A 112553-nucleotide genomic window follows, 5' to 3' on the forward strand; every position below is an offset into this window, starting at 1 on the left:
GCCCACCCCCACGCACAAAAAACCCACCGCCTCGTACTCGCGTACGTGGTGGTGGGTGAGTGTGCCAGGTAGAAGATTCGAACTTCTGAAGGCAATGCCGGCGGATTTACAGTCCGCTCCCTTTGGCCGCTCGGGCAACCTGGCGTGCACCTTAAGTGCGTTGAATACTTTACAACACTACTGCCAGCCCTTTGCAAATCGGCTGGTCAGCAGGGCGAAAGGCGCTATCCTACGCGGTCGACGGTGTAGCGGGACAGCTGGCGCAGCGCGTCGTTGGCGGGCCCGGCCGGGAGCGTCTCGAGTTCGCGGTTGACGGCGGCGAGGTAGGCGTTGACGTCGTCAAGCGCTCGCTCCCGCCCGTTGGTCTGGCCGATCAACTGGAGCGCCCGCTGCACCTCCTCATCCGTCTGCAGCGGGCCCGTGAGCATCGCGCGCAGCTCGCGGCCCGCCTCCGAGTCCTCCTGCATGGCGTAGAGGACCGGGAGGGTGAACACGCCCTCGCGAAGGTCCGTGCCGGGGGTCTTGCCGGACTGCGCGGGGTCGGAGAAAATGTCGATGATGTCGTCCACGATCTGGAAGACCATGCCGACGGCGGCGCCGAGGCGCTGGCAGCTCGCCACCACTTCCTGGCTCGCGCCAGCGTGGGTGGCGCCCAGGTACGCGGCGGACGCGATGAGCACGCCCGTCTTGCCCTCGATCACCTTCATGTAATGCTCGACCGGGTCGTCGCCGCGCGCGCCGAGTGACTCCAGCATCTGCCCCGTGACCAGTTCCTGGAAGGTGTCGGCGAAGTGCGCGACCGTGGCGGTGTCGATCTCGCTCATGATGCGCGACGCGTGGGCGAACAGTACGTCGCCGGCCAGGATGGCCACGGTGTTGTCCCAGCGCGAGTTGGCCGAGTCGACGCCGCGGCGCCGCTCCGCCTCATCCATCACGTCGTCGTGGTAGAGGGTGGCCAGGTGGACCATCTCTGTAATGACGGCGGACTTCACCACGTTCTCCGACGCGGTGTCGGGCCCGAACTCGCTGCACAACAGCGCCATCAGCGGGCGGAAGCGCTTGCCCCCGGCCACGGCCAGGTGCGTGACCTTGTCCGTGATGAATTCCTCGCCCTGCGAGAGCCGCTCGAGCAGCACGCGTTCAACCTCGCCCATCCCCTGCGCAATGCGGGTGTTCAGGGCGTCGTCGCCGAGGTCCATGTCGTATCCATGGCGCGGCGACGGGTGGTTGATGTTGGCCATCGGTACCATCCTTGCAGGTTGGGCGAGACGGCCGCGGCGCCACCCGGTTCCCGGGCAGCGCTTTGCGGCGCACAATTATCGCACTCAACCGTAGTGCAAGCTGGCCACCGGGTGTACCAGCGGGGGCTGTCAACGCCTCTGGCACAATGTTGTCCGTGATGGATGTTGTTGATTGCGTTGTTGTTGGCGCTGGCCCCTCCGGCTCGATCGCGGCGATCGCCGCCCAGCGCGCGGGCCTGAGCACCCTGCTTCTCGACGCCCAACCGCACCGCCGCGACAAAACCTGCGGCGACGGCCTCACCCCGCGCGCCGTCCACACGCTGCGCACGCTCGGCCTCGAATCAGCACTCCCCGCCTACCGCAACCGCGGCCTTAAGCTCCACGGCTACGGCGGCAGCGTCACCGCGCCTTGGCCCGCCGGCCGCTACGGCACGCAAGGCTCCGCGAGCCCCCGCTCGCTTTTCGACGCCACCCTCGCCGACCAGGCCGCCGCCTCCGGAGCCACCGTCTGGCACGGCTGCGCGGCGACCGGGGCGGACTTCGACGCCCACGGCGCCATCACCGCCGTCCACACGGACCGCGGCCCGGTGCGCACCCGCTGGGTCATCGTTGCCGACGGGGTACGCTCCCCCTTTGGCAAGTCGCTCGGGCGGGCCTGGCACAAGGACCAGGTGTACGGGATTGCCGCGAGGTCCTACTGCACGACGTCGCTGAGCACCGAGCCCTGGATGCACTCGCACGTAGAGCTGCGCGACGACGCGGGCGAGATCCAGCCCGGCTACGGCTGGATCTTCCCGCTTGGCGACGGCACCGTGAACCTCGGCTGCGGCGCCCTGTCCACCCAGGCGCGCCCTGCGAAGGTGAACACGAAGAAGCTGCTCGCGCACTATGCCCGCCAGCAGCGCGACGACTGGGACCTGGGCGAGCCGCAACACGTGACCTCGGCGCTGCTGCCGATGGGCGGCGCGGTGTCCAACGTGGCGGGCCCGAACTGGGCGCTGATTGGCGACGCCGCCGCCTGCGTCAACCCCCTCAACGGCGAGGGCATCGACTACGGCATGGAAACGGCCGTAATGGCCGTAGAACTCCTCGGCGAGGGCAAGGACCTCACGCTCGCCTGGCCCTACGCGCTGCGCCGCGCCTACGGCGACGCGTTCGCGCTCGCGCGCACCGCGGCGCGCCTGCTGACCTACCCGCAGTTCCTTCCCGCCGCGGGCCCGCTCGCGCTGCGCGGATTGGGCGGGCGCTACCTCATGCCGGCGGCGGCGCGGCTGATGGGCAACCTGGTCACCGAGGAAGACACGGACCTCATCGCACGCGCGTGGCGCGCGGCCGGGCGACTCGCCCCGCGTGGTGAGGCGCTGTGGGACCCACGCTAACGCGTGTGCGGGGCTAGGCAGGCTTCGTCGCGCTGTGCAGCGCCACAATGCCCGCGCTTAAATCCTGCCAGCCTGCGTCCTGCCAGCCATTACGGTTGATCGCTGCGGCAAGTGCCTCCTGATCCGGCCAGGCGCGGATGGACTCTGCCAGGTACTCGTAGGCCTCCGCATTGGAGGAAAAGACCTTGGCCAAAAGCGGCAGCGCGACCGGCAGGTACTCCTTGTAGAAGGTACGGAAACCGGGCACGACAGGGGTGGAAAATTCGTTGACTACAAGGCGCCCGCCTGGCTTGGTCACGCGCGCCATCTCGCGCAAGCCTGCTTCGAAGTCGTAGACGTTGCGCAGGCCGTAGGAGATGGTGACGGCGTCGAAGGTGGCGTCGGCAAAAGGCAGGTGCATCGCATCGCCCACCGCCTTGGGCACGTCGCGATCGCGGCCCGCGGCGAGCATGCCTTGGGAGAAGTCACAGGCCACCACCCAGGCACCCGACTTGGCCAGCTCAACGGTAGAAACCGCGGTGCCGGCAGCGAGGTCAAGCACCGTCTCCCCCGGTTTGAGCTGGAGGCGCTTGCGCGTACGACGCCGCCAGTACTTATCCAGCCCAAAAGACAGGATGGTGTTGGTGAGGTCGTATTTTTCGCCCACGCCGTCAAACATGCCGGCGACGTCGAAGGGCTTTTTCTCCAGATCTGCCTTGGCCATAGGAATGCATTGTACGGCTCCACCCCACTTCAGTGGGTATTCGCCGGAACTCCTCTTGTAACTTCGATGCATCGAAGTTTATACTTCTATCCGCCAAGACACATCGAAAGAGAAAGACACACCATGATCCGACGGGCACTCGGCGTCTGCGCCGCCCTCCTCCTCGCATGCGGCGCGACAAGCTGCGCCAACGACCCTTCATCCGGCGATGAACCGGTCGTTTTGACCACTTTCACCGTCATCCAAGACATCGCCGCCAACGTCGCCGGCGAACACCTGCGGGTGGAGTCCATCACCAAACCTGGTGCCGAGATCCACGGGTACGAGCCCACCCCGGGTGACATCGCCAAGGCCTCCGAGGCGGATCTCATCCTGGACAACGGTCTCAACCTGGAGAACTGGTTCGCCCAGTTCGTGGCAGAGCTCGACGTCCCGCACACCGTGGTTTCCGAGGGCATCGAGCCGATCGACATCACCGAGGACGCCTACGCAGGCAAACCCAACCCGCACGCCTGGATGAGCCCGAAGAATGTGCAGACCTACGTGGACAACATCGTCGATGCCTTCAGCGAGCTCGACCCGGAGCACGCCGAGCAGTACGCGGAAAACGGGGAGAACTACAAGGCGCAGCTGCAGGAAGTCCAGGACGAGATGACGCGTGAACTTTCGGCACTCCCCGAGCAGCAGCGCGCGCTGGTGACCTGCGAGGGCGCGTTTTCCTACCTCGCCCGCGACGCCGGGCTGCAGGAGCAGTACATCTGGCCGGTCAACGCAGAAAACGAGGCGACCCCGCAGCAGATCGCCCGCACCATCGAGTTTGTCAAGCACAACGAGGTACCCGCCGTCTTCTGCGAGTCGACTGTCTCCAACGCGGCCATGCAGCAGGTTGTCGACGCCACGGGTTCCCAGCTCGGCGACACCCTCTACGTCGACTCCCTTTCACCCGAGGACGGCCCCGTGCCCACCTACCTGGACCTGATCAAGCACGACTCTTCCGCCATCATCGAGGGCCTTACGGGGCAGGCATCATGACGCCCGCGATCAGCGTCGAAGGCGTGACCGTACGCTACGGCGACGTCGAGGCCCTGCGCGAGGCCAGCGTCGCCATCGCCCCGGGCCGAGCCTGCGGGCTCATCGGAATGAACGGTTCGGGCAAATCCACCCTGTTCAAGGCGATCATGGGCCTGGTCAAGCCCGACGCGGGCACAGTGCAGATCAACGGCGCGGACCCCGCCGCCGCACGCAAGGCCCAGGTAGTCGCTTACGTCCCGCAAAGCGAAGAGGTGGATTGGCAGTTCCCGATCACCGTGCGCGAGGTCGTCATGACCGGCCGCTACGGCCACATGAGGTTGACGCGTCGCCCGCGCCGCCGCGACGAGGCCGCCGTCGATGCGGCCCTCGAGCGCACGCACCTGACCCGCTTCGCCGACCGCCAGATCGGCCAGCTTTCGGGTGGGCAGAAGAAGCGCGCTTTCGTCGCGCGCGGCATTGCGCAGGGCGCGAGCATTATGCTTCTCGACGAGCCGTTCGCGGGCGTCGATAAGCAATCCGAAGCGACGATCACCGCACTGCTGCGCGAACTCGTCGCCGAAGGCACCACGCTGTTTGTCTCCACGCACGACTTCGCCGCCCTGCCCGCACTCGCGGAGGAATCCGTTCTGCTGAACAAGCGCGTGCTCATGCACGCCCCCACCGAAGACGTGCTGCGGCCGGAAAACCTCGCCCTCGGCTTCGGCATGACCCCGACGCAAACGGAGGCACACGCATGATGTCACTCTTGTTGGATCCGCTGAACTACAGCTTCATGAGCCGGGCGCTGGCCACCGCGCTGACTGCTTCCATCGTCTGCGCGATGCTGTCCTGCTGGCTCGTGCTGGTGGGCTGGTCGCTGATGGGCGATGCGGTCTCCCACGCGGTCCTGCCCGGCGTGGTGCTCTCCTACATCGTGGGCGCGCCTTTCGCCGTCGGCGCCGTGCTCTTCGGCTTCCTCGCGGTCGCCCTGATCGGCCTGGTGCGCAACACCTCGCGGGTCAAAGAGGACGCCGCGATCGGCATCGTGTTTACCTCGCTCTTCTCCTTCGGGCTGGTGCTGATCTCGGTCACGCCCTCGCACACGGATCTAAACCACATCATCTTTGGCAACCTGCTGGGCGTGTCCCGCGCGGAGATGCTGCAAGTAATCGGTCTTGCCGTGCTCGTGTTTGGCGCGCTGCTCATCAAGCGGCGGGATCTGACGCTCTACGCCTTCGACCCCATCCACGCGCACGCGATCGGGCTCAGCCCGCGCGCGATCGGTGCCGGGTTGCTCGCCCTGCTCGCACTGACGACTGTGGTGGCGCTGCAGGTCGTGGGCGTAATCCTGGTTGTTGCCATGCTGATCATTCCCGGCGCGACGGCGTACCTGCTCACCGATTCCTTTGGGAAGATGCTGCTTATCGCACCTGCCATGGCCGCGGCCTGCGCGGTGGTGGGCCTGTACTGCAGCTACTACCTGGACACCGCCACGGGGGCGATGATGGTGCTCGCGCAGGCGTGCGTGTTTACGCTCGTGTATCTTTTTGGGCCGCGGGGGCTGGTGCGTGCCCGAGCGCGCTCACGTACACCGCGTCAGTCGCAGCACGCCCCAGCGGGATAATCACGCCGTCGGCCGCGTTTTGCACTTCCACGGCCCCGGAAAAGGGCGCGCCCTCGGCCACGTGGAGGTGCGAGCCGACGTTCAGGCCGTGGGCGTGCAGGAAGCGCAGCAGCTCCGGGTCATCGTCGGAAATTCGCTCGATGACTACGTCGCTGCCTGGTTCCACCGTGCTCAGGGTGACTGCGTCGGGGGCGTGTATCGAGCCATCGGCGGCGGGGATCGGGTCGCCGTGGGGGTCGCGCGTCGGGTGGTGCAGCAGCGCCGCCACCCGTTCCACTAAAAGGTCGGAGACGGCGTGCTCGAGCTGTTCGGCTTCATCGTGAACCTCGTCCCAGGAGTAGTCGAGCACTTGCACCAGGAAAGTCTCGATCAGGCGGTGGCGGCGCACCATCTGCACCGCGTGCGCCCGCCCCTGCTCCGTCAGTTGCACGGAGCCGTAACGCTTGTGCGAGACCAGCTCTTGGTCAGCCAGCTTGCGCACGGTGTCAGACACCGTCGACTGCTTCACACCCAGCGCCTTCGCGATCATCGAGGTGGTAGCGGGCCGGTCCGACCACTCTTCAAGCTCCCAGATCGCCTTGAGGTAATCCTGGGTGCTTGCAGACAGGTCCGAGACTGACATAGTGCGCCAGTCTACCCGGCCCTAAGCCCCGCGCGATTTCCGACGCCTCCCCGCCCACTTCGGCAGGGTGATATCGCGCCCGAAGAGATTGACCACGTTGCTTCGGTAGCCCGCGCGTGCCTCCTCGTAGTACTCGAGCAGCTGCTCGCACAGCGCGTCCCAGGTCTTGTCCGCCACCGATTCGCGCGCGTTGCGCTTGAGTTCGGGCAGGCGGGCGTCGTCGAGCAGGTAGCGGGCGGCGTCGGGAAGCTCCTCGCTCAACGTGTCCACCTCGAGCAGCAGGCCGTTTTCGCCGTCCTGGATCAAATCGATCGGCCCGCCGGCCTTCGGACCGATGGTGGGCACGCCCGAGGCCTGCGCTTCCTGGATGGCCTGGCAGAAGGTCTCGAACTCGCCGGTGTGCACGAACAGATCCAGTGAGGCGTACGCCCGGGCCAGCTGCTCACCGGACAGCGCGCCGGTGAAGACAGCCGAGGGCATGAGGTGCTCGAGCGCGTCGCGCTCCGGGCCGTCGCCCACGATGACGAGTTGGATGTCCGGGTCCTGCTCCAGCACCGCCAGGCGGCACACGCTCTTCTCGCTGGCCAGGCGACCGACAAAGCCGACGAGCTTCTTGCGGCCCGTGGGGTCCCACTGGTGCCGCAGCATGTCCGAGCGCTTGGTCGGATGGAACAGCTCGGCGTCCACGCCGCGGCCCCAACGCTTCACGTTCTTGATGCCGTGGGCCTCCAACTCGCGGATCGCCTCCGAAGACGGCGCGAGGTTGAGCTGGCATCGGTTGTGGATGTTGCGGGTCCAGTCCCAGGCCAGTGCCGCCACGGCGGAGAGTTGGTATTTGGTGGCAAAGCCCGCCACGTCGGTCTGGTACAGACCGACCGCGGGCACGCCCAGCTGCATCGCGGAAAACGCACCCGCCCCGCCGAGCACGAACGGGCTGGCCAGGTGAATGATGTCCGGCTCGAACTCCGCCAGCGCCGCGGTCACGGTGGTGGTGGGCACGCCGATGGGCAGCGAATCCACCAGCGGCACGCGCATCGTGGGTACGCGCACGATGGGAAAACCCAGGTAGTCCGCGACCTCTTCCTGGAAGTCGCGAGCACCCGGCGCGACGACGAGCGCCTCGTGGCCTTCCGCCTTCAGGTACTCCAAGACGCGGAGCACCGAGTTGGTGACTCCGTTGATGTTCGGGAGGAATGATTCCGCGACAATTCCGACTCGCATACTTTCGAACCTTCCCATGTGCATGCAAACGAGACTCTACGAGTGATCAAACTTTGTTCTAACTCAACGTGAACGTTTAGGCGCTGATCGACGCACCCACGTCCACGCCAGCGCGAACACACCGGTGGCCACGAGCGCCACCGAGCCCGCGGGGATGAGCGAGAGCACCCACCCGCGCCCCTCAACCTTCACCAGGTCCGGGTTGCTCTTGGCGTAGGTCACCCAGACCTGCTGCCCCTCCCCCAGCCCGGAGGGGTAGAGCAGCCCGCTCGGCGGCGAGAAGTGCCGCCCCTCCTCGTCTTGGTATTCCACGGAGGTGCGCACCGCGCTCACCCCGGTCACCGTGGCCATGCCGCGTCCGGGGTCGGCCATGATGCGGGCGTCGTTCATCGCTGCTCCCCCGACCATCGCCACCGCCCCCAGCAGCGCGGCCAGGTAGAGCGCCAGCAGCGCCTGTTGCCCGCGCCGCCACCAATTGATCACCGGGCGAGCCTCTGCGCCAGTGCCCGCCGGGTCGCCCGCGTCGTGTCGACCTCGATCACGGTGATCGGGTTTGGCTCCGCCTCGAGCCGGATCAGGGTCTGCAGGAGTTCCTGCAGGCTGCCGGCGTGCTCGTAGTCGGCGCCATATGCCTGGGCAAGCTTCTCGACGCCCACGTGATGCCCCGTCCCGAACACCCGCTCAAAGTCGCGCTCCACGCTCTCCGCCCCAGCCTCGAGCGTGTGGAAGATCCCGCCGCCGTCGTCGTTGGCCACCACGATGGTGAGGTTCCCGGGGCGCGGCTCGTCGGGGCCGATGAGCAGGCCGTTTACGTCGTGCAGGAAGGTTAGATCGCCCATGAGGGCGACGGTGCGAGGGGCCCGGATCTCGTCGGGGTGCAGGGCCTGCGTCGCCAGGGCCACGCCGACGGCCTGGGAGACGGTGCCGTCGATCCCCGCGGCCCCGCGCGCGGAGATGGTGGTCACGCCGTCGAAAGGCATGCCCACCATGCTCACGTCGCGCACCGGGTTGGAGGAGCCGACGACGAGCGTGTCGCCCACGCCGAGGGTGTCGCACACGGCGGCGGCGACGTGCATGCCGGTCAGCCCGAACTCGTCCTCGGTGAGTGCGTCGCGCACAGTCTGGGCGCCGACCTCGCCCGCGGCCTCGCAGATCTTGATCCAGGTGTCCGTGGACTGTCCGGTGGCGTTGACGCGGGAGCCGCGCCGGTCCGGGTGGCCGGTGAACGTGTCGGTGCGCGAGATGCCGATGACCTCGATGTCCGGGTCCGCCATGAGCGCCATGACGTCGCGGTGCAGGGTGGGGTGCCCCACCACGATGAGCTGGTCCGGCTTGGTTTCCGCGGAGAAGTCGCCGCCGTCGTGGGAGATGGCGACCTCGCTCTTGGCAAAGAAGCGCGCCGCCAGCGGGTGTACCTGGTGGAAGGGGGCGGGCGCGGTCGGCTCCGCGATGGTGGGCACGTGCTCGAGGCCGGGGACGTCCCAGGCCTCGTCGCCCGCGATGACGAGGGTGTTGCGGGTCAGGTCCACGTCCACGGCGCCGTGGTCCACCCAGGTCGGCGGCGTGCTCAGGCGGCCCGGGCCGACCCGGCGCGGCTCGCCCTCCGGCGCCGGGAGCGTGTCGGGCACGAGCGGGGTGTCCAGGGCGACATTGATGTGGACCTGGTCCGCCGCGAAGGACACGGCGGCGGCGTCCGCCTCCGTGGCCACCTGCTGGGTAGCGGCGTAGCGGCCGAAGATGCCGTCTTGCCAAATTGTTTGCGATGCCCCCGTGCCCACCAGCCGGGCCGGGCGGTCCGCACTCACGACGGCCAGCGGGGTGTGCGACATGTGCGCCTCCACCATCGCGGGCAGCGCGTTCGCCACCGCTGTGCCCGAGGTCATGACGACGCCCACGTGCCGGCGCTGCACGCGCGCGAGGCCGAGCGCGGTGAAGGCGGCCGAGCGCTCGTCGATACGCATGTGCACGCGGAGGTCCCTGCGGGCCATGAGCGCGTAGGCCAGGGGCGAATTGCGCGAACCCGGGCTCATGACCACGTCGGTGACGTTGTCAGCCAGGCGCTGGGCAATCACGCGGGCAACGGCAAGCGATTCAGGGAGCGTTTCCATGAGTGCCCAGTCTAGCGGTGGCTACTGGTTCTGAAGAATGTCGTCCGCGCCGCGGCGCAGCTCGTCTAGGAGGTCCTCGGCACCGGTGCGCACCTCGTCGGGGACCTGCACGTCGGGCGCCTCCGGCAGGTCGGGCAGCTCGGACTCTGTCGGCGCTGTCTGCGCTGTCGGCTCCGGCTCATGGGAATCCCTGTCGCGGTCGCCAAACAGCGACGGGCGCTTCGTGGTCGTCTCCGTCGACGTGACGGTCTCGGTCTGGGTGTTGGTCACGGTCACCGGCGGCTTCGAGGCCTCGGCGGACGCGCCGCGCCAAAGGAAGAAGAACACCACGCCCGCCGCCAGCGCGATGGCGAGCAGCACGCCCAGCACCATGGCGAGTGTGTTGGAGCGCTCCTCTGGCTCCTCGTAGTAGCGCGGCTCGGGCTCCGGCGGCGCCGGCTGGGTGTACTGCGGCTGCTCGTAACGGGGTTGCTCGTAGCGCGGGGGCTCCTGGTAGCGCGGGCGTTCCTGTTCAGCAGGGTCGGGGAAGTACTGCTTGGGGCGGGGACGGTGCGGTGGTTCCTCCGGAACGCCAAACTGGCGCGTCTGGTTATCCATGCGGATAGCCTAACGCGCCAGTGACAGCAGGGCGGTATCTAGAGCACTAACCCGAACACGGGGACGGCGAGGAAGTAGGTGGCCAGGGCGATAAGGACCAGCGCGATCGCGTTGAGCCAGATGCCGCCCTTGATCATCTCGCCCATGGTGACGTAGCCCGAGGAGTACGCGATGGCGTTCGGCGGGGTGGCCACCGGGAGCATGAACGCACAGGTGGCGGACAGCGCCACGGGGATGGCGAGGATGAGGACGTTCATCTCGCTGGCGTCGGTAAGCCCGATGCCCACTGCCACACCACCCATGATGGGCAGGAACGTCGCTGCTGTTGCGGTGTTGGAGGTCAGCTCCGTCAGACCGAGCACGAGGGCGGCGATGGCGAAGATGAGCAGGAAGACCGGCAGGACGGCCAGGCCCTTGGCGGCCTCGCCGATCCAGAGCGACAGGCCCGTGGCGGTGAACATTGCGGAGAGCGACAGCCCGCCGCCGAAGAGGAGGAGGACGTCCCACGGCATCTCGTTCGCCGTCTCCCAGTCAAGCAGGCGCTTGCCGTTTTTCTTGCCCGGGATGATGAACATGAGCAGGCCGGCGATGATGCCCACGATGGCGTCGTCGTACGGGAAGTCCCAGCCGAACTGCTTGATGCCCAGCGGGATGAAGATCCAGGCCAGCGCCGCGAGGAGGAAGATGATGCCCGCGGCAATCTGCGGGAAGGTCCACGGACCGAGCTTGCGGATCTCCGCCTCGATGAGCTCCTTGCCGCCCGGAATGTGGTCAATCTCCGGCTTGAACACGGTGATGAGCACCCACCAAGCGATGAAGGTGAACGCGATGGCCACCGGCATGCCAACCAGCATCCACTGACCGAAGCCGATGGTGATGCCGTGTGCCTCCTTCATGTAGCCCTGCAGCAGCGCGTTCGGCGGGGTGCCGATGAGCGTGCCGAGTGAGCCTATCGACGCCGAGTACGCGATCGCCAGCATCAGCGCGGTCCCGAACTTCTTCTGGTTCTGCATGCCGCCCACGGTGTCCGCGGTGAGCATGAGCACGGAGGTGCCGATGGGCAACATGACCACGGCGGTCGCGGTGTTGGAAACCCACATGGACATGAAGCCCGTGGCGATCATGAAGCCCAGGATGATGCGCTTCGGGCTCGTCCCCACCAGCTTGACCACTACGAGCGCGAGGCGCCGGTGCAGGTTCCAGCGCTGCAGGCCCAGCGCCATGAGGAAGCCGCCCATGAACAGGAAGATGGTGGCGGAGGCGTACGGGGAGGACACCTTGGAAAACTCGGCCACCCCCATGACGGGAAAGATGGCGATGGGCAGCAGCGCGGTCGCGGCCAACGGGATCGCCTCCGTCATCCACCACACCGCCATGAGCACCGTGGTGGCGGCGACGACGCGCATCGCCTGCGCGGTGTACTCCACGTCCGGCTTCGCGCCCGCGGATTGCGACACCGTGTCCGGGGCGCTCGCGGGGAAAATGAACCAGATGAGCGCCGCGAGTGCGACACCGAGGATCAGGCCGATCAGCTGGCGGCGCCACTCGCCTGGTTCTGGGGCTTTGGCGAGATCGCCATCCGACAGCGCGGATGAGTCATGCACAACGGGGGTAGACATTGCCCCACCTACTTTCCAACGTGTTCAGTACTGTTTCCACAGCATGATTGGTATTCTTTTTCACAATCACCTGTAAAAAAGTTTAGTGCACCGGGTGGAAAACCGGACATTCCGTTGGCCTTCCGTAGGGCCCTCCCGGGCACACTACCCCCGTATGTAGGGGAGGCAGTCGCGCACCCGTTGGAACCACCAGTTTTCGCGTTCGACGCCCGCACGCAGGCCGTGGAGCCGCTCCGGATCGGGCACGGTGCGGCTGATGCGGAGGCGGCCGCTGACAATCTTGCGAGGCGCCGCCACGTCCTCCGCGAACAGGTTTTGGGTGGCCAGGCCCGCCGCGCGTGAGCCCGTGAGCTGCGCGGCGACCAGCCCGGCGTCCATGCCCACCGCGGTGTCCAGCGCGCTGGCCACGGTCACGCCCAGGCCCAGCTCGCGCGAGATCCGCACCAGCGGGCGCACCCCGCCCAGCGGGGCGACCTTGCACACGGCGACGTCCGCCGCGCCCAGCTCGGCGACGCGGTAGGGGTCGCTCGCCTTGCGGATCGACTCGTCCGCGGCGATCGGAGAGGCGACGCGGCGGCGCACCTCCGCGAGCTCCTCGGCGGTGGCGCAGGGCTGCTCCACGTACTCGAGCTCGGCCACGCGCTCGAGCGCGTCGATCGCTTCGCAGGCCTCGTCGACGGTCCAGGCCCGGTTGGCGTCCACGCGCAGGCGCGCGTCGGGGCGGAGGGTGTGGACGCGGGCGAGGCGGGCGGTGTCGTCGGCAAGCGACTGCCCCTTCTCCGCGACCTTGACCTTGAACGTGTTGATCCCCTCCGGGTAGCGGGCGAGCACCGCTTCGACCTCATCGGCCGGCACGGCGGGAACGGTGCCGTTGACCTCGACCTCGCCCTCGGCTGCGGGGAGGCCCTCGAAGGCGGCTTCGATCCCGGCGCGCAGCCACGCTGCGGACTCTTCCTGCCCGTACTCGAGGAAGGGCGCGAACTCGCCCCAGCCAGCGGGCCCGTCAATGAGCAGGGCCTCGCGGGTGGTGATACCGCGGAATCGCACGGCCATGGGCAGCGTCACGACGTGCGCGCGCTGCAGGATCTCGTCGGCGGTGGGCAGCAAACTGTTTTCCCTTCCGTACATCGTCATGTTCTTGCTACTGTAATTTGCCTGCGGGAGTGCACGCGCAGGTAGGTAGGATGCAGTCCCATGAGTTACTCCACCTCCCAGCCGTTCGACCCCACCCAGTGGCGCAGCGTCGAGGGCTTCGACTTCACCGACATCACCTACCACCGCCACGTCGGCGAGTCCCGCGCCGACGGCATCGTGCGCATCGCGTTTGACCGCCCGGAGGTGCGCAACGCGTTCCGACCCCACACGGTTGACGAGCTCTACCAAGCACTCGACCACGCCCGCCGCTCACCTGACGTCGGTGTGGTGCTCTTGACCGGCAACGGCCCCTCCGAGAAAGACGGTGGCTGGGCGTTCTGCTCGGGCGGCGACCAGCGCATCCGCGGCCGCTCCGGATACCAGTACGCCGGCGGCGACACGGCCGAGACCATCGACACCGCGCGAGTGAAGGCAGAGGGCGGGCGCCTACACATCCTGGAGGTCCAGCGCCTGATCCGCACGATGCCCAAGGTGGTCATCGCGGTGGTGGGCGGCTGGGCGGCCGGCGGCGGGCACTCGCTGCACGTGGTCTGCGACCTCACCATCGCCTCGCGCGAGGAGGCCCGCTTCAAGCAGACGGATGCCGACGTCGGCTCCTTCGACGCCGGCTACGGGTCTGCGTATTTGTCCAAGATGGTGGGGCAGAAGTTCGCCCGCGAAATCTTCTTCCTGGGCCGCACCTATTCCGCTGAGGACATGCAGCGCATGGGCGCGGTGAACATCGTCGCTTCGCATGAATCCCTGGAAGATGAGGCGATCCAGGCCGCGCGCGAGATCAACGGCAAGTCCCCCACCGCGCAGCGCATGCTCAAATTCGCGTTCAACCTTACCGATGACGGTCTGATGGGCCAGCAGGTCTTCGCCGGCGAGGCGACTCGCCTGGCGTACATGACCGACGAGGCCGTCGAGGGCCGCGACTCGTTTTTGGAGAAGCGCGACCCGCGCTGGGACGAGTTCCCGTTCTACTACTAGGGGCGCTTTGCTGCTCGTTGCTGGCTAGACGGCGCTGCCGCCCCAGATGACGAGATGAGGATGACGAGGACGCGGAGAAAAATCAACGAGTTCGTCGCCCCCTTCTCGTCATCCAGCCGAGTCACGCCGAGCGGGACCCGCCAACGCCCTCCCCGCCGCAGCCCACGCCCCCGTCGCCAGCAGCACCCCACCGCCCAGCGCCACCGCCGCGCGCAGCGGGGTCGTCGCGGTCTCCGCCCAGGCCGGCACGGCGAGCACCCACAGCCAGCTGCCCGCCAGCACGTCGCCGCCAATGGTCACGGACAACACGGTCCACACCAGCGTCGCCGCGAGCGTCCACGCGACGCCGAACCGCACAGTAATATACAGCGCGGTCAGCGCGAGCGTACTCGTCGTGAGCAGTGCGATAGCGCTTCCAACCACACCAAAACCGCTGGTCAGTTCCCCGAACACCACCACGAGCGCGACCACGCCGCACGTCCACGACCGCAGCGCGGTGCCGACGTCCGGGTGCTCGACTCGCATGAGCTGCCACGCGGGCCGCAGCCTCGGCCACACCAGGGTGGGCAGCACCCCCGCGCCGACCGGCAGAATGAGGTAGGTCTCCAGCGCGCGCCGCACATCGATGGGGTATCGCATCGCCACCAGCATCACCAGCGCGGTGAGCAGGAGCAGCACGCTTAGCGACGCCACCCGCCCCGCCCCGTACACACCCCGGAGCGCTGCAACGAATCCCACCCGCGCCGGGCGTGGCACCGCAGCCCCCGCCGGGCGCGGTGCGGCCACGACGTGTGCGGTCGTGCGACGCCGGCGCTCCCGGCGCGGCTCCGTCCACACCGCGCACGCCGCACCGAAGGCGGCAAGCAGGAGGCACAGCGCGAGTGGCGCCCAGGGCGACTGCCGGTCCAGGGCCGATCCGGGTTCCAACGGCAGCAGGTTGAATTGCAGCCCCATGAGCGGAAGCTCGAGACGCAGCGGCCAGGCGGCGGGGTTGGCCCACCACCAGACGCGGTCGCAGAAGTAGCCGAGCTCGACCTGGTACGCCATCGCCGCCACCAATGTGGGTAGCATCCCGACCCGACGCACCAGCGCGGCGGCCACGCCCGCCACACCGCACATGCCGATCCAGGCGGCAGCGCCGACAGCGATCACCGCCCCCGCGCCAGAAAGCCCGACGGCGGAGGCCACCAGCCAGTTCACCCCGAAGTCCGCGACGCAGAACACACCGAGTGCGGCCCACACCACGGCGAGGCGGGCAGCGCGCACGCGGCGGGGGTCCACCGGCCGCCAGTCGGTCCCGCCCGAACGTGACGAACGCTCGCGGGTCTCCGCCACGCCGGCGAACAGGGCCGCAATGGGTGCTGCGAGGGCGGTGACGAGGATCCCCTGCCAGTTCATCAGGTCGCGTGCCGTCTCTACCCGGCCGACGAGCGAGAACGCCGCGAACACGCAGCCGAGCAGCAGGCCCGCCCCGGCGAGCCACCACAAGGTCGAGCCGCGCGAGCGGATCCATTCAGCGTGCAGGTAATTCACTGCGCTCCCCCGTTCCCGCCGGTGGTGAGCCGGAAGAAGGACTCCTCCAGGTTCGGCCCCAGCTGCGCGAGCTGGCCGGCAAAGCGCACGCTACCGCCGGCGATGACGGTGGCGTCGTCAGCTATGTGCACGACCTCGCCGAGTTGGTGGGAGCTGACCAGCACGGTGCGCCCCGCGGCGGCGTATTCGCGCAGGTAGGCGCGCAGGTGGGCGATGCCCTCGGGGTCAAGTCCGTTCTGGGGTTCGTCGAGAATGAGCACCTCTGGCTCGCCGAGCAGGGCCTGCGCGAGCGCCAACCGGCCCTTCATGCCGGTGGAAAACGCGCCCGCTTTCTTCTTGCCCGCGTCCTGGAGCCCCACGAGTTGGAGGACACGATCCGCCTCCGAATCTGGCAGGCCAAGCAGCGTGGTGTGCACGCGCAGGTTGTTGCGGGCGCTTAGGTGGCTATAGAAGGCGGGGTCGTTGATAGAGGCGCCTACGTGGCGCAGATTCGCCCGCGCAAAGGGCTGACCCATGAGCGTGACCTCGCCGGCCTCTGGAACAAGGAGCCCGAGCAGGACCTTCATGAGTGTGGACTTGCCAGCCCCGTTGGGCCCGAGCAGCGCGTGGACGCGGCCGGGGGTGGTGTGCAGGGAGACGTCGGTGAGCACGCGGTGAGCGCCGTAGGACACGGTCACGCTCTCGCAGGCCAGCTGTGGTGAAGTCATACCCCAATCCTCGCCACCAGCCCGGCGCGCCACATCGCCCCGCGGGCGGAACTGCGCTCCTCCCGTGGGAGGAGATGCCCGGTTACTAGGTGATCCCGGCGCGCTGCGCGATGAGTACAAGCGCGATCCGGTCACGCGCGTCCAGTTTGGAAAGCAGGCTGGACACGTGTGTCTTCACGGTGGTCTCCGCGATGTACAACTGCTGCGCGATCTCAGCGTTGGTCGCTCCACGCCCAATCTCGGCGAGGACTTCGATCTCGCGGGCGGTGAGCCCATCGAGCAACGACCGAACCGGCGGCTCGCCTTTCCCTTCACGAGCCCACTGCATCACTCGCCCCGTTACTCCGCTGGCCAGGACGGACTCGCCACGCGCGACGGTACGTACCGCGTCTGCTAGTACGTCCGGGTCCGCGTCTTTGAGCATAAAGCCGTGGACACCGGCGGCGATGGCGGACTGAATCAGCGCGTCGTCGTCAAACGTGGTCAGCATCATCACGCGCGTGCCTAAAGGCAGGATTGCAGAGGCAGCCGCGATCCCGTCGAGCACCGGCATGCGGATATCCATCACCGCCACGTCGATGCGGTGCGCACGCGCCTGCTCCACCGCTTGGGCCCCGTCCTTTGCTGTGGCAACCACCTCCAAATCCGGCTGCGTGGACAGGATGGTGGACAGGGCGGAAAGGAGGAGCGGTTGATCGTCGGCAAGCAAAATGCGAATCATAGGCCCAGCTCCGCGCGCACGATAAAGGTGTCCCCGCGCTGCTCGGTCGACAGCGTGCCGCCCGCGCTGGCGGCGCGCTCGCGACAGCCCTCCAGTCCGGTGCCCGCGCCGGGGCGGGGGCGGATCGGCCCGGTCGACGCGACGGTCACGGCGAGCCGGTCTGCCGCCTCCACCCGCACGCGCACGTCCGGGTCCTCCTGGTGGCGCGCGGCGTTGGCCACGGCCTCGGCGACGATGCGGTGGGCGGCCAGGCTGCTCACGGCGGGCACCTGCGGCAGCGCGCCGCCCTCGTAGCTGACGCGCACCCCCGCGTCCCGGAAGCGTTGCACCAGCTCAGGCAGCTCCTCCACACCGGCGGTTGGCTCCACTCCGCTGCCACCGTCGTGAAGGCTGCGCACGAGCCGGCGGATGTCCGTGAGCGCCTCGCCTGCCTCCGCGCTGATCTGTTTCAGCGCCTCACGCTCGTTCCCGGCCGCGAGCCCTGCGTTCGCCTGCACCCGTATCAGCGTGAGCGTGTGCCCGAGGAGGTCGTGGATGTCTCCGGCGATGGCCAGTCGCTCCTGCTCGCGCGCCACGCGCAGCCGCTCGCGCCTTCCTGCCTCCTCCCGCGCCAGGTTCGCGCCCAGCAGGTACGCCACGGCAAGCACCGCCCAGTGCGCCGCGAGCGCGAGTACCGCGTCCACCCCTGAGCGGTAGAACAGAACGAAGCGCTCGTCCCACGCCCACATAAACGGCGAGGCCAGCGCCCACACCATCGCCGCGGCAAGCACACCCGCGCCGAAGCGCCCGCCCGCGAACCTGCGCGACACAAACACCGCAACGGGCACTGCCAGCACCCAGAGGGTGTAGCCCAGGTTGACCGGCGCAAGGATCCACACCGCAGACCAGGCCGCGTTCAGGGCAATCATGCCTATCGACGCCCACCGCACCCGCCCCGTGACCATCCCGAACGCCGCGACGAACCCCCAGGACAGCAGGGCCTGCACCCACCCGAACGCGTCACTCGGCTCCGCGAACGCGCTGGCCGTGTACACCAGCGCCAGCACCGCGGCGAGGCTGGCGAGGACCAGGTCGACCGTACGCATCCTCACCGCCTACAGCCCCCGGACGAACTCGGCGAAGCCCGGCGCGGTGAACTCCAGGTAGCCGTGGCTGGAGGTGTCGATGAGCCCCTTGTCCAGCAGGGATCGCCGCGCCATGCTCAGGTCGTTGGAGTCGCGTCCCATGGCCTCGGCGATGGCGCTGCGCTTCACCGGGGCGTCGCCCTCGGGCTCGCCCGCTGCCGCCATCGCGCGCAGCATCCGCGCCTCCGCGGGCGTGGCTTTCTTCCACCGGGCGCGGAAGAAGGTCTGGCGCATCTGGTTGAAGCCCTCCCCGGCGGCCTCAACCTGCGGCACCTCCAGCACCGTGCCCGGTCCCGGGAAGCCGGCGGCGCGCCACGTCTCGTCGCCGATCACCTGCATGAAGTAGGGGTAGCCGCCCGCGAACCCGAGCGCGGCCTCGAGCGCGTCGTCGGACCAGCGCACCCCCTTCGCTGCGGCGAGGCTGCGCAGCGCGTCCGCGGCCTGCGGGCGGGTGAGGTTGTGCAGGTGCTGGTAGGCGAAGCGCTCGGCGAAGCTCACCGCGTCCGTGACCACGTCCTGAGTGTGGCTGAGTCCCGCGGTGTAGGCGGCCATGGGCAGGTCGCGCTGCTCGGACTGCATGTGCTGCCAGGCGTAGGCGAGCGCTTTGATGCCGTCGGCGTCGGCGCTCTGGATCTCGTCGATAAACAGGACGAGTCCCCGCGAGCGTTCCCGCGCCGCGCGCCCCGCTGCGGCGAGCAGCCGTTGGAGCCGGCGGCCCTGACTGCCCGCTTCTGTCCCCTTGCGTGGTGCCGCCCCGCTCACCGAGACGCCGGCGACCTCAACTTTTGCGGTTGAGATGAGGGAGCGAAGGGCGTCGACAAGCGAGCCCTGCCAGGTGCTGGAGACCTCTTCGAGTGCTTCGACGAGCGAGGCGAGCAGCGACCCGTCGCCCGCGGTGACCCATACGGTGTCGAAGCCCTTCGTCGCGGCGTCGGTTTGCGCGGCGCGCAGCAGGCTCGTTTTGCCCACGCCGCGCGGGCCGGCGAAGACCTGGATGCGGCCGACGAAGCGGGGCTCGACGATGATGAAGGCGAGGTCGCGGCGGATGTCCTCGAGGATCTGCTCGCGGCCGAAGACTTCCGGCGCGATCTCGCCTGGGGTGTATGGGCTAGGCTGCATGCCCCCTTTATACCTGTTTATGAATCGCCGAATCATAAAGACTCATACGGCTTGCTAGGCTAGCTCCGTGAACAACCGCCTAGAGATCCTCCCCGTCGACCCCGCGAACCCGCTGGCCATCATGCCCGCGCTCGAGGAGGCACTCACCGGCCAACGCGCCCTCCTGCCGGTGCCCACCAACGACCCCACCCGCGCCAACCTGCTGCGCAATACGCAGGGCGTCGGGCAGCTTATCGACGCCAACGTCGCCCTCGTCGTCGCCACCTCCGGCTCCACGGGCCGCCCCAAGGGCGCGATGCTCACCGCCGCCAACCTCATCTCCAGCGCGGACGCGACCCACCAGGCGCTCGGCGGCCAGGGCCAGTGGCTGCTCGCCATGCCCGCCGCCTACATCGCCGGCATCCAGGTGCTGGTGCGCAGCATGGTCGCCGGCGTCGAGCCCGCCGCCCTGGACCTCTCCCACGGCTTCAGTATCAACGAGTTCGCCGCGCGCGCCGAGGAGCTCGCGGCCACCGGCGAGCGCTGCTACACCGCGCTCTCGCCCCATCAGCTGGCCAAAGCCACCTCGAGCCTGCAGGGCATCGATGCTTTACGACGCTTCACCGCCATCCTCGTCGGCGGCGCCGCCACCAACCCCCGCCTCCTCGACTCCGCGAAGAAACTCCGTATCAACGTGGTCACCACCTACGGCTCCTCGGAAACCTCGGGCGGCTGCGTCTACGACGGCGTGCCCATCGCCGGCGCGCGCGTGCGCCTCGACGGCGGCCGCATCATCCTCGGTGGCCCCATGGTGGCCGAAGGCTATCGCGGTGACGTGCAGCCCGACCCGTTCACCACCGACGAGGACGGCCAGCACTGGTTCACCACCTCCGACGCCGGCCACATCAACGACGGCATGCTCACCGTCGAGGGCCGCCTGGACAACGTGATCTCCTCCGGCGGCTTCAAGCTGCAGCCGGAAGTGCTCGAGCACTTCCTGCTCGCCCAGCCCGGCGTGACCTCCGCCTGCGTTGTCGGCGTTGCCGACGAGCGCTTCGGCCAGCGCATCTGCGCCGCCTACACCGGCTCCGCCACGGTGGCCGAGCTGATGGACGCGCTCCAAGACCTGCCCCGCTGGCAGATCCCGAAGGAGTTGCGCCCCGTCCCTTCCCTCCCCCAGCTCGGCCCGGGCAAGGTCGACCGCGTGGCGGTGGCGGAGATGTTTGGTGGGTAGGTCGGTATATGACTGTGGTCAGAGCAGCAACCCTCTCAGCCCACAAAGCACACCGTTGTAATTTGTGTAACAATGCGGTGGTGTGAGGCTAGAGAAGCACCGCTCGAAGAAACTGTCCACGAATCCGAAGTACGCGACCTCCCCCTCATCCACCCACTACCGCACCACTGCCCCGTCCCAATTCAACCTGTCCCAGTTCCGGAACAAGCAGCGCATCCCCATGACTCGGTTGGTTTAGCGAGCTGGCTCGTTGAGGGACAGCGTGGCGTCGATAAGCATGCCCAGATCGCGCTGCTCATAGGTGGCGCGCAGCTGGGCGTCGTTGCCGCCGCGGAGGTTTCCGCGCACGAGCGCCACGCTTTGCGACGCCGGCACCATCGAAAATTCACGCGGATGCGGGAACACCTGGCGCACAAAATGCCCGGCGCGCAGCGCGCAGCGGTTGAGCCAGATGTCGTCGGCGTGCGGCGCGCAGTTCTGGAACGCCTTGCCCTGCGCCGCGACTGCGTCCACCATCGCCGCCGGGTACGCCACGCCGGACACGCCGGTGGCGAAGTGGCGCGGGTCCGGGTCCGTGTCCTGCACGGACTTCCACTGCTTGTAGGGGGCGAGCTTGCCGTCCTGCAGCATGATCTCGTGCGCGCGGTACGCGACGACGTTTTGCGGGGACGCGTCCGCCGCGTTGAGCAGCTTTTCGACGAACCACTTCGGGTACATCATGTCGTCGTCAACCGTGATCACGCGGGTGCCAGTGCCCGCGAATTTTTGGAACGTGCCGTAGTACTTCGTGTGCGGGCCGTAGTGTCCGTCGGAGCAGCAGACCTGCAGCCCGCGGTCCACCAGGGTACGCAACCCGGTCGGCCACTCCCCCTCGTAATCCTCCTTGTCCAACCACAGGTAGACGGGGAGGCGCTTTGTGCCGACGAGCAGGGATGAGATTGCCACGACTGCGGCCTTAAGACGCGGGCCGTGCGAAGTCAGCGAGATGACCGTGTCCCCTTCTTCGGGGAAGCTCGCCGGCGTCGTCCGGGCCACGACCCTCAGACGGGGCGCGCGCAAAAGCGCACCGACCGCGCCAAAGGCTTGCCGTACCGCGTAGTCAATCCACATGTGCCAAAACTTTAGCCGACGAGACCAAATCGGGGCATGATGGAAGCCATGACTGACTCGACCGGCAACGGAACTGGCACTGAACACACAGCCAATTCAGCAAACAAGCAGGGTGGCACCGCCACATTCAAGGATTGGTGGGCAGCCGCCCGCCCCCACACCTGGCCGAACGCCTTCGCCCCAGTGATCGCCGGCACCGGCCTGGCTGCACACATTGGTGGCATGCACCTTGGCAAGGCGCTGCTCGCACTCGGCGTTGCGTGGGCACTGATTATCGGCGTGAATTTCGCCAACGACTACTCCGACGGTGTGCGCGGCACTGACGACGAACGGACAGGCCCTAGCCGCATCACCGCGTCCGGGCTGGCGCGGCCGCAGGATGTAAAGCTCGCAGCATTCGCGTCCTTCTTCGTCGCTGCCGTTCTTGGCATGATCCTGGCGGTCATGAGTGCGTGGTGGCTCATCCTGGTCGGTGCGGCTTGCATCGCGGCAGCGTGGTTTTACACCGGCGGGACGAAGCCGTACGGCTACTACGGATTCGGCGAGCTGGCCGTGTTCATCTTCTTCGGGCTGGTCGCTGTGCTAGGTACGCAGTACACACAGTCAGGATGGCTGACTGCCGAGGGGTGGTTGGTGGCCATCGGCGTGGGCGCGATTTCCGCGTCCGTGAACCTGGCAAACAATATCCGCGATATTGACACCGACGCCGCGGCCGGCAAACACACCCTTGCTGTGCGCATCGGCGAGGTGAGGGCCCGTCGCCTGTTTACTGTGCTGACGTTGACGCCATTTGTCGTCTCCCTGCTGCTTGGAAACTCGCTCACACTCGTCGGTTTCGCTGCTTTGCCGTTTTCCGTTTCCTCCATTCTGAAAGTGCAGCGCGACCAGGCAAAGGGCAAAGACCTCATCCCTGTGCTGGGTATCAATGGTCGGGCCATGCTGATCTGGTCCGTGCTCACCGCCGTTGCGTTTACTGCCCTCGGGTTCCCAATTTGGGGTGGAGGTGAAGCGGTACCGTACATGGCAGTGCAGTAGTCGCCTGCTGAGTGAGCTGCGCAGCATTTGCCAGTTCCATGTCTCGACCTGCCCCGAAACTCCTTGCTTTACAGGGAGGCCGGGGCGGTTTTTCATATCTGCGCCATTGCGTGCTGCGCCCTGGTGGCGCTGAATCGGGTGCGGATCTGCCGTTCGCGGACGGGGTGGGCGCGGTTGTAGGCGGCGTAGCGGGAACCGTCAGCAAAACGGTAGTGGATATGCCCGTTGCGTTCCCAGATCTTCGCAGAGCCATGGCGGACAAGGGAGTGGCAGGACAAGCACAGCGGCAAAGAGGTTATCCACATTCGTTTCCCCGCCTCGAGCCCAGTCTCTGAGATGGTGCATCTGCAGAAAACGTGAATGGGTACAGCCGGGCATAGCGGAGGAGAAAGCGAACCGTCGTATAACTCACCGCCCCGCACTCGAATGCACCGTAGAGGGACCGATACTTACGAATTACCTTGGAAACAAATACATACTCGAATGCGGTCGCCTCGCTCACCCGCAACTCCCCGCGCCAACCAGCTCGCCGTGCGCTTCGCGCCAAGCCGCTCGGCGCAGCCCTCCTCGTCAAACTCGCCGACCCCGTCGAGCATGCGCACCCGAATCCTCGTGGACTGTCTATGGTGGTCGCGGATATTTCCGGCGAGGTCCGTCGCGCGCTTGCCCTGGCTCAAGTTCGGGTTCATCCCTCCCCAGACAAAGCCGGGGCGGAGCTAGTGAATAGTGAAGTAGTTCATTTCCATCAGTTATACCCATACTATTGTTCGACTCCAAGAGATATGACTATTTTTGTTTGCAATGGGGTAAAACCGCACTCCTGTGACAGCGAGCGAAGCGATTTCTACTCTGCGGCCGCAGAGTAGACGGCAGCTACTCCCCGCACGCAGCGTCGAAATCCGCGGGGCTCCACATGTCTGTCGAGCCGTCGTAGGGGTTCACGGACACAATCGTGCCGGCGGGCTGTTCCAGGATCTGCTGCTTGGCAGCGCTGGCGGGAGTGAAGGATGTCTCCTTGCTGAAGGGCCCCTGCCCGCCCCTGTCGTCCGGCGCCGGGTTAAGCAAGAGGGTGCGATCCTCGGGGTAGGAGGCGTCGAGCGGTGCTTCCGCGGTCCACGTGCCAAAGCTCGGTCCATCAAGCGGCACCTGCACGTGGCCGGTCTGCGGCTCGGCGGCGGTGAACTTGGCCAGCACCCGGTTCTCCTCATCCTCGGCGAGACCGATGCGGTCGGCGGCGACCTCGAGCTCGCTCATCTCCTCGCCGCAGGTGTTCACGTGCGCGATGATGTGGCCCTCCTCGTCGTGGGAAAACCCGGCGGCGCCGATGACGTCCACGTTGACGTAGTTGCCGCAGGCAGTCAGCGCCGCTGCGGAAGCGCACACCACTGCGGTGACGGATGCGGTCCTGCTCACGTTGGGCCTTTCGTCGATAGGCTGCAATTGCCTGAACCAACGTAGGCGGCAACTATTACGTAGCGCTGGCCGCACGCCTGGGAAAGTCCGTCAATTCCGCGCGCGGCCACCCAAGGTGCCGATGCCCGCGCCGACCAGCAGGAGCGCGACGAACGGGAGCGCGGATGCGTTCATGAGGACGAGCGCCTGCAGGGCTCCCGCCAGAGCGGGGACGGCGAACCACCACCAGGTCACGCCACGGCGGGCGGTGTCGCGCCACGCCAGCACCGCGACGAGCAGCGGGTTGAGCACCACGAGCGGAACGGCCCAGCCCATCGGCCCGAAGATCGACGAGACGAGGAGCAAGCCTGTCGACGCCACCACGTAGCCAACCAACATCCGCCACCGCAGTCCCATCACGATTCCTCCCAGGTGTCATACTTGGTGCCACTACCTGGATCAAGATTACAGAAGGAGAGAACCGCTGATGCTCGACGTCCTGACTGGTTTCGCCATCATCTTCACCGTCATCGCGGTGGGGTTCCTGCTGGCGCACAGAGGCGTGATCGGGCAGGGCGAGGCGCGCCTGCAACTCAACCGCATCGCGTTCTGGGCGTGCACCCCGGCGCTCATCTTCTCCAGCGTGTCCACCTCGGACACGTCCGCGTTTCTGTCGCCGGTCGTGGGGGTGATCGCGGTGGCGTCGGTAGCCACCATGCTCCTGTACTGGCTGCTCAGCGCCCTGCTGTTCCGCCGCAGCTTCGCCGAGACGATGGCGGGCGCGGCCGCGTCGAGCTACTACAACTCGGTCAATATCGGGCTGCCCATCGCCACCTACGTCATCGGCGACGCCACGTACGTCGTCCCCGCGCTCGTGCTGCAAATGGCGGTGCTCTCCCCCGTCATCATCGCCGGCCTCAACGCTGGCGGGGCGAACCTGCGCTCGATCGGCGGCTCCATCGTCGCGGGCATAACGGCGCCGGTCGTGCTCGCCGCCTTCGCGGGTTTCGCCGTCTCCGCCTCCGGCTGGGAGGTCCCCGAGCCCGTGCTCGCGCCGCTGGAGATCCTCGGCGGCGCGTCCATCCCGCTCATCCTTATGAGCTTCGGCGCCTCGTTGAAGGGGGATTCCGTGCTCACGCATGATCGCTTACCGACGCTCACCGCCACCCTCCTCAAGCTCGTCGGCATGCCCGCCATCGCCCTCGGCGTCGGGTACGCCCTGGGCCTCGACGGCACCGAGCTCTACGCGGCGCTCATCCTCGCGGCGCTGCCCACCGCGCAAAACGTGTACAACTACGCCGCCACCTACCAGGTCGGCCAGACGGTCTCGCGCGACACCGTCTTCCTCACCACGTTCCTCTCGCTGCCCGCTATGCTCGCCATCGCCGCCCTGTTCGGGTAGGCGCTAGCGCTCGCTCAGCTCGCTGGAGATCCACTCCTTGCGCAGCTTGCGCTGCTCGCGCCAGTGCGCAACGGCCTCGGTGGCCTCAATCCGCTGGCGCTTGAACACCAGCATGGACAGCGGGAACGCCACGATCAGGGCGAGGAGCGCGGAGATGATCAGCGGCACTGGGGCGCCGATGAGCATGGCCGCGCCCTGGATCACCACGGTGAGTGCGATGAACAGCACGAGCCTGCACAGCCCGTAGATCGCGGCGGCCTTATTTGCGCGCGAGCGGGCGGCGGGATCAACTTCCGGCGGTTGTTGTTGCATATGCCTAACCCTAGACGGCCACCAAGTATGTTGGAAGTCATGGGAAGGCTACTACTCCTCGTACTCATCGTCCTCGCCGTGTACCTGATGTGGCGCGCCTTCGGGCCCGGCTCGAACAAGCAGGTCGAGCAGGCGCCGGAGCGGCCGCAGATCAAGGGGCCAGACGATGATGAGGAGTTCCTCTGGAACATTGAGAAGAACCGCTTCAAGGAGCGGCGCGCCCGCGAGGAGGCGGAGCGAAAGCGGCGCGAAGAGGAGGAGCGCCGCAAGCGCCGCGACGGGGAGGGCAGCTAGCCGGAACTAGCGCTGTTCCAGCACCTCGGGCAGCTTCTCCGCCCAGGCGAGCGAGTGGCGCACGCCGTCCGCCACGGTGTACTCCGCGCGCCAGCCGAGCAACTGCTCGGCCTTCTCGGTGCGGGTGGCGCAGCCGACCACATCGCCGTCGCGCGGCGGGGCGGTGCGCACCTCGAGCGGCTTGCCGGTGGCCTCGCCGACCGCGTCGGCCAGCTCGAAGACGGTGGTGCCCTGGCCGGTGCCCAGGTTGATCACCTCGTAGTCCGCCAGCGCAGACGCTTCTGCCTTGAGCGCGGCGACGTGCGCACGGGCCAGGTCCCACACGTGGACGTAGTCGCGCAGACCAGAGCCGTCGCGGGTGGGCCAGTCCACGCCGGTGACGGTGAACGGCTCGCCGGCCTGGTAGGCGGAGATCATCTTGCCCAGCGCGTGGGACGGGGCCGGGTTCTGCAGGCCGGTGCGCAGCTGCGGGTCCGCCCCGATGGGGTTGAAGTAGCGCAGTGAGATGGCGCGGATGAGGCCGGCCGAGGCGGCGTCGGCAAGCACTCGCTCCAGCATCCACTTCGAGGCGGCGTAGGGGCTCGACGGGTCTGCCGTGCTCTGCTCGGTGACCATCAGGTCCTCGCCGGGGACGTACATGGCGGCGGTGGAGCTGAGCAGGACGCGCTTCACACCACGCTCGGACAGGGTGCGCACGCAGGTTGTGGCCTTGCCCACGTTGTTCTCGTAGTAGTACAGCGGGCGCGAGACGGACTCCGGCACGACGATCTTCGCGGCGCAGTGGACGACCGCCTCGATGTCCGGGTGCTCGTCCAGGATGCGGTGCAGCAGCGCCACGTCGGCGATGTCGCCCTCGTAGTGGTCGAAGCGCTCGGCGAAGGCGCGCAGGCCGGTGGAGTAATCGTCCAGAATCACCGGGGCAATTCCGTTGTCGGCGCAGCAGGAAGCGATCGTGGAGCCGATAAAGCCGGCCCCGCCAGTGATAAGAACCTTCATAACCTGTGAGTCTAACGCAGCTAGTTCAGGCCCGCGTACGAGTGCAGACCCGCAATCACCGTGTTCACGTACGTCATGTTGAAGATCGTCATCGCCAGGGCAAACACGTTAATCCAGGCCGCCTTGGAGTTCTTCCAGCCGGCGGTGGCGCGGGCGTGCAGGTAGGCGGCGTACAGGATCCAGGTGATCATGGACACGGTTTCCTTCGCGTCCCAGTTCCACGGGCGGCCCCACGCAACCTCGGCCCAGATCGCGCCGAACACGATGCCGATACCAAACAGCGGCAGCGTAATGATCGCCGTCTTGTAGGTGATCTGGTCCAGCGTCTTTGCCGACGGCAACGGGTGCACAATCTTGCCAATGAAGCCGTGCTCCTCACCCTTCGGCTGCCACATGCGCAGTAGGTACAGCATCGCGAACACACCGGAGACGATACCGACCGAGGCACCGATCGACACCGTGGAAACGTGCACCGGCATCCAGTAGGACTGCAGCGCCGGCACCACCGGGGCGGCTTGCATGTGGAACACCGTGGAGTTGAGGAACATCGCGATGACCATGGGGAACAGCAGCCACGGCCACACCGTGTGCCAGCCCTTCCGCCCGATCACGATCGCGGCGGCCACCATGATCACCGCGGTCATGAACAGGATGTACTCGTACAGGTTGCCCAGCGGGAAGCGCCGCGCCGCGATGCCGCGCGTGACAAACGCGACGATGTGCAGCGCCACGCCGACCCACACCAGGGCCTGCGTCATGCCCGCCCACTTGCGGGCGGCGGCCACCCGCTTCTCGTAGACGCCGTCAAGCTCGGGTTCCGGGGGCAGTTGCTTTTCGACGACCACCGGCCCCCCAGCCCCAACCGCTACCTTCTCCGCGGCGCGCTCCTGCTGCGCCGCGCGGCGCTCGCGCCGCACGTCCACGACCGCAAGAACGCGGCCGTAGTACACGCACGCCATGAGCAGCGCCACGATGTAGATGATGAACGCGGTGCGGAAGGTCAGATCGGACAGCTCCGCCATGGTGGTGTTGACAAGCATGGTGCTCAATCTACTCCATCAGCGGGCCATTATCCAAGGTCATCCAGCTCGTCATCGTCCCCGTCATCATCCGGGTGCTCCCCCAGGATCTCCTCGACGAGCTCGGAAAACTCCGGGCCCCACCCGGCGCGGTCGGTGCGCGCCAGGCCCGCGATCTCCACCGCGGTCCCGCCGCCGGCGACCGGGGCGAGGCGGACCCAGACGCGGCGGCGCTTGATGGTCAGCGAGCCGGCGAGCGCGGCGAGCATGATCACTGTGGTGACCAGTGCCCACACCTGCGTCGGGTCGCGCGAGATCTGGTAGTTGGCGTACTCGGCCGCGCCGTCGAAGCGCACCTTGATCCCGCCGTCCACGGTGATCTCCTCGCCCGGGGTGAGGTTGACGCGCTCCAGCTTCTGCAGCTGGCCTTCCGCGATGAGCATCTGGTCGAGCACGAAGATGTTCTGCGGGCGGCCCGAGTCCAAGCCAGCGTCGCCGCGGTAGATGTCCATGGACAGCGCCGGGTCATCCATCGACGGGAACGACGACTGCAGCGTCTCCCCGTCCTGGCCGCCCCACTGGGCCGTCGGCGCGAAGTTGCCCTCCAACGCGATCTGGTTCTGGCGGCGGTCCGCCAGGTCCGGGAACATGCCGGCGGGCGGGTCAAAGCGCATCACGCCCGAGGACAGGAACGTCTGCGTGTCCGTGGGGCGGAACTGCATCATCTGGGTGCGGGTCTCGCCGTTGGGCCACGTCACCGTGACCTGCGGGGCGAACCCGTGGCCCTGCAGGTAGACGCGGTCGCCGTGGATGCGCAGCGGGTGGTTGACCGCCAGGGTGGTCTCCTGCCAGCTATCCTTCGGCGCGGTCAGGTCGTCGGTGTAGGACACGTCGGACCAGAAGCCGTTCGCCTGGCCGCTGTTTAAGTATTCAGCGCGGAAGTTGTGTGCATCGATGCAGAAGGGGGTGAGCCCGGTGCCGTCGAAAAGCGGCCCCGCGCGGAACACGTCAAAGTTGGCGGGGGACGTATTGCAGAACTCGGTGGACTGCTCCACCGGCACGGCGTACTGGGACTCGGAGTTGGTCACTACGATGACCTGGCCCTCGTAGAAGACCATGCGGCCGGCGGCGAAGGCGACGATCATGCCGACGATGCCCACGTGGAAGAGCAGGTTCATCAGCTCGCGGGTGTAGCCGCGCTCGGCGGCCAGGGAGAACGTCCCGGCGCGGTCCTCCTCCGGCGAGTAGGCGGCCACGTGCCAGCGCTTGAGCAGGCGGCGGACCTTCGCCTCCACCTCGTCCTGGCCGGCGTCCACCGTGGCTTGCGCGTGCATGGGCATGCGCGAGAGGTAGCGCGGCGCGCGCGTCGGGGTGGCGCGGTAGGCGCGCCAGTGGTCGATGGAGCGCGGGATGATGCAGCCGACCAGGGAGATCATCAGCAGGGTGACGATGGCGACGAACCAGGAGGAGCTGAAGACGTCGAAAAGCTGCAACCTGTCATAAATCGGACCCATCGTCGGGTTGGCGTCCAGGTAGTCCTGCACGAGCGACTCGCTCACGTTGCGCTGCGGGAGCAGGGCGCCCGGAATGGAGGCGAGCGAGAGGAGGAAGAGCAGGACGAGCGCGGTGCGCATGCTGGTCAGCCAGTGCCACGTCTTGCGCAGCCAGGTCGTTGCCGCCGATACGAGTTGCATCTCAGATCACCGTCGCTCCATATTGCAAGGTCCACTGTCGGATCCAGCCGACGAACACGTTCCACGCGCCGGTGACAAGGAGCACGCCGACGAGGATCATCAGCACGCCGCCGATCACCTTGATGGTGTGGGAGTGGCGGCGCAGGAACTCGACGCTGCGCACCGCCTGCGCGGACCCCAGCGCCACCACCACAAACGGCAGGCCGAGGCCCAGGCAGTACGCCACTACCAGCAGGACGCCGCGCGCCGCAGTCATCCCCTCGGTGCCGACGGAGACCGACATGATCGCCGCCAGCGTCGGCCCGAGGCAGGGCGTCCACCCCAGCGCGAACACGCCGCCGAGCAGCGGGGCGCCGAGCACGTTGGCCCAGCGCCGCGGCTGCAAGCGCCGGTCCTGCTGCAGCGCCGGCACCGCGCCCAGGAACACCACGCCCATCGCGATGGTGATCACGCCGCCGACGCGCATGAGCACCTCGGCGTTGAGGGTGATCAGGCTGATCGCGCCGAACACGGAGACGGTGGCCAGCAGGAACACCACGGTGAAGCCGGCCACGAACAGACCGGCGGCACCGGCGACGGCCCAGCGGCGCGACTTCACGCGCACGCCGTCCTGGTCCACGGTCATCTCACCGCCGACCACGCTGGTCAGGTACGACATGTAGCCGGGCACGAGCGGGACCACGCAGGGGGAGGCGAAGGACACCAGGCCGGCCAGCGCGGCGGCCAACATGCCGAGCAGGAGCGGCCCGGTGGCCACGACCTCTGAGAACGCTTCGCCCACGCTAGCTCTGCCCCTCCTGCGCCAGCTTGTCGGTCACCTCGAGCACGTCCTGGGCGGTCACCTCGCGCAGGAACACCGCGGCCGGGCGGTGCTGCTTATCCAGCACGATCGTCGTGGGGATCACGGAGCTGGGCACGCCGCCGAGGAAGGAAGCGGTCTTGAACGGCGGGTCGTATATCGACGGGTAGGTCACGCCGTTGTCGGCGACGAAGTCGCGGGCGATTTCCGGCTGCGGGTCGCGCACGTTGATGCCCAGGACGGTGCCGGTGCCGTCCGCGTTCAGGTGCTCCTGCACCTCCTGCAAGTCATCCACCTCCGCACGGCAGGGCGCGCACCACTGGCCCCAGGCGTTGAGGACGACGATCTTGCCGTCAAAGTCGTGCAGGTCCACCGTAGTGCCCGGCTCGGTGAGCGATTCGCCGCTGAAGTGCTCCACCGGCTTGCGCTCGGATTCCTCGTAGAAGATCTCGGTCTGCCCGCCCGGGGAATGGAACGCAAAGTTGTCTCCCTCACCAGAGCTGGCGCAGCCGGTAAGCAGGAGTAACGCGGCCATCGGCGCTGCGATCGCGCTCAGCGCGGTCCGTCGGGACATTGGCACCTCTCAATTCATCTGTTCAAAAACTCCGGCACGCTGGCCCAGCAGAGCGGGCTAGATGCGTTCGGCCGGAGTGTCGTAGGACCAGTCAACAACAACGTCGCCGTCAAACACAAGTGACGTCACGCTGGCCAGGTCGCACTCGCGGCTCGCGTGCGCGAGGCGTTTGCCCTGCACGTAGCGCTGCACCATGACGATGGGCAGCTGGTGGCTCACCAGCACCGCCTCGTGGCCCTCCGCCTCGGCGCGGGCGCTGTCCACGGCGTCGCACATCCGCGCGCGGATCGCCTCGTAAGACTCGCCCCAGCTCGGCTCCAACGGGTTCGTCATGTGCCGCCACCGGATCGGGTTGAGCAGCTGGCTGCGCCAGCCCTTGGTGCGCAGCCCCTCAAAGGTGTTGCCGGCCTCGATGATGTCGGTACGGGTGTGCACCTCGCAGCCGGTCACCTCCGCGATCGGCTCCGCCGTTTCCTGCGCGCGCTCGAGCGGGCTCGCCGCCAGGTACGTCACGTCGCGCACCTCGAAGAACTGCGAGGTCACCGCCGCCATCGACCGGCCGCGGGAGCTCAGGTGGTAGCCGGGCATGCGCCCGTAGAGCACCTTCTTCGGGTTGTAGACCTCGCCGTGCCGCACGAGGTGCACAGTCGTGCGCGTCACTCGGGCGCCACCGCCTGCGCCGCAGCCTTCGCCGCGGGCACCAGGGCCTCCTCGATCCGGCCGAAGTCCTCGTCGGTGAGTGCGGTGGAGACGAACCAGGTCTCGAACGGGCTCGGCGGGGCGAACACGCCATTGTCCAGCAGCGCGTGGAAGAACGGCGCGTAGCGGAAGGTGTCCGCCGCCTTCATGTCAGCAAAGTTGTGTCCCTCGCCCTCGGCGAAGCGGAACGACAGCATCGTCGAGGCGCGCTGCACGTTGTGCGCCACGCCCTCGCGCTTCAGCGCGTCGGACACCAGCTTGGCCAGGGTGCTGGCGTTGCGCTCCAGCACCGGGTAGATGTCCTCCGAGGCCAAGCTTAACGACGCCATACCCGCCGCCATCGCGACCGGATTGCCCGAAAGGGTACCCGCCTGGTACACCGGCCCAGTCGGCGCGAGACGCTCCATAATCTCCTTGCGTCCGCCGAAGGCCGCGGCCGGGAGGCCGCCGGAGATGACCTTGCCAAAAGTGGTCAGGTCTCCCGCCACGTGGTCCACGCCGTACCAGCCCGCATACGAGGTGCGGAAGCCCGTCATCACCTCGTCCAGGATCAGCAGCGCGCCGTTGGCGTGCGCGACCTCCTTGAGCTTGGCGTTGAAGTTGTCCTGCGGCGCGACCGTGCCCATGTTGCCGGAGGCTGCCTCGGCGATCACGGCGGCGATCTCGCCCTCGTTTTCCGCGAACGCGGCCTTCACGGCCTCGATGTCGTTGTAGGGCACCACGATGGTGTCCGCCGCCTGCGCGCCCGTCACACCCGGCGAGTCCGGCAGGGAGAACGTGGCCAGCCCTGAGCCTGCTGCGGCGAGGAGCGCGTCGACGTGGCCGTGGTAGCAGCCGTCAAACTTGATGATCTTGGGGCGGCCGGTGTAGCCGCGCGCCAAGCGGACCGCGGACATCGTCGCCTCGGTGCCGGAGTTGACCATGCGCACCTCCTCCACCGAGGTACGGCCCACGATCATCTCCGCGATCTGCACCTCCGCCTCGGTGGGCGCGCCGAAGCTCAGGCCGTCACGCATCGCCTTCTGCACTGCCTCGAGGATCTCCGGGTGTGCGTTGCCGTGGATCATCGGGCCCCAGGAATTGATGAGGTCGACGTAGGCGTTCCCGTCGACGTCGATAAGCGTGCTCCCGTGCGCGCTCTCGATGAAGCGCGTCTGGCCGCCGACCGAGCCGAAGGCGCGCACCGGCGAGTTCACGCCGCCGGGCGTGGCCTGCTGCGCGCGCTGCCACAGCTCGGCGGAGCGGGACGTGTGTGCGGACGTTGGGTACTTGGCCGAAGTTGTCATAGTTGCCCATCCTAGGCGATGGGGGCGAACGCCTACTTACCCTTCCGGCGCATCGCCCCGACGAAGATGACCACGAGCAGGCCAATCGCGATCCAATTGGCCACGCGCGCGTACTGCTCCAGCACGTACACCACGGGCTCGCCGATCCACCAGCCGAGCGCGACGTAGCCCAGCGACCAGAGCGTCTTGGACACGAAGTCCAGGAGCATGAACTTCCACAGCGGCATCTCAGTCATGCCCATAAGCACGAAAACCACGAACGCGATCGGCAGCGGGATGGGCACGTACGCCAGGAAAATGCCCAGCCAGCCCAGCTTCATCCCCCACCGCTCCACGCGCGCGATGTTCTTCGCCGCGCGCTTGGAATTCTGCGCCTGCACGTCCAGGATGCCGCGCCCCCACAGCTTGCCGGCCCACCAGTACACCCAGTCGAACTTGATCGCCACGATCGAGCCGATGAGCAGGTACAGCAGCCAGTGCTGCGCCTCGCCCACCGAGGCCAGGGCGCCTGTCGACGCCGCGCCAATCCTCGAGCCCGTCAACGCCAGCATGATCGGCGGGTCCAGGCCCAGCAGCCAGGCGCGGAACGGAATGAGCGCGAGGCCGAAAATACCGATGAAGCCGAACCAACCCAGGCACCAGTAGTCCGCCTTGGTGGGCTTTTCGTTCCAGGGCATGCCTGGCTGATCCCACCACTCCGGTTCCGATTCCGGGGTGTGCTGTTGGACTTTGCCCTCGCCGTCCGCGTCCTCACTCGACATAGACGTGAAGTCTACCGAGTTACAACATATTCAGCAGCGCAGGGTTCGACGCCACCGCAATTCCCACGACTGCCAGCAGGCCGAGCACCACGGCGGCGATGATGCCGCCCGTCGACGAGCCATCCTTCTGCTCACCGGCCGCCGGCGCGCACTCCCCCTTCACGGGCTCGTACTCGGCCGTGGCCTCCGCGGCGTTCGCGCGGGCCTCCTTGACGGCCACCTGTGCGGCCTCGGCGGCCTGCGTCGCCTCGCCCAGCGAGCGCTTCGCAGCCGCCAGGGCCTCGTCGGCCGCGGCCTGGCGCGCCGACTGCTCCTGCTTCGCTGCCTCGAGTTCCTGCGCGCGCTTCGCCACGGCCTGTTCGGCGGCACGCAGCGCCCGCGCCGCCGCAAGCGTGTCCTCCGCTTGGGCCACGGCAGCCTCGCGCTGCTCGAGTGCCTCCTGCTTCTGCGCATCGCCCTCGTTCACGGCGCGGACGAGCTCGTCGTAGTAGGTGTTGAAGCGCTCGGTGTACTCCTCTACCGAATACGTCGGCTCCTCCACTGTGAGGTGAGCGAACGTCTGCGCGTGCGCGACGCGCCACGTAAAGCCGTGGTAGAGGAACTCCTCCGTGTTCACCGCGAAGCCGGTCGCGCGCATCTGCGGGTTCACCAAGGCCATGTAGTGGCCGGCGCCCGCGGCGAAGGGGTCGCGCCCCTGCTCCTTCGCCTCGAAGTACTTAGGGCGCTCCTCGCGGAACCACCCGTCGAACGGGTTCTCCGCGTTCCACGACAAGTTATCCCACCCGTTGCCGGAGTGCCCGCGCGGCAGCTGCTGCGACCAGTTGATGTTCACCTGCGCCTGCGCCATCAAGAAATCCGACACGGGCAAGGCATCCCGGCCCTCGCGTTGGCGCAGCTCGTTCGCCTCCGGCAACCATTCGATCGCCGCCTTCATGTTGTCCAGGTGCGTCGCGTCACCTTTGGCGCCGATGTTCGTATCGTCCGCGATCCGGTACCCGGTCTGCCCGGTGACCTCATCTTCTTCGTCGTAGCGGTAGTCCGTGTGCAGCTCCGCGACGGCGTCGTTGGCCCCCATCGCTTCGAAGAATCCGAGCGAGCCCCGGTCGAACTGTGCCCGCGCCTCGGCCTTGCTCGCCTCCAGCGCAGCGCGGGCCTCCTCGGCGCGCGCCTTTGCCTGCGTGAGTGCCGCCTCGGCGGAGTCGACCGTCACGCCTTCCGGCACCGCGGTCTGCGCGGCGTCGCGGTCCTGGGTCGCGCTGTCGAGCGCACGCTGCGCATCCTCGACCAGGTTCGCGCTCGCCGTGCGCTCCTGCTCCGCAGCGTCGACATAGCGCTGCGCCGCGTCCAGCGCCTGCTGCGCCTCGCGGTCGCGCGCCTCGGCGGAGCGCAGCGCGTCGGTCGCGTCGTGTACAGCGGTGCGCAGCGCGACACAGCGCTCCTGCGACACCGACGCCGCGTCCTCAGCCACCGCCGGAGGCGCAACAACCAACGCCGCCGAACAGCTCGCGGCCAGCACAAGTCCAAGAGTTTTCTGCATACCCAGCAGGTTAGCAGTCTTTCCCCAGACCCCGCGCAGTTTCGCGCGCGTTCGCGATCACGGCGGGCACGCCCACGCCGCCGACCCACGCGCCGGTGACGGCAATGCCGGAGCCGGACTCGCGCAGCTGCGCCAGCGCCTTGTCCACGGTGGCGAGGTGGTGCTCATCAAAGCGCGGCAGCCCGCCGAACCAGCGCTGGACAAAGATCTCCTCCAGGCCGGCCTCGCGGCCGTCGAAGCCGGTGACAGTCTGCAGGTCATCGAGCGCCCAGTCCACCAGGTCGTCCTCGGAGGCGCGGATCGCCACGTCGTCGCCGAAGCGACCAAAGCTGGCACGCACGAGCGCCCCGCCGCGCTCGGCCAGGTGCGGCCATTTGCGCGAGGAGAGCGTGAACGCCTTCGCGTGCACATCCTCCGCGCCCGCGGCAACCAGGACGCCCGAATTTTGGGGCAGGCCGTCGTCGGTAGCAAAGCGCATGCCCACCACCGCCGAGTTGGCCAGCTTGATCGGCGCGAGCGTGGCCGCCACCTCCGGCTCCACCTGCTTCAGCAGCATCGCGGCCGTCGGCGCGGGCACGGCGAGCACCACGCGGTCGTACACCGCGTCCTCCCCGCCCTTGAGGCGGTAGCCCTCGCCCTCGCGCGTGATCGCGGAGATGAACGCGTCGATGTAGATCTTCGCGCCGGACTGCTCCGCCAGCGCCTCGTACGCCTCCTGGTAGCCCTCGCGGAACGCGCTGAAGACGGGGCCCTGGCCGGTCGGCAGCTCCTTGCGCGCCTGCTCCAGGTTGCGCACGGCCTCCGACAGGTGCACCGGGCCCGCCTCGGCCAGGCGGTCCAGCTCCTCGGCCAGCTGCGGGATGGTCGCGCGCACGCCCAGGTCGTCGGCGCTGCACGAGTACACCCCGCCGAGCAGCGACGTCACGATGTGGTCCACCACCTCGTCGCCGTAGCGCTCGCGCACCAGCGCGCCCACGCTCACGTCGCCGCCGATCTCCCAGTCGAAGCCGGGGGCGTCGCCTTCGGCGTCGATACGCGCGGCGGTCTCCTCGCTCACAAGATGAGCAACGCTTGCCGACGCCGCCGGGATCCCCATCACACCGCCCCGCGGCAGCGGGCGCGCCTCGCCGTCCACGTACACCAGCGAACCGAGGCCGGACGGCGCGACGAGCGAGTCCCCCACCCCCAGCTCGGTGAAGAACTCGACCGCGTCGACCCGGCGCGACAGGAACGCCTCAGCGCCCATGTCGGTGGGGCCGCCCTCAAACGCGACGGTGTAGAGCTTGCCGCCGATGCGGTCGGTGGCCTCGTAGACGTCCACCTCGTGCCCGCTGCCGCGCAGTTCGTAGGCGCAGGTCAGGCCGGCGAGTCCGGCGCCGATGATGGCGATGTGCATTTAAGCCTCCGTGCTGTGAGTGTCGTGAATAAGCCGTACGGCGTTGGTGATGGCGTCCGGGTCCGTGGTGGGCAGGACGCCGTGGCCGAGGTTGAAGATGTGGCCGGTGGCGTGGCCGTCGATAAGCGCCTGCTCCGCCTCGCCCTTAATGCGGGCGACCTCGCGGGCGACGACCTCCTCGCCGGCGAAGAGCATCGCCGGGTCCAAATTGCCCTGCAGGACGCGGGGGGAGGCGAAGCGCGTGGCGGCGCGGTCGAGGGGGACGCGCCAATCCACGCCCATGACCTCGCTGCCGGCCTCGCTCATCGCGCCGAGGAGCTCGCCGGTGGACACGCCGAAGTGGATGCGCGGGATCTCCCCCGCGACTGATTCCAGGATCTCCGTGGAGTACGGCAGGACGAACTCGCGGTAGTCGCGCTCCGTGAGGAAGCCGGCCCACGAGTCGAACAGCTGCATGGCGTCGATCCCCGCCTCGACCTGGGTGCGCAGGAACGTGATGATGGTGGGCACCAGGCGGCGCATGAGCGCGTGCCACGTCTCCGGCTCGGCGTGCATCATCGCCTTCGTGGTCTCGTGGTTCTTGCTCGGTCCGCCCTCGATGAGGTAGCTGGCCAGGGTGAACGGTGCGCCGACGAAGCCGATGAGCGCCTGGGTATCGGTAAGCTCGTCCAGGATGATGCGGATGCCCTCGGCGACCTCGTCCACCGTGTGGTCCAGGATCGGCAGGTGCTGCACGTCCGCCAGCGAGCGCACCGGCGCGTCCATCACCGGGCCGCGGCCCGGGACGATCTCCACGCCCACGCCCGCCGCCTTGAGCGGGACGACAATGTCGGAAAAGAGGATCGCTGCGTCCACGTCGTGGCGGCGCACCGGCTGCAGCGTGATCTCCGCGAGCAGCTCCGGCATGAAGCAGGAGTCCAGCATCGGGATACCCTCGCGCACCTTCCGGTACTCGGGCAGTGAACGGCCCGCCTGGCGCATGAACCACACCGGGGTGCGCGACGGGGTGCGGCCATTGGCGGCCTCGATGAGCGGGGCGGAGGAAAGGTCGCGTCTGGTCATGGTTTCCCAGCCTACGCGGTAGAAATCAGGCCGGGAAATGGCGCACGCGCACCGAGCGCAACTCGATGACCAGGGAGCTGCCCAGCATGAGCAGTGTGGCCCCGACCGGGGGCAGCACACCGGCGATGGCCAGCAGGATCGCGGCCGCGTTATAGGTCCAGGCGATCACCATGTTCGAGTCGATGGTGCGGCACACCCGGCGCGCGAGCTCCACCAGCTGTGGCACCGCCGTGACGTCCCGGCGCAGGAGGAGCACGTTGCACTTCTCCTCCACCTTGCCCGTGTTCGCGCCCAGCAGGGCGTCGTCGGCGTACAGGATGCTCACGTCCGCGACGCGCAGGGTGCGCACCGCGCTGTGGTCGCCCACCATGGCGACGGTCGCGCCCTTGGTGTGCAGCGCGCGCACCGCGTGCGGCTTGTCTGGGGCGGTGATGCCCGCGAGCACGCGGGACATGCCGAGGAAGTCGGCGAAGCGGCGCGCTACCGGGTACGTATCGCGCGTGAGCATGATGGTCTCCACGCCGATGGATTCCAGCCGGTCAATCGCGCTGGTGGCGTCCGCCTTCGGTGGGTCGTACAGGGTGATGACGCCGCGGTCGCGGCCCTTCCAGCGCACGACGACGGGGGTGCCGCCGGCCGTGGCGGCCAGGGAGAGTCGGCCTTGCAGCTGCGACAGGTTCGTGGGCCGCCACAAGATGGCGTCCAGGTTTTCTGTCCGCTGGTCCTCGTAGGTCAGCGTGACGCGGCCGCGCACCGAGCCGTCCGGGGTCGTGTCCTCGTTGGCCAGCTCGAACCAGGTCGGCCCGCCCGCGTCCTTGTCGCGCTTGTCGCGGGCCTCGCGCGCCGCCTTCACAATCGCACGCGACGCCGGGTGATCCGACTCCACCGACAGCGCGCCCGCGATCCCCAGCACCAAAGCCGGGTCCTCGCCGATCTCCGCGGTGACCGTCTCCACCTTCATCTTCGGCTCCACCAGGGTGCCCACCCGGTTGAACACGGCCACGTCGGTGGCCTCCAGGGTGCGGAAGGTGGAGCCGTCGCGGACCAGGATGCCGTTGCGCGCCGCCGACTCGATGCCCAGGCGGATGGCCAGCGCGGTCGAGATCGCCAGCGCCACCGGCGCGACCACCGCCAAGATCGCCAGCGCCGTGGAAAACGCCGCGTTGAGGTTCCCCGTGAACAGCAGCCACAGGCCGAAGTCCAGCACCGCCAGCACGTACGCCACCGGGATGAGCATGCCCGCGGCGCGGGTGGACACCATCGTCGTCGCGTTCTGGTGCTCCGAGGCGCGCTCCAGCCAGCGGTTGACCGAGGCCAGCCGGGTCGCGTGGCCGACCCGGGAGACGCGGATCTTCACCTTCCCCTTGCGCAGCACCGACCCCGCGTAGACGTGGCTGCCCACTTTGAGGGTGGGGGACTCGTGGGCGTCGATAAGCTCCTGCTCGAGCGTGCCGCAACCGCCGACCACCTCGCCGTCGGCGGGGATGATCGCGCCCGGGAGGATGACAATGTCGTCGCCCCGGTTGATCTCGGCGGCGGGCAGCGGTTCCTCGATGACCTTGCCCGTGCGCGAGCGGCGGCGGACCATGTAGGTCGACTCCGCGTCGGGGACGCGGCCGGAGAGGTCCTCCTGCAGGTGCGGGCGCACGCGCATGCTGAAGAAGCGGCCGACGAGGAGGAGCGAGGTGATGGTGCAGGCGACCTCGAAAAACAGGCCGGGCTCCTCCACCATGGTGAGCGGGACCCAGCTGCCGTAGTTGCGCCAGTTGAGCTCCCCTGCCGGCGTGAACAGCAGCACGGCGGCGGACCAGAAGTAGGCGGCGAGGATGGCGATGGAACTTGCGCCGTCCAGCGCCGAGATGCCGCGGCGCACGCCGCCCGCCATCGCGCGGTGGAAGGGGAACGCGCACCACAGTGCGACCGGGGTGGTCAGCGCGAAGCACGCCCACTGCCAGCCGTCAAACTGCAGGTCGGAGACGTACGTGAGGAGCAGCACCGGGAGCGTCAGCACGATTGCTAACCACATCCGCACCGGCGTGACCAGGTCGCGGGCGGTGAACAGGACGTCCTCGTTTTCCCGGGCGCGCGCGGCGCGCGACGCCGAGTCCACGAACCCCTGCGCGCGGGCGCGGCGCAGGCTGACCAGCTCGTCGTGGCGCAACTTTCGACGCCTCCCGCTCAGCCCCCGCACACCCCGCCGCGGCACCGGACGCGCGGCCGCCGCCCGGCCGAGCACCCTGCGGCGCAGCGTGGAATCCGTAAGCCGGGCGCTCACACCGAAGCGCGCGAACACGGCCTCGAGGTCCGCGATCGGCGTGGTGCTCGGCGCGGTGATCCACGCCGTCTTGGAGGAGTACACCAGGCGCGCGGCGACGCCGTCCAGCTCCTCCAGCGCCGCCTCGATGTCTTTGAGCTGTGGTCCGTCCTCGAGCCCGTCGAGCTCGAAGGCGAAAGAGGTGTTCGGGTACTGCGGGTTGCCATCCGCCCCGATCCGGGGCGAGTCCAGGTCCACGCCGCATTCCTTCGCCGCCTCGCGGGCGGCCACAATGGTCTGCTCGAGCGCAGCCGTCTGCTGCTGAGTCTGCTCTGACATGCTGAATCCCTCGCGCTAGTCCACGCCCCGCCAGGGGGAGCCGCTGCGCTCGTCCACAAACGCGTTCGCGGCGGGGCGGAACGCGAAGAACAGCGCCGCAACCAGCACGATCACTACCGCGAACACGCCCAGCCCGCCACGTTGAGGAAGAACCCGGCCAGGTTGAGGAAGATCGCCACGGCGGCGGCGATGGCAAACACGCGCCGCGCTGTCTTGGAGCCGCGCGCAAAGTAGGAGGCGCACCCCGCGATCACCAGGGCGAGGACGATGTTGCACCAGGCGACGATGCGCATGTTGCGCGCAAACGCGTCCGCGAACTCGGCGTCCGCGTCCTTCGGCGCGCCGCTGGCCAGCATGAGCATGCCGAACAACAGCAGCAGCACGGCGCCGGCCAGCGCTGCGTAGTACCCGGCGCGCAACTGGCCGGGCCAGGCCTCGCCGACCTTGCCGGTGTAGCGGCGGTTGGGGTCGTTCGGGTCTGCAACGAAGGTGGGAAACATTCCGGCCATCGGTTGCTCCTTTACTGTTTACCCGCGGGATCGTCGTGCTGTGGCTGTTGCGGAGATTGGTGCGCCGGCGGCTCTACCCAGTCCCCCGAGTCCTTCTGCGAAGCGTAGAACAGTCCCATCGCGCCCGCCACGCCGAGGATGATTTGCACGACGCCGTCCGCCCCGTACAGCGCGATCGGCACCGCCGTGGACCCCGGCGACATCATGTACAGCGTGACCATGCGCAGCGCGAAGAAGGTGGCAAAGATCTGCAGGAGGCGTCGCGCCGCCGCCGCGCGCTTCCCCCGGTTGGCCACCATGCGCAGCGCGACGGCAAACCCGGCCAGGATGAGCAGCTGGATCAGCGCCATGAGCACAACCGAGCCGTAGATGCCGAGGTTGAGCATGGCGTCGCTGAGCTCCTGGCCCTTCGCCGCCTCCTTGGCGCTCTCGCGCAGCGGGGCGGGGTCCAGCACGGTCATGACGACGGTGAGGATCTGGTGGATCAGCTCGCCGCCGATCATCACCGCCCAGCACGCGAGCATGAGGCGCACGGCCTCGGGCATCGAAGTGCTTGACGACGCTCCTCCGCCCGGCATCGGGCGTCGCTCCGGTGCCCGCTGGGGCGTCGGGGGAAGGCTAACCATAAACGCTACTTCAGTTCCTTTGCTGCCTCGATGGCGTAGTAGGTCAGAATCTGGTCCGCGCCGGCGCGCTTGATGGACATCAGCGACTCCATCATCGTTTCCTCGAAGTCGATCCAGCCGTTGCGGCCGGCGGCGACCATCATCGCGTACTCGCCGGAGACCTGGTAGGCGGCCACCGGCACCGGGGAAATCTCGGCGACCTGGCTCAGTACGTCCAGGTACGGCAGGGCCGGCTTCACCATGACAAAGTCCGCGCCCTCGTCGAGGTCCAGCTCCGTCTCCAGCAGCGACTCGCGGATGTTGGCCGGGTCCTGCTGGTAGGTGCGGCGGTCGCCCTGGAGGGAGGAGCCGACGGCGTCGCGGAACGGGCCGAAGAACTTCGACGCGTACTTGGCGGAGTACGCCATGATGGCCACGTCCTGGTGGCCGGCCTGGTCGAGGGCCTCGCGGATGACGGCGATCTGGCCGTCCATCATCCCGGACGGGCTCACGATGTGCGCGCCCGCCTCCGCCTGGGAGACAGCCATCTGGGCGTAGAGCGGCAGCGTGGCGTCATTGTCCACGAACTGGTTGCCGTAGCGGTCGGTGCTCAGGGCGCCGCAGTGGCCGTGGTCGGTGAACTCGTCCAGGCAGGTATCCGCCATGATGAGCAGGTCGTTGCCAAACTCCTCGCGCAGCGCGCGCAGGTTGCGGTTGAGCACGCCCTCCGGGTCCCAGGCGACGGAGCCGGTGGCGTCTTTGTCCTCGTCCAGGGGAACGCCGAACAGGTCGATGCACTTCACGCCGGCCTCGAGCGCCTCGTGGCACAGTGCCATGAGGGAGTCCGTGGTGTGCTGGTACACGCCCGGCATGGACGTGATCTCGCGCTTTTCCTCGATGCCGTCGGCCACAAACATCGGGAGAATGAAGTCCGCTGGGTGCAAGCGCGTCTCCGCAGTCAACGCGCGCATCGCGGCGTTTTGGCGGAGGCGGCGGGGACGGCGGGGCAAATCGTAGGTAGACATGGCCACCATCATAGGCCCCGTGGCCGTGCGTACCTACTCGCCGGACGCTTTGGCCACGGGCTTGCGGCGGGTGCGGCGCTTCTTCCGCGGGGGTGGGAGCTGGCCGGCGGCACGCAGGTTGGCAACGTGGTTCGCGAGGGCGTCGATAAGCGAAGGCACGTCCGCCACCTCGGGCACTACGTCCACGCGCAGCCCCTGCTCTTTCGCCTCGGCCGCGGTGCTCGGGCCGATGCAGGCGATGATGGTGCGCTGGTGCGGCTTGCCCGCAATGCCCACGAGGTTCTTCACCGTGGACGCGGAGGTGAAGCAGACGGCGTCGAAGCCGCCCGTCTTAATCATGTCGCGGGTCTCGGGCGCCGGCGGGGCGGCGCGCACCGTGCGGTACGCCACCACGTCGTCGACCTCCCAGCCCTTCTCCTTCAGGCCGTCGACGAGCAGATCGGAGCCGAGGTCGGCGCGCGGCAGCAGCACGCGGCTGACGGGGTCGATGTCCTCGACGTACTCTGGGAAAATCTCCACCATCCCGGCCGCGTTCTGCTTCGTGCGGTGCGGCACCAGCTCGGGGAACATGCCGCGGGCGCGCAGCGCGTCCGCCGTCTTCTGCCCCACCGCGCCCAGGTGGACGCCGGCGAAGGAGCGGGCGTCCAGGCCCAGCTGCGCAAACTTCTTCCACACCGCGTTCACGGCGTTGACGGAGGTAAACAGGACCCACTGGTAGCGGCCCTCCACGATGCCCTTGATCGCGCGGTCCATCTGCGCCGGGTTGCGCGGCGGCTCCATAGAAATGGTGGGGACGGACTGCGGGATCGCACCGTAGGAGCTCAGGCGGGCGTTCATCGGCCCGGCCTGCTCCTTCGCGCGCGGCACGAGGACGCGCCAGCCGTAGAGGGGACGGTTCTCCCACCACGAGTACTTCGAGCGGTCATCCGCCACCGCGCCGAGCGTGACCACGAGGGATCCGGGCAGGTCGGCGTCCAGCTTGCCCAGGGTTTCCAGGGTGGCGTCGACGGTGCGCTGCAGGCGCGTCGTACCGTGGGTCGTCACCGCGACCGGCGTGGACGGGCCGAAGCCGCGCTCCATGAGCGCGTCGGCAATCTCGCCCAGCTGCTCCTGCTCCGCCTGCAGCACCAGCGGCTGCGGCGCGGACGCCAGCTGGTCAAAATCGATGCCTTCGATACCGGAGGTCAGGTCCGCCTCGGTGTAGGTGGAGCCGAGCGCGATGCCCGCAAACGACGGCACCGTGGACGGCAGGCTCATGCCCGGCACGACCTGGAACTCGATGCCCGCGGCGGCGACGGCGGAGATCTCCTCCATCACCGCGTCGCGGGTCAGCGGGTTGCCGCGGACCAGGCGGACCACGTCGCCGTCGCCGGCCTCGCCGCGCTCGATGGACGCTGTGGCCTCGCCCAGGGCGCGCTGCACGGCCTCCACGATGGTGTCGGCGGACAGCGCGAGCTCCTCTACCTCGGCCGCGGTCGGGTCGTCCGGGCGCGGCGGCTTTCGGCGCGCACCCGCTTCCTTCGCTTCCGCGACCATGCGCGCGTACGCCTCGTCGGCGGCCTGCATTTTAGCCTTGGGAACAGGCAGTTTAGCGGCGACGACGTCTCGGGCACCCTGAGCGACGTCCGGATCAACGAGGGCGATAGAATTAGTTTCCATCACCTCGCGTGCGCGGACGGTAAGCAGATCAGGGTTGCCCGGGCCTGCACCGACGAAGATGACCTTCCCCGGTGGGGGCGTAAGCGAGGGCAATGTCATAGAACGATCTTTTCTAAGGCGCAAAACAGTAGCCTCGGCGCAACAGGACGCTCAGTGCGGGCTGCGCGCAGCAAGGCGCGCCCTCCCCATGGGACCCAGTTGCGCCGGGGCAATCCGACGTATGGTAGTTACACCTTAAGATGGAAGCGGCCCGAAAACCAAACCCGCGTCTTACTCCATGATGTCCGCGGCCCCGCGCTCGAGCAGCTTCTCGGCGGCCTCGCGCCCCAGCGCCGCGGCATCGGTGCCGGTCAACGTCTCCACCAGCTGCGCGGAGCCGTCCACGGCGAAGACGCCAGCGTGGAGCGTCAGCGCGCCGTACTCCCCCAGTTCCGCGTACGCCGCGACCGGGGCGGTGCAGCCCGCCTCGAGCGTGGCCAGCACCTGGCGCTCGGCGGCGGCGCACGCGGTCGCCTCCGCGCTGACAAGCGCGTCGAGCGCTGCGCGCGTCGCCGCGTCGTCCGCCCGGCACTCCACGGCCAGCGCGCCCTGCGCCGGGGCGGGCATGAGCGTCGCCGGGTCGAACACCTCGGTGGCGCGCTCGGCGTACCCGCCGCGGCACAGCCCCGCGTAGGCGAGGATGATCGCGTCCAGCTCGCCGCGCTCGACGTAGCTCATGCGGGTTTCGATGTTGCCGCGGAGCGGGCGAATGTCCAGGTCGGGGCGCAGCGCACGCAGCTGCGAGACGCGCCGCGGCGCCGAAGTGCCCACCTTGGCGCCCTGCGGCAGCTGCGCGATCGTCAGCCCGTCGCGCGCGATGAGCGCTTCGCGGTTGTCCTCGCGCTCCGGGGTGACGAGGTGGAGGCGGGCGTCGCCAGCCGTGGGGAGGTCCTTGAACGAGTGGACGGCCACGTCAACTTCGCCGGACGCGAGGGCGTCGCGAAGCGCGGTGGTGAACACGCCGACGCCGATGCGCTCGACGGGCGACATATTCAGGTCGCCGGCGGTGGTCACGATGTGCAGTTCCGCCTCAGCGCCGCCCGCGATCAGCGCGTCACGCACGTGACCTGCCTGCGTGGTGGCCAGGTGGGACCCGCGGGTACCAATCTTGAGCATCAGTTCTCCTTCGCCTGCAGTTCGTCCGGCCGCGGCAGGCGCTGCGCGTCCACCGCCACCGAGGATCGCCCGAGCCCGAACAGCTCCTCGATCGCCATTTCTACACTCACCGTCTCGGAGGATGCGGCGAGCTCCTTAATCTTCACCGTCGGCGTGTGCAGAAGCTTATCGACGACACGCTTCACCGCCCTACCAACCTGGTCAAACTCCTCCTCGGAGAGGTTGGGCAGGCGCGTGCGCAGCCGTTCGAGCTCCTGCGCCTGCACCTCCGCGGCCGTCCTGCGCAGCCGCGTCACCGCCGGCGTGACGTCACGGACGCGCTGCTCCGAGCTGAACTCCTCGACCTCCTCGCGCACGATGGCCTCCGCCTGCTGCAGCGCGCGGGAATCCTCGCTGTCGTTGTCGCGCAACGTCGCGTGCAGTGACTCGATGTTGATCAGGCGCACGCCGTCGCGCTCGGTGACGGCGTCATCGATGTCGCGCGGCAGGGAAAGGTCCACCAGCACGGTCGGGCCGGACAGGTCCTCGGGGGTGATGGTGAAGTCGTCCGACGCCGTGGCGGAGACGGTGATGTCCGCCCGGCCGATCGCGCCGGCGCGGGCGTTGAAGTCCACGACCTCCGCGGCAACGCCCGCCTCCCGGGCGTGCTCGGCCACGCGCTCGGCGCGCGAGCGCGTCCGGTTCGCAATGATCAGCTTGTCCACGCCGCGCTTGCCCAGGTGGGTGGCGGCCAGCGAGCTCATCGCGCCCGCCCCCAGGACCAGCGCGGTGGTGCCGGAGAAGTCCTCTCTTTCCATCTCGCGCATGGCCTGGTCCAGGCCGAGCGTGACCATGGACGCGCCGGAATCATCAATCGCGGTCTCGCTGTGCACGCGCTTGCCGGTGTGCAGCGCGGTCTGCGCCAGCGAGTGCAGGGCCGGGCCGACGGTGCCGCGCTCGGCGGCGTCCGAGTAGGCGGAGCGCACCTGGCCGATGATCTGCTGCTCCCCCACCACCATGGAGTCCAGCCCCGCAGCCACGGTAAACATGTGCTCCGCAGCGGCGTCGGCGTAGCGCACATAGAGGTAGCCGCGCAGCTCCGCCTCGGGCACGCCTGAGACGTCCGCGAGCACGTGCAGCACGTCCTCGACCCCTGCGTGGAAGGCGGTAGCCACGGTGTAGACCTCGAGACGGTTGCAGGTGGAGATGATCATCGCTTCCGTCAGCGCGGGCCGGGACACCAGCGCCGTCGCCGTGTCGTGCTGCACCGTCTCGTCCATACTCAGCCGCTCCAGCAGCGCCACCGGCGCAGAACGGTGCGACATCCCTACGACGAGCACACTCACACAATCACTCCAGCAATCCAGCCAAATCCAGAAAAAATCAAACTAAAGGATACCCCGCTACGACCTGAGTTCCGCGACGAGGTCGTCCGAGTCTACCTCCCAGCAGGCGAACTCCTCGCCGTCGATCACCACGACGGGGACGCGGTCACCGTACTCGGCGGCGTTGTCGGGGTTGGCGTCGACGTCGATAAGCGAAAGCTCCGCGCCGCACTCTGCCACGAGCGGGCGGATTTGCGCGGCGACGCGGTCGCACGACCCGCAGCCCTCGCGCACCATGAGCTCGACCCTCTTCACGTTTGGTCACTCCCTCTCCACGGAAACCCAAGCGGTACGATATTCCAAAGTTCCAAGCTATCTCACGCGCACCCCCGACCGCGAAAGGCAGGACATGACCGAACACCGCGATCTGCTCGCGTACTGGTCCGTCTCCCACGGAAACTTCCGGCGCTTCCTGGAGGAACTCGCCCTGCCCCCGCTCGACGCCTCCGCCCAACGCACTGCCGGCGAAGCCGCCGCGGCGGCCGCCATCGAGGAAACGTTCGGGCTGACTATCGACGATTTCTCGCTCGGCATCGACTCCGTCGGCGGCGCCTTCAACACCGCCGGCACCCCCACCATCACCCCGCCGGACCCGGACGTGCCGCAGGACACCGAGGCCGCCGCGTTCTTTGATGTGGACAACACCCTCATCCAGGGCTCCTCGCTCATCCTGCTCGCCGAGGGGCTGGCGAGGCGGCGCTTCATCACCGCCGGCGAGCTGTTCCCGGCCCTGCTCAAGCAGATCCGGTACCGGCTGCGCGGTGCGGAGAGCCACTCGGACATCGCCGCGGGGCGCGAGCAGGCGCTGGGGATTGTGAAAGGCAAGCGCGTCGACGAGCTTAAGGCGCTGTGCCAGGAGATCGTGGAGCGCCAGATGCTGGACAAGGCGTACCAGGACACGATCGAGCTGGCCAGCATGCACATCGCCGCGGGCCAGCAGGTGTGGCTGGTCTCCGCCACGCCCGTGCAGATCGGCCAGGCGCTGGCGAAGCGGCTCGGCTTCACCGGCGCGCTGGGCACCGTCGCGGAGGAGCAGGACGGGGTGTTCACGGGGCGGCTGGTCGGCGACATCCTGCACGGCCCCGGCAAGAAGCACGCGGTGGCGGCGCTTGCCGCGATCCAGCGCCTTGACCTGGACAAATGCACGGCCTATTCGGACAGTATCAATGACCTGCCCATGCTCGGCATGGTCGGGGTGCCGGTGGCGGTGAACCCGGACCGGGCGCTGCGCCGCCACGCCCGCGCAGCCGGGTGGGCGGTGCGCGAGTACCGGCCGCTGCGCAAGCTGGCGCGCAGCCGCGTGGCGCTGGGCGTTGCGGGTGCGGTCGCGGTTGCCGGTGTGGCGGGTGTGGCCGCGGCGAGGCGGGGCGCCGACCATACTGATGCGGCTCCTGAAGGATGACGAGACGGCCATGACGAAGATGCGACTAGTCGCCTCTCGCATCTTCGTCATCCGGTCTTCGTCAGCTAGGCCGCACCCCACCCGGCACAGGTGCGCGGGCACGAAAAAGCACCCGCCCCAACGGGAACGGGTGCGGGCCGGCAAGGCCTACTTGCCCAGCTTACGACGCTGAACGCGGGTGCGGCGCAGCATCTTGCGGTGCTTCTTCTTGGACATGCGCTTGCGGCGCTTCTTGATCACAGAACCCATGGGGCTTCCTCGTTTCCTTGGTGTACGTACAGTGCCTGTCAGCGCGACCGCCACCCCGCCAAGCGGGGCGAACGGGCCGGCGTGAGGTGCACACTCCGCAGGGCGTGCGCCGACATCAATGGTTGACAGCATACAGCCCGCCGCGTGTCCAACCAAAAATCCGGCGCCGCCCGCCTTGACTGGAAGCGAGCGGCGCCGGTTGCAGCGCAAGGGCGTTATCCCACGTCGTAGACGGAGGACTCCAGGTACTCATTCACCGCGCCCTCGTTCACACGGAACGACCGACCCACGCGCACGGCCGGCAGCTCGCCGGAGTGCACGAGGCGGTACACCGTCATCTTGGAGACGCGCATGATCTCTGCGACCTCTGCGACTGTCAGGAACTTACCTTTGTCTTCGTTTGCCATAAAATACTTAACCCTTCAGCACGGTCGCGCTGTAGGCTTCCCCTCCCACAGGACGAACACGCACGTGCCTGAACCAGACTATCGTGAAACCAGGGCCGAATGCGACCTGAGTGCCAAAATTTTTCTGTGAGTCCCCAGAGACGCCGCGTCATTGGTGTGAAGAGTGGGACGCAGAGTGCCTATCGACGCCACACCCACCCCCACACACCATCACCCGATCTCCGCGGAACGGTTCACGCAGGCCTCCGTCGCCCGGTAGAACGCGCCGCGCAGCCCGGACTCCTCGAGCTCCCGGATGGCCGCCACCGTCGTCCCGGCCGGCGAGGACACCCCGGCCCGCAGCTCGGTCGGCGTCTGCTCCCCCTCCAGCATCGCGCCGGCGCCGGCGGCCGTGGCGGAGGCGAGCTCGGTGGCGAGGTCGCGGGGCAGGCCGAGGGACACGCCGGCGTCGACAAGCGCCTCTGCGACCAGGAAGAAATAGGCGGGGCCGGAGCCCGAGAGCGCGGTGACCGCATCCATCTGCTTCTCCTTGACCTCGACGAGCTTGCCGGCCGCGGAGAGCAGCTCGCTGATCGCGGCGTGCTGCTCGTCGTCAACGAAGCGGCCGAACGCCGCGGCGAGCACGCCCTTGCCCACCAGCATCGGGGTGTTGGGCATCACGCGCACGATCGGGGTGCCCGCGGCCGAGACGGCCTCCTCCATCGCCTGCAGCGAGATGCCCGCGGCCATGGAGACCAGCACCGTAGCGGAGTCGGAATCGGCGATGTCGGTGCTGATGTCCTCGATGAGGCCGAGGATCTGGCCCGGCTTCACGCACAGGAACGCCACCTGCGATTCGGAGACGGCGCCGTTGTTGTCGTCGGTGACGTTGACGCCGTAGCGGTCGGCGAGCTCGTCGCGGCGCGCCGCCGTGCGGTTCGTGGCCGTGATCTGTTTGGGGTCGATGCCGCTGGCCACCAGGCCGGACAGCAGGGCCTCGCCGATGCTGCCGGCGCCGAGGATGGCAATCTTGCCCTGGAACGTGGGTGCAGTCGTGGATTCCATGGTGGACAGACTAAACCCTCCACCGGCAGTTGCGCTCAGTGGAGGGCTCAGTGGAGGGTTTGTACTGCGGGGGCGTTTAGATCAGCGCCGGGCCAAACGCCATGACCACGGCGGCGATACCCGCCATCGTGACGGTCAGCGCGTCCTTGCCGGTGCGCATCGCGCGCACGCCGAAGATGACGGCGAGGACGGCGACCACGCCCAGGATCGCGGCGACGATGGTGGACATGTGCGCCCAGACCCACTGGAAGGCGAGGAAGCCGAGCACGCCGAGCAGGACGCCGACGAACACCAGCAGGACCAGGACGATGGGGTTGACGCCCTCGTCAACCGGCTCGTCCACCTCCGCTGCCTCCGCTGCTTCCGGCGACTGGACAGGCGCGGCCGGTTCGACGGGGCGCTCCTCGCGCGGCTCGGCGGGCGCGGTTGCCGACGTCTCCGGCGCGACAACCGGGATCTGCGATGTGTCTTCGGTACGCACCGGACGCGACGCGCCAGCAGTCTGAGACTCAGTTTTCGGCTCAGCCTTGGGCGCCACCTTCGGGGCGGACGCGTCGGGGACCTTCCGCAGGACGGCGGTGTCGCCCGCGGACGGCACCTTCGGCTCCGCGGGCTGCTTCGGCTCCGCAGGCTGCTTCGGCTCCGCCGGCTCCGGCGAAACCTTCACCACCTCGACGGGGGCGGAAGCGCCGGTTGGCTTCGCGCCCTTGGGGGGCTGCGGGGGTGCGTCGATAGGCACGTTGGAGTGCTTCGACTCCGGCGGGCGCGCCTCGACCTTCTTCAGGGACCCGGTGAGCTCCGCGACAGACACGCCGCCGTCTTCCAAGCTGCGGCGACGCCGACGGCGCTTGCCTGCCTCGGGGTTGTCCTGCTGGGCCCGGGCAAGAAGCTCCGCAACGGTCAGCTGCCGTTCCTCAGACATTAGGCGTTGTCTCCTTCGTCATCTCCTGGGGCAAGTCCCTGGTCAATCCGCTTCAGAATGACGCCTTCGCGCAACGCCCAAGGACAGATCTCTAACTTATCAAGATTAAGTGCACGCATCGCGGCTTCGGCCACCAGGGCACCCGCGACAATCTGGTGGGAGCGGTCCGAGTTGATGCCCTCGAGCTCCGCGCGGTCCGCCGCTGTCATGCGGGAAATAAAGGCAATGAGCTGGCGCAGCCCCGGGGCGGTGAGTGTGCGCTGCACGTACGGTCCGGCCGAGGAGGGCGCGGCGCCCGTGAGGCGGGCCAGGGAGCGGAACGTCTTGGAGGTGCCGACGGCCAGGCCGGCCTCGCCAAGCGCGCGGAACTCGTCGGCCGGGCCGACGAGCTCGGCGTCGATAAAATCGCGCAGCGCATTAATCTTCTTGCGCTCCGGCGGGTCGGTGTCGAACCACTCGTGGGTCAGACGGCCGGCACCCAGGTTGAGCGACACGGCCAAGTCCGGCACCTCTTCGGTGCCGGTGGACAGCTCAAGGGAGCCGCCGCCGATGTCCAGGTTGGTGATGCGACCGGCGGACCAGCCGTACCAGCGGCGGACCGCCTGGAAGGTGGAACGCGCCTCTTCCTCGCCGGAGATGACCCGCAGCTGCACGCCGGTCTTCTTCTCCACCTTCTTCAGCACCGCGTCTGAGTTCGTCGCCGAACGCACCGCCGAGGTGGCAAACGCGAGCAACTCATCGCACTTGAGCTTGTCGGAGAGGTCCTTGGCCTCTTGCACGGCGTCGATAAGCTTGCTCACGCCCTTGTCCTCGATATTGCCGTCCGCGTCCAGCTGCTCCACAAGTCGCAGGGGCTGCTTCCAATCGCTCATCGGGGTCGGGCGGCCGCCGGAGTGGGCATCTACCGCCACGAGATGGACGGTATTGCTGCCAACATCTAATACACCTAATCGCACACCACTAGGGTAATGGGTCTACCGTGTTGAGGTGTGAATCAGCCAGCTTCGAACCAAGTTTTTCTCGGTTTCCCCGCAGACTCGCCGGCCGGAAAGTCCATCCTGGCCGGGCGCGAAACCCGCCCAGACTTCCCGCACGAATGGTTCGAGTTCGTCCACCCCGACGACCCCACCCACTACTTCAGCCTCGACCTGACCTGGCTGGAATCCACCTGGTCGTGCCGGTTTGGCACGCCCGAGTGCCTGGGCATTGATGAGAGCTTCCCCGTGGTCGGCTGCTGCATCCACGGCGCGTACCTCTCGGACGAGTCGGACCGCGACGACCTCTACAACGCCGTTGCGGAAATGCCGGCGAAGTACTGGCAGCTGCGGCCCGCCGAGACCGACTCCTACATTGCCAACGCCGACCCGACCATCCTGGAGCCGTGGCTGGAGTGGGACGACACCGAGGAAGAGGACGACGGGCCGCACATTAAGACCCGCGTGGTCGACGGCGCGTGCATCTTTGCCAACCGTTCAAAGGAGGGGACGGGGCCGGGGTGCGCCCTGCACCAGTGGGCGATGGCGGAGGGCCGCAACATCATCGGCTCCAAACCGGAAGTGTGCTGGCAGGTGCCGTTTTCGCGCGAGGACGAGTACGAAGAGCGCTCCGACGGCGAGGAGATTCTACGCACCACCATCGGCGAGTACGACCGGCGCCAGTGGGGCGGGGGCGGCGAGGACTTCGACTGGTGGTGCACCAGCGCCCCCAGCTGCCACACCCCCACCGGCAGCGGCTCGGCGACGCCGGTGTGGCAGTCCATGAAGGACGAGCTCACCGCGCTGATCGGCGAGAAGCCCTACGAGATCGTGGCGGCGCACTGCGCGGCGCGCGCGGCGCTACCCGCCGAGGCGAAAGCGGTTCACCCGGCGGCCCGGAAGCAGGCTTAGCCCTCGAACTTGTAGCCCAGGCCGCGGACCGTGACCAGCAGCTTCGGCTTGGACGGCTCCGCCTCGATCTTGGTGCGCAGGCGTTTGACGTGGACGTCGAGCGTCTTCGTGTCGCCGACGTAGTCCGCGCCCCAGATCCGGTCGATGAGCTGGCCGCGGGTGAGGACGCGGCCGGCGTTGCGCATCAGGTACTCCAGGAGGTCGAACTCCTTGAGTGGCATGGGGACGGGCGTGCCGTCGATAAGCACTGTGTGCCGCTCAATGTCCATCTTGACGCGGCCGCCAACGAGGACCTCCTGCTCGGCCGGCTTCGCCTCCTCCGTCTCGCCACCGCGGCGCAGCACGGCGCGGATGCGGGCGATGAGCTCGCGGGTTGAGTACGGCTTGGTCACGTAGTCGTCGGCGCCGAGCTCCAGGCCCACGACCTTGTCAATCTCCGTGTCGCGGGCGGTGACCATGATGATCGGGACCGAGGAGACGGAGCGCAGCGACTTGCACACCTCGGTGCCGGACATGCCCGGCAGCATGAGGTCCAGGAGGACCAGGTCCACGTCGTTGTCGCCGAACTGGTCGAGTGCGCTGGGCCCGTCCTGTGCCACGAGCGTGTCAAAGCCTTCCTTTTGCAGGAGGTAGGCCAGGGGATCAGCCAAAGATTCTTCGTCTTCAACGATCAGGATGGTTGTCACAGGTCTTCCCTTTCCTACTTATTGGCTTTCACTCGACGCATGACGTTACGCACCGGGGTGTTCGTGCCCGACTTCGGCTGCCCCTTGGCCGTCACTGCTGGCTCGCCCGCCGCTTCCGATTCGGCGGCCGCGCGCTCGAGCTCCGCGCGCTCCGCGGCCTGCTCCGGGTCGAAGATCGGCAGCTCAATGGTGAACGTCGATCCCGTTCCGGGCCGGGACCATAGTTTGATGTTACCCCCGTGGTTTGCCACCACGTGCTTCACAATGGCCAAGCCCAGGCCGGTCCCGCCCGTGGAGCGCGAACGGGCCTTGTCCACCCGGTAAAAGCGCTCGAAGACGCGCTTCTGGTCCTCGGGGGCGATGCCGATACCGCGGTCGGTCACGCGCAGGTACAGGACGTTGCCGCGCACCACCTTCTGGGTGATGCTCACCGGCTTGCCGTCGGGCGAGTAGTTCACCGCGTTGGAAACGAGGTTGGACACGGCCGCGGTGAGCAGGGGGCGGTCCCCCATCACGCGCAGCCCGGTGCGTTCCCCGCGGATGAGCTCGATCGAGCGGTTTTCCGCGCCGACGTGGTTGCGCTCGATTGCGTCGTCAATAATCTCGTCCACCCGCACCGGGCTCATGTCCGGGAGCGCCTCCGCGCCCTGCAGCTTGGATAGGGAGATCAGGTCTGTGATCATCTCCCCCATCCGGTGGGCTTCCTTTTGCAGCTTCGCGCCAAAGTAGGTGACCATGTCCGCGTCCGTGGGGTCTTCCATGAGCGCCTCTGCAAGCAGCGCCATGCCGCCGACCGGCGTTTTCAGCTCGTGGGAGACGTTGGCCACGAAGTCGCGGCGCGCGTTTTCCATCCGCACGTTCTCGGATTCGTCGGTGACGTAGACCACGGCGTACGAGTTCTGGGTGAGCGTGAGCGGCTTAATCACGGCGCGCACGTTCCGAATCCGGCTGCCCGTTGCGCGCTGCGGGAGGGCGAGGGCGAGGATGTGCTCCTCTTGGTCGTCGAAGACCTCCTCGGCCACCGCCCACACCTCGGGGTTCACGGTGCCGTCGTGCACGACGGACATGTCGTGGGCGCGAGCGTTGGAAAGCGTGACGCGCCCCGAGCGCTCCATGACGGCGATACCCGTGGGGGAGCCCTGGATAGCCAGGTGATACATCTGGCTGATCGAGCTTGCCTGCGGCTCCGACTCCGCCGTGTACTCCCGGTTGCGCTCGCGCCAACGCAGCGCCCGCCGCAGGATTGGAGCGGCGAGCGCTGCGACTGCGATGCCCAGGAAAAAGGCGATAAGTGGGGTCATGCAGACAACTTTAGGGTCTTACTTCTGCCCCTGGTTTGCCACGGCAGCGGCGCCGGCAGCGGCGGCCTCCGGGTCCAGGTAGGTGCCGCCCGGGTTGAGGACCTTGCCGTCCGCGTCAATCTCGTAGACCAGCGGCATGCCGGTCGGGATGTTCAGCCCGGCAATGTCTTCGTCCGAAATGTTGTCCAGGTACTTGACCAGCGCGCGCAGGGAGTTGCCGTGCGCGGCGATCATCACGGTCTTGCCTTCGAGCACCTGCGGCAGGATGACGTCGACGTAGTACGGCAGGAAACGCTCGACAACGTCCTTGAGGCACTCGGTGCGCGGCACCTCCGGGAGGAAGGCGTAGCGCGGGTCGTGGGTCTGGGAGTACTCGTTCTCCGGGTCGATCTCCGGCGGCGGGGTGCCGTAGGAGCGGCGCCAGGTCATGAACTGCTCCTCGCCGTACTCGTCGCGGATCTCAGCCTTGTTCAGGCCCTGCAGCTTGCCGTAGTGGCGCTCGTTGAGGCGCCAGTTGCGCTCCACCGGGATCCAGTGACGGTCAGCCGCGTTGAGTGCCAGGTTTGCGGTGCGGATCGCGCGGCGCAACAGAGAGGTGAACACCATGTCGGGCAGCACGTTCTGCTCGGCCATGAGCTTGCCTGCGTTGATTGCTTCCTGCTCACCCTGCTCGGTCAAGTTCACGTCGACCCAGCCGGTGAATTGATTGGACTTGTTCCACTCGCTTTGCCCGTGACGGACAAGAATTAGCTTTCCGTTGCTCATGGTTCCCAGCATGCCACGATTCCGTTCAGCATGCGTTCACGTACTCTCATAGACAGACCTTTTAAACCACCATTCGAGGAGGACTTGTGAAGCTCGCCCGCACCCGTAAAGTCGTGGCCGTAGCGCTTTCCGCCGCAGCACTCGCCGCAACTTTCGCCGCCCCCGCTACGGCGCAGGAGCCCGCGCTGGTAGCACCCGGCGGCGCGTTCCGTGTCTTCCCGCAGGAGCCGCAGACCGAGATGCCACTCGAGGGTGCGGCCAACGGGCACATCACCATCCCACCTGAGGCCAGCGTGGCGTCCTGCTCCCAGGGCCCGAGCGGCACGATCCGCGGCGAGCGCGTCCTCCTTATCGCCGGCCACTGCGTGCTCCAGGACAACGAAACCCCGACGTTTAGCACCGAGGCCACCGTCCCCGTCGCCGGCAAATACCCGCGCATCGGCGAGCGCAAAGCCGCCCACAAGCCCACCGAGTACGAGCACACCTTCTGGCCGCACGAGTTCTTCTGGGACACCGTCAACACCGACGACTGGGGCGTCGTGCTTATCGACGATTCCGTGCCCGCCACCAGCATCTCCCAGTCCAGCAACGCGGCCGGCGCCCCGGTGAGTGCCCCCGTGCAGCTGCGCAGCATCCGCGACTACCCCACCCTGCCGGTGAACCAGTTCAGCACGGACAACTTCGGCCAGCCCATCTGTAAGGACGGCGCGACGTCCGGCCGCTCCTGCGGGACGCAGATCGGCCGCAGCCGCAACGGCGTCTACTCCTGGGGCCTGAACTACCAGGGCGGCGACTCCGGCGGCATCAACTACGACCCGAACGACGGCGCCGTCATCGGCGTCACCTCCATGGGCATCGGCCCGCTGGGCAAGGCCCAGCCGGCGGACCGCATCATCGAGGACGCCTACGGCGTGCCCGACGGACACGTCAACGAGGAGTTCACGCTGGAGCAGTCGACGGCCCCGCACGCGGACTACACCTCGCTGAATCAGGAGTTCGACCAGGTCATGAACACAATCCAAGAGGAGAACCCGGAGGTGGAGATCTCCACGCCGAAGGAGGCCTGGGACAAGTCGGTCGCCGTCGCGCAGCAGGACGCCAACACCCTGGCGCAGCGCGCGAGCCAGGTCAACTCCGTGGAGGGCGCGCAGGAAGTGGCAAACATGGCCGGCGCGGCGGCTGACCACCACTCCCAGCAGCTCGCGGTCACTGGGGCGAACTACCTGCTCAACGACGTCCTCGGGCAGGGCCGCCCGCACTAGCCCGCACTAGCCGCCGATGGCGCGGCGGTCGTCCAGCCCGGGCTCAAACTCGGCGATCGTCCGCTCGTAGACGCCGACCAGCGCCTTCGCGCTCTCCTGCCAGCTAAACATGGCGGCGTGCGCGACGGCGGCTTCGCCCATGGGGATGCGCAGGGGGTCGTCGTCAAGCAATGCCCCGAGCGCCTCGGCCCAGCTGGCGGGCTCGTGACCATCCACGAGCACCCCGGTCTCCCCCTCCGCCACCGCGAGCGGCAGCCCGCCCACGCGCGCGGCGACGACGGGGGTGCCGGTGGCCTGCGCCTCGACCGCGACCAGGCCGAACGACTCGTTGTAGCTGGGCACGGCGACGACGTCCGCCGCCTGGTAGATGGACACCAGCTCCTCCGGCGGGCGGGGGCCGAGGAAACGTACGAGACGGCCGAGGCCCTCCTCGCGCGCGAGTTCGCGGTAGCGCTCCACGCTCGTGCCGCTTCCCGACGCCCCGCCGCAGATAATCGCCCGCAACGGCACCTCCGGGTGCGCCCGGTGCAGCTCGCCAAGCGCCCGAATGAGCACCTGCGGCCCCTTAAAGTCCTGCAGCCGCCCCACGAACGCGACGACCTTGGCGTGTAGCGGGATGCCCAGCTGGCGGCGCGCCAGCTCCGTGTTGCGGTTCGTGCCCGGCGTGAACAGCTCAGTGTCCGCGCCCGGGGTGACCACGCTGATCTTGCAGGGGTCCACGTCGTAGTGACGCGAAAGCTGGTCGATTTCGTCGCGGGTGTTCACCACGAGGGTGTCCGCGTTGTCCACCAGCTGCTGCTCGCAGATGCGCCGGGCCTCGCCTTCGGAGCTGCTACTCGACGCCGCGTTCTTCACCGCCGCCCACGTGTGCCCCGTGTGCACGAGCGGGATGCCCGCCAGGTCTGCGAGCAGCCAGCCGACCTGCCCCGAGAGCCAGTAATGGGAATGGATGAGGTCGTAGCGCAGGTCGTGGGCGCGCGTGAACTGGACGACACCGCCCGCGAACGCGGCGAGCTGCGTGGGCAGTTCCTCCTTGTGCAACCCCTCGTAGGGGCCGGCGACGATGTTGATCACCCGGAAGTTCTCGCACACCTGCACCACCTCCCCCTGGCTGGGGCGGGTCGCGCGGGTGTACACGTCCACCTGGACGCCCTGGCGCGCGAGCCCCTTTGCCACGTTAAAGGTGTACACGTTCATTCCGCCGGCATCGCCCACGCCGGGCTGTTCCAGGGGCGAGGTGTGCATGGAGATCATTCCCACGCGCAGTGCATCTGCATCCATAGCGCCCCAGGGTAATGCAGCGCGACCTAGTAGGCGGCGTGCTTGTGCCAGGCGCTGAAGTCGCTGGCCACGTCGGCCGCGAGGTACTGGTAGGCGCGCTTGGTGGGCGCCGCCAGGCGGTCCAGGTCCACCACTGCCCCCTCGGCGAGGTGTCGGTCGTACGGGATTGCATGCACGGCGCGGGTGCGCGACGCGAAGTGCGCAGCGAGCTTGTCCGTATCAATGGTGGGCTTGCCCGGCGCGGCCGCGGAGATGACCACGGTGGAGTTGGCCGCGAGCTGGTCGTAGCCGTGGAGGTTGAGCCAGTCCAGCGTGGCGGCGGCGGACTGGGCACCGTCGAGCGCCGGCGAGGTAACCAGCACGAGCGCGTTGGCCAGGTCCAGCACGCCCGCCATGGCGGAGTGCATGAGACCGGTGCCGCAGTCGGTGAGGATGACGTTGTAGTGGTGCTGCAGGATGTCGATGGAGCGGCGGTAGTCCAGCTCGGAAAACGCCTCGGAGACGGCGGGGTCGCGCTCGGAGCCGATCACCTCGAGCCGGGAGCTGGACTGGTTGGTGTAGGCGCGCACCTGCGGGTAGCGCGAGGTGTCCGGCGCGGCGAGCAGGTCGCGGATGGTCGCCGGGGTAGTCGCCGCGGCGCGCTGGGCGAGCGTGCCCAGGTCCGGGTTGGCGTCGATGGCAATGACGCGGTCGCCGCGGGTCTCGGCGAAGATGCCGCCAAGGGCCACGGTCGTCGTGGTCTTGCCCACGCCGCCCTTGAGGCTCATCACGGCGATGCGGTAGTCGCCGCGGAGGGGTGCGCGGATGGCGTCGATAAGCTGCTCGTGCTCGAGCTCCTTGCGCGAGCCGCCGGGGTTGATCCGGCCGCGCGTGGCGGTGTGGACGAGTTTGCGCCAGCCGCGTTTTGGCGGCGCTTTGACGGGATCGACCAGGTTGGAGTGGTCGAGCGCTTGTGGCGGGACGAGCTCGATTGGGCCGTCACTGAGCGTGGTCACAGAAATCCCCCTTGAATTGTTCCCCCTGAACGTGTGGGCACCAAGCCTAAGGCAGCTGGGGGAAGCGTGCAACGCGAATGCGTTTCGGAGGATGTTCCAAGCGCAAAACTTTCCAAAGTTACGGTTGCGTAGGTTATACTCACATCTACTTATTTCACTATAACTAAGGAGTGACGGTGAGCGCATCCGACGAGAAGGCCTGGATCCAGCAGTACGCGGAGTGGACGGACCCGCACCCTAGGCTGGGCAGCGACACCCTGGTCAGCATGTTCAATGCCAACGTGGCCGCCACCCCGCAGCGCGACGCCACGTGGTTCATGGGCAAGGCACTGACGTACGCGCAGCTCAACGAGAAGGTCACCCGGCTGGCCAACGCGCTTGCCGGGCTCGGCGTGCGCCGCGGCGACCGCGTCGCGCTCGCGCTGCCGAACTGCCCGCAGCACGTCGTGGCGCTGACCGCCGTGCTACGGCTGGGCGCAACCGTGGTGGAACACAACCCGCTCTACACCGCCTACGAGCTGCGCGACCAGTTCATCGACCACGGGGCGAAGGTGGCCATCGTCTTTGACAAGCAGGCGGACACCTTCACCACACTCACCGAAGACACCCCGCTTGAGACCGTCATCTCCGTGAACATGATCGACGAGATGCCCTGGGCCACGCGCGCCGCGCTCTCCGTGCCAGTCGGCCCAATCCGAGACAAGCGCGCGCAGCTCACCGGCCCGGCGCCCGGCACGATCGATATGAAGGACCTCCTGGAGGGGCGCGGCGGCGCGCACGTTGCCAGCCGCGGCGGGGTACCGGCCGGCGAGCCGCCGATCAGCGCCGACGACCCGGCGGTGATCCTGTACACCTCAGGCACGACCGGCGCGCCGAAGGGCGTGCCGCTCACCCACCGCAACATCACTTCCGTGCTCACCGCGGGCGTGTCCTGGCTGGAAAACTGGGGCGCGGTAGAGGAAAAGGTGCTGGGCATCCTGCCCATGTTCCACGTCTACGGCCTTACGCTGAACTACGCGCTGCCGCTCACCTGCGGCGCGCAGATGGTGCTGCTGCCGGCACCCAAGCCGGAGCTATACCAGAAGGCCATCCTGAAGACGCGGCCCACCGTCCTGCCGGGCGTGCCCACCCTGTACGACCGGATCATTGACTGGGCCGTCGAATCCCACGCGGACCTCTCCTCCATCCACACCTCCATCTCCGGCGCGTCCACACTCCCGGCCCACACCATCGAACGGTGGGAGCAGGCCACCGGCGGCCGGCTCATCGAGGGCTACGGGCTCACGGAGACCTCGCCAATTCTGGCGGGCAACACGCTCGACGGCACCCGCCGCCCCGGCTACATCGGCCTCCCCTTCCCCAACACGGAGATCCGCATTGCCAACCCGGACAACCCGGCGGAGACCGTGCCGGACGGCGAGCCCGGCGAGCTCCTCGCGCGCGGCCCCCAGGTGTTCTCCGGATACCTCAACAACCCCGAGGCCACTGAGAAGACCTTCTACCAGGACTGGTTCCGCACCGGCGACATGGCCGTGATGGAGCCGGACGGGTGGATCAAGCTGGTCGCGCGCATCAAGGAGCTCATTATCACCAGCGGCTTCAACGTCTACCCCGACGAGGTCGAACAGGCGATCCGGCAGCACCCGGACGTCACCGACATCGCCGCGGTAGGCCGGCCCCGCGCGGACGGATCCGAGGACGTCGTCGCCTGCGTCACCCTGCGCGACGGCGCGGCGCTCGACCCGGAGGGGCTGAAAACCTTCGCGCGCGAGCGCCTCACCCGGTACAAGGTGCCGCGCACCTTCTACCACTTCGAGGAGTTGGACCGGGACCAGACCGGCAAGATCCGCCGACGGGACGTGCAGCGCACGCTCATCCGGATGTTGGAAGAGGACGGCGCATAACGGAACATTACGGGCAGCAACGAGGCGCAGAAGTTCACAGAAGCCCCACATTCTCCCGTTACGGTAGAGAAAGCTACGGAAGCGTAAGGTGTGGGGCATGTCTTCCACAGTGCATACCTCCGGCGCCGGCAACTCCGGTTCCGCCTTTGACCCGAACCAGGAAAAGCCCTGGCTGCAGTACTACCCGGAGTGGACCGACCACTCCCTGGAATACGGCACCACCACCCTGCCGGAGATGTACCTGCAGAACCTGGAGAAAAACGCGAACAAGCCGGCGGCCACCTTCTTCGGCCGCACGCTCACCTTCGCGGAGCTGGACCGCGACGTCCGCCGCGCCGCCGCCGGACTCAAAGCCTTCGGCGTGCGCGAGGGCGACCGCGTGGCCATCATGCTGCCCAACTGCCCGCAGCACATCGTCGCCTTCTACGCGGTGCAGCTGCTTGGCGCGGTCGTCGTCGAGCACAACCCGCTCTACACCGCCAACGAGCTGCGCCCGCAGTTCGCCGACCACGGCGCGCGCATCGCCATCGTGTGGGACAAGACCGCGGACACGCTGGAGAAGCTACGCCCGGACACGCCGCTGGAGACGGTGATCAGCGTGGACATGACGCGCGCGATGCCGCGCAAGACGCGCCTGGCGCTGCGCATCCCACTGCCCAAGGTGCGCGAGGCGCGCGCACAGCTCACCGGTCCGTGCACCAACACCGTCCCCTTCGAGGCGCTCACCGGCTCCGCCATCGGCGGCGAGGGCGCGGACATTGACATCCCGGAGGCGCTCACCCCGGACTCGCCGGCCGTGATCCTGTACACCTCCGGCACCACCGGCGCGCCGAAGGGCGCGGTGCTCTCGCACAAAAACCTGCACGCAAACCCGGTGCAGGGCCGCGCCTGGGTCAAGGAACTGCAGGAGCCGGGCCAGCGCATGCTGGCCACCCTCCCCTTCTTCCACGCCTACGGCCTCACCTTCTCCCTCACCCTCATGATGCTGGTGGGCAGCGAGCTCAACCTGCTGCCGGCGCCGAAGATGAACCTGATCATGAACGCCCTGAAGAAGCGCCCGCCGACATTCATTCCGGGCGTGCCCACCGTCTTCGAGCGCATTGTGAAGACGGCCCGCGAAAAGCACGTCGACATGTCCAAGGTGCAGGTCGGCTTCTCCGGCGCGTCCTCGCTGCCCGTCGAGGTCATCGAGGAATGGGAGTCGCTCACCGGCGGCCACCTGGTCGAGGGCTACGGGCTCACCGAAACCTCCCCGATCATCGTGGGCAACCCGCGCACCGAGGACCGCCGCCCGGGCTACATCGGCATCCCGTTCCCGGATACGCAGATCCGCATCGCCAACGAGGACAACCTGGACGAGGACATGCCCTTCGGCGAGCCCGGCGAGATCCTGGTGAAGGGCCCGCAGGTCTTCGGCGGCTACTTCAACAACGAGGAAGCCACCGAGAAGGCCTTCCACAACGGCTGGTTCCGCACCGGCGACATGGGCGTGATGGAGGAAGACGGCTTTATCAAGCTCGTCTCGCGCATCAAGGAGCTCATTATCACCGGCGGCTTTAACGTCTACCCGGCCGAGGTCGAGGAGGTCATGCGCAAGCACCGCGACGTGATCGACGTGGCAGTGGTGGGCCGCCCCCGCGAGGACGGCTCCGAGGACGTCGTCGCCTGCGTCACGCTGCGCGACGGCGCCGCGCTCGACCCGGAGGGGCTCAAGGACTTCGCCCGCGAGAACCTCACCCGCTACAAGGTGCCGCGCACCTTCTACCACTTTGAGGAGCTCGCGCGCGATCAGATGGGCAAGATCCGCCGCCGCGAGGTACGCGACGACCTGCTCAACATGCTCAGCTAAGCGGTGGGAGCCCGACCCACACAGGCTCGGGCACCAGCGCCACGCCAAAGCGCTTCTCGACGCCACGCTGCACCCGCCGTGCCAACTCCGCAATATCGTCCGCGGTCGCCTGGCCGCGGTTCGTGAGGGCCAGCGTGTGCTTCGTGGACAAGCGGGCCGGCGCCTCCTCGCCCGGGAAACCGCGCGGGAACCCGGCGCGCTCGATGAGCCAGGCCGCCGACAGCTTCTCCTTTCCGTCCGGCTGCGGGAAGCGCGGCATACCCTCCTCGCCGACCTCGCGCTCGATCGTGTCCGCAACCGACGGGTCCACGACGGGGTTGGTGAAGAAGGAGCCGGCCGACCACGTGTCATGATCCTCCGGGTCCAGCACCATGCCCTTCTTCCGGCGCGTGGCCAGCACGGAGGCGCGCGCCTGCGCCAGCGGGACCTGCTCGCCGCCCAGGTGGCGCAGCGGGGCGGAGAGCTCGCGGCGCTCCAGCTCGATCTCCAGCTCGAGCACGACCGCGCGGTGCGTGAACTTCAGGTTGGAGTACCGGTAGGCCAGCTCCAGGTCGCTTGCGGGCACCCACTCATCGGTGTTGGTCTCGCGGTTCCACAGGCGCACGCGGGTGAGCACCTCGGCGATCTCCGCGCCGTACGCGCCGACGTTTTGCACCGGGGTGGCGCCCGCGGAGCCCGGGATCCCGGAGAGGGCCTCGATACCGCCCAGGCCGCGCTCGACCGCGTAGGCCACCACGTCGTCCCACACCGTGCCCGCGCCGATGCGCAGGGTGGTGCGGGAGGAGGGGGACGACGGGGCGTCGATAAGCGAAATGCCCTCGTTCGCTGCAACCACCGCAACGAGGTCCAGCTCCCCCTCAGCAACGAGCAAATTCGAGCCGCCGCCCACGACCAGCAGTGGCGTGCCCGCGGCGTCCAGGCGCGCGACGGTGGCCGCGAGCTCCTCGGCGGTCGTGCAACGGATCAGGTCAGCGGGGGTGCCGCCGACGCGCAGCGTGGTCAGGGAGGCGAAAGATGAATCAGACACCCCACCAACGGTAGTCTGTTGGGCATGACTGCACGAAGTGAAACCACCGTCACCATCAACCAGCCGGCCGAGAAGGTTGCCGAGGCCTACGCCACCCAGGCGTACTGGGAGTTCATCGCGGAGAAGCTCTCCCCGGAGCCGGGCCAGCTGCACGAGTTCACCGGTGACACCGCCACCCTGTTTGAAGTGCTGCCCAAGTCCATCCTGCCCGAGGCAGCGCAGGCCATGATCAGCCAGGACCTCAAGCTCAAGCGCGTGGTCAACATTGGCAAGCTGGACGGCGCAACCGCCAACCACACCTTCACCGGCGACGTGAAGGGCACCCCGGTCGACTTTTCCGGCGAGATCACCATGACCGGCGAGGGCGACACCACCACCCTCGCCTACGACAACGAGGCCAAGGTAGACATCCCGTTCATGGGCGCCGCACTCGAGCCGAAGGTGGCCGAGGCACTCGAGGAGATCGTGGAAAACGAAGCCAAGCTCACCGAGCAGTGGATCGCGGAGAACCTGTAAATCTCCCCGCACCACCACAACCTCAGGGCGCAGGCCGGCCCCGGCAAGCCGTACGGAGTAATCACCCGCGGCACCACCGGGTACAACCGCCTGCGCCGTTGTGATCGCTGGGCCTTTTACAACCCCGCGATCCGCTCCCTGCTGCGCGGCGCGCGGGAGCCGCTCGCGCTGGACGTGGGCTACGGCGCCTCGCACACCACCACCGTCGAGTGGTCCCGCTGGCTGCGGCGCGTCAATCCGTCTACCCAGGTCGTGGGCCTGGAGATCCACCCCGACCGGGTGCTGCCGCCACGCGACGGCGTTCGCTTCGAGCTCGGCGGATTCGAGCTCGCCGGCTACCGCCCCCACCTCGTGCGCGCCTTCAACGTGCTGCGTCAATACGACGTCGCCGAGGTGGACGAGGCCTGGCGTACCGTCTGCGAACGCCTCGCCCCCGGCGGCATGTTCATCGAAGGCACCTGCGACGAGATCGGCCGCCGCGCCACCTGGGTGCTTCTCGACGCCACCGGCCCCCGCTCCCTCACCCTCGCCTGGGACCCCTTCGACGTCGCCGAACCGGGTGACGTGGCCGAGCGCCTCCCCAAGGCCCTCATCCACCGCAACGTCCCTGGCGAGAAGATCCACGCGCTGCTTACCGACGCCAACGCGGCCTACGCCCACGCCGCCCCCTTCGACCCGTACGGGCCCCGCGTGCGCTGGCGCGAGGCCCGAAAAGAACTCGTGGCCAAGGGGTGGCCCATCCACCCGGTGCGGCGACCCCTGCGCGACAACGTGCTCACCGTGGACTGGGCGGCGGTGGACCCTGCCGTACACTAGGCCGCATGAAAACCGCGTGGAAAGTCATCGTCGGCATCCTTGCCGCACTGCTCGTCCTGCTCCTCATCGCCGAGGGCGGGATCCGCATGTTCATGGCCAACCAGATCACCTCGGAGTTCAACAAGAACGCCGAGACCTCGTCCGCCCAGGGCGGCGGTGACGGCGCGGAGCCCGACGTCTCCTTCGGCCCGCAGCCGGTAATCTTCGGCCTGGTGTCTGGCAAGCTTCCCCACATCGACCTGGACACCCCGTCCACCCTGGTGGTCAACGGCGACCAGGTGACCGGCGACCCCGCCTCGCACATCGTCATGGACAACATCCGCTACGACTCCGGCGACCCCGTCGCCGAGTCGTTCCGCGTAGACACCGAGCTCACCAATGACCTCATCCGCGCGATGCTCAACCAGCAGTTGCAGCAGCAGATGGGCGAGGACTCCTTCCTCAGCGGCGTGATCAACGTCTCCGACGTGAACACCGACCCCGACGCCGGCACCGTCCACATCGAGTTCACCGGAGGGGTGGCCGCGCTGGACCTCAAGCCCATCACCGAGCAGGGCCAGATGCGCTTCGAGGCCACCGGCACCCAGCTGTTCGGCATGGACCTGCCCGAGGAGGCCGCGAGCGCGCTGAGCGACGCCATGAGCCAGGGCATGGAGGACCAGAGCGCCGACGGCATGAACATCCAGGAGTTCAGCGTCGTGCCCGGCGGCGTGCGCGTCACCATGACCGGTGAAAACGTGAACTTTGCGGAGATGCAGAACGCGCAGGGCCAGTACGGCGCCGCGGCCTAGTCCGACTGTGCTCCGGAGCGGGCGAAGACCCGGGCCGCGCCGACTTCCAGCCACGTGATCGCGGCCTCCTCGCCCGGATCGGCGCCGTAGACGGCGACGTCGACGGCGACGTCGACAGGCGTGTCGGGCACCCCGGCGGAGGCCGGGACAGCCAGGCAGGACGCGCCGAGGTGCTCCGCAACCCGCAGCGCGGTATCCGTTGCGCTTGCGGGGCAGACGATGCCCACTGGGACGGTGAGTGACTGGTGGACCGCGATGGCGTCGGCAAGCGCGGCGCCCTGCGCGGCATCGGGGTCGAGCGCGAGCCAGATCTCATCGGCGCCGGACTCGGCGGCCAGGCGCGCCTCCGCCGCCTTGATCACGCTGTGGTGGCGGCCGGTGGGCCAGCCCACGACGGCGATGGCGGGAAGACTGCGGCGGAGCACCTGCGGGATCTGGGTCGGCTCGACGACAAGGCCCGCGCTCCCCCGGTCATCCGGGGCAGCAAACGGGCCACCGGCCAGGAACGTGCCCCGGCGGGTGGCCAGCCACTCGTAGTCGTTCATGCGCCGCTAGTACCCGTAGTTGCCGCGCAGAATGTTATCCAGCTGGGGCTTCACGTCCAGCCAGTACACGCCGATCGCCACCGCGCCGAACCACATGATGAACGGCAGGTGGAGCAGGCAGACCAGGGCGGAGCCACCCAGGATGAGCGCCCACGTGTTCTTGTTCTGCCGGTCCGCCGCGTCAAACGCATCCGCGCGGGTGGACAGCGCAAAGTACACCCCGGCGAAGCCCGCGATCGCCACCGCGAAGAAGAAGAGGGCGCTGAGCATCGTCGGGATGCTCATGATGATCGTGACGGTGCTCAGGTTCGCAAGAGTCGGGGTCATACGTTACTTATCCTCGTCGGCGACAATTTCGCCATCGATAATATCGGGGCGCTGGTTCGCGCCGCCAAACTGCTCCTGCACGCGGGCAAACAGGGACTCGAGGCGCTCGCGCACATCATCGAGCACGCTGTCCGCGCCTTGGCCCGTGGCGGTGCCGGCACCGCCACCGCGCAGCTCGCCGATCTTCTCGTTGAACAGGCCGCGCGCGTCTTCCACGGCCTTCTGCAGCGAGCCCTTCACGTCGTCGGAGAACTCCAGGTCGCGCTGCTGAAACGCCTTAAACTGCTTCTCTGCCTCAGCGACGAAGTTGGAGGCCGCCGCGCGGATCTCGCCCTCGCTATCGGCCTGGTCCAGGCGCTCGCGGGCACTGGTGGTAGCGGACTTCAGCTTCTCCGGCAGGTCTTCCGTGTACTTGCCGGCGTGCTTGCTGATCATCGCGCCGAGGGAGGAGCCGGCGGCAACGATTGCCTGGCCCGCGTCGCGCAGGTTGGCGCGCAGGTCGCCGGACTCGGAGGGGTTGGATGCGGAGTCGAAGGAATTGTCAGCCATGTTAGAAAACCTTTCAGTCGAGTGCGTGAGCGAGTAACAAAGCTAGTAAAAGAGCAGCTGAGACACAGTGTAAATAACCAACCCGGCGAGTGCACCCACGATCGTGCCGTTGAGGCGGATGAACTGCAGATCCTTGCCCACCATGAGCTCGATCTTGTCCGAGGCCTCCGCCCCGTCCCAGCGCTGGATGGTCTCCGCGATGATGCCCACGATCTGGTCCGCGCCGTTCTCAGCGGCGAAGTGCACCACCTTTTCCAGCTTCTGCTCCGCCGACGCGCGCACCTCCGGGTCGTTCGCCAGCTTCCCGCCCCACTCCGCCGCAGCGTCCGCCACCTTGCGGCGCAGCATACTCTGCGGGTCGGTGGCGTTGGCCACGATAGTGTCCGCGAGCTGCTCCCACATGCTGCTTGCCGCGGAGGTGACAGCGGTGGAGCCCATCACGTCGCCCTTGAGCGCCTCGACGCGCGTAATCATCTGGCTATCAAACTGCAGGTCCTGCGCGAACTGGGACAGCTGCCGGCGGATGGCGCGGCGCGCCTCGTGGTTCGGGTCGCGGTCCACCTCCGCCATGAACTTCACCAGCTCGGTATACACCTTCTCCCCCACCAGGTCCTTGGCAAACTTCGGTGCCCAGCGGGGCATGCGGTCGTCGATAAGCGTGACGATGCTCTGCTCCATCCCGTCCAGCTTCGCGCGCGACCAGGCGAGGATGTCCTCGACGATGGGCTCCGCTTTGCCGTCGGCGATGAAGCCCTCGAGCGCGCGGCCGAGCGGCGGACCCCACGTGGGCTCAGCGAGTCGGTCGATGAGCTGGGTGTTGATGAACGCCTCTGCGTCGGCAGGATCGATGCCGCGCACGACGCGGACCGTAAAGTCGCCGACCTCCTGGCTGACCCGCTCGGCGCTGGCGGGGCGGGTGAGCCACGTGCCGACGCGCTGCGGCAGGTTCGCCTCCATCACCTTCTGCGTGATGGTGCGGGCGTTGAGGAAGTTCTCGCTGACGAACTCGCTGAGCGCGTCGGCGACCTGGTCCTTCTTGTTGGGGATAATCGCCGTGTGCGGGATTGGCAGGCCCATGGGATAGCGGAACAGCGCGGTGACGGCGAACCAGTCCGCCAGCCCGCCCACCATGCCGGCTTCCGCCGCGGCACGCACATAGCCCACCCAGGTGGGCGCGCCGTGCGATTGCCACCACGAGCAGGACAGGAAGATCACCGCCATGAGCCCGAGCAGGCTCGTGACAAAGATCTTGTGATTCCGGAGGATCCGCCGCCGCTCTGCCTCGTTCGAGGGCGCGGGCATCATCGCGTGCTGAGACATACCTTGATTATGGCAGCCCGGCCCCGCGCAGTTCGAGTTGCTTAGCGACGCCCCCGTGCACCAAAAATCCCCCGACCGCGGGAAAATTCCGCAGTCGGGGGAAGTGGCGCAGGGCGTGCGGCGCTAGTTCACGCGGCCGGTGGCCTTGCTGTACGCCTTGTAGTCCTTGCGGCCTACGGCGATCAGAATCGCGCCGAGAATCAGGGTCGCGGCGACGACGATCAGGCCGAGGATGAGCAGGATCTGGCTGTAGTCATTCTCTTGTGCGCCGAAGCCGGCGATCATGGCGGAGCCGCCCCAGACGGCGAAGCCGAAGCCGGAGAGGGACGCCAGGATCAGGGCCATCGCGATCCAGGTGGAGAATCGGTTCAGCGAGGAGTGCGGAGCGCCCAGGGAAACCGGGTCGTAGCCCTCGATGTAGGTGTCCGCGAGTGCCGACTTGTACGTCGGGAAAGACTCGCTGCTGATGTCTGCAACTGCGTGCTCGGAAGCCATGATGACTCTTTTCTCTCGTCCTGCTTCAAATACTCGGTAGATAGTATACGGCGGCCTAGTCGTCGCCACCACGGAAGGCTGCACGTGCGCGCTCGGCGTTGATCGCACCGACCGCGTCCAGCGGGATACCCGCCGGGCAGACGTCCGCGCACTCGCCGTAGAGCGAGCAGTGGCCGAAGTTGGTCTCCAGCTCGTCGACCATGTTGCGGGCGCGGCGGCCGCGCTCCTGCTTGCCCAGCGGCAGCAGCTTCAGGTGCTTGAGCTTCGCGCCGGTGAACAGGTGCGCAGCACCGTTCGGGCAGGCGGCGACGCAGGCGCCGCAGCCGATACAGGCCGCGTAGTCCAGCGCGGTCTCCGCGTCGTGGTGGTTCACGGCGAGGGTGTCGGCGTCCGGTGCGGTACCGGCGTTGATGGAGACGTAGCCACCCTGCTGCATCACGCGGTCCAGCGCGGAGCGGTCCACGGCGAGGTCCTTGATCACCGGGAACGCGCCGGAGCGGAACGGCTCAATCTTCAGGGTGTCGCCGTCCTTGTAGTTGTACAGGCGCTGCAGGCAGGCGGTGGTGTTGGTGTCCGCGCCGTGCGGGCGGCCGTTCACGTTCAGGCCACAGGTGCCGCAGATGCCCTCGCGGCAGTCGGAGGCGAAGACGAACGGCTCCTTGCCTTCCTCGACCAGGTTGTTGTTCACGTGGTCGAGAAGCTCCAGGATGGACATCTGCTCGACGGCGTCGTCCACCTGGATGGTTTCGAAGTGCCCTTCAGTGTCGGGTCCGGCCTGACGCCAGATCTCAAGTGTCAGTTTCATTACTTGTAGTTCCTTGTCATCAGCGGGATCGAATCAAAGTACAGGGGTTCTGCGTGGCGGATGAACTCGCCCTCGCCGGCCGGCTCCCACGCGGAGACGAAGCACCAGTTCTCGTCGTCTCGCTCTGCCTCGCCATCCTCGGTGAGGTGGTCCATGCGGTAGTGCGCACCGCAGGACTCGTCGCGGTCCAGGGCGTCGATGCACATCAGCTCGCCGAGGTTGATGTAGTCGGCCAGGCGCAGTGCGGCCTCGAGGGTCTGGTTCATCTCGTTCGGGGAACCCGGAATAGAGATGTTGGCACGGAAATCGTCGCGAAGCGCGCGGATCTTCTGGATGCCTTCCTGCAGGCCCTCGACCGTGCGGGAGACGCCGCAGTGCTCGTAGAGGATGTCGCCGAGCTGCTCGTGGTAGAACTCCGGGCCGTGCGGGTCGGTGCCGTTAACGGACATGATCTGCTCGATGGTGTCCTTGGCGCGGTTGACAGCCTCGGTGACCTCCGGCGCGTCCTCCGGCAGCACTTCCTCGCCGAGGTGGTTGGCCAGGTAGTTCGGCACGGTGAACGGGAGGGTGAACCAGCCATCCACGGACGCGGAGAGCAGGGAGTTCGCACCCAGACGGTTCGCGCCGTGGTAGGTCCAGGAGCACTCGCCGGCGGCGAAGAGGCCGTCGATGGAGGTCATCTCGTTGAAGTCGGTCCACAGGCCGCCCATGGTGAAGTGGACGGTCGGGGCGATGCGCATCGGGACCTTGTACGGGTCATCGCCGATGGAATCCTCGTACATCTCGAACAGGTTGGAGTAGCGCTCGCGGATGGTGTCCTCGCCGAGGCGCTCGATGGCGTCGGTGAAGTCCAGGTACGCGGAGTTGTGCAGCGGGCCAACGCCGTAGCCGGCGTTGAGCTGCTGGGAGATGGCGCGGGAGGCCACGTCGCGCGGCACCAGGTTGCCAAACGCCGGGTAGCGGCGCTCGAGGAAGTAGTCGCGCTCCTCCTCCGGGATGTCCTTCGGGTCGCGGTCGTCGCCCTTTTCCTTCGGGGTCCAGATGCGGCCGTCGTTACGCAGCGACTCGGACATCAGCGTCGTCTTCGCCTGCCACTTCGCGTTGACCGGGAGGCCCGTCGGGTGGAACTGGATGAACGCCGGGGAGGCGAGGTACGCGCCGCGCTCGTACGCGCGCATCATGGCAGACGAGTTGGAGTTCTTGGCCAGCGTCGTCTTGTGGTAGACGTTGCCGTAGCCGCCGGTGGCCAGGATCACGGCGTGGCCGGTGAACGGCACGATCTCGCCGGTGATCAGGTTGCGGGTGACAATACCCTCGCAGTGCTTCTTGCCATCCTTTTCCGTGATGACCAGGTCCATCAGGTCGTTGTGGGTGAAGATTTCCACGTTACCCAGGTGGATCTGGCGCTGCAGCGCCGACGCGGTGGACAGCTGCAGCTGCTGGCCCGTTTGGCCACGGGTGTAGTAGGTGCGGGAGACCTGCACGCCACCAAAGGAGCGGGTGGCCAGGGTGCCGCCGTACTCGCGGGCGAACGGGGCGCCGATGGCGTTCATGTGGTCGATGACGCGGACGGACTCGATAGCCAGGCGCCAGCAGTCGGACTCGCGGCAGCGGTAGTCGCCGCCCTTGACGGTGTCCTTGGTGTGGCGGTACGCGCTGTCGTTGTCCACCTTCTTGCCGCGGGCGGAGTTCACGCCACCCTGCGCGGCGATGGAGTGCGCACGGCGCGGTGCGTCGTGGTAGGTGAAGGCCTTCACGTTGTAGCCCAGCTCGCCCAGCGCCGCGGCGGCAGCGCCGCCGGACAGGCCGGTGCCCACCACGAGGACGGTGAACTTGCGGCGGTTCAGCGGGGAGACCAGGTTCATGTGGTCCTTCTGGTAGCCCCACATGTCCTTCATGCGGACCTCGTCGCGGTTGGGCTCCGCGGCGTCCAGAATGTGCCCCGGGGTCACGCCGGGAGCGGCGGACTCGGGCTGGCGGAAGCCGCCGGACGTCTCCTGGCCGGCAGCACCCTGGGCGCCCACTGCGCCGGTAGCGGTGGTGTCGGCTGCGCCGCCCTGAGCACCCTTATTGGGGTTGTATGCGGTAGTCATAGTGTGTTTCTCCTCTATCAGCCGTTACCGGGAAAAGTCGGGGACGAAGCCGCACGCGATGGCAATCGGCATCACGACGTTGCCGATGACCACGATGAACGGGAGGACGTACGCCAGCAGGACCATCAGGCCGCGGCCGCGCTCGCCGAGCCAACCGAGGTCGGAGACAGCGAGGTAGATGCCGTGGGTCAGGTGCATCAGCAGCGCGAGGTTGGCCACGACGTAGATCAGGGTGACCCACCAGCGGCCCGGCGCGAAGGTGGCGAGCATGTTGTTGCGCACCTCGCCGTGGACGAACTGGTCAGAGGCGACGACCTGGCCCGTGGTCAGATCCAGCAGGTGGAAGATGACGAAGAGCAGCAGGATTACGCCGGTGATGAGCATCCAGCGGGTCGCGGTGGACTGCCAGCCACCCATCAGGCCCGTGCGCTTGAACTTGCCGCGCGACTGGGACGAGCGCGCCTTCAGCGTGAACGCACCCCAGACGTGCAGCACCAGGCAGACGAGCAGCACGATGCGGGCGATCCAGAGGAAGCCCTCGTGCGGGAGCAGCGGCTCGCCGATCTCGCGCAGGAAGCGGCCGTATTCATCAATCGGCGCTTGCCCGTTGGCGTGGAGCGGCATAAAGATCTTCAGGTTGCCCACCATGTGGCCGAGCACAAAAAGACCGAAAATGAGGCCGGTGACGGCCATGGTCAGCTTCAAAGCCCACGTTGGGTAGGACGGCCGCTCGCGCAGCGGCTTTTCAGTGATTTTACCGTGACGAATGGCTTCACGGTCTGCGTTTTGTACAGTCATGGCACCTCCAGTGTCGCTACTACTGTAGGCAACCTTTGGGCACCCCACCTATTTATTCGCGCCACTTTCACGTCCCCACACCCCCTCCCACCTCGAATAATGGGAGTACCTTTCTCGCCCAACCCCCGGAGCGCGCCCGCTCCCAGCAACTTTCAACGTTCCCAGTCCACCCTACGGTAATTTGTGACCTTGCACACTCTCTCCGCATTTTGTTCATAATCCCCCTGCCCGCACCCCTTAATGTGTCAACCTTTCGTTGGTAAGTTCGCCCTTTGTTTCAACTCCAGGTTGAGCCTTCGCTTTTCGACGCCCCCGTGGCACACAAAAAGCGCCCCGGCGATAACCGGGGCGCTTGGGGTGGGTCGACGGTGGCGTCGACAAGCAACTGCCTACAGGTTGATCATGTGCCCTTCGACGCCGTGGGCAACTTCCTTGAGCACCTCGGACAGCGTCGGGTGGATGTGGATGTTGCGTGCGATCTCACCAGCGGTGAGGTCAAAGCGCTGCGCCAGGGTGATCTCCGGCAGCAGCTCAGACACGTTCGGGCCAACCAGGTGCGCACCGAGGATCTCGCCGAACTCGGCGTCCGCGACGAGCTTGCCAAAGCCAGCGGTCTCCGCCAAGCCCACTGCCTTGCCGTTTGCGGAGAACGGGAAGGTGGCAACCTTGATGTCGCGGTCCGGCCACTTCTCCTTGGCCTGCTCCTCGGTGTAACCCATGGACGCAACCTGCGGGTTACAGAAGGTCGCGCGCGGGGTCATCATGTAGTCCTCGATCTCCAGGGTCTCCGCGCCAGCGATCGTCTCCGCGGCGATGATGCCCTGGGCCTCCGCGACGTGGGCGAGCTGCAGCTTCGCGGTGACGTCGCCGATGGCGTAGATGTGCTCGACGTTGGTGCGCATGCGGTCGTCGATAGCAATGGCGCCACGCTCGGTCAGCTCGACACCCGTGTTCTCCAGGCCGTAGCCCTCGGTGCGCGGCGCGAAGCCGACGGAGATCATCACGCGGTCCACGGTGAGCGTCTCAGTCTTGTCGGTGCCATTCTTCTGAATGTCCACCTCCACCTCGGAGCCGTTGTCGCGCACAGCGGTGGTGGCGTGGCCGGTCAGCAGCTTCACGCCGAGCTTCTTGTACTTCTTCGCAATCTCCTTGGACACGTCCTTGTCCTCGTTGGGCAGGACGCGGTCCATGTACTCCACAACCGTCACGTCGACGCCGTAGTTGGACAGCACGTAGGCGAACTCCATGCCGATCGCGCCGGCGCCCACGATGACCATCTTCTTCGGGGCCTCGGGGTTGAGGATCTGCTCCTCGTAGGAGACGACGTTCTCGGACAGCTCGATGCCCGGGAGCGTGCGCACGACGGAGCCAGTGGCGATAATGCAGTCGTCGAAGGTGACGGTCTTACCCTTGTCGTCACCCTCGGTGATCTCGATCGTGTTCGCGTCGGTGAAGGAGCCGAGGCCGTTGATCTCGGTGATCTTGTTCTTCTTCATCAGGTAGTGCACGCCACCGACGATCTTCTCGGAGACCTGGCGGGAGCGCTTGTGGGCGTCCGAGTAATCGAACTCCACGTCACCCTTAATGCCGAACGTCTTGGCATCGTGGTTGAAAATCTCTGCAACCTCAGCGTTCTTAATTAACGCCTTGGACGGGATGCAGCCCACGTTGAGGCAGACACCGCCCCAGTACTGCTTCTCTACAACTGCAACCTTCTTACCCAGCTGAGCTGCACGGATGGCGGCAACGTACCCACCGGGGCCCGCGCCGAGGACAACAACGTCAAAATGTTCTTTACTCACGCCACACAGGATACGTGCATTCCCCAACTTTGGGTATGCATTCCCCCACATCGCGCTTCCGCGAGTGCCGTACAGCGCCCGAATGTGGGTACCGAGCACCCCGAAACACCCTGTACTCCGGTTTCGCTCCTGTAACGTGACGACCGTCTGGCAATATATACGGAAGCAACGACGAGCCCTCCCGTTTGTTCACACCGTTTACACAGCTAACTAGGAAAGCGAGCCACCGTGAAGTTCACGCGCCCCGCACTCGCCGCCGTCGCCGCAGTTGCCATCGCCGCAGCCGCGGTCCCGGCAGGTATCCACCTCAGCGCCGACAGCGAGGAAGGCACCCAGCCCGCGCAGATCGCCGCCGCACAATCCACCACCTCCGCGACCGTGCCGGAGACGACGGAATCCACCGAATCTACTGCGCCGGCAGAGACCACTGATTCCTCTGAATCTTCTGCGCCTTCTGCGCCTTCTGCGTCTTCTGCGCCGAGCGAGCCGACTTCGGACGCCGAGCCGGACGCTAAGGAATCCGACAGCGAGCTCACCGATGCCAACGGCGGCGGCGCTTCCAACCCGACCGGGGACGAGGGCGAGGTCGGCGCGCTTATCGACGATGTCCTGTCCGGCCCCGAAACCGACCCCGACAAGTTGAACAACATGCAGGAGGAACGCGCCACCTCCGCGGGTACCGTCAAGCCGCTCACCCGCTCCCTGCCCGCCGCCACCGGCGGCACGCAGGAGTGGGTGGACAAGATCAAGCTTTTCGACGGCGGCGAGGCCGTCGAGGTCTACTCCCCCTCCATGGAGCGCGACATCCCGGTCGCGATCATCCGCGCGACCGACGACCAGGGCAACTACATCAAAGACGCGCCGACCTACTACCTGCTCAACGGCGCCGGCGGCTCCGAGCAGGACACGGACTGGATCGCCCAAGCCGGCGGCACCCTCGACCGCACCCTGGGCCACGAGCCCGTCAACGTGGTCATCCCGATGGAGGGCGCCTTCTCCTACTACGTGGACTGGCTCACCGAGCCGGACAAGAACCGCTACATGAACGGCAAGCAGCTGTGGTCCACCTTCCTGGCCAAGGAGCTGCCACAGTCCATCGAGCCGTACATGGACACCACCAACGACCGCCGCGCGGTCTCCGGTTTCTCTATGTCCGCCACCTCCTCGCTCCTGCTCGCGGAGCACAACCCGGGCTTCTACAAGGCGGTGGGCTCCTTCTCCGGCTGCGCCGCGACCTCCCGCCCGCTCCCCTGGTTCTTCGTCGGCCTGACGGTGAATCGCGGCGGCGGCCTGACCCCGGATCAGCTGTGGGGCCCGATGGGCTCCGAGTACAACCGCTACAACGACGCGCTCGTCATGGCGGAGTACCTCAAGGGCACGGACCTGTACATTTCCAGCGGCACTGGCCTGGTTAGCGAGACCGACACCATCGGCTACCTGAAGAACCAACGCAACCTGGAATCCAGCCGCGCTTTTTCTAACCACCTCACCCTCCTGGTCGAGGGCGGCGTGATCGAGGGCGCGATGAACGCCTGCACCCACGACCTGCGCGCCAAGCTGGACGCCAAGGGCATCCCGGCGCACTACAACTTCCGTGCGACCGGCACCCACTCCTGGCCGTCCTGGCTGGAGGACATGCGCGAGTCCTGGGCAACCGTGATCCGCCCGGCGCTGCTCCCGGACGAGCCGGAGACCACGACCGAGAAGGACACCCCGGCGGCCCCCGAGAAGCCGACCGAGCTGACCGCACCGACCTCAACTGAGCCGACTGAAACGACCACTGCCGCTGAGTCTTCCGAGTCCGCCGACGCCACCGCGACGGATGAGGCAACGGAAACCGCAGCACCGACGGAGACCACCACGGCCGACGCCAACTAGTCGCCCGCCGGAAACGATTTGAGGGCTGGCTTGCACCGAGTGCAAGCCAGCCCTCAAGCTATTGGGCCACAACCGTGCGGCTTAGAACAGCCCCAGGCCGTAGGCGATGGTGGAGGAGGTCGACGAGCCAAAGTTGAGGATCTGGCCGAGCGCCTCGTTGATCTGGACCTGGATGGTTTCCAATCCGTTCATGTGAAAAACCTCGTTTTCTGTCACCGCTGTTACAAACTGTGCGGCCTATTGTCGCACACTGTAACCTCAATTGCCCCATGAGTAACGTAAGATGAGCACTCGGCAATATCTGAAACAGTGGGCACTCCCGCTTCTCTCTGTTACTCCCAAGACAACCTGGAAAAGGAATGCTGGACTGATGAACTTGAAGGGAGCCGTGGTTGCCGCGGCGTCGACAATCGCTCTGGCCTGCGGAATGACTCCGGCGGCGGACGCTGCCACCGTCACCGCCGCCCAGGTCGCGGGGCAGACCCCGGTGGGCACCGTCAAGGCGTGGGACGCGCGGTCCAACCCGCCGCTGGCGCTGAACACGAACCGTCCGCAGTCGTGGACCCAGCAGGTAGACCACAAGAACGTGCTGTCGTACCAGGTGTACTCGCCTTCCATGCGGCGTGACATCCCGGTCGCGGTGATCCCGGCAACCAATGCCGCCGGGCAGCGCGTGCCCAACGCACCGATCATTTACCTGCTCAACGGCGCAGGCGGCGCGGAGCAGGACCAGGATTGGCTGAAGTCCTTTACCACCCGCGAGTTCTTTGCGGGCAAGGGCGTCAACGTAGTCATCCCGCAGGCGGGCGCGTTCTCGTACTACACCGACTGGGTAGACCAAAACCCGCAGGGGCGCTACGTCCGCGGGCCACAGAAGTGGGAGACGTTCCTCACCCAGGAGCTGCCCGGCCCGATGGAGCGCACGCTCAACGCGGACAACCGCCGCGCCATCGTCGGCTTCTCAATGTCCGGCACGAGCGCGCTCGTGCTGCCGGAGCACCGCCCGGGCTTTTACGACGCCGCCGCCTCGTTCTCCGGCTGCGCCGCCACCGCCTCCCCGCACGGATACAACTACGGGCGCGTGACCGTCAACCGCGCGGCGAACATCCCGAACTACCAGGAGATTACCCCGGAGCAGATGTGGGGCCCGATGGGCAGCCCGAACAACGTGTGGAACGACGGGCTGGCCAACGCCGAGCGCCTGCGCGGCACCAAGCTCTACATCTCCTCCTCCACCGGCCTGGCTGGCCGGAAGGACCAGGTCAGCTACCTAGTGGGCGAGGCCGGCGTGCCGGAGATCGCGGCGGGTGTCGCCGCCACCACGTTGCAGGTCGAGGGTGGCGCGATCGAGGCCGCCATCAACCAGTGCAACCACGACCTGCGCGCAAAGCTCGACGGGCTGAACATCCCGGCGCACTATGAGTTCCGCAACGCTGGCACGCACTCCTGGGGATACTGGCAGGACGACATCCAGCAGGCATGGTTCACCACCATCGCCCCTGCGTTTGGGATGTAGATGCACCCGCAGAGCAAGCAGAGCAATCAGCCCCGCAGCAGAGCGATCGACCCAGCGCTGCTCGACCAGATCACCGGAGATGAGGCGCTGGCGTGGGCCAACGCGTGGTCCGCCGACACCGAGGCCTCGCTGACCGCGCCCGGCAGCCCGCTCGCCGAGGAGGCTGCGCGCCTCCGCAGCGACATCCGCGCCGCCCTGGACACCGACGCGCGCATCCCCTACGTGCTGCGCCGCGGCGATTTCCTCTACAACTTCTGGCGCGACGCCTCGCGCCCCCGCGGCGTGTGGCGCCGCACCACCTTGCCCGAGTTCCTGGCTCCGGAAACGGAGTGGGAGGAACTGGTGAGCGTGGATACGCTTGCCCGCGCAGAGGGCGAGGACTGGGTCTGGAAGGGCGCGACCGTGCTGCCGCTGACGCAGGACCGAGCGCTGCTGCGGCTGTCGCGGGGCGGCGCCGACGCGGTGACCATCCGCGAGTTTGACCTGCACACCCGCGCCTTTGTCGCCGACGGTTTCCGCATCAATGAGGCCAAGACCGATGTGAGCTGGGTCGACCGCGACACGCTCCTGGTGGGCACGGACCTGGGCGAGGACTCGCTCACCCACTCCGGCTACCCCGCGCAGGTTCGCCGCTGGCACCGCGGCACGCCGCTCGCGCAGGCGGAGGAGATCTTCCGCGGCGAGGTAAGCGACGTCGCCGTCGGCGCCTCCTACGACCCCACTCCCGGCTACGAGCGCACCGTGATCACCCGCGCCCTGGATTTCTACACGTCCCGGACCTGGGTCGACGGCCAGGAGCTGGACCTGCCGCTGGACTGCAGCGCGGTGCCCTACAAGCAGTGGCTGTTCATCATCCCGCGCATCGACTACCAGCCGGAGGGCGCAACGATCCCGGCCGGCGCGCTCGCCGTCACCGACCTGGAGCGCTTCCTCGCGGGCGAGCGCGACTTCCGCGTCCTGTCCGACTTGTCCGACTCAAGCGCGGTTGAAGACCTCTCGCTGACCGCCAACTACGCCTTCGTCACCACGCTCGACAACGTGTCCACCCGCATCGAGCGCATCGCCCTCGGCACCTGGGAGCGCACCGACGTCCCGCTCCCGCCGGCCTCGGCCGCGCACATCGTGGCCACCAGCCCGCTCGACGGCGATGAGGTATGGCTCAACACCTCCAGCTTCACCACTCCGAGCACGCTTTCGCTTCTCGACGCCACCGCGCCCGATCACCCCAACGCGGCCAAGCACGCCCCCGCCCTCTTTGACCTTTCGGACACCGCAGGGCTGGAAACCCGCCAGCACTGGGCGACCTCCGCCGACGGCACCCGGATCCCCTACTACATCACCGGCGACTTCTCGCGCGGCCCGCGCCCGACGCTGGTGGGCGGCTACGGCGGCTTCGAGGTCTCGCTTACGCCGTCGTTTTCCAACGTGCGCGGCATCGCCTGGCTGTCCAAGGGCTACTTCTCCGTTCAGCCCAACCTGCGCGGCGGCGGCGAGTTCGGCCCCAGCTGGCACTCGCAGGCGGTGAAGGCGAACCGGCACAAGGTGTGGGAGGACCACCGCGCCGTGCTGGAGGACATCGTCGCGCGCGGCTACGCCACGCCCGAGCGCATTGCCATCCGCGGCGGCTCCAATGGCGGGTTGCTCACCTCCGGTGCGCTCACCCAGTACCCGGACCGCTTCGGCGCCGCCGTGGTACAGGTCCCGCTCACGGACATGCTGCGCTACCACACGCTCTCCGCCGGGGCGTCGTGGATGGCGGAGTACGGGGACCCGGACGACCCTGCCGAGCGCGCCTTCATTGAGACGTGGTCGCCGCTGCACAACGTGGCCAGCGCCCCCGCCTACCCGCCGGCCCTGGTAACCACGTCCACCCGCGACGACCGCGTCCACCCCGCCCACGCGCGCACCTTCGCGCTCGCGCTGTGGGAAGCCGGCCAGCCGGTCGACTACTTTGAAAACACCGCCGGCGGGCACGCGGGCGCAGCCGACAACGAGCAGGTGGCGCGCGTGGAGGCCATGATCTACACCTGGCTGGAACGCCAGATCGGCGACGCAACCACGGCGGAGCGCACGCAGTGAAAAACCTGACGCTGGCCACCATCTTCGCGGCCATCAGCGGCTTCGTCGTGCTCTGGGTCGCCGCCCGCGCCCTGGACCCGGAGACGGGCTACCGGTACTTCGCCGCGTTCTGGAGCGTCTTCTTCGCGGGCGCCGGGCTTGTCGACGGCATCACGCACGAAACCACCCGCGCCGTCGCCTCCGCCGCCGAGACCGGCAAGCGCGGCGCGGCTAACCCGTGGCGCATCGGCGCCCGGCTCGCGGCGGTGGTCCTCGTCGTCGTCGCGGTCGGCGGTGCTCTGCTCATGGGCACCGTCGTACCGCAGTCCCCGGGCACCGCCACCGCCCTGCTCACCATCGGCCTGATCAGCTACGTATTCCAGGCGGTACTGGCGGGCGTCCTGTCCGGCTCACACCTGTGGGACCGCTACGCCGCCCTCTTCGCCCTGGACTCGGGCATGCGCCTGGTCCTCGCCGTGGTGGCGTGGGCCGCCGGGTGGGGCCTGCCGGTCTTCCTGCTCATCACCGTGATCGGCGCGGCGAGCTGGCTCACCCTGCTGCGCCGGGAGCACCTGCAGGTGCCGGTGGACGTGGACAGCGGCCTGTTCGTACGCCGCATGGTGACCGCCATGGTGGCCTCCGGGGCGTCGGCGGCGCTAATCACCGGCTTCCCCGCCGTGATCAACGCGGCGTTTCCCGGCGCGCCGGTGGCGGCGGTGATCAACGCCGTGATCCTCACCAGGGCGCCCGTGCTCGTGCCGCTGCAGCGTTTCCAGTCGGCCCTGGTGGTCCGGTTTGTGGAGCACCGCGACCGGATCTACACGGCGCTGGCCATGCCAATTGGCGCGGTCCTGGGCCTCGGCGCGGTGGGGTTCGTCGCCGCGTGGGCGGTCGGCCCGCTCATCCTGCGCGTCGCGTTCTCGCCGGAGTACGCGATGGGCGGGGTGTCGCTGGGCGTGCTCACCTTCGCGTCCGCGTTCATGGGCGCGCTCATGATCACCGGTGTTGCGGTGCTCGCCCTGGAGCGCCACGGCTGGTACGTCGCCGGGTGGATTACGGCCACGGCGGTGGCGTTTGGGATTTTGTTCGCGGCGCCGGTAGGTGCTGAGGGAGGGGGGACGGTGGCGTCGATAAGCATTGCCCTCTTCGCAGGCCCCCTGGCCGGCGCGCTGGTGCATGTGGCGGGGCTGCGGCGCGCGCTAAGGTAGTTCCCTATGGGAACAATGCTGGTCACCGGCGGTGCCGGGTTCATCGGGTCCAACTTCGTGCGCATGGCGCTCAGCAGGATGGACAGGATTGTGGTGCTGGACAAGCTCACCTACGCGGGCAATCGGGACAGCCTCGCCGGGTGCGACGTGGAGCTCGTGCTTGGCGACGTCGCCGACGCCCCACTGGTCAACCGCCTCGTCGCACGCGCCGACACCGTGGTGCACTTCGCGGCGGAATCGCACAACGACAACTCGCTGCGCGACCCCTCGGCGTTTATCCAGACGAACCTGGTGGGCACGTACACGCTGCTCGAGGCGGTGCGCGAGCACGGCGCGCGGCTGCACCACATTTCCACCGACGAGGTCTTCGGCGACCTCGCCCTCGGCGGCACGGACGCGTTTACGGAGACAACGCCGTACAACCCGTCCTCGCCCTACTCGGCAACAAAAGCGGGATCGGACCACCTGGTGCGCGCGTGGGTCCGCTCCTTTGGCATCCCGGCGACCATCTCCAACTGCTCTAACAATTACGGCCCCTACCAGCACGTGGAGAAGTTCATCCCCCGGCAGATCACCAACCTGTTGCGCGGCGAGCCCGCGAAACTGTACGGAACGGGCGCGCAGGTGCGCGACTGGATCCACGTGGACGACCACAACGACGCGGTGCTCACCATCCTGGAGCGCGGCGAGCTGGGCCAGACCTACAACATCGGGGCCGGCGGCGCGCACGTGACCAACAAGCAGGTCATCGAGGACATCTGCGAGCTGATGGGCGGCACCTACGAGCACGTCGCGGACCGCCCCGGCCACGACCAGCGCTACACCATGGACGCGACGAAGCTGCGCCGCGAGCTGGGCTGGCAGCCGCGCTACACGGATCTGCGCGCGGGCCTGGAGCAGACGATTGCCTGGTACCGCGATCACGAGTCCTGGTGGGCCGCGGGCAAGGACGCGGTGGAGGCGGGCTACGCGGCGCGCGGCCAGTAGGCAGGCTCTACACTGGCGAGCATGTGTGAGACCCCGATTCAAGGCCTTAAGGTTGAACGGCTGACCGTCCACAAGGACAATCGCGGCTGGTTCAAGGAGAACTGGGCCGGCCAGGCGCTCGTGCCCGCGCAGCAGAACGTGAGCTTCAACGCCCGGCGCGGCGCCACCCGCGGGATGCACGCCGAGCCGTGGGACAAGTGGATCTCGGTGGCCTCGGGCCGCGTCTACGCCGCGTGGGTGGACATGCGCGAGGGCTCGTTCACCTACGGCAAAACGTTCGGGTTGGAGATCACCCCGGACATCGCGGTGTTCGTCCCACGCGGCGTGGCCAACGGCTTCCAGGCGCTCGAGGATGCCACGACCTACATCTACCTGGTCAATCAGCGCTACAACCCGGACGGAGCGTACGCGTTTTGCTCGTACAAGGAGGTCGAGTGGCCGCTCGAGCCCACCGAGCTTTCGGAGGCAGACACGAAGCACCCGATGCTTGCCGACGCCACGCCAGTCCCACCCCGCAAAATCCTCGTCACCGGCGCGAACGGCCAGCTGGGCCGGGCGCTCAGGCAGGTGTACGGCGAGGATGAGGCCGACTTTTTCACCCACGCCGAGTTCGACCTCACCGACATGCCAGACCTGGACTTCTCCCAGTACTGGGCCGTGATCAACTGCGCCGCGTACAACGACGTCAACGGCGCAGAGAGCGACCGGGCGACCGCGTGGGCGGTCAACGCCGAGGCCCCGGCGCGCTTGGCGGCGATCTGCAACGAACACGACCTGACGCTGGTGCACGTGTCCAGCGACTACATCTTCGACGGCACCCGCGAGGTCCACGACGAGGCGGAGATCCCCTCCCCGCTGTCGGCCTACGGGGCGTCGAAGGCCGCGGGCGATACTGCGGCGCAGGTGGCGCGCAAGCACTACGTGGTGCGCACCGCCTGGGTCTTCGGCGACGGCAACAACTTCATGTCCACGATGGCAGGTCTTGCCGCGCGCGGGGTGGAGCCGAAGGTGATCATGGACCAGCGCGGCCGCCCCACGTACGCCGAGGACCTGGCCAAGGGCATCGCGCACCTGCTTCGCACCCGGGCCGAGTACGGGGTGTACAACCTGACCTCGGACGGGGACGCGGTGGGCCGCGACGAGATCGCCATGGCCGTGTTCATTGGCGTCGGCCACGGCCCCTCCGAGGTACACCCGGTGACCACGGCGCAGTACGCCGAGCTCAACGGACCGGAGGCGCGCCGTCCGGCGGAGTCCACGCTAAGCCTGGACAAGATCAAGGCGACCGGATTCACGCCAACCAATTGGCGAGCAGCACTCGCCCTGCACCTTGCGATGCAGTAGGTTTAGACGCTGAACTTGCTTTGCCTGAGGAAACCGTAAAAGGAGCTCCACCATGTCTCGCACGCAGATGTCTCGCACGCAGTCCGTCGCGTTGGCCACCGTCGCCGTCCTAGGCGCCGCGGGCCTTGTGGTCCCGGCACACGCTGCGCAGACAGAACCGACGGGAACGACGGGGATGACGTCTGCCACTCCGACGGCAACGGCAACCGGGACCACCACCGCAACGGCAACGCCGACCGCCACCCCGAGTGCCACCACCGTGACCACCCCGACGGTCACGGTCACCACCACCCCCACGATCACGCCGACCACCACCACGTCGACGGCCGCGCCCTCCGCCCCGGACATCCTGCAGGCGATGTCCAGCGGCGATTTCTCCAAGATCAGCAAGCCGCAGATCGCGTTGCTCGTGCTGGGCGTCCTCACCACGGTGCTGGGCCTGGCAGTGAAGTTTGATGTGCGCGAGATCGCCGCCGGCCGCTACACCTTCGAAGACTTCATGAAGGAAATGGCACAGGAGTAAACGCGACATCAGCGCGGGTGGACGTCGTGTGACCGGCTAGTCTGGGACGCATGCGAGGCATCATTCTGGCCGGCGGGTCCGGCACGCGCCTGTACCCGATCACGCAGGGCATTTCGAAGCAGCTCATGCCCATTTATGACAAGCCGATGATCTACTACCCGCTGACCACGCTGATCAGCGCAGGTATCCGCGACATCCTCATCATCACCACCCCGGAGGACGCGGGCGCGTTCAAGCGTTTGCTTGGCGACGGCTCACGCTTCGGAGTCATGCTCAACTACGCAGTCCAGCCCTCCCCGGATGGGCTCGCGCAGGCCTTCATCATCGGGGAGGATTTCATCGGCGACGACTCGGTCGCACTCGTGCTGGGGGATAACATCTTCGAGGGCACGCAGCTCACCCGGATTCTTGGCGAGACCCGCGACGTGGACGGCGGTGCCATCTTCGCCTACGAGGTCTCGGACCCGCAGCGCTACGGTGTCGTCGAGTTCGATGCGGCAGGCACCGCCCTGTCCATCGAGGAAAAGCCGGAAACACCGAAGTCCAACTTCGCCGTCGTGGGCCTGTACTTCTACGACAGCAAGGTGGTGGAGATTGCCAAACAGATCACGCCGAGCGCGCGCGGCGAGCTGGAAATCACCAGCGTGAACGAGGCCTACCTGCGCGAAGGCGCGTTGAAGGTCCACCGCCTGCACCGCGGGGACGTGTGGCTAGACACCGGCACCATTGATTCTATGAGCGAGGCTAGCGCGTACGTGGAGGTCATGCAGAAGCGCACCGGCACCATCATCGGCTCGCCCGAGGTGGCCGCCTACCGGGAGGGGTTCATCTCCCGCGACGCGCTCGAGGCCCTCGGCCGCGCCACGCTGAAATCGGGTTACGGGCGCTACTTGTTGGACGCAGCGCGGGACTAGGAGAAGTCACGGGAAAGTCATTTTCCCGCTCTAATTTTTGGTACAATTCTTTTACCCGGAAAACCACCGCGGTCCCCCCTCCCCCAACACCAAGGAGATGCCATGTTGGCAAAAATCACCGCAGCAGCAATGCTCGCACTTACCCTAGGCTTAACACCTCTCGCCCACGCGGATACCCAGGAGCTTGATACCGAAGGTTTTAGCAGCGTTGACCGAAGCCGAATCACTCCGACAGCAGAAGCTGATGCGAAAGCCTTCATCGAACAAAATCGCACTCTTTCCGAAGAGGAATTTTGGCAGGAATTCGACAACCTCAGTCTGGAAACCAAACTCGCAGTCACAGCGGAGCTTGAAGATGCAGCCGCCCTTGCGCACCCAAACGCACAAACGCGATCAGCCTACAGCCGAACCGTTTTAAGTGCTGCTGAGATTGCTCAATGCGGCATCACGCTAGGCGCGTCCAAATGCTACAAAGCAAAGCAACTCGCCGATCACGCTTCCGACGAAGCTATTCGCTTCTATCCGACTTCCTCACACAACGGAAGAGGAGACGCCTGGCGTCACTGCTGGTGGAGCGCATCAATGACAATCGATCTCGGAGAAAATGCAGCGAAACTGATTGGGACTAATCACGAGAAGTTCACAACCGGTCCGCAAGCTGAGAAGGAAATGGACCTATACAACAATGCTCAAGGAAGGTGGGCAGCTGTCGCCGCAGGAAATGACTGGAGAAAAGCAGTCAACTTCTGCCACACATGGTCGGGGAATGGTATTTTAAAAACCTTGAACTAGCCAGATGTGAAATCTCAGGGCTTCAGAGAAATTTGCCCTGAGATCACACGTTCACAATTCGAAGAAAAGCAGGTCAAGTCATTGCGCGTAGGCGAAGTCACAGTACTCATGTCCGTATACGCAAATACGAAAGCTGAAGATCTCGCCTTCGCCCTGAAGAGCCTACAAGCACAGACTCGACCGCCCGAACGCATTCTCGTAGTTCTCGACGGCCCAATCGCCCAGGACGTCCATTCGCTTCTCAACAACGTCGATACGCTACCGTTGGAAGAAAATGTTGGCCTCGGGAAAGCTCTGGCAGCTGGTCTTCGTGCAGTCGACACCGAATTTGTCGCACGCCTTGACTCGGACGATGCCGCTTTCCCACACCGCATCGAGACTCAGCTCAGTTTCCTCAGTAAGCACCCTGACATCTCGGTAGTCGGCTCCTCGATGAGGGAGTTCAACGAAGCGGGTCACGGCAATATTAGAAAACTGCCGGAATCTCCCTCGGCGATTGCAAAATACGTCCGACTCAACTCCCCAATGAACCACCCTTCGGTAATGTTTCGCACCGCCGACGTACTTGCCGTAGGAGGTTACCGCGATCTACGTGGCATGGAGGACTACGATTTATGGGCACGCATGATCTCGCAGGGGAAGAAACTTTATAATCTCCCAGAACCTCTAACATATTTTCGAGTGGATCAAGACCAGTTCAGACGCCGTTCCGCGAACAACGTACGCGAGGCTGAAAGAGAACTTCAAACCGCGCTGGTTCAGTATGGCCTAGTCTCGCCGGTGCGCGCGCGCCTCAACTTCGTCCTCCGAAACCTCTACCGCGCGCTCCCACTACACCTCATGCAGCGCGCATATGGCGTGCTGTTCCATCGAAGTAAGTGAACACCGTTTTCGCTGACTATTCCTCACAGGCTGCTCACGCGCGTGTACGCCCTACTTTTCCATCGAGACCGGTAACGTATTGAGCGCTATGAACCAATCTCGCGGCGTCGATAAGCATTCGGCGCAATACCCAGGGCGCGAACAGGGCGCGCACGAGTCCTTCACCGACACCTGGCTCATCGTCCCCTGCTACAACGAGGGTCAGGTCATCCAGGACGTGTTGGAGCACGCGCGGGAAACGTTTCCCAATATCGTGGCGGTCAATGACGGCTCGCACGACAACTCCGCCGAGTCGATCCACGCTGCGGGCGCACACCTGGTCAACCACCCGGTGAACCTTGGCCAGGGTGCCGCGATCCAGACGGGTGTTGAGTACGCGCGTACTCAGCCCGGCGCGAAGTACTTTGTCACTTTCGACGCCGACGGCCAGCACCAGGTCAAAGACGTTAAGCGCATGATCCACCGGCTGCGCACCGAGCCGATTGACATCGTCGTGGGCACCCGCTTTGCAGGCCAGGAGGAGACGCAGGTGCCGTGGATCAAGCGTCTCGTGCTGAGAACGGTGGTGCTCCTTTCCCCTCGCACCCGCAGACTTGGGCTGACCGACGCGCACAACGGCCTGCGCGCCTTCAATGCCAAAGTGGCACACGAGATGAACATCCGCATGAATGGGATGTCGCACGCCTCCGAAATTGTCAGCATGATTGATGCGCGGGGGTGGCGCGTGGCTGAGGAGCCGGTGGACATCCTGTACACCGAGTACTCCATGAGCAAGGGCCAGTCCCTGATCAACGGTGTGAACATCCTCGCGGACGGCATTGTGGCAAGGAGGCTCCCATGATCCAGCTGTTCCTCATCCTGGCGACCCTGGTGCTGGTCATCTACTTCTTCACTCACCGCAAGAAGGCGAACGCGAAGGCGTGGGTCAAGCTCGGTTTCGTGGTGCTCGTCTTCGCGGCAATCTGGGCGATCCTGCGCCCCGACGACGTCACGGTGCTGGCCAACTGGCTCGGGGTGTCTCGCGGCACGGATCTCATGCTGTACGCGCTCATCTTCGCGTTCTTCTTCACCACCATTTCCACGTGGACTCGGTTCCGCGAACAGGAGCTACGTTATGCCCGCTTGGCCCGCGCGGTAGCCTTGCAGAATGCGGTGCGCCCGGAAGATCCGTACGGCGCAGCGCCTCAAGCATCGCAACCTGAATAGGAGCAGTTTTACCGTGAGCGATACGAAGATCCCGCCCCTGATGTGGGCCTTTACGGCCGTGCTCGCCATCGGCACCGGCGTGGGCGGATATCTCATTGGCAACCAGACCGCGACGCCGCCCGCCGCGACGGAGACGGCCCAGCAGTCTACCCAGGCAGAGGCCCCGAAGGTGGATGTTGCTCGCCGCGAGGCCGACGACGCCATGGCGCTTGGCGACGTCGACGCCCCCGTCGTCATCTCCGAGTTCTCCGACTGGGCCTGCCCCTACTGCATGCGCTTCGCCGCGCAAACGATGCCGGAGATTGTGAAGCAGTACGTGGACACCGGCAAGGTCCGCTTCGAGATGAACGACTTTGTCATCAACGGACAAGGCGCCCTCAACGGGGCGCGCGCCGGCCGCGCCGCTGCGGACCAGGGCAAGTTCTTCGAGTTCCAGGAGGCCTACGTCGCGGCCGCCTCCAAGGTGGAGGGCCACCCGGACTTCTCCCTCGACGAGCTCGCGGGCTTTGCCAAGGAGGCCGGCGTGCCGGACCTCGAGCAGTTCCGCTCGGACGCGGAAAGTGACAAGTACGACCAGGCGCTTTCGGAGGCGAACACGCTCGCCCAGCAGTCCGAGGTCACCGCCACCCCGACCTTTATCATCAACGGCCAGGTGCTCGAGGGCGCGCTGCCCTTTGAGAAGTTTGCCCAGGTCATCGACGCCGAGCTTGAGAAAGCCGGGGCGTAGGGGCCAGCAAAAACTCGTATGCGATTTTCGCTAAGCTAGACAGCCCTAAGTTCAACCGCTCCTCGAGGAGTCCCCCATGTCTCATTTATATCCCGTCCCATCAACTGGCCAGCCGACGGCTATCGAGTTCTTCGCTGGTATCGGCCTCGCGCGAGCCGGGATGTCTGATGCTGGAATTTCGACGGTTTGGGCAAACGACTACGACAAGAATAAATTTGCCATGTACTCGGGCCAGTGGGGCGGCGATGACTTTGCACTGGAAAACGTGTTTGATGTGGACCCCGACCAAGTGCCGCATGCAGACATAGCCTGGTCTTCCTCCCCTTGCACGGATCTGTCACTTGCTGGAAAACGAAGTGGGATCAGCGGTCGGGAATCATCCGCGTTCTTCGGTTTCACCAAAGTCCTCCGCGGCATGGGGGATCGCGGACCAAGCGTGGCAGTCTTGGAGAATGTTGTCGGCCTCGCGTCTTCCCACGGCGGCGACGATCTCCGCGCCGCGATCCGGGAATTCAATGGGCTCGGGTACGCAGTAGATGTCGTCACCATCGATGCACGCCGGTTTGTCCCGCAATCCCGTCCAAGGCTTTTCCTCATAGGCGCAAAGCGACCACTCGAAGGAGGCAAGGACGACACCGCACTGCGACCAGACTCAGTGGCGTGGGTGCACCAAGAGGATGGTTTTCGCACCTTCAAATTTCCTTTCCCACCCATTCCCGCTCCGCGTAAGGAGGGGCTCAGCAGCGAAATCGAGCACCTCGCAGATGATGACCCACGGTGGTGGGACAGCCAGCGAACCGACAACTTTATCCGCTCCATGTCACCGACGCAAAGGCTGCGTGCTGATGGGTTCATCAACGCGCGCGAATTGTCCGCTCGCACTGCTTACCGGAGGACGCGAAACGGTGTGCCTACCTGGGAAATGCGCGCGGAAGACATCGCGGGATGCTTGCGTACGGCACGTGGCGGCTCATCGAAGCAAGCAGTAGCGCTCATGGGAGATGGCAGGATTCGTGTTCGCTGGATGACCGGCCTGGAGTATGCACGCCTCATGGGGGCCGGGTGGTACAACCTCAGAGGATTACGAGAGTCCCAGATTCATTACGGTTTTGGCGATGCGGTAGCTGTACCAGTTGTGTCCTGGCTTTCGCGAGAAGCGCTGGTTCCGCTTACGCTGCAGACTCGAGGGGGTACATATAGTGAGCACGCACTCTAACGACTCAGATGTGAGTCGCGTAGAAAAAGCGCTCATCGAACTTCTCGGTGAAGCGACAGACTGGTATGAGGATCATCGCAAGCGAGACAAAAGTGCAAGAACGAATACGATCAATGTTGGCCTAATCGTCTCCAGGATGGTCCGCGATGGTTTGCCAATCCCCCAGGAACGTCTACTCTCCGAAAATCAAAGTCAGGTTCGCGGCCTTTCTGGCACAGCAATAAAGAAAATCCTGGCTGAACACGGCGAGCACAGAAAATACACCTCTGAAGGTGGGAGAGCCTCCCGCGGAACAATCCCTAAGGCACAAGGTCTCGTTGCGCGCTGGAATCGCGTCAACATCGACGGGGTAGACGTTGCAGCTCTAGCGGATCAACTCGAGTCCTTTTTCGTCGAAAAAGCAAAGGTTGATTACTTTGACAAGCAACGGATCAAAGTAGACCTGAATCATCGCAAGCCAGTTTCACTCACGATTGGCGAGATTCTCGAGGCAGCTGCCGCCCGAGAAGACCGTCCCACCGGCGCAGTACTCCAACACCTCATTGGCGCAAAACTTGAGCTCCGTTTCCCGGATCTCGATGTGGGACGGGATAAAGCCAACACAGCGGATCTCCAGACTGACCGCTACGGCGATTTCCAGTTAGGCACCACCGCGTTTCACGTGACCGTTTCTCCAATGGAGAAGCTCATGGACCGATGCCGGGAGAACCTATCCGAAGAGGTACGCCCAGTAATTATCGTTCCCGCATCTCGTGTTCTGGCAGCGAAACAGCTCGCCGAAGTCGCCGCGATTGACCACAGCGTAGGCATAGTCGAGGCAGAATCCTACATTGGGACGAACATCGAGGAGCTCGCTCTGTACAGCTCTGACCAGATCCGTGAAGGCCTCGCTCGCCTCATTCGCCGTTACAACGAACGAATCGCCGATGTCGAATCCGACCTCTCTCTGCGTGTTGACGAGCCGAAATGGCTCAGCAAGATAGCAGACGAGCAAGGCTTCTAAAGGCGAGGGTCTAGGCAGTCGCCCTAGTAGCCGCGGCGGATCCACTCCTCCAGGTGCGGGGCCTCCGCGCCGATGGTGGTATGGTCGCCGTGACCGGTACGCACCACCGTCTCCGCCGGCAGATCCAGTACGGACGTCTGCAGCGAGTGGATGATGGTGTCGAAGGAGGAGAACGAGCGACCTGTAGCGCCCGGGCCGCCCTGGAACAGGGTGTCGCCCGAGAACAGCTCACCGGCCTCCTGCGCGTAGACAACCACGGAGCCGGGCGAGTGGCCCGGGGTGGACAGCACCTTGAGGTCGGTGCCGGCGATCTGGAACGTGGTGCCGTCGACAAGCTGCTCATACTGCGCGTTGGGGTTCTCGCGCTGCCACAGGAAACCGTCGGTGGGGTGCAGGTACACCGGCGCGTTGACCAGCCGAGAGAGCTCTGGTGCGGCGTCGATGTGGTCCGAGTGCCCGTGGGTGGCGATGATGCCCTTGACGCGGCGGTCGCCCACCGCGGCGGCGATGGCGTTGGCGTCGTGGGCGGCGTCGATGATGTAGACCTCGCTGTCGTCGCCGACGATCCAGACGTTGTTGTCCACCTCCCACTCGCCGCCGTCCAGCTTGAACAGGCCGGAGGTGACAACGTTTTCTACGCGGAATGTCATGGTGGTCCTTTCGGGCTCGGTCTGACTAGAACTCGACGACGCTGCGCAGCACGTCGCCACGCTTCATCTTGGCAAAGGCATCCTCCACGTCGCCTACGCCGATACGCTCGGAGACAAACTCGCCGAGCGGGAAGCGGCCCTGCAGGTGCAGGTCGACGTAGGTGGGGAAATCGCGCTCCGGCAGGCAGTCGCCGTACCAGGCCGGCTTGATGGAGCCGCCGCGACCGTAGACGTCGATAGCCGGCACGTCGATGTGGTCGGTCTGGTTGGGCACGCCCACCATAACCATGCGGCCGGCCAGGTCGCGCGAGTAGAAGGCCTGGCGCCAGGTGGGCTGGATACCCACGGCGTCGATGGCGACGTCGGTGCCGAAGCCGTCGGTGAGCTCGCGGACCTTATCAATGACCTCCTGCTCGCTGAGATCCTTCGCGCACACGGCGTGGGTGGCGCCAAAAGTCTCGGTGGCGGCGTCGCACTTGCGCTGGTCAATGTCCACCGCGATGATCTTCGATGCGCCCGCGAGTGCAGCACCCGCCACTGCGGCCAGGCCAACGCCGCCCAGGCCGAAGACGGCGACGGAATCGCCGCGCTGGATGTCGCCGGTGTTCACAGCGGCGCCGAGGCCGGCCATGATGCCGCAGCCGAGCAGGCCCGCGGCTGCCGGGTCCTCGTCCGGGTTTACCTTGGTGCACTGCAGCTCGTGGACCAGGGTCTTCTCCGCGAACGAGCCGATGCCCAGCGCCGGGGTGAGCTCGGTGCCGTCCTCCAAGGTCATACCCTTGGAGGCGTTGTGGGTGTTAAAGCAGTTCTTCGTGTCGCCCTTGCGGCAGGCGCGGCACTCGCCGCAGACTGCGCGCCAGTTCAGCACGACAAAATCGCCGGGCGCCACGTGGGTGACGTCCTCGCCGACAGTGTCGACCACGCCAGCGGTCTCGTGGCCGAGGAGGAAGGGGAAGGCGTCCTCGATGTCGCCGTCACGGTATGCCAGGTCGGTGTGGCACACACCGGTGGCCTGGACTTTCACCACTACATCGTTGGGACCCGGCTCCGGGATGACGATGGTGGTGACTTCAACGTCTGCACCCTTTTCGCGGGCGATGACTCCTTGGACCTTTTGGATACTCATAGGGCCCTACCGTACCGGATTTTGGAGATCTGTCACTTATCCGAGCATTGGTCCAAGCACTGCCCCCTCACACCAACCAAAATCTTGACACATACCTAGATACGTTTCATACTTAGGTACATGACATTCCCCCAACCTTGGATACGCGCGTTCATGCCGGCTGCGGTCCTCCGATGCCTCGCCGACGGGCCCGCGCACGGCTACGCCATTGCGCAATCGCTCGAGCCCCTCGGCTTCGGCAGACCAAAGGGCGGCTCCCTCTACCCCGTCCTGGGCAAGCTCGAGGACGCCGACCTCATCGAAGCCCACTGGGCCCCCAGCGAAAGCGGGCCCGGCCGCAAGACCTACTCCATCACCAGCAAGGGCAAGGCCGAGCTCTTCGACTACGGCACCCAGCTCGATCAGCTCAGAACGGCGCTACGCGACGGCCCGGCGCGCACCGACCCCACCAATTCCGCGAACCCCACTACCACCCGAAAGGACACGAAATGAGCTTCTGGACCGACCGCGCAACCCTCGTCCTCACCCTCAACCACGGCTTTTCCCGCGACGCGGCCGAGCAAGCCGCCGCCGATGCCGCAGCGCACGCAGACGCCGACGGGCTCACGCCCGAGGCCGCTTTTGGCAAGGCCGACGAGTGGGCAGAATCCCACACAGCCGAGGTCCGCGACGACCTGGCACACGGCGGCACAGACCCATTCATGAGTCAGGGACCGGCGCGCCCACCGCGCCTGGCCTGGATCTTCTTCGTCGCCACGGCAGGCTTCGCCATCGGGATTACCATCGCCACCTGGAACGAGGACGTCACCCTCGGCATGGCGATCACCCCGGCGGTCCTCGCGCTCGGGCTGAGCTTCACGCTCGCCACCTACTGGAGGCTCTACACCCGCATGGCGAAGTGGAAAGCTGCTGCCATCGCGACCGTCCCGCTCGTGGCGCTCAGCCTCCTCGGCGCGTGGGCCATCATGGCGCTGGACGCGATCTCGCTGCCGTTTGGCAACGGGTGGAGCCTGATCCTCGCGCTTATCATGTCGGCCGCGGCGTTCTTCTTGCCGTGGAAGAAGCAGACGCCCGACGACGCCACATACACCACTCCTGCCGCCGGCGATTGGGACAGCACGGTCGCCGGGGAGTTACGCGCCCGTGGTGAGTACCGCGAGCGCGAGATCCGCGAAGTGCTTGCGGAGGCCCACGCGTTCGCCGAGGAAAACGGCACGACGGTGGAGGAAGAATTCGGTGACGCGAAGCGCTACGCGCACAGCCTCCCGTCGCGCCCGAAGCGCAAGCTGCAGCGCGCGGCCAGCATCAACGCCGGCGTATTCTTGCTCACACTCGCCAACATGGCGCTCAACTACTTCAGCGAGGACGGGCCAAACATGGTCGGCGTCAGTTTGTTCGGATTTGCCGCGTTATGCTCCGGCGCCGCGGCGATCCAATTGTGGTTTAAGATGCGGCGATCCTAGCCGCGACGTGGGCATGGCCACGCTGGTTGACGTGGATGGGCAGGTTGCCCGGCCCGCCGTAGAAGTCCACCAGGCCGGCCCACATGCGCTGGTTATCCGGTGAGCACATGTTGTTGTTCCAGGTGGACGGCTTCATGTCCAGGAACTCCACACCGGTCGCGCGCGCAAGGTCAACCTGGGCCCACTGCGCGGAGTCCTCCCACTCCTGCACCGCCGCGAACGGGGTGTAGTCCGACACGTTCGGCGCAACATGGAAGAGGCAGACGCGGTCACCCTGCGTGATCTTGGGGTAGCCGACGATCTGGATGCGCGCGTTGGGGGCGGCGGCGCGAATGCGGTTGATCTGCGGCACCATGGCGGCGACAAAGTCGCGTCGAAAAGCGGCTCGATCGCGCCCGTCGTTGTGGTAGGTGTCGTTGAAACCGGTGGAGATGATCACGCGGGCCGTGCTGGGGGTCAGGCCGCCCTCGTTGACGGCGCGGGTGACCTGGGAAGCGAACTGCGGCCCCTTCTGGATGGAGACCGTGCCCGTACAGGAGTAGTCCCAGGCGGGCAGTCCGAGTCGGCCGGCCGCCTGCTTGCCCCAGCTGGTGGGAGAGGTCGGGCACCACGTGGTCACGGAAGAGGAGCCGCGCGGGTCCAGCCCGAGCTTGCCCGCCGCCCACTGCGGGCCGCTCGGGTCCGCGATAACGGAGTCGCCGAGGATGACCAGGTTTCGCTCCTGCGCCTGCGCGGCCGGTGCGACGGCCGTGCCGGCAACCCCGACGGAGCCGATGGTGGCCAGGACCGCTGCGCAGGTGGCGGCAACCTTGGTACGAAGTGAAGTGCGCGTCATGTTCCGTGTGCTCCTTGTGGCGGCATTATGTACAGGATCTATATCCCCAAGTCGTGGACAAACGTTACCCGTGCCATACTTTCCCCACAACATAAGTCACATACGTTTACTGAATTAACACCCCAAATCATTTTTTACAACTAAGCAGATACACTGTGTCTGCCAGTTTTTCAGGGAAAGAAGGACCTCGCGTCATGCCGCACCCCGCACTCTCTCCCGTGGGCCGCGCCGCGTTCACCGCGCGCTCCGCGGTCCGCTTCCTCCGCGCTGCCACCCGCGCCGGCTTCATCAGCGCCGAAGGCGGGCCGAAAGCCCTGTTCACCCTCGCGCCCGCGCTCGCGCGCTACCACTTCACCACCGCGCGCGAGGTCGAGCAGGGCGCCGCCGCAGTGCCCGAGCGCACCGCGCTTATCGACGACGACGGCCTCCTCACCTACCGCCAGCTCCGCGACCACTCGCGCGCCCTCGGCCGCTGGATGCTTGACGTCCAGCGCACGCAGGCCCTCGACGCGCTGCGCATCGGCGTGATGGCGCGCAACGGCCGTGGCATCATCCTGCCCCTCGCGGCGAAGGGCTACACCGGCGGCACGATCTTCCTGCTCAACATCGGTTCCTCCCCCGAGCAGCTGGCCGGCATCATCGCGGAAAACGACATCAACATCCTGTTCATCGACGACGAGTTCGCCGACCGCATCCCCGAGGGGATCGACCACGTCACCACGGTGTGGGCGCACACTTCCCGCGACCACGGCGACGAGCTGACCCAGGCCGGCATCATCGCCCGCGGCACCCGCGACCTCCCCGCACTCCCCACCTTCCCCGCGCACGGCGACATGGTGCTCATGTCATCGGGCACCTCCGGCATCCCCAAAGGCATCCTCCGCCCCGAGCCGAAGCTGCCGATCGTGGTAGCCGGCTACCTCGAAGCCATGCCGTTCCGCTCCGGCCACACCATCCAGATGACGGCGTCCATCTTCCACACCTGGGGGTGGTCCGCGCTCAACATCACGCTCGGCGTGCGCGGCACCGTAGTGACCCAGCGCGTCTTCGATCCCGAGAACGTGTTCCGACAGATCCAGAACTTCCGCTGCGACGGGCTCGTCTCCTCCCCTGTCTTCTTCAAACAGATGCTGGACATCCCCGGCAACGAGCGCTACGAGACCTCGCACCTGAAGTTCATCGGCTCGGCCGGCAACGCGCTCACCCCCGCCATCATTGAGCGCATGCACGAGCGCTTCGGCCCCATCCTGGCCAACATCTACGGCTCCACCGAACTCGCCCTCGCCGCGGCCGCTGACCCGGAACTGCTGGCCAGCGACTTCTCCGTCGCCGGCCGCGTCCCGCCGGGCACGGTGCTCAAGCTTTACGACGCCAACGACCAAGAAGTCCCCCAAGGCGAAGTCGGCCGCATCTTCCTCAACAACGAAACGGCGCTGCGAGGCTACACCAACCCGGACACCCCGCTGGTCACCATCGACGGACTCGTGGAGATGGGCGACCTCGGCTACTTCGACGAGCACGGCTACCTCCACGTCTTAAGCCGCAACGACGACATGATCATCGTCGGCGGCGAGAACGTGCACCCGCAATCCGTCACCGAGGTCCTGGAGAAGATGCCGGGGGTGGACGAGCTCCACTCCGGCGGCGTCGACGACCCCGACACCTTCAAGCGCATCGCCGTGTGGGTGGTGCGCGAACGCTCCGACGCCGGCGCTCGCCTGACTCCCCAGGCAATTCGCGACTGGGTCCGAGCCCATTTGGCTGACCACTCCATCCCCCGCGACGTAAACTTCGTGGACAAGCTTCCGCGCAACGCGACGGGCAAGGTTGTCCCCCGCCTCCTGCCGGAAAGCCGCCGCGATACATAAGTCCCGAGGACCAGGGCGCCAGTGCTCATCCCCGGGCGGAAGGAGCCCCATGGGAGCTGCTGCACCGGGCCCGCGCGACAACGCCCGCGCACCATTCCTCCTCGCCCTCGCGTTCCTCATCACCGCCGGGTGGTCAGCGAACCACTTCGCCTCAGTGCTGGTGCTGCTGCGCCGCGACCACGACGTCTCCGCAGTGTTAGCCAACAGCGCTTACGGCATCTACGCGGTTGGGCTCTTCCCCAGCCTGCTCATCGGCGGGTGGGTCGCCGACCGCTTCGGGTCGCGCCCCGCCGTCGTTGCGGGCACCGTCATCGCGGCCGCAGGCAACGCCTACCTCATGCTGGGTATCCCCGGGCACGGGTTGCTCCTCGGCCGCTTCGTTGTCGGGCTCGGGGTGGGGCTGGTCGTCAGCGCCGGCACTGCCTGGGCCGGCAGACTCCGCGGCGCGGTCGGTGCCACCGCCGCGGGCATCGCCCTGACCACCGGGTTCATGCTCGGTCCGGTCTCCTCCGGTGTGGTCGCCCACCTGGCCGCAGACGCGGTGAAGGTCCCGTTCGTGGTGCCGATTGTGATGGCTGTGGGGGTGATGGTGGCGTCGATACGCATGCGCGACGACGGCGCGCATGCGGTGACGAAGACTGCTGAGACTCGCCCGGGCCACAGCGAGGTCAAGGCGCTCGCGACGGCGGTGCCGATGGGGCTGTGGGTGTTTGCGTCGATCACGACGGCGATGGTGGTGCTGGCCGGGCGCACCGACTTCGCCATTGGCGCGGCGTTTATGCCTGGTGTGGCCGCGGTGCTGGGCTTTAGCGTGGCGCTGGCCGTGCAGGCGCTCGCGCGGCGCGGGCAGTGGGGGCCGCGCGCGGGTGTGGTCGGGGCGCTCGGTGCGGCCGGTGGCATGGCGCTCATCGCGGTTGGCGGGGCACGGCCGTCTGCTTGGGTGTTTGTGGCGGCGACCGCGCTGCTCGGGCTGGCGTACGGGCTGTGCCTGCGCGAGGGGCTTCTCGACGTCGACGAGTACACCCCACCCGAAAAACGCGGCCGCGTCATCGGGCTGTACTACGTGGCCACCTACATCGGGTTCGGGGTCTCGCCGCTCATCGCGTGGACCACGCCGCGCGTCGGGCCGAGCCTGCCGTTTGCGGTGTTCACCGTGCTGGCCGCGGGCTCCGCGCTCATCCGCAGCGTGCAGATTCGGCGCGGGTACCTGATGCGTGGGGTTGTTGGGAGTTGAGGTTTCGTCGGTGTGGCGTCCTGGGCGTGACGTCCTAGATGGAGCTAGCTCCGTTTGGACAATGCAGCCTCGCCGGTTCGAGTGTGTTGATCTCGTGGCTGAGGCTTGCAATCAATGCCCTGCTCATATCCGGATAGCTGCGACAGACCATTCTTCTTCGAGGGGAAGATCACCCAAGATCGATTCAAAATCACGGGAGATGATCACGGGGCGGAATCCTTCTGCATAGAACGTTACTTCTTTGGTCTTTTCTCCCCTGACCTTCAACGCGATTTTTCCTTGCTCAGGTGTGCGGTGTCGAACTACAGCATGATCGACGAGCGCTACAGCACTTGCCCAGGATTCCTTGTCTATATCTGCAAGGCAGTGCCCCGAATAGAAGTCGGGAAAGGGATTCCGCTGTACTGGAGAGATTCCAGGACGCGAAATTCTCTTCATGGCGACCGACCGAAGGTTCGAGATGATAGCTACAGGGAGCGCCAAGTCCCACACAGCGAAGAGTTGCCGAAGGGGCAATCGGCCCTCCGCAGAGCGGACATTTACATGTATTTGGATAGCTTGTAGCTCTTTGTTCATGTTGCGTGTGACGTCATTGAGTTCCCAGAGACCCGAAGAGACTTCCTCGTTCAAGGAATTCCCGGTGCTGGCGAAGCCAAGCGATAATTCTGCCCACCTAAAGCGATCAAAGAGTAGGTCTACGTCTACTTCCACGGCGGCTGAGGCAGAAGTCTCAAGGATGATGTAGTTGTCCTCGTACACGGTGTATGTCACACCCCGCAGGGTAGCGTCACTTCTACACCCCAAACCATGCCAGGGGCATCAGCATCATCGTTGATCTCCACATCGACGTCGCCTCGAAATACCGTTTGACCGTGATTCTTGCAGATAGCACGTGCGGTAGCCCGATTTCAGCGACCGCCCCCACCAGGAATAGAATTTTGGTACCCGTCCCTACCTTTCGGAACCCCTGGCCATGGGGTCCTTTCGCCCAAAGCTCAATACGTACCGTAGCAATTCTTGCGGGCCAGAAACCTGATCCCACCATCCGTGGACACTGGCCGCCCTAGGTCCTTCAGATGTAGAAATATGCGGGAGGTCGAAAAACGAGATTTGAATCTGAATGGCTGCGGAAACAATCCATATGGATTGACATGTTCCTGTTCCTGCGGATCATTCAAATCGACTGCGTAGGATACCGTGGGTGCCTGTCCGAACGTGCTGGCTTGAGCGGGCGAAATGAATGAGATGATGGTTAAAACGCAAAAACTCATTGCACTCGCTTGCTCATACCGAGAGTCTTATTGGGTAGTGGCCTACTGCGGATGCTCCTCGCTGTAACGCAGCAAGGTATCCGCAACAATCAGGACTCCAAGCTCAGCTTCGTCACGCAGCTGTGCTTCGGAGTACGCAACGCCCTTGATGATTCGATGCTCAGCGTGGATAACACTCGCAGTCTCTTGGTCCACGCGGAAGACCACCGGCCACAACGCACGATTATTAAAGTCGCTGATCCAATTGAGGTCCTCTGCTTTCGGCTGACGCGCCTGGATCATCCCACCAATACCAATGTTCGTGTCCTGATCAACGATGTAGATAGGAACCCCATTGACCTTAGTAAGCAACCCACCAGTCGACAGCTGCGAGCAGCTAAGCCCCAGAGAGGAGAGTGCCTCCCCAATAGATTCGACGGATGCTTCACGCAACGTCGGCTTCTTCTTTCCAAACAATCCCATGGCCTTACTCCGTTCCTTCGAAAAGAGCTTCGATCTTTCCCAGCGCGTCGAACCCGACCTGCAAGCTGGCGTCGATGAGCGTGTCCAGCTGGAATTGGGACACACCTTGGGTGAAGTTGAAGTGATTGCGGAAGACAACCGCCCTGCGTCCCTCGATGACATTAGGAACCACTTTGCCGAATGCGAGGTTGTCGTTCGTCGCATTGATAGCGTTCATTGCCGCAAGCTGCTCGTCTGACGGGATTGTTTGAAAGGACTCAATGCGGACACTGAAATATTCACCCTCGGGAACGAAGATGACAACACCTTGCGGAAATTGGGCGCCCCAATCGCCGTTGTCCTCTCTCGCAGAAATCTGCAACGTATCCAGAGACTTGACGAGCATGGGGGCAGAGAAGGTCGTGATGTCTTTATATGAACTCATTTTGCTCCTGCTGAGTTAGGTGTTGATGAGACGTTTGGGGTCAGGTGAGTCGTTCTCTTGCCTAGGAGTCGCCCCTATTCCCGCGCTTCACTGGAGCCATCCGCGATGATGCGCCCTAGGGATCCGATGATGACTGCGGTAATTAAGTATCCGCTGACCGCATAATTGAAAAGGCCGCTACACATCTCATCGCTGAGAATGTCGTAGATCAGAAAAACCGGGGCTAGTAAAACCATCACGACTAAGAAACGGAATGGAGAAAGCACCTTTCGCTTCACTGAAAGGTGGACAAGGTACCCCATTGCCATGATGCATAAGGAGATGAATATCGCGACCGCTGCGCCAAAGACCACATAGATCATATTTCTCCCTGAATTCATCTGGGGGTGTCCACCACAACCTGGAACAACTGGCGCGCCAGACCTACGATGAAGTCCCAGCTAAAACGGTGTTCTAACTGGGGTTTTGGTGGAGCCGCCTGCGAGAATCGAACTCGCGACCTTTTCATTACGAGTGAAACGCTCTGCCGACTGAGCTAAGGCGGCCGGACAACGCACAAAGTGACGCTGTACCGGAAAGTGATTGTAGTGCAGAAACCGGCAAATAATAAACCAGCAGGTCAGCGCACGCCGCAGGCGATGCGCAGGTGACCGATCATGCCGTTGAACGCCACGGTCGGTGTCACGGACTGGTGCAGGCGGGCGCGACACTGCGCGATCGCGTCCTGGCAGGCGACCAGGCCGGCGGCGGGTACGCGGTCCGCTACCTCGCGGGCGAGTGGCTCGAAGTCGGGGTGCGTCAGCGGGACGTCGGCACCCGACTGCACCACCAGCGCATCCCGGTACACGCCGGCGAGGTCCACCAGGACCAGGTCGAAGACGTCGCGCTTGCGCCGGGTGCCGCGCGCTTTCTGCCGCGACTCAAGCTCCTTGATGGAGCTGGCCGCCCCGCGCAGCGCCTTCGCCGCGCCCTTCCCCTTCGCGCCCATGCCCAGGGCCTGCTCGAGTTTGGCGCGCTCGGCGGCATCTTCCTCTGCGTAGGCGTCGACAGCTTCCTTCTCAGTCGCCTTGACCAGCGACCCCACTGCTTGGAACGCCTGCGCGCCGTGGAAAATCAGCTCGGCCAGGTTGATCGCGCGGGCGCGGCGCTGCTGGATGTCCGGGTTGCGCACCAGCAGGCGCGCGCGGCCCACGTGGCGCAGCGAGGTCGCCGCGGCCAGGCGGGCGTCGTGCTCGCTCGCGCCCTCCTCGTCCATGAGGATGCGCACGAGCTCCGACTCGGACGGCGACGGGATATAGAGGTGCCTGCAGCGAGAGCGCAGGGTTTGCGAGAAGTCCTCGGGGTCCGTCGACGGCGCGAGCATGATAATCACGGTGCGCTCCGGCGGCTCCTCCACCGTCTTGAGCAGGGCGTCCGCGGCGGCCGGATGGAGGCGATCCGCGTTCTCAATGATCAGGACGCGGTGCGCGGCCACCGTGGGCATCCGGGCCGCCTGCGCGACGATGTCCCGGATGTACTCGGTTTTGATGATCAGTTCCTTGGGCACCACGTGCACCACGTCGGCGTGCTGGTCCGCCAGCGCGTCGCGGCACCCGGCGCAGCGGCCGCAGCCTACCTCGTGCGGGTCCGTGCACACCAGTGCCGCGGCGAACGCCATCGCCGCCTGCGAGCGCCCTGAGCCCGGCGGGCCCGTGAACAGCCAGGAGTGGGTCATCGCGTATTGGTCCGCGGGGGCGTCGATAAGCAACTGCTCGCGCGCAGACGCCGCGGCGGACAAGATGACGTCGCGCACGTGGGGTGCGTCGGCGAGGCGCTCTGCGACACTGCGTGGATTGGCTGGCTGAGTCACGCTGCTCTAGCCTACTAGTTCGCCCCCACAACCACGATGAACGCTAAGGTGATAGGTCATGGAGAGATTCTGGCACGGACTGCGTTGGGTGTGGGGCACCTCATGGCCCCTGTACGCCGCAACCGTGCTTGGCACCAACGTGCTCGGCGCCGCCGCAATCATGCTGTTCATCAGGTACTTCATCCCCATGCCGGAGACCGATGAACTGGCGCTGCACAGCTCCACGCTCGGCCTGATCGGGCTGTTGTACGTGGTGTTCGCCGTGATCGTGGGCATGGTGGTCACGTTCTTCCTCTTCCGGCCCGTGCTGGAGTGGCAGCGAAGCCCCGAGGACCACGACCCCAACATGGTGCGCCACCTGGTGCTTCGTCTGCCGGTGTTGCAGACGATGATCGTGGTGGTGGTGTGGCTCATCGGTATCGCCATCCTCGCCGTAATCACCGCGCGCACGAGTGGCCCGTTTGCGCTGGTCATCTTCATCGCCACGTCGATGGCCTGCTTCGTGACCGCCGTGCTCACCTACCTGCAGGCTGAGCGCCTCGTGCGGCCGATCGCCGCCACCGCGCTCGCGCGCCGCTTCGAGGACTCCACGCTGGAGCCGCCGATCAAGCAGCGCCTGTACATGACGTGGTTCACCACTTCCGCGGTGCCGATCCTGGGCATCGTCCTGCTCTTCGTCGCGCAGGCGCGCGGCTTCTTCACCGATACCCCGGGCGAGCTCGGGCCAGCCGTTTTTGCGCTCGCCATCTCCGCCCTGGTCACGGGCGCGTTCGGCACCGCGTTTGTGATCATGAGCGTGGTCGACCCGATCAAGGAGCTGCAGGACGCCATCAACAGCGTGCGCCGCGGCGAGACGAATACGCAGGTGGACATTTACGACGGCTCCGAAATCGGCGTCCTCCAGGCCGGGTTCAACGAGATGATGCGCGGCCTGCGCGAACGCCAGCGCGTCCGCGACATCTTCGGCCGCTACGTGGGCAGCGAAGTCGCCCAGAAGGCGCTCGAGGAAAAGCCGGAGCTGGGCGGCGAGGACCGCAAGGTCGCCGTCGTGTTTGTCGACGTCGTCGGCTCCACCACCTTCGCCGTCGACCACACCCCGGAGGAGGTCGTCGCGGCGCTGAACAAGTTCTTCGAAATCGTCGTCGAGGTCGTCCACCGCAACAAGGGCGTGATCAACAAGTTCCAGGGCGATGCGGCGCTCGCCGTCTTCGGGGCCCCCGTTTCGCTTCACGACGCCACCTCGCACGCCCTCCAAGCCGCCCGGGAACTCCGCCAGGAGCTCGGCGGGCTGGAGCTCGAAGCCGGCGTGGGCGTCGCCTCCGGCCACGTCGTGGCGGGCCACATCGGCGGCCACGACCGCTTCGAGTACACCGTGATTGGCGACGCCGTCAACGCTGCCGCCCGCCTCACCGAGCTAGCCAAGGGCGTCCAGGGCCGGGTACTCACCAACGCATCGACCCTGCGCGCCGCCAACGAGGTCGAGCAGCAGCGCTGGACCCTCATGAAGTCGGTCGAGCTGCGCGGCCGCAACAAGATGACGCAGCTCGCGCGCCCAGTGCGCTCCACCATGGCGGACCGGTACTAGGCAGGTTGTTGCTTGGGGGCTGCTGGGCCCCTGTGGCCTCTGTGACCTCCCCAAATGACGAGAGTGCGTAAAATCTCCCGCGCCCAACCCTATTACCCCAGGTCGCGCCCTCCCGGCTCCCCCGCGCCAAGGAAATCTGTCACTGTCGGTCCGGCGCAGTGAGCCCGTGGACGAGCAGCAGCTGGCCGATCGACCCCGCCCAGGAGACCGCGGCGCGGCACACCCGGGCAGCCAGGCCGGAGTTGGTGAGCAGGCGCAGCCCCTCGGCGGCGACGAGCAGATTCGCGCCGTGGCTTAACCCTTCGCGGGCCGGGTCGATGGTGGTCGCGTTCGCATCGGCGCGGAAGGCGGGGGCGTTCGCCAGCGCGGCAGTCGCAGCCACCGCCGCGCCGCCGAGCAGCGTGGCAGGCAGCAGGCGGCGGTCCGCCCGGGCCGCGACCACACCACCAGCGGCGACGACACCAGCGGCCGCCGCGGCGCCGCGCTTCCCCACCGTCGCGCCGCGCTGCACGAGCCGCGCGATGGTGCCGGCCTGCGCGCCGACCAGGGCCGCAACGCCGAGCGTCGACGGGCGCGTCGGGGCGCGGTGCTGCTCGAAAGCGGCGACGGCGGAGGCCAGGACGGCGCAGGTCAGGACCGCGTCGGCGCCGGGGGCAGCGCCACGTGCACCCTCCCGGCGCAGCGGGAGCGCGGCGAGGACCACGCGGGAGGCCGGCTCGGCGGCCAGTGCGGCCCTGCGTGAACCGGCGAGGTGGGCGATGCCGGCGGCGTCCGCGCACCCGGCCCACGCGAGGCGGGCTGGGGTGGGGTTGGTGTGGGGAAGCAGGGCGTCGACAAGCGCCTCGGCGCCCCGGAGCGTGCGGGTGAACATTTACTTCTTCCTGGAGCCGGCCTTGACCACGCGCTTGGTGGTCTGCGTGGGCTTCTTCACCGTCTTCTTCGCGCGCTTGGTCGCCTTTTTCTTCGTGGCCTTCTTCTTGGTTGCCTTCTTCGGGCCCTCCTCGGCCTCGCGGGCGCGGCGGGCGGAGAGCAGCTCATTTGCGCGCTGGTCGGTGACCGTCTCCGGGGTGTCGCCGCGCTGCAGCGACGCGTTAGTCTCGCCGTCGGTGACGTACGGGCCGAAGCGGCCGTCCTTGATGGTCATGGGCTTGCCGGAGACATCGTTGTCGCCGAGCATCTTCAGCGGCGGCTTCGCGGCGGCGCGGCCGCGGCGCTTCGGCTCCGCGTAGATGCGGCGGGCCTCGTCGAGGGTGATGCTGAAGATCTGGTCCTCGCTGGCCAGGGAGCGCGAGTCCGTGCCCTTCTTCAGATACGGGCCGTAGCGGCCGTTCTGCGCGGTGATGACCTCGCCATCTGCCGGGTCCGTGCCCACCTCGCGCGGAAGGCTCAGCAGCTTCAGCGCTTCTTCGAGCGTGACCGATGCCGGCTCCATGTCCTGGAACAGGGACGCCGTGGCGGGCTTGAGTTGCTCGTCCACCAATTCGGCCAGGCGCTTTTCTTTCTGCTTCGCCGCCGTCTTGGTCTCCCAGTTCTTCTTGCGCTTGCCTTCTTCGGCGCGCTGGGCGTCCTCCTCGGCGCGCTCGGCCGCGATGACCTCCTCGGCGTGGGCCTCGGCGGTGGCGCGCTCGTCGTCACGCACAAGCTCGGTGACGTACGGGCCGTAGCGGCCCTCCTTGGCCACCACGGTGCGGCCGTTCGCCGGGTTCTCCCCCAGCTCGCGGCCGGACTGCGGGGTGGCGAAGAGCTTCTCGGCCATCTCGAGCGTGATGCCGTCCGGGGTGGAGGCCTCCGGCAGGTTGGCGCGCTGGTAGTCCGGCTCGCCGTCGGCGGTCACGCCCACCTGGCGCTCGATGTATGGGCCGTAGCGGCCGACGCGCACGTTGATGTCGCGTCCCTCCGCGTCCTCGAAGAGCTTGAGCGAGTTCACCTGGCGCGCGTCGATGCTTTCCAGGTTGGCCTCGATGATGTGCTTGAGCCCGCCGCGGCGCGCGACGGCCTCGGCCATGTTCTCGTCCGCCTCGGCGTCGCCGAAGTAGAAGCCGGTGAGCCACTCGGTGCGGTCCTCGTTGCCGTGCGCGATCTCGTCCAGCTCGTCCTCCATGGAGGAGGTGAAGTCGTAGTCCACCAGCGCGTCGAAGTTGTTCTCCATGAGCCCGATGACGGAGAACGCCACCCAAGTGGGCACGAGCGCGTTGCCACGGGTAACCACGTAGCCGCGGTCCTGGATGGTCTTGATGATGCTGGCGTAGGTGGACGGGCGGCCGATGCCCAGGTCCTCCATCTTTTTGACCAGGCTGGCCTCGTTGTAGCGCGACGGCGGGTTGGTGGTGTGCTCGTCGGCGCTGAGCTTCGTCGCGTCCAACACGTCGCCCTTGGCCAGCTGCGGCAGGTGCGTCTCCTTGTCGTTGGTGTCGGAGTACGCGCGCAGCCAGCCCGGGAAGGTAATGGTGCGGCCGGTGGCGGTGAACTCGGCGCGCTCGCCGCTTTCCGCCTCGCCGGCGACGGTGACCTTGGTGGAGTTGCCGCGCGCGTCCGCCATCTGCGAGGCCACGGTGCGCTGCCAGATCAGCTCGTAGAGCTTGAACTCCTCCGCGTCCAGCGACCCGCCGAGCTGGCCGGGGGTGGCGAAGCGCTCACCGGCGGGGCGGATCGCCTCGTGCGCCTCCTGCGAGTTCTTCACCTTACGGTCGTAGGTGCGCGGGGACTTGGAGACGAAGCTGTCGCCGTACAGTTCGGTTGCCGCGGAGCGCGCGGCCTGCAGGCCCTGCTTGGACAGGGAGGTCGAGTCCGTACGCATGTACGTGATGTGGCCGTTTTCGTACAGGCGCTGCGCGATGCGCATCGTGCGCGCGGACGTGAAGTGCAGCTTGCGCCCTGCTTCCTGCTGCAGGGTCGAGGTCATAAACGGCGCGTGCGGGCGGCGGGTGTACGGCTTTTCCTCCACTGCGGTGACGCGCATGGGGCGGTCGCGGAGGCCGTCGGCAAGCGAATTGGCCTTTTGCTTATCGACGACCACCGCCTCCCCCTTCAGCCGCCCCCGATCATCAAAGTCGCGGCCCTGCGCCACGCGCTGCCCGTCGAGCGTGGCCAGCTTCGCGTCGAACTCGGTCTTCTCGCCCTGCTGCGGCAGCAGTGACGCCGTGATGTCCCAGTACTCGGCGGCGATGAACGCCATGCGCTCACGCTCCCGCTCCACGATGACGCGGGTGGCCACGGACTGCACGCGGCCGGCGGACAGGCGCGGCATGACCTTCTTCCACAGCACCGGCGACACCTCGTAGCCGTACAGGCGGTCGAGGATGCGGCGGGTCTCCTGCGCCTCCACCAGGTCCATGTCCAGCTCGCGGGTGTTTTCGGCGGCCTCGCGGATGGCGGACTCGGTAATCTCGTTGAACACCATGCGCTCCACCGGGACCTTCGGCTTCAGCGTCTCCAGCAGGTGCCACGCGATCGCCTCGCCCTCGCGGTCGGGGTCTGTGGCGAGCAGCAGCTTGTCCGACTCCTTGAGCTTGGCGCGCAGGTCAGCGACCTTCTTCTTCTTGTCCGGGCTGACCACGTAGATCGGCGAGAATCCCGCCTCCGGGTTCACGCCCAGCTTCGCCCACGGCTCCTTCTTGTACTTCGCGGGGATGTCGGCGGCGCGGCCCGGCAGGTCGCGGATGTGGCCGACGGACGCCTCGACGATGTAGTCGTTGCCCAGATACTTCTGGATCTTCTTCGCCTTTGTCGCCGACTCCACGATGACCAGGGTTTTGCCGTTTCCCGCCACGCTTTGTGACACCTCGCTCTATTTACTCGATTCGCACCTATATATATGTACTGATGCGATACATGCGCTTTCTCGCAGTATATGCATACACCCGGCGGGCGCGCCTAAACGCCGAATCTCAAACACCAACATTTGTAGCAGACCCGAGATCTCGCAGTCCCCGGCGCATGCGCGTATCGTAGCGGGGAGCATACGGCAGCGCCGCGCCCATCGCACCGCTGCGACAAGCCCGTGACCAGGCGTTTTGAGAGGAGGAGCCCCATGGAGATGTTCGACCCGTTCATCAACTTCCTCCACATGCTCATGGGCACCCCATTGTTCTACCCCCTCGTCACGGTGCTCATCGTCGCCGACGCCCTCGCGCCGATCGTCCCGTCCGAGTCCGTGCTCAACCTGTCGGGCGCGTTCGCCGGCTCGCAAGGAGTGCCGGATGTAACGGCCGTGATCGTCGCCGCGATCATTGGCGGCATTATCGGCGACAACATCTGCTTCGCCCTCGGCGGCCGCCTCATCGGTTATGTCGAGCGGCTCGACGCGGAGTCCAAGGCCGGCCAGGCGATCCTCTGGGTGCGCCGCAACATGAACCGCGGCGCGGGCGCCACCATCATCGTCGCCCGCTTCATCCCCTGGGCCCGCTGGGTAGCCACGATCGTGCTCGGCTCGGTGCGCTTTAACTGGTTCGCCTTCGTCATCTACGACACGATCGGCGTCATCGTCTGGGCCATCCTCTCCGTGGGCATCGGCTACGCCGGCGGCGCGCTGTTCTCGGATTTCCCGCTGCTCGGCATGGTTGTGGGCGTGCTGCTCGGCTCGCTCGTCGGCTTTGGCGTCCAGAAGCTGCAGGGCAAGCTGTTCGACTGGCGCGACGAGCGCCGCGGCGAGTCCTCGCTGTAGGGGTGTAGGGCTGTAAGGAGGGGCGCCCGCGCTCGCTCTCGTCGGGAAACAGGGCGGCCAGCCCGCGGCGACGGCGGCAACAGCGCTCTCGACGCCCAGATGACGAGACCTGGATGACGAGGATACGACGAAAGGGGCCTGCGTCTTCGTCACCCTGCCCTCGTCAAACAGGCCAAACCCCACCCCACCCCACACATTTTGCCGTTTCACCCGCGCACCCCGCCCGCACACCCCACCAGACCGGGCAGCGGGCCCAAAAATACCCCGCTTCCGGGGTCACCGGCAGCGGGGTCTCTTTGGAATGCGGGCTTACAGCGCGCGCACCTGCTGGGCCTGCGGGCCCTTGGCGCCCTCGCCCACCTCGAACTCGACCTGCTGGTTCTCCTCCAGGGTGCGGAAGCCGGAGCCCTGGATCTCGGAGTAGTGCACGAAGACGTCGGAGGACCCGTCGTCCGGTGCGATGAAGCCAAAGCCCTTTTCTGCGTTGAACCACTTAACAGTTCCGGTAGCCATGGTGAAACCTTTCACGTAAAACTTGAGTGAGATATGTTTGGTCGTCCACCAGGACCATCTCGGGGTTCCTGGCGCCCGCGTCAACGATCCTCGCGAGCACCTTTGGAGGGCGCACACAAAATCTGTGACCGTGCTCTAGTGTGCCACGAATCGCATACTTTGGCATAGCGAGTGGCATACTTCATATGGAATGACTCATACCCCCGCACCCCCACCGTCGCTCGGCGCAGACCTCATCGAGCTCCTGCGCCGCCGTTTCGGCAGCTCCACCATCACGCACGTGGAAGACGTCCCCGCTTCGCCCGCGCAGTTCGCTCCGTGGCCAGCGTGGGTGCTCCCCGAGCTGAAGCAAGTGCTTATCGACGCCTCCGTCACCGCCCCCTACACCCACCAGGCCCAGTGCGCGCAGTCGGTGCGCGACGGCAACGACACCGTTATCGCCACGGGCACCTCCTCCGGAAAGTCGCTCGGTTACCAGCTTCCCATCCTCACCGCGCTTGCAGAGGACCCCAAGGCGTGCGCCCTCTACCTTACCCCCACCAAGGCGCTGGGCTCGGACCAGCTCCAGGCGACGCTGCGGATGACGTCGCAGATTCCCCAGCTCTCCGGCGTCCACCCGGCCCCGTACGACGGCGACACCCCCACCGAGGCCCGGGCCGGAATCCGCGAGGCGTCCCGCTTCGTCTTCTCCAACCCCGACATGCTGCACGCTGGGCTGCTCGGCGCGCACCCCCGGTGGGCGCGCTTCCTGCGCCAGCTCCGCTTCGTGGTGGTGGACGAGTGCCACACCTACCGCGGCGTCTTCGGCGCCAACGTATCCCTCGTCCTGCGCCGCCTGTTGCGTATCGCCGCCGCGTACGGGTCGCACCCGGTCGTGGTGTTCGCCTCTGCAACCGCCGCGGACCCGGCCGGGCAGGCTTCTCGGCTCTGCGGCCGCAGCGTCACCGCCATCACCGAGGACACCGCGCCGACCGGTTCCCGCACGATCGCGCTGTGGGAGCCCGGATTCATCGAGGGCGCGGAAGGCGAAAACGGTGCGCCCGTGCGCTACGCCGCCTCCACCGAAGCAGCGACCATCATGTCGACGCTGATGCAGGAAGGTGCGCGCACGCTTACCTTCGTGCGCTCGCGCCGCGCCGCGGAGACGGTCGCGCTGCGTGCGCAGGAGGACCTGGTCGTGGCGGGCCGCGCCGACATGGCGGGCCGGGTGGCGTCCTACCGCGCTGGCTACCTGGCGGAGGATCGTCGCAAGCTGGAGCGCGCGCTGGACGAGGGCGACCTCCTCGGCCTCGCCACCACGAACGCGCTTGAGCTGGGCATTGACGTCGGGGGCCTCGACGCGGTGGTCATGGCCGGTTTCCCGGGCACGGTCGCCTCGTTCCGCCAGCAGGCGGGCCGCGCCGGCCGCCGCGGCCAGGCTTCCGTGGTGGTCATGGTCGCCCGCGACGAGCCGATGGACACCTACCTGGTCCACCATCCGGACGCGCTGCTGGGCCGCCCGGTGGAGTCCTCGGTGTTCAACCCGCAGAATCCGTACATCCTGCGCGGACACGTCTATTGCGCCGCCGTCGAACGGCCGCTTTCGCACGCGGACGTGGACGCGTTTGGCGCGCACGAAGTCGTCGAGGAGCTCGAGCGGGAGGGCTATTTACGACGCCGCCCCCGCGGCTGGTTCGCCACCCCGCAACTGGAGGGTGAGCTCACCCCGGAGACCGCACACTCCGTCGTATCCCTGCGCGGCGGCACCGGGGAGGAGGTCCTCATCGTGGACGCGACGGACGGCCGGCTACTGGGCACCGTGGACGCCGCGCGGGCCGCCACGCAGGTCCACGACGGCGCCGTCTACCTGCACCAGGGCGAGTCCTTCGTGGTCCAGAAGCTGGACCTTGACGGCTACGTGGCGCTGGTGGCACCCGAGACGCCCGACTACTCCACGCAGGCGCGTTCCACTACGGACATCGCGATCCTGGGCGACGCCTCCGCGCGCGTCCACCCCTCCCCGGGCCTGTGGGTAGCCAACGTCGACGTCGAGGTCACCGACCGGGTCACCGGTTACGTCGTGCGGCTTGCCGACGGCACCGTGTCCGAGCACATCCCGCTCGACCTCCCCGAGCAGACGCTGATCACCCGGGCGGTGGCCTACACCATCGACCCGTTGGTCCTCGACGAGCTGGGGATCTCGGCGGGCGACGTCCCCGGCGCGCTGCACGCCGCAGAGCACGCAGCCATCGGGCTGTTGCCGCTGCTGGCCACCTGCGACAGGTGGGACATCGGCGGCGTGTCCACGGCGCTGCACCCGGACACCATGCTGCCCACGGTGTTTGTCTACGACGGCCACCCGGGCGGCGCGGGCTTCGCCGATGAGGGCTTCGCCCGCTTCCACGAGTGGATCACCGCGACGTTCGAGGCGGTGCGCGCCTGCCCCTGCGAGTCCGGGTGCCCGTCCTGCGTGCAGTCCCCGAAGTGCGGCAACGGGAACCAGCCGCTGAACAAGCACGCTGCGCTGAAGCTGCTGGGCGCGCTGGTCACCATGACCGCCGGGGACGTTCCTCCTCAGCCGGGCCAGCCCGGGCAGTAGCTTCCGCGCGCCCGATCCGGGCACGGACGGTGACGTCGCCGGTGTCCACCTCGCACAACTCTGCGGCCGCAGAGTTGAGCGTCGCGGTGCGCTCGGCGGCCTCGCAGGCGGGCGCGCCCGTGTAGAGCGCCGTCGCCCCGGAAACGGCAGCGAGGTCGGCGGCGACCTGCGCGCGGTGGTGGTCCACGACGCGCGCGCCGACCGCAGCTACCGCGAGCGCCAGCGCGATCACCGCGGTGATGATGCCCGCCGAGGTGACCGTCGCCGAGCCTTCCTCGCTGCGAAGCCTCCGGAGCCAGCCCATCAGCGTTCCCCCGCGGTGTGCTCGACGGGGAACAGCGCGGTTGCCTGCATCTGCCCCACCGCCGCCGGGACCCGCGCAGTCACCGTCACGACCCCGCCGGACTCGGCGACATCGACGCTGCCGCGCGGCGGGGCGAACTCCACCCCGATTGCGTGGGCGCGCGCCGCCGCGCCGGCCGTATCCACCGCCGTGATGTAGGCGGCGATGGTGGCGATGCCGGCAACGATGGCAGCCGCGACGGTGACGAGTGCGGACAGCGAGAGCGCTGTCTCGATCGTGGTCATTAGCCCGGGGTGTTCGTGAGTGCGTCGGTAATCACGCCCTCAATTGCAGAGGTCACTCCGTCGCCGTTTACCACGAGGTAGAGCACTCCGGCGAGCGCGGCCGCCGCGAGCGACCCAAACGCATATTCGATGGTTGACATCCCCCGGTCGTCCTGCATCTTTGCAGCGAGTTGCCCAGCGTAACCGCGTATCTTCTGGACGCCCATGACGGTAGCAGTGTTGATCGTATTCATAGTAATTGTGTTCCCTTCATTGGTTGAGAATGATTGTTGATTTTCGGAGTGGACAGTTAGTGCAAGATCGCCGCCCCCAAGCTGAGCACCGCCGGTGCAAGCCCGAGGACGAAGAACGCCGGGAGGAAGCAGGCGGTAAGCGGGATCGCGATGAGGACGCCCGCCCGTTCCGC

At 66.8% G+C, this 112553-nt stretch carries 113 protein-coding genes and 2 tRNA genes (1 of these 115 running past the window's edge); 40 read left to right on the plus strand and 75 right to left on the minus strand.

What is annotated here, in order from left to right; genetic code table 11:
* Positions 1 to 62: 62 nt before the first annotated feature.
* A tRNA-Tyr gene (locus FPP74_RS07325) sits at positions 63 to 144 on the minus strand.
* A gap of 80 nt (positions 145 to 224) precedes the next feature.
* On the minus strand, positions 225 to 1241 hold the full coding sequence (locus FPP74_RS07330) for a polyprenyl synthetase family protein (protein ID WP_144717748.1): 1017 nt from the start codon (positions 1239 to 1241) through the stop codon (positions 225 to 227).
* Between the two features lie 158 nt (positions 1242 to 1399).
* On the opposite strand from FPP74_RS07330, the gene FPP74_RS07335 reads away from it, so the two are divergent.
* The gene (locus FPP74_RS07335; RefSeq protein WP_369825018.1) at positions 1400 to 2620 is read left to right on the plus strand and encodes a geranylgeranyl reductase family protein; all 1221 of its coding nucleotides are present in this window, start codon (positions 1400 to 1402) and stop codon (positions 2618 to 2620) included.
* Positions 2621 to 2633: 13 nt separating this feature from the next.
* Here the strand turns inward: FPP74_RS07335 and FPP74_RS07340 are convergent, their stop codons facing one another.
* On the minus strand, positions 2634 to 3323 hold the full coding sequence (locus FPP74_RS07340) for a demethylmenaquinone methyltransferase (RefSeq protein ID WP_144717751.1): 690 nt from the start codon (positions 3321 to 3323) through the stop codon (positions 2634 to 2636).
* A gap of 123 nt (positions 3324 to 3446) precedes the next feature.
* Between FPP74_RS07340 and FPP74_RS07345 the strand changes: the two genes are divergently transcribed.
* From FPP74_RS07345 to FPP74_RS07355, 3 genes are read left to right on the plus strand one after another with little or no spacing between them, the layout of a single operon-like run.
* Positions 3447 to 4355 carry a metal ABC transporter substrate-binding protein gene (locus FPP74_RS07345; protein ID WP_144717752.1) on the plus strand — a complete coding sequence of 303 codons (909 nt, stop codon included), beginning with the start codon at positions 3447 to 3449 and terminating at the stop codon, positions 4353 to 4355.
* On the plus strand, positions 4352 to 5092 hold the full coding sequence (locus FPP74_RS07350) for a metal ABC transporter ATP-binding protein (protein WP_095275097.1): 741 nt from the start codon (positions 4352 to 4354) through the stop codon (positions 5090 to 5092). Before FPP74_RS07345 ends, FPP74_RS07350 begins: the two co-directional genes overlap by 4 nt.
* Complete coding sequence (locus tag FPP74_RS07355; RefSeq protein ID WP_369825013.1) at positions 5089 to 5958, plus strand: metal ABC transporter permease; 870 nt, start codon at positions 5089 to 5091, stop codon at positions 5956 to 5958. Before FPP74_RS07350 ends, FPP74_RS07355 begins: the two co-directional genes overlap by 4 nt.
* Here the strand turns inward: FPP74_RS07355 and FPP74_RS07360 are convergent.
* From FPP74_RS07360 to FPP74_RS07390, 7 genes are all read right to left on the minus strand, one after another.
* A complete protein-coding gene (locus tag FPP74_RS07360) occupies positions 5864 to 6580 on the minus strand; it encodes a metal-dependent transcriptional regulator (protein ID WP_095553349.1) in 717 nt (238 codons plus the stop codon). The genes FPP74_RS07355 and FPP74_RS07360 overlap by 95 nt on opposite strands.
* 21 nt (positions 6581 to 6601) lie before the next feature.
* The gene (locus FPP74_RS07365) at positions 6602 to 7801 is read right to left on the minus strand and encodes a glycosyltransferase family 1 protein (protein ID WP_144717754.1); all 1200 of its coding nucleotides are present in this window, start codon (positions 7799 to 7801) and stop codon (positions 6602 to 6604) included.
* A 63-nt stretch (positions 7802 to 7864) separates the two neighbouring features.
* Positions 7865 to 8281: a DUF3592 domain-containing protein gene (locus tag FPP74_RS07370; RefSeq protein ID WP_370511796.1), complete on the minus strand. Its 417-nt coding sequence runs from the start codon at positions 8279 to 8281 to the stop codon at positions 7865 to 7867.
* On the minus strand, positions 8281 to 9909 hold the full coding sequence (gene menD / locus FPP74_RS07375) for a 2-succinyl-5-enolpyruvyl-6-hydroxy-3-cyclohexene-1-carboxylic-acid synthase (RefSeq protein ID WP_144717758.1): 1629 nt from the start codon (positions 9907 to 9909) through the stop codon (positions 8281 to 8283). The genes FPP74_RS07370 and menD overlap by 1 nt, the downstream gene beginning before the upstream one ends.
* 21 nt (positions 9910 to 9930) lie before the next feature.
* Positions 9931 to 10506 carry a hypothetical protein gene (locus FPP74_RS07380; RefSeq protein WP_095535257.1) on the minus strand — a complete coding sequence of 192 codons (576 nt, stop codon included), beginning with the start codon at positions 10504 to 10506 and terminating at the stop codon, positions 9931 to 9933.
* 38 nt (positions 10507 to 10544) lie between these two features.
* Complete coding sequence (locus FPP74_RS07385; protein ID WP_095537587.1) at positions 10545 to 12125, minus strand: DASS family sodium-coupled anion symporter; 1581 nt, start codon at positions 12123 to 12125, stop codon at positions 10545 to 10547.
* A gap of 144 nt (positions 12126 to 12269) precedes the next feature.
* A complete protein-coding gene (locus tag FPP74_RS07390) occupies positions 12270 to 13259 on the minus strand; it encodes an o-succinylbenzoate synthase (protein WP_255456096.1) in 990 nt (329 codons plus the stop codon).
* Positions 13260 to 13319: 60 nt separating this feature from the next.
* Between FPP74_RS07390 and FPP74_RS07395 the strand changes: the two genes are divergently transcribed.
* A complete protein-coding gene (locus FPP74_RS07395; RefSeq protein ID WP_144717760.1) occupies positions 13320 to 14252 on the plus strand; it encodes a 1,4-dihydroxy-2-naphthoyl-CoA synthase in 933 nt (310 codons plus the stop codon).
* 108 nt (positions 14253 to 14360) lie between these two features.
* Here FPP74_RS07395 and FPP74_RS07400 read toward each other — a convergent pair whose 3' ends face one another.
* The 5 genes from FPP74_RS07400 to FPP74_RS07420 form a co-directional block, all read right to left on the minus strand.
* Complete coding sequence (locus FPP74_RS07400) at positions 14361 to 15785, minus strand: hypothetical protein (protein ID WP_144717762.1); 1425 nt, start codon at positions 15783 to 15785, stop codon at positions 14361 to 14363.
* The gene (locus FPP74_RS07405; RefSeq protein ID WP_144717764.1) at positions 15782 to 16492 is read right to left on the minus strand and encodes an ATP-binding cassette domain-containing protein; all 711 of its coding nucleotides are present in this window, start codon (positions 16490 to 16492) and stop codon (positions 15782 to 15784) included. Before FPP74_RS07405 ends, FPP74_RS07400 begins: the two co-directional genes overlap by 4 nt.
* An 85-nt stretch (positions 16493 to 16577) precedes the next feature.
* Complete coding sequence (locus tag FPP74_RS07410) at positions 16578 to 17213, minus strand: response regulator transcription factor (RefSeq protein ID WP_144717766.1); 636 nt, start codon at positions 17211 to 17213, stop codon at positions 16578 to 16580.
* Positions 17210 to 18298: a sensor histidine kinase gene (locus FPP74_RS07415; RefSeq protein WP_144717768.1), complete on the minus strand. Its 1089-nt coding sequence runs from the start codon at positions 18296 to 18298 to the stop codon at positions 17210 to 17212. Before FPP74_RS07415 ends, FPP74_RS07410 begins: the two co-directional genes overlap by 4 nt.
* Positions 18299 to 18307: 9 nt before the next feature.
* The gene (locus FPP74_RS07420; RefSeq protein WP_158522208.1) at positions 18308 to 19456 is read right to left on the minus strand and encodes an ATP-binding protein; all 1149 of its coding nucleotides are present in this window, start codon (positions 19454 to 19456) and stop codon (positions 18308 to 18310) included.
* A gap of 67 nt (positions 19457 to 19523) precedes the next feature.
* Here FPP74_RS07420 and menE point away from each other — a divergent pair, with 67 nt between their 5' ends.
* Positions 19524 to 20669, plus strand: a complete 1146-nt coding sequence (menE, locus tag FPP74_RS07425) for an o-succinylbenzoate--CoA ligase (protein WP_144717770.1) — start codon at positions 19524 to 19526, stop codon at positions 20667 to 20669.
* A gap of 82 nt (positions 20670 to 20751) precedes the next feature.
* Positions 20752 to 20907: a hypothetical protein gene (locus FPP74_RS12240; protein WP_186439408.1), complete on the plus strand. Its 156-nt coding sequence runs from the start codon at positions 20752 to 20754 to the stop codon at positions 20905 to 20907.
* Here the strand turns inward: FPP74_RS12240 and FPP74_RS07430 are convergent.
* Positions 20904 to 21779 carry a glycosyltransferase gene (locus FPP74_RS07430; protein ID WP_095275112.1) on the minus strand — a complete coding sequence of 292 codons (876 nt, stop codon included), beginning with the start codon at positions 21777 to 21779 and terminating at the stop codon, positions 20904 to 20906. The two genes, FPP74_RS12240 and FPP74_RS07430, sit on opposite strands and share 4 nt — an antisense overlap.
* A 39-nt stretch (positions 21780 to 21818) precedes the next feature.
* Between FPP74_RS07430 and FPP74_RS07435 the strand changes: the two genes are divergently transcribed.
* Positions 21819 to 22814: a 1,4-dihydroxy-2-naphthoate polyprenyltransferase gene (locus tag FPP74_RS07435; RefSeq protein ID WP_370511797.1), complete on the plus strand. Its 996-nt coding sequence runs from the start codon at positions 21819 to 21821 to the stop codon at positions 22812 to 22814.
* A gap of 449 nt (positions 22815 to 23263) precedes the next feature.
* Here the strand turns inward: FPP74_RS07435 and FPP74_RS07440 are convergent, their stop codons facing one another.
* From FPP74_RS07440 to FPP74_RS07450, 3 genes are all read right to left on the minus strand, one after another.
* Positions 23264 to 23503, minus strand: a complete 240-nt coding sequence (locus FPP74_RS07440) for a hypothetical protein (RefSeq protein ID WP_133065183.1) — start codon at positions 23501 to 23503, stop codon at positions 23264 to 23266.
* A gap of 184 nt (positions 23504 to 23687) precedes the next feature.
* Positions 23688 to 24227: a hypothetical protein gene (locus FPP74_RS07445; protein ID WP_095275115.1), complete on the minus strand. Its 540-nt coding sequence runs from the start codon at positions 24225 to 24227 to the stop codon at positions 23688 to 23690.
* 90 nt (positions 24228 to 24317) lie between these two features.
* Positions 24318 to 24626, minus strand: a complete 309-nt coding sequence (locus FPP74_RS07450; RefSeq protein ID WP_133064041.1) for a hypothetical protein — start codon at positions 24624 to 24626, stop codon at positions 24318 to 24320.
* Between the two features lie 67 nt (positions 24627 to 24693).
* Here FPP74_RS07450 and FPP74_RS07455 point away from each other — a divergent pair, with 67 nt between their 5' ends.
* Entirely contained in the window at positions 24694 to 25608 is a 915-nt protein-coding gene (locus tag FPP74_RS07455; protein WP_144717774.1) for an AEC family transporter, read from the plus strand.
* Between the two features lie 3 nt (positions 25609 to 25611).
* Here the strand turns inward: FPP74_RS07455 and FPP74_RS07460 are convergent, their stop codons facing one another.
* Positions 25612 to 25920 (minus strand): DUF4229 domain-containing protein, encoded by a 309-nt coding sequence (locus FPP74_RS07460; RefSeq protein WP_095535242.1) that lies wholly within the window; start codon positions 25918 to 25920, stop codon positions 25612 to 25614.
* 39 nt (positions 25921 to 25959) lie between these two features.
* On the opposite strand from FPP74_RS07460, the gene FPP74_RS07465 reads away from it, so the two are divergent.
* Positions 25960 to 26214, plus strand: a complete 255-nt coding sequence (locus FPP74_RS07465; RefSeq protein WP_095535241.1) for a hypothetical protein — start codon at positions 25960 to 25962, stop codon at positions 26212 to 26214.
* 6 nt (positions 26215 to 26220) lie between these two features.
* On the opposite strand, the gene galE is transcribed toward FPP74_RS07465, so the two are convergent.
* From galE to FPP74_RS07560, 19 genes are all read right to left on the minus strand, one after another.
* Entirely contained in the window at positions 26221 to 27210 is a 990-nt protein-coding gene (gene galE, locus FPP74_RS07470) for a UDP-glucose 4-epimerase GalE (RefSeq protein WP_144717776.1), read from the minus strand.
* A 20-nt stretch (positions 27211 to 27230) separates the two neighbouring features.
* Positions 27231 to 28250 (minus strand): c-type cytochrome biogenesis protein CcsB, encoded by a 1020-nt coding sequence (gene ccsB / locus FPP74_RS07475; RefSeq protein ID WP_095547684.1) that lies wholly within the window; start codon positions 28248 to 28250, stop codon positions 27231 to 27233.
* A gap of 29 nt (positions 28251 to 28279) precedes the next feature.
* Positions 28280 to 29923 (minus strand): cytochrome c biogenesis protein ResB, encoded by a 1644-nt coding sequence (locus tag FPP74_RS07480; protein ID WP_095537610.1) that lies wholly within the window; start codon positions 29921 to 29923, stop codon positions 28280 to 28282.
* Between the two features lies 1 nt (position 29924).
* Positions 29925 to 30653 (minus strand): cytochrome c biogenesis CcdA family protein, encoded by a 729-nt coding sequence (locus tag FPP74_RS07485; protein ID WP_095275326.1) that lies wholly within the window; start codon positions 30651 to 30653, stop codon positions 29925 to 29927.
* Between the two features lie 52 nt (positions 30654 to 30705).
* Positions 30706 to 31296: a TlpA disulfide reductase family protein gene (locus FPP74_RS07490; RefSeq protein ID WP_095535237.1), complete on the minus strand. Its 591-nt coding sequence runs from the start codon at positions 31294 to 31296 to the stop codon at positions 30706 to 30708.
* Positions 31297 to 31353: 57 nt separating this feature from the next.
* Positions 31354 to 31956: a histidine phosphatase family protein gene (locus FPP74_RS07495; RefSeq protein WP_144717778.1), complete on the minus strand. Its 603-nt coding sequence runs from the start codon at positions 31954 to 31956 to the stop codon at positions 31354 to 31356.
* Positions 31953 to 33281, minus strand: a complete 1329-nt coding sequence (gene hemL / locus FPP74_RS07500; protein ID WP_144717780.1) for a glutamate-1-semialdehyde 2,1-aminomutase — start codon at positions 33279 to 33281, stop codon at positions 31953 to 31955. Before hemL ends, FPP74_RS07495 begins: the two co-directional genes overlap by 4 nt.
* A gap of 32 nt (positions 33282 to 33313) precedes the next feature.
* Complete coding sequence (locus tag FPP74_RS07505) at positions 33314 to 34042, minus strand: DedA family protein (RefSeq protein WP_095535235.1); 729 nt, start codon at positions 34040 to 34042, stop codon at positions 33314 to 33316.
* Between the two features lie 19 nt (positions 34043 to 34061).
* Positions 34062 to 35579: a hypothetical protein gene (locus FPP74_RS12245; RefSeq protein ID WP_186439409.1), complete on the minus strand. Its 1518-nt coding sequence runs from the start codon at positions 35577 to 35579 to the stop codon at positions 34062 to 34064.
* A 10-nt stretch (positions 35580 to 35589) separates the two neighbouring features.
* Complete coding sequence (locus tag FPP74_RS07515) at positions 35590 to 36975, minus strand: protoporphyrinogen oxidase (protein ID WP_095535233.1); 1386 nt, start codon at positions 36973 to 36975, stop codon at positions 35590 to 35592.
* The gene (gene hemE, locus FPP74_RS07520; protein WP_095547047.1) at positions 36976 to 38037 is read right to left on the minus strand and encodes a uroporphyrinogen decarboxylase; all 1062 of its coding nucleotides are present in this window, start codon (positions 38035 to 38037) and stop codon (positions 36976 to 36978) included.
* Positions 38038 to 38062: 25 nt separating this feature from the next.
* Entirely contained in the window at positions 38063 to 40630 is a 2568-nt protein-coding gene (locus FPP74_RS07525; protein WP_144717782.1) for a cation-translocating P-type ATPase, read from the minus strand.
* A gap of 113 nt (positions 40631 to 40743) precedes the next feature.
* Positions 40744 to 41139, minus strand: a complete 396-nt coding sequence (locus FPP74_RS07530) for a hypothetical protein (protein ID WP_255456097.1) — start codon at positions 41137 to 41139, stop codon at positions 40744 to 40746.
* An 11-nt stretch (positions 41140 to 41150) separates the two neighbouring features.
* Positions 41151 to 41765: a hypothetical protein gene (locus tag FPP74_RS07535; protein WP_144717784.1), complete on the minus strand. Its 615-nt coding sequence runs from the start codon at positions 41763 to 41765 to the stop codon at positions 41151 to 41153.
* A 5-nt stretch (positions 41766 to 41770) separates the two neighbouring features.
* Positions 41771 to 42769, minus strand: a complete 999-nt coding sequence (hemB, locus tag FPP74_RS07540) for a porphobilinogen synthase (RefSeq protein WP_186439410.1) — start codon at positions 42767 to 42769, stop codon at positions 41771 to 41773.
* A 33-nt stretch (positions 42770 to 42802) separates the two neighbouring features.
* A complete protein-coding gene (locus tag FPP74_RS07545) occupies positions 42803 to 44527 on the minus strand; it encodes a bifunctional uroporphyrinogen-III C-methyltransferase/uroporphyrinogen-III synthase (protein ID WP_144717788.1) in 1725 nt (574 codons plus the stop codon).
* Between the two features lie 171 nt (positions 44528 to 44698).
* Positions 44699 to 45583: a hydroxymethylbilane synthase gene (hemC, locus tag FPP74_RS07550; RefSeq protein ID WP_144717790.1), complete on the minus strand. Its 885-nt coding sequence runs from the start codon at positions 45581 to 45583 to the stop codon at positions 44699 to 44701.
* Entirely contained in the window at positions 45583 to 46908 is a 1326-nt protein-coding gene (locus tag FPP74_RS07555) for a glutamyl-tRNA reductase (protein ID WP_122084627.1), read from the minus strand. Before FPP74_RS07555 ends, hemC begins: the two co-directional genes overlap by 1 nt.
* A gap of 57 nt (positions 46909 to 46965) precedes the next feature.
* Positions 46966 to 47184 (minus strand): glutaredoxin family protein, encoded by a 219-nt coding sequence (locus tag FPP74_RS07560; protein WP_095275327.1) that lies wholly within the window; start codon positions 47182 to 47184, stop codon positions 46966 to 46968.
* Between the two features lie 112 nt (positions 47185 to 47296).
* Here FPP74_RS07560 and FPP74_RS07565 point away from each other — a divergent pair, with 112 nt between their 5' ends.
* Positions 47297 to 48349, plus strand: a complete 1053-nt coding sequence (locus FPP74_RS07565; protein ID WP_095547054.1) for an HAD-IB family hydrolase — start codon at positions 47297 to 47299, stop codon at positions 48347 to 48349.
* 147 nt (positions 48350 to 48496) lie between these two features.
* On the opposite strand, the gene FPP74_RS07570 is transcribed toward FPP74_RS07565, so the two are convergent.
* The 5 genes from FPP74_RS07570 to FPP74_RS07590 form a co-directional block, all read right to left on the minus strand.
* A complete protein-coding gene (locus FPP74_RS07570; RefSeq protein WP_003855542.1) occupies positions 48497 to 48598 on the minus strand; it encodes a 30S ribosomal protein bS22 in 102 nt (33 codons plus the stop codon).
* Between the two features lie 215 nt (positions 48599 to 48813).
* On the minus strand, positions 48814 to 49005 hold the full coding sequence (locus FPP74_RS07575; protein WP_095275138.1) for a helix-turn-helix domain-containing protein: 192 nt from the start codon (positions 49003 to 49005) through the stop codon (positions 48814 to 48816).
* Between the two features lie 210 nt (positions 49006 to 49215).
* A complete protein-coding gene (gene proC / locus FPP74_RS07580; RefSeq protein WP_144717792.1) occupies positions 49216 to 50049 on the minus strand; it encodes a pyrroline-5-carboxylate reductase in 834 nt (277 codons plus the stop codon).
* Between the two features lie 76 nt (positions 50050 to 50125).
* Entirely contained in the window at positions 50126 to 50971 is an 846-nt protein-coding gene (locus FPP74_RS12250; RefSeq protein ID WP_186439411.1) for a hypothetical protein, read from the minus strand.
* A complete protein-coding gene (locus tag FPP74_RS07590; protein ID WP_144717795.1) occupies positions 50971 to 51927 on the minus strand; it encodes a Ppx/GppA phosphatase family protein in 957 nt (318 codons plus the stop codon). Before FPP74_RS07590 ends, FPP74_RS12250 begins: the two co-directional genes overlap by 1 nt.
* Before the next feature lie 33 nt (positions 51928 to 51960).
* Here FPP74_RS07590 and FPP74_RS07595 point away from each other — a divergent pair, with 33 nt between their 5' ends.
* A complete protein-coding gene (locus FPP74_RS07595; RefSeq protein ID WP_095275142.1) occupies positions 51961 to 52857 on the plus strand; it encodes a hypothetical protein in 897 nt (298 codons plus the stop codon).
* On the opposite strand, the gene FPP74_RS07600 is transcribed toward FPP74_RS07595, so the two are convergent.
* Genes FPP74_RS07600 through FPP74_RS07610 form a run of 3 tightly spaced genes read right to left on the minus strand, consistent with a single transcriptional unit; the run spans position 52854 to position 55609 of the window.
* Positions 52854 to 53543 carry a response regulator transcription factor gene (locus FPP74_RS07600; RefSeq protein ID WP_095275143.1) on the minus strand — a complete coding sequence of 230 codons (690 nt, stop codon included), beginning with the start codon at positions 53541 to 53543 and terminating at the stop codon, positions 52854 to 52856. The genes FPP74_RS07595 and FPP74_RS07600 overlap by 4 nt on opposite strands.
* Before the next feature lie 14 nt (positions 53544 to 53557).
* Positions 53558 to 54844 (minus strand): cell wall metabolism sensor histidine kinase WalK, encoded by a 1287-nt coding sequence (locus FPP74_RS07605; protein ID WP_095535219.1) that lies wholly within the window; start codon positions 54842 to 54844, stop codon positions 53558 to 53560.
* An 18-nt stretch (positions 54845 to 54862) separates the two neighbouring features.
* Positions 54863 to 55609, minus strand: a complete 747-nt coding sequence (locus FPP74_RS07610) for a phosphoglyceromutase (RefSeq protein ID WP_173783189.1) — start codon at positions 55607 to 55609, stop codon at positions 54863 to 54865.
* Between the two features lie 86 nt (positions 55610 to 55695).
* Between FPP74_RS07610 and FPP74_RS07615 the strand changes: the two genes are divergently transcribed.
* Positions 55696 to 56871: a hypothetical protein gene (locus FPP74_RS07615; protein WP_144717797.1), complete on the plus strand. Its 1176-nt coding sequence runs from the start codon at positions 55696 to 55698 to the stop codon at positions 56869 to 56871.
* Positions 56872 to 56877: 6 nt separating this feature from the next.
* Here FPP74_RS07615 and mshA read toward each other — a convergent pair whose 3' ends face one another.
* Together mshA and FPP74_RS07625 are read right to left on the minus strand one after the other, a co-directional pair.
* Positions 56878 to 58137, minus strand: a complete 1260-nt coding sequence (gene mshA / locus FPP74_RS07620) for a D-inositol-3-phosphate glycosyltransferase (RefSeq protein WP_144717869.1) — start codon at positions 58135 to 58137, stop codon at positions 56878 to 56880.
* Positions 58138 to 58178: 41 nt separating this feature from the next.
* Positions 58179 to 59147 (minus strand): MinD/ParA family protein, encoded by a 969-nt coding sequence (locus FPP74_RS07625; protein WP_095535217.1) that lies wholly within the window; start codon positions 59145 to 59147, stop codon positions 58179 to 58181.
* 176 nt (positions 59148 to 59323) lie between these two features.
* Here FPP74_RS07625 and FPP74_RS07630 point away from each other — a divergent pair, with 176 nt between their 5' ends.
* Both FPP74_RS07630 and FPP74_RS07635 read left to right on the plus strand, forming a co-directional pair.
* Positions 59324 to 61051 (plus strand): long-chain-fatty-acid--CoA ligase, encoded by a 1728-nt coding sequence (locus tag FPP74_RS07630; RefSeq protein WP_144717799.1) that lies wholly within the window; start codon positions 59324 to 59326, stop codon positions 61049 to 61051.
* 97 nt (positions 61052 to 61148) lie between these two features.
* Positions 61149 to 62900, plus strand: a complete 1752-nt coding sequence (locus FPP74_RS07635) for a long-chain-fatty-acid--CoA ligase (RefSeq protein WP_144717801.1) — start codon at positions 61149 to 61151, stop codon at positions 62898 to 62900.
* Here FPP74_RS07635 and FPP74_RS07640 read toward each other — a convergent pair.
* Positions 62893 to 63990, minus strand: a complete 1098-nt coding sequence (locus FPP74_RS07640) for a UDP-N-acetylmuramate dehydrogenase (protein ID WP_144717871.1) — start codon at positions 63988 to 63990, stop codon at positions 62893 to 62895. The genes FPP74_RS07635 and FPP74_RS07640 overlap by 8 nt on opposite strands.
* Here FPP74_RS07640 and FPP74_RS07645 point away from each other — a divergent pair.
* From FPP74_RS07645 to FPP74_RS07655, 3 genes are read left to right on the plus strand one after another with little or no spacing between them, the layout of a single operon-like run.
* A complete protein-coding gene (locus tag FPP74_RS07645) occupies positions 63952 to 64443 on the plus strand; it encodes a DUF2505 domain-containing protein (RefSeq protein WP_095535335.1) in 492 nt (163 codons plus the stop codon). The two genes, FPP74_RS07640 and FPP74_RS07645, sit on opposite strands and share 39 nt — an antisense overlap.
* Positions 64444 to 65259 carry an SAM-dependent methyltransferase gene (locus FPP74_RS07650; RefSeq protein ID WP_095537633.1) on the plus strand — a complete coding sequence of 272 codons (816 nt, stop codon included), beginning with the start codon at positions 64444 to 64446 and terminating at the stop codon, positions 65257 to 65259. It abuts the gene before it with no gap.
* A gap of 5 nt (positions 65260 to 65264) precedes the next feature.
* Complete coding sequence (locus tag FPP74_RS07655) at positions 65265 to 66050, plus strand: DUF2993 domain-containing protein (RefSeq protein ID WP_095535213.1); 786 nt, start codon at positions 65265 to 65267, stop codon at positions 66048 to 66050.
* Here the strand turns inward: FPP74_RS07655 and FPP74_RS07660 are convergent.
* The 9 genes from FPP74_RS07660 to lpdA all read right to left on the minus strand — a co-directional run bounded on the left by FPP74_RS07660 (position 66047) and on the right by lpdA (position 74835).
* Positions 66047 to 66595 (minus strand): hypothetical protein, encoded by a 549-nt coding sequence (locus tag FPP74_RS07660; protein ID WP_144717803.1) that lies wholly within the window; start codon positions 66593 to 66595, stop codon positions 66047 to 66049. The genes FPP74_RS07655 and FPP74_RS07660 overlap by 4 nt on opposite strands.
* A gap of 6 nt (positions 66596 to 66601) precedes the next feature.
* On the minus strand, positions 66602 to 66922 hold the full coding sequence (locus FPP74_RS07665; RefSeq protein ID WP_233125689.1) for a DUF2516 family protein: 321 nt from the start codon (positions 66920 to 66922) through the stop codon (positions 66602 to 66604).
* Between the two features lie 3 nt (positions 66923 to 66925).
* The gene (locus FPP74_RS07670; protein ID WP_095535211.1) at positions 66926 to 67471 is read right to left on the minus strand and encodes a CGLAU_01105 family protein; all 546 of its coding nucleotides are present in this window, start codon (positions 67469 to 67471) and stop codon (positions 66926 to 66928) included.
* A gap of 42 nt (positions 67472 to 67513) precedes the next feature.
* Entirely contained in the window at positions 67514 to 68791 is a 1278-nt protein-coding gene (locus tag FPP74_RS07675) for a DUF445 domain-containing protein (RefSeq protein ID WP_144717805.1), read from the minus strand.
* Between the two features lie 123 nt (positions 68792 to 68914).
* Positions 68915 to 69286 (minus strand): hypothetical protein, encoded by a 372-nt coding sequence (locus FPP74_RS07680; RefSeq protein ID WP_095275155.1) that lies wholly within the window; start codon positions 69284 to 69286, stop codon positions 68915 to 68917.
* A gap of 55 nt (positions 69287 to 69341) precedes the next feature.
* Complete coding sequence (locus tag FPP74_RS07685; protein ID WP_095275156.1) at positions 69342 to 70091, minus strand: succinate dehydrogenase/fumarate reductase iron-sulfur subunit; 750 nt, start codon at positions 70089 to 70091, stop codon at positions 69342 to 69344.
* Positions 70091 to 72184: a fumarate reductase/succinate dehydrogenase flavoprotein subunit gene (locus FPP74_RS07690; RefSeq protein WP_095275157.1), complete on the minus strand. Its 2094-nt coding sequence runs from the start codon at positions 72182 to 72184 to the stop codon at positions 70091 to 70093. Before FPP74_RS07690 ends, FPP74_RS07685 begins: the two co-directional genes overlap by 1 nt.
* A 24-nt stretch (positions 72185 to 72208) precedes the next feature.
* Positions 72209 to 72982 carry a succinate dehydrogenase cytochrome b subunit gene (locus FPP74_RS07695; RefSeq protein WP_095275158.1) on the minus strand — a complete coding sequence of 258 codons (774 nt, stop codon included), beginning with the start codon at positions 72980 to 72982 and terminating at the stop codon, positions 72209 to 72211.
* Between the two features lie 389 nt (positions 72983 to 73371).
* Positions 73372 to 74835 (minus strand): dihydrolipoyl dehydrogenase, encoded by a 1464-nt coding sequence (gene lpdA / locus FPP74_RS07700; RefSeq protein ID WP_144717807.1) that lies wholly within the window; start codon positions 74833 to 74835, stop codon positions 73372 to 73374.
* 177 nt (positions 74836 to 75012) lie between these two features.
* Between lpdA and FPP74_RS07705 the strand changes: the two genes are divergently transcribed.
* The 15 genes from FPP74_RS07705 (at position 75013) to FPP74_RS07775 (ending at position 91038) form a co-directional block, all read left to right on the plus strand.
* Entirely contained in the window at positions 75013 to 76662 is a 1650-nt protein-coding gene (locus FPP74_RS07705) for an alpha/beta hydrolase family protein (RefSeq protein WP_255456098.1), read from the plus strand.
* 370 nt (positions 76663 to 77032) lie between these two features.
* The gene (locus FPP74_RS07710) at positions 77033 to 78178 is read left to right on the plus strand and encodes an alpha/beta hydrolase family protein (protein ID WP_144717809.1); all 1146 of its coding nucleotides are present in this window, start codon (positions 77033 to 77035) and stop codon (positions 78176 to 78178) included.
* The gene (locus FPP74_RS07715; protein WP_144717811.1) at positions 78179 to 80257 is read left to right on the plus strand and encodes a prolyl oligopeptidase family protein; all 2079 of its coding nucleotides are present in this window, start codon (positions 78179 to 78181) and stop codon (positions 80255 to 80257) included. It abuts the gene before it with no gap.
* Positions 80254 to 81444, plus strand: coding sequence for a hypothetical protein (locus FPP74_RS07720; protein WP_144717813.1), 1191 nt, complete (start codon positions 80254 to 80256; stop codon positions 81442 to 81444). Before FPP74_RS07715 ends, FPP74_RS07720 begins: the two co-directional genes overlap by 4 nt.
* Before the next feature lie 6 nt (positions 81445 to 81450).
* Positions 81451 to 82431: a dTDP-glucose 4,6-dehydratase gene (rfbB, locus tag FPP74_RS07725; protein WP_144717815.1), complete on the plus strand. Its 981-nt coding sequence runs from the start codon at positions 81451 to 81453 to the stop codon at positions 82429 to 82431.
* A 21-nt stretch (positions 82432 to 82452) separates the two neighbouring features.
* Positions 82453 to 83775 (plus strand): sugar nucleotide-binding protein, encoded by a 1323-nt coding sequence (locus tag FPP74_RS07730; RefSeq protein WP_144717817.1) that lies wholly within the window; start codon positions 82453 to 82455, stop codon positions 83773 to 83775.
* A gap of 52 nt (positions 83776 to 83827) precedes the next feature.
* Positions 83828 to 84298, plus strand: coding sequence for a hypothetical protein (locus tag FPP74_RS12255; protein WP_186439412.1), 471 nt, complete (start codon positions 83828 to 83830; stop codon positions 84296 to 84298).
* 50 nt (positions 84299 to 84348) lie between these two features.
* Positions 84349 to 85212, plus strand: coding sequence for a glucose-1-phosphate thymidylyltransferase RfbA (gene rfbA, locus FPP74_RS07740; protein ID WP_095275165.1), 864 nt, complete (start codon positions 84349 to 84351; stop codon positions 85210 to 85212).
* Between the two features lie 102 nt (positions 85213 to 85314).
* Positions 85315 to 86004, plus strand: a complete 690-nt coding sequence (locus FPP74_RS07745; protein ID WP_133064815.1) for a hypothetical protein — start codon at positions 85315 to 85317, stop codon at positions 86002 to 86004.
* Between the two features lie 6 nt (positions 86005 to 86010).
* Entirely contained in the window at positions 86011 to 86886 is an 876-nt protein-coding gene (locus FPP74_RS07750) for a glycosyltransferase (protein ID WP_239215572.1), read from the plus strand.
* An 88-nt stretch (positions 86887 to 86974) separates the two neighbouring features.
* Positions 86975 to 87727 carry a glycosyltransferase family 2 protein gene (locus tag FPP74_RS07755; protein ID WP_095547719.1) on the plus strand — a complete coding sequence of 251 codons (753 nt, stop codon included), beginning with the start codon at positions 86975 to 86977 and terminating at the stop codon, positions 87725 to 87727.
* Entirely contained in the window at positions 87724 to 88092 is a 369-nt protein-coding gene (locus FPP74_RS07760) for a DUF2304 domain-containing protein (RefSeq protein ID WP_095535199.1), read from the plus strand. Before FPP74_RS07755 ends, FPP74_RS07760 begins: the two co-directional genes overlap by 4 nt.
* A gap of 13 nt (positions 88093 to 88105) precedes the next feature.
* Positions 88106 to 88819, plus strand: a complete 714-nt coding sequence (locus FPP74_RS07765) for a thioredoxin domain-containing protein (protein WP_255456100.1) — start codon at positions 88106 to 88108, stop codon at positions 88817 to 88819.
* 76 nt (positions 88820 to 88895) lie between these two features.
* Complete coding sequence (locus FPP74_RS07770; RefSeq protein ID WP_122084589.1) at positions 88896 to 90035, plus strand: DNA cytosine methyltransferase; 1140 nt, start codon at positions 88896 to 88898, stop codon at positions 90033 to 90035.
* A 10-nt stretch (positions 90036 to 90045) separates the two neighbouring features.
* Positions 90046 to 91038 carry a DUF4928 family protein gene (locus FPP74_RS07775; RefSeq protein WP_222428213.1) on the plus strand — a complete coding sequence of 331 codons (993 nt, stop codon included), beginning with the start codon at positions 90046 to 90048 and terminating at the stop codon, positions 91036 to 91038.
* Positions 91039 to 91061: 23 nt separating this feature from the next.
* Here the strand turns inward: FPP74_RS07775 and FPP74_RS07780 are convergent, their stop codons facing one another.
* Both FPP74_RS07780 and FPP74_RS07785 read right to left on the minus strand, forming a co-directional pair.
* A complete protein-coding gene (locus tag FPP74_RS07780; protein WP_095553297.1) occupies positions 91062 to 91688 on the minus strand; it encodes an MBL fold metallo-hydrolase in 627 nt (208 codons plus the stop codon).
* Positions 91689 to 91713: 25 nt separating this feature from the next.
* Complete coding sequence (locus FPP74_RS07785; RefSeq protein ID WP_095535196.1) at positions 91714 to 92814, minus strand: S-(hydroxymethyl)mycothiol dehydrogenase; 1101 nt, start codon at positions 92812 to 92814, stop codon at positions 91714 to 91716.
* A gap of 120 nt (positions 92815 to 92934) precedes the next feature.
* Here FPP74_RS07785 and FPP74_RS07790 point away from each other — a divergent pair, with 120 nt between their 5' ends.
* Positions 92935 to 93306, plus strand: coding sequence for a PadR family transcriptional regulator (locus tag FPP74_RS07790; RefSeq protein ID WP_144717819.1), 372 nt, complete (start codon positions 92935 to 92937; stop codon positions 93304 to 93306).
* Positions 93303 to 94277: a hypothetical protein gene (locus tag FPP74_RS07795; protein ID WP_144717821.1), complete on the plus strand. Its 975-nt coding sequence runs from the start codon at positions 93303 to 93305 to the stop codon at positions 94275 to 94277. The genes FPP74_RS07790 and FPP74_RS07795 overlap by 4 nt, the downstream gene beginning before the upstream one ends.
* Here the strand turns inward: FPP74_RS07795 and FPP74_RS07800 are convergent.
* A complete protein-coding gene (locus tag FPP74_RS07800) occupies positions 94258 to 95112 on the minus strand; it encodes a GDSL-type esterase/lipase family protein (RefSeq protein WP_095275173.1) in 855 nt (284 codons plus the stop codon). The genes FPP74_RS07795 and FPP74_RS07800 overlap by 20 nt on opposite strands.
* 194 nt (positions 95113 to 95306) lie before the next feature.
* Here FPP74_RS07800 and FPP74_RS07805 point away from each other — a divergent pair, with 194 nt between their 5' ends.
* On the plus strand, positions 95307 to 96980 hold the full coding sequence (locus FPP74_RS07805; RefSeq protein WP_144717823.1) for an AMP-binding protein: 1674 nt from the start codon (positions 95307 to 95309) through the stop codon (positions 96978 to 96980).
* 49 nt (positions 96981 to 97029) lie between these two features.
* Positions 97030 to 98214, plus strand: a complete 1185-nt coding sequence (locus FPP74_RS07810; protein WP_144717825.1) for an MFS transporter — start codon at positions 97030 to 97032, stop codon at positions 98212 to 98214.
* Positions 98215 to 98337: 123 nt separating this feature from the next.
* Here FPP74_RS07810 and FPP74_RS07815 read toward each other — a convergent pair whose 3' ends face one another.
* The 6 genes from FPP74_RS07815 to FPP74_RS07840 all read right to left on the minus strand — a co-directional run bounded on the left by FPP74_RS07815 (position 98338) and on the right by FPP74_RS07840 (position 102220).
* A complete protein-coding gene (locus FPP74_RS07815) occupies positions 98338 to 98985 on the minus strand; it encodes a hypothetical protein (RefSeq protein ID WP_144717827.1) in 648 nt (215 codons plus the stop codon).
* Positions 98986 to 99527: 542 nt separating this feature from the next.
* Positions 99528 to 99947, minus strand: a complete 420-nt coding sequence (locus FPP74_RS07820; protein WP_095275177.1) for a hypothetical protein — start codon at positions 99945 to 99947, stop codon at positions 99528 to 99530.
* A 4-nt stretch (positions 99948 to 99951) separates the two neighbouring features.
* Entirely contained in the window at positions 99952 to 100371 is a 420-nt protein-coding gene (locus FPP74_RS07825; RefSeq protein ID WP_144717829.1) for a hypothetical protein, read from the minus strand.
* Positions 100372 to 100445: 74 nt separating this feature from the next.
* Positions 100446 to 100733 (minus strand): hypothetical protein, encoded by a 288-nt coding sequence (locus FPP74_RS07830; RefSeq protein ID WP_095275179.1) that lies wholly within the window; start codon positions 100731 to 100733, stop codon positions 100446 to 100448.
* A gap of 107 nt (positions 100734 to 100840) precedes the next feature.
* Positions 100841 to 100916, minus strand: a tRNA-Thr gene (locus tag FPP74_RS07835).
* Positions 100917 to 100990: 74 nt separating this feature from the next.
* Positions 100991 to 102220, minus strand: coding sequence for a DNA polymerase III subunit delta' (locus FPP74_RS07840; RefSeq protein ID WP_144717831.1), 1230 nt, complete (start codon positions 102218 to 102220; stop codon positions 100991 to 100993).
* Positions 102221 to 102278: 58 nt separating this feature from the next.
* Here FPP74_RS07840 and FPP74_RS07845 point away from each other — a divergent pair, with 58 nt between their 5' ends.
* On the plus strand, positions 102279 to 103805 hold the full coding sequence (locus tag FPP74_RS07845) for an adenylate/guanylate cyclase domain-containing protein (protein ID WP_144717833.1): 1527 nt from the start codon (positions 102279 to 102281) through the stop codon (positions 103803 to 103805).
* 139 nt (positions 103806 to 103944) lie between these two features.
* Here the strand turns inward: FPP74_RS07845 and FPP74_RS07850 are convergent, their stop codons facing one another.
* Both FPP74_RS07850 and topA read right to left on the minus strand, forming a co-directional pair.
* Positions 103945 to 104676 carry a hypothetical protein gene (locus FPP74_RS07850; RefSeq protein WP_144717835.1) on the minus strand — a complete coding sequence of 244 codons (732 nt, stop codon included), beginning with the start codon at positions 104674 to 104676 and terminating at the stop codon, positions 103945 to 103947.
* Positions 104677 to 107574: a type I DNA topoisomerase gene (gene topA / locus FPP74_RS07855; protein ID WP_186439413.1), complete on the minus strand. Its 2898-nt coding sequence runs from the start codon at positions 107572 to 107574 to the stop codon at positions 104677 to 104679.
* A gap of 261 nt (positions 107575 to 107835) precedes the next feature.
* Here topA and FPP74_RS07860 point away from each other — a divergent pair, with 261 nt between their 5' ends.
* A complete protein-coding gene (locus FPP74_RS07860; RefSeq protein WP_323746813.1) occupies positions 107836 to 108468 on the plus strand; it encodes a VTT domain-containing protein in 633 nt (210 codons plus the stop codon).
* Between the two features lie 309 nt (positions 108469 to 108777).
* On the opposite strand, the gene FPP74_RS07865 is transcribed toward FPP74_RS07860, so the two are convergent.
* Complete coding sequence (locus tag FPP74_RS07865) at positions 108778 to 108981, minus strand: cold-shock protein (protein ID WP_034996968.1); 204 nt, start codon at positions 108979 to 108981, stop codon at positions 108778 to 108780.
* A 190-nt stretch (positions 108982 to 109171) separates the two neighbouring features.
* Here FPP74_RS07865 and FPP74_RS07870 point away from each other — a divergent pair, with 190 nt between their 5' ends.
* Positions 109172 to 111559, plus strand: a complete 2388-nt coding sequence (locus tag FPP74_RS07870) for a DEAD/DEAH box helicase (RefSeq protein WP_144717839.1) — start codon at positions 109172 to 109174, stop codon at positions 111557 to 111559.
* On the opposite strand, the gene FPP74_RS07875 is transcribed toward FPP74_RS07870, so the two are convergent.
* From FPP74_RS07875 to FPP74_RS07890, 4 genes are all read right to left on the minus strand, one after another.
* Positions 111507 to 111863, minus strand: a complete 357-nt coding sequence (locus tag FPP74_RS07875) for an Rv3654c family TadE-like protein (protein ID WP_095275185.1) — start codon at positions 111861 to 111863, stop codon at positions 111507 to 111509. The two genes, FPP74_RS07870 and FPP74_RS07875, sit on opposite strands and share 53 nt — an antisense overlap.
* A complete protein-coding gene (locus FPP74_RS07880) occupies positions 111863 to 112147 on the minus strand; it encodes a hypothetical protein (RefSeq protein ID WP_095275186.1) in 285 nt (94 codons plus the stop codon). Before FPP74_RS07880 ends, FPP74_RS07875 begins: the two co-directional genes overlap by 1 nt.
* Complete coding sequence (locus tag FPP74_RS07885; RefSeq protein ID WP_122086107.1) at positions 112147 to 112353, minus strand: DUF4244 domain-containing protein; 207 nt, start codon at positions 112351 to 112353, stop codon at positions 112147 to 112149. Before FPP74_RS07885 ends, FPP74_RS07880 begins: the two co-directional genes overlap by 1 nt.
* An 83-nt stretch (positions 112354 to 112436) precedes the next feature.
* Positions 112437 to 112553, minus strand: partial view of a type II secretion system F family protein gene (locus FPP74_RS07890; protein ID WP_144717841.1) — the end only. It continues 474 nt past the right edge of the window; 117 of the gene's 591 nt are visible here — the last part of the coding sequence; the start codon falls outside the window, past its right edge; its stop codon occupies positions 112437 to 112439.

The sequence above is a fragment of the Corynebacterium sp. NML180780 genome, from assembly GCF_007786415.1.
In the GTDB taxonomy this organism is placed as follows: domain Bacteria; phylum Actinomycetota; class Actinomycetes; order Mycobacteriales; family Mycobacteriaceae; genus Corynebacterium; species Corynebacterium gottingense.

Bases quoted from the DNA above. Each gene is read 5' to 3' on its own strand.
- FPP74_RS07330 (WP_144717748.1), bottom strand. From the start codon at position 1,241: ATGGCCAACATCAACCACCCGTCGCCGCGCCATGGATACGACATGGAC.
- FPP74_RS07335 (WP_369825018.1), top strand. From the start codon at position 1,400: ATGGATGTTGTTGATTGCGTTGTTGTTGGCGCTGGCCCCTCCGGCTCG.
- FPP74_RS07340 (WP_144717751.1), bottom strand. From the start codon at position 3,323: ATGGCCAAGGCAGATCTGGAGAAAAAGCCCTTCGACGTCGCCGGCATG.
- FPP74_RS07345 (WP_144717752.1), top strand. From the start codon at position 3,447: ATGATCCGACGGGCACTCGGCGTCTGCGCCGCCCTCCTCCTCGCATGC.
- FPP74_RS07350 (WP_095275097.1), top strand. From the start codon at position 4,352: ATGACGCCCGCGATCAGCGTCGAAGGCGTGACCGTACGCTACGGCGAC.
- FPP74_RS07355 (WP_369825013.1), top strand. From the start codon at position 5,089: ATGATGTCACTCTTGTTGGATCCGCTGAACTACAGCTTCATGAGCCGG.
- FPP74_RS07360 (WP_095553349.1), bottom strand. From the start codon at position 6,580: ATGTCAGTCTCGGACCTGTCTGCAAGCACCCAGGATTACCTCAAGGCG.
- FPP74_RS07365 (WP_144717754.1), bottom strand. From the start codon at position 7,801: ATGCGAGTCGGAATTGTCGCGGAATCATTCCTCCCGAACATCAACGGA.
- menD (WP_144717758.1), bottom strand. From the start codon at position 9,909: ATGGAAACGCTCCCTGAATCGCTTGCCGTTGCCCGCGTGATTGCCCAG.
- FPP74_RS07380 (WP_095535257.1), bottom strand. From the start codon at position 10,506: ATGGATAACCAGACGCGCCAGTTTGGCGTTCCGGAGGAACCACCGCAC.
- FPP74_RS07385 (WP_095537587.1), bottom strand. From the start codon at position 12,125: ATGTCTACCCCCGTTGTGCATGACTCATCCGCGCTGTCGGATGGCGAT.
- FPP74_RS07390 (WP_255456096.1), bottom strand. From the start codon at position 13,259: ATGACGATGTACGGAAGGGAAAACAGTTTGCTGCCCACCGCCGACGAG.
- FPP74_RS07395 (WP_144717760.1), top strand. From the start codon at position 13,320: ATGAGTTACTCCACCTCCCAGCCGTTCGACCCCACCCAGTGGCGCAGC.
- FPP74_RS07405 (WP_144717764.1), bottom strand. From the start codon at position 16,492: ATGACTTCACCACAGCTGGCCTGCGAGAGCGTGACCGTGTCCTACGGC.
- FPP74_RS07410 (WP_144717766.1), bottom strand. From the start codon at position 17,213: ATGATTCGCATTTTGCTTGCCGACGATCAACCGCTCCTCCTTTCCGCC.
- FPP74_RS07415 (WP_144717768.1), bottom strand. From the start codon at position 18,298: ATGCGTACGGTCGACCTGGTCCTCGCCAGCCTCGCCGCGGTGCTGGCG.
- FPP74_RS07420 (WP_158522208.1), bottom strand. From the start codon at position 19,456: ATGCAGCCTAGCCCATACACCCCAGGCGAGATCGCGCCGGAAGTCTTC.
- FPP74_RS07430 (WP_095275112.1), bottom strand. From the start codon at position 21,779: ATGTGGATTGACTACGCGGTACGGCAAGCCTTTGGCGCGGTCGGTGCG.
- FPP74_RS07435 (WP_370511797.1), top strand. From the start codon at position 21,819: ATGGAAGCCATGACTGACTCGACCGGCAACGGAACTGGCACTGAACAC.
- FPP74_RS07440 (WP_133065183.1), bottom strand. From the start codon at position 23,503: ATGAACCCGAACTTGAGCCAGGGCAAGCGCGCGACGGACCTCGCCGGA.
- FPP74_RS07455 (WP_144717774.1), top strand. From the start codon at position 24,694: ATGCTCGACGTCCTGACTGGTTTCGCCATCATCTTCACCGTCATCGCG.
- FPP74_RS07460 (WP_095535242.1), bottom strand. From the start codon at position 25,920: ATGCAACAACAACCGCCGGAAGTTGATCCCGCCGCCCGCTCGCGCGCA.
- FPP74_RS07465 (WP_095535241.1), top strand. From the start codon at position 25,960: ATGGGAAGGCTACTACTCCTCGTACTCATCGTCCTCGCCGTGTACCTG.
- galE (WP_144717776.1), bottom strand. From the start codon at position 27,210: ATGAAGGTTCTTATCACTGGCGGGGCCGGCTTTATCGGCTCCACGATC.
- ccsB (WP_095547684.1), bottom strand. From the start codon at position 28,250: ATGCTTGTCAACACCACCATGGCGGAGCTGTCCGATCTGACCTTCCGC.
- FPP74_RS07480 (WP_095537610.1), bottom strand. From the start codon at position 29,923: ATGCAACTCGTATCGGCGGCAACGACCTGGCTGCGCAAGACGTGGCAC.
- FPP74_RS07485 (WP_095275326.1), bottom strand. From the start codon at position 30,653: ATGTTGGCCGCCGCGCTGGCCGGCCTGGTGTCCTTCGCCTCCCCCTGC.
- FPP74_RS07490 (WP_095535237.1), bottom strand. From the start codon at position 31,296: ATGTCCCGACGGACCGCGCTGAGCGCGATCGCAGCGCCGATGGCCGCG.
- hemL (WP_144717780.1), bottom strand. From the start codon at position 33,281: ATGACAACTTCGGCCAAGTACCCAACGTCCGCACACACGTCCCGCTCC.
- FPP74_RS07505 (WP_095535235.1), bottom strand. From the start codon at position 34,042: ATGTCGAGTGAGGACGCGGACGGCGAGGGCAAAGTCCAACAGCACACC.
- FPP74_RS12245 (WP_186439409.1), bottom strand. From the start codon at position 35,579: ATGCAGAAAACTCTTGGACTTGTGCTGGCCGCGAGCTGTTCGGCGGCG.
- FPP74_RS07515 (WP_095535233.1), bottom strand. From the start codon at position 36,975: ATGCACATCGCCATCATCGGCGCCGGACTCGCCGGCCTGACCTGCGCC.
- hemE (WP_095547047.1), bottom strand. From the start codon at position 38,037: ATGACCAGACGCGACCTTTCCTCCGCCCCGCTCATCGAGGCCGCCAAT.
- FPP74_RS07525 (WP_144717782.1), bottom strand. From the start codon at position 40,630: ATGTCAGAGCAGACTCAGCAGCAGACGGCTGCGCTCGAGCAGACCATT.
- FPP74_RS07530 (WP_255456097.1), bottom strand. From the start codon at position 41,139: ATGGCCGGAATGTTTCCCACCTTCGTTGCAGACCCGAACGACCCCAAC.
- FPP74_RS07535 (WP_144717784.1), bottom strand. From the start codon at position 41,765: ATGGTTAGCCTTCCCCCGACGCCCCAGCGGGCACCGGAGCGACGCCCG.
- hemB (WP_186439410.1), bottom strand. From the start codon at position 42,769: ATGTCTACCTACGATTTGCCCCGCCGTCCCCGCCGCCTCCGCCAAAAC.
- FPP74_RS07545 (WP_144717788.1), bottom strand. From the start codon at position 44,527: ATGACATTGCCCTCGCTTACGCCCCCACCGGGGAAGGTCATCTTCGTC.
- hemC (WP_144717790.1), bottom strand. From the start codon at position 45,583: ATGCTCAAGATTGGTACCCGCGGGTCCCACCTGGCCACCACGCAGGCA.
- FPP74_RS07560 (WP_095275327.1), bottom strand. From the start codon at position 47,184: ATGGTGCGCGAGGGCTGCGGGTCGTGCGACCGCGTCGCCGCGCAAATC.
- FPP74_RS07565 (WP_095547054.1), top strand. From the start codon at position 47,297: ATGACCGAACACCGCGATCTGCTCGCGTACTGGTCCGTCTCCCACGGA.
- FPP74_RS07570 (WP_003855542.1), bottom strand. From the start codon at position 48,598: ATGGGTTCTGTGATCAAGAAGCGCCGCAAGCGCATGTCCAAGAAGAAG.
- FPP74_RS07575 (WP_095275138.1), bottom strand. From the start codon at position 49,005: ATGGCAAACGAAGACAAAGGTAAGTTCCTGACAGTCGCAGAGGTCGCA.
- proC (WP_144717792.1), bottom strand. From the start codon at position 50,049: ATGGAATCCACGACTGCACCCACGTTCCAGGGCAAGATTGCCATCCTC.
- FPP74_RS12250 (WP_186439411.1), bottom strand. From the start codon at position 50,971: ATGTCTGAGGAACGGCAGCTGACCGTTGCGGAGCTTCTTGCCCGGGCC.
- FPP74_RS07605 (WP_095535219.1), bottom strand. From the start codon at position 54,844: ATGACCCCACTTATCGCCTTTTTCCTGGGCATCGCAGTCGCAGCGCTC.
- FPP74_RS07610 (WP_173783189.1), bottom strand. From the start codon at position 55,609: ATGAGCAACGGAAAGCTAATTCTTGTCCGTCACGGGCAAAGCGAGTGG.
- FPP74_RS07635 (WP_144717801.1), top strand. From the start codon at position 61,149: ATGTCTTCCACAGTGCATACCTCCGGCGCCGGCAACTCCGGTTCCGCC.
- FPP74_RS07645 (WP_095535335.1), top strand. From the start codon at position 63,952: ATGACTGCACGAAGTGAAACCACCGTCACCATCAACCAGCCGGCCGAG.
- FPP74_RS07655 (WP_095535213.1), top strand. From the start codon at position 65,265: ATGAAAACCGCGTGGAAAGTCATCGTCGGCATCCTTGCCGCACTGCTC.
- FPP74_RS07660 (WP_144717803.1), bottom strand. From the start codon at position 66,595: ATGAACGACTACGAGTGGCTGGCCACCCGCCGGGGCACGTTCCTGGCC.
- FPP74_RS07665 (WP_233125689.1), bottom strand. From the start codon at position 66,922: ATGACCCCGACTCTTGCGAACCTGAGCACCGTCACGATCATCATGAGC.
- FPP74_RS07670 (WP_095535211.1), bottom strand. From the start codon at position 67,471: ATGGCTGACAATTCCTTCGACTCCGCATCCAACCCCTCCGAGTCCGGC.
- FPP74_RS07675 (WP_144717805.1), bottom strand. From the start codon at position 68,791: ATGTCTCAGCACGCGATGATGCCCGCGCCCTCGAACGAGGCAGAGCGG.
- FPP74_RS07680 (WP_095275155.1), bottom strand. From the start codon at position 69,286: ATGGCTTCCGAGCACGCAGTTGCAGACATCAGCAGCGAGTCTTTCCCG.
- FPP74_RS07685 (WP_095275156.1), bottom strand. From the start codon at position 70,091: ATGAAACTGACACTTGAGATCTGGCGTCAGGCCGGACCCGACACTGAA.
- FPP74_RS07690 (WP_095275157.1), bottom strand. From the start codon at position 72,184: ATGACTACCGCATACAACCCCAATAAGGGTGCTCAGGGCGGCGCAGCC.
- FPP74_RS07695 (WP_095275158.1), bottom strand. From the start codon at position 72,982: ATGACTGTACAAAACGCAGACCGTGAAGCCATTCGTCACGGTAAAATC.
- lpdA (WP_144717807.1), bottom strand. From the start codon at position 74,835: ATGTGGGGGAATGCATACCCAAAGTTGGGGAATGCACGTATCCTGTGT.
- FPP74_RS07710 (WP_144717809.1), top strand. From the start codon at position 77,033: ATGAACTTGAAGGGAGCCGTGGTTGCCGCGGCGTCGACAATCGCTCTG.
- FPP74_RS07715 (WP_144717811.1), top strand. From the start codon at position 78,179: ATGCACCCGCAGAGCAAGCAGAGCAATCAGCCCCGCAGCAGAGCGATC.
- rfbB (WP_144717815.1), top strand. From the start codon at position 81,451: ATGGGAACAATGCTGGTCACCGGCGGTGCCGGGTTCATCGGGTCCAAC.
- FPP74_RS07730 (WP_144717817.1), top strand. From the start codon at position 82,453: ATGTGTGAGACCCCGATTCAAGGCCTTAAGGTTGAACGGCTGACCGTC.
- FPP74_RS12255 (WP_186439412.1), top strand. From the start codon at position 83,828: ATGTCTCGCACGCAGATGTCTCGCACGCAGTCCGTCGCGTTGGCCACC.
- rfbA (WP_095275165.1), top strand. From the start codon at position 84,349: ATGCGAGGCATCATTCTGGCCGGCGGGTCCGGCACGCGCCTGTACCCG.
- FPP74_RS07745 (WP_133064815.1), top strand. From the start codon at position 85,315: ATGTTGGCAAAAATCACCGCAGCAGCAATGCTCGCACTTACCCTAGGC.
- FPP74_RS07755 (WP_095547719.1), top strand. From the start codon at position 86,975: ATGAACCAATCTCGCGGCGTCGATAAGCATTCGGCGCAATACCCAGGG.
- FPP74_RS07760 (WP_095535199.1), top strand. From the start codon at position 87,724: ATGATCCAGCTGTTCCTCATCCTGGCGACCCTGGTGCTGGTCATCTAC.
- FPP74_RS07770 (WP_122084589.1), top strand. From the start codon at position 88,896: ATGTCTCATTTATATCCCGTCCCATCAACTGGCCAGCCGACGGCTATC.
- FPP74_RS07780 (WP_095553297.1), bottom strand. From the start codon at position 91,688: ATGACATTCCGCGTAGAAAACGTTGTCACCTCCGGCCTGTTCAAGCTG.
- FPP74_RS07785 (WP_095535196.1), bottom strand. From the start codon at position 92,814: ATGAGTATCCAAAAGGTCCAAGGAGTCATCGCCCGCGAAAAGGGTGCA.
- FPP74_RS07790 (WP_144717819.1), top strand. From the start codon at position 92,935: ATGACATTCCCCCAACCTTGGATACGCGCGTTCATGCCGGCTGCGGTC.
- FPP74_RS07795 (WP_144717821.1), top strand. From the start codon at position 93,303: ATGAGCTTCTGGACCGACCGCGCAACCCTCGTCCTCACCCTCAACCAC.
- FPP74_RS07800 (WP_095275173.1), bottom strand. From the start codon at position 95,112: ATGACGCGCACTTCACTTCGTACCAAGGTTGCCGCCACCTGCGCAGCG.
- FPP74_RS07805 (WP_144717823.1), top strand. From the start codon at position 95,307: ATGCCGCACCCCGCACTCTCTCCCGTGGGCCGCGCCGCGTTCACCGCG.
- FPP74_RS07810 (WP_144717825.1), top strand. From the start codon at position 97,030: ATGGGAGCTGCTGCACCGGGCCCGCGCGACAACGCCCGCGCACCATTC.
- FPP74_RS07820 (WP_095275177.1), bottom strand. From the start codon at position 99,947: ATGGGATTGTTTGGAAAGAAGAAGCCGACGTTGCGTGAAGCATCCGTC.
- FPP74_RS07825 (WP_144717829.1), bottom strand. From the start codon at position 100,371: ATGAGTTCATATAAAGACATCACGACCTTCTCTGCCCCCATGCTCGTC.
- FPP74_RS07830 (WP_095275179.1), bottom strand. From the start codon at position 100,733: ATGATCTATGTGGTCTTTGGCGCAGCGGTCGCGATATTCATCTCCTTA.
- FPP74_RS07845 (WP_144717833.1), top strand. From the start codon at position 102,279: ATGGAGAGATTCTGGCACGGACTGCGTTGGGTGTGGGGCACCTCATGG.
- FPP74_RS07850 (WP_144717835.1), bottom strand. From the start codon at position 104,676: ATGTTCACCCGCACGCTCCGGGGCGCCGAGGCGCTTGTCGACGCCCTG.
- FPP74_RS07860 (WP_323746813.1), top strand. From the start codon at position 107,836: ATGGAGATGTTCGACCCGTTCATCAACTTCCTCCACATGCTCATGGGC.
- FPP74_RS07865 (WP_034996968.1), bottom strand. From the start codon at position 108,981: ATGGCTACCGGAACTGTTAAGTGGTTCAACGCAGAAAAGGGCTTTGGC.
- FPP74_RS07870 (WP_144717839.1), top strand. From the start codon at position 109,172: ATGACTCATACCCCCGCACCCCCACCGTCGCTCGGCGCAGACCTCATC.
- FPP74_RS07875 (WP_095275185.1), bottom strand. From the start codon at position 111,863: ATGGGCTGGCTCCGGAGGCTTCGCAGCGAGGAAGGCTCGGCGACGGTC.
- FPP74_RS07880 (WP_095275186.1), bottom strand. From the start codon at position 112,147: ATGACCACGATCGAGACAGCGCTCTCGCTGTCCGCACTCGTCACCGTC.
- FPP74_RS07885 (WP_122086107.1), bottom strand. From the start codon at position 112,353: ATGGGCGTCCAGAAGATACGCGGTTACGCTGGGCAACTCGCTGCAAAG.